Raw genomic sequence first — 115,343 nt, 5'->3', positions numbered from 1 at the left:
CTCGTGCTCTCCACCGGTGACGACCGATTCCTGGTGAAGACCACGGCAGAAGGCGTACGCCACATCGACCGCGAGCTCGCGGCCCACCGCAGCTGGCTGGCCCCATGGACCGACGCCGGCCGCGCGCCGAGCCTCGTCGAGGCCGACCTCGATGCCCGCATCATCGTGATGACCAACCTCGACGGCGAGCCGGCGAGCACGTCGGCCGCCATCCATGACCCCGAGATCTACCGCCAAGCGGGCGAGCTGCTGGCGACGTTCCACGGCCAGGCCAGCGTCGAGGACGAGGATTACGAGCCGGAGCTCGACGAGCGCGCCCTCGCCTCGCTGGACACGGCGGGCCTGGAGGCCGACCTCACCGAGCGTCTCCGCACCGAGATCACCTCGTGGCCGACCCCGACGACGGTGCTCGTCCCCACCCACGGCGACTGGCAGCCGACCAGCTGGGTCGTCGACGCGGGCACCCTGCGCGTGATCGACTCCGGCCGCTTCGGCTTCCGCCCCGCCCTCTACGACCTCTCCCGGCTCTCCGCGCAGGACTTCGCCCGCAACGACACCTTCGAGAAGGCGTTCCTGGAGGGCTACGGCTCCGACCCCCGCGAGCCCGATGCCTGGCACCGCCTCCAGATCCGCGACGCCATCTCGGTCGCCGCCTGGGCCCACCGCACCGGCCACGCCGAGGTGGCCACTCTGAGCGTGGACACGCTCACCGCCCTGGTCCCCTGAACCGACGCCGAGTCGGCTCGTCTTGACGAGCCGACTCGGCGATGTTTTTCGTCAGTTCGAGCCGACTCGGCGCGAACGGCTCCTCAGACCTGGTCGAGAAAGCGGTCCATGACCCGCGCCCCGAACTGGAGCGCGTCGACCGGCACCCGCTCGTCCACGCCGTGGAAGAGCGCGGTGAAGTCGAGCTCCTCGGGCAGCCGCAGCGGCGCGAAGCCGTACGTCCTCATCCCGAGCCGCTTGAAGTGCTTGGCGTCGGTGCCGGCGGACATGAGGTAGGGGGCGACGAGGGCGTCGGGGTCCTCGGCGATCAGCGAGCGCTCCATGGCCGCGACGAGGGCGCCGTCGTACGGGGTCTCCCAGGGCATCTGGTTCTGGTCGAACTCGATGTCGATCCCCTCGCCGCAGAGCTTCCGCAAGGTCTCGAAGAAGTCGTCCTCGAAGCCGGGCAGGAAGCGGCCGTCGACGTGGGCGGTGGCCTCGGTGGGGATGACGTTGACCTTGTAGCCGGCGCTGGTCATCGTCGGGTTGGTGACGTTGCGCAGGGTGGCGCCGATCATCCTGGCGGCCGGGCCGAACTCCTCCACGAGCCGCTCGGCGTTCTCCGGGGTCGGCTCCTCCCCCGCGATCTCACCGACCGCGGCGAGCAGCGTCTGCATCGTCGGGGTCAGCTGCACCGGCCATTCGTGGGCGCCGATGCGGGCGATCGCGCCGGAGAGCCGGGTGATCGGGTTGTCGCGGTTGATCATCGAGCCGTGCCCGGCGGTGCCACGGGCCGTCAGCTTCATCCAGGCCATGCCCTTCTCGGCCGCCTCGATGAGATAGAGACGGCGTCCCTTCACCGTCGTCGAGAAGCCACCGACCTCTCCGACCGCCTCGGTGCAGTGGGCGAGCAGGTCGGGGTGGTCCTCGACGAGCACGTGGGCGCCCTTCATCCCGCCGGCCTCCTCGTCGGCGGTGAAGGCGAGCGTGATCGGGCGCTCGGGAATCCGCCCGGTGCGCTGGCGCTCACGGACGACCGCGAGCAGCATCGCGTCAAAGTCCTTCATGTCGACAGCGCCCCTGCCCCAGACGTACCCGTCTTGGATCTCGCCGGAGAACGGGTCGATCTGCCAGTCCTCCGCCGCGGCAGGGACGACGTCGAGGTGACCGTGCAGGAGCAGTCCGTCCTGCCGATCGGTGGTCGAGTCTGTCGAGACCCCGCCCCACTGCGCGACGACCGAGGCCCGCCCTGACTCGGACTCGTAGATCTCGGAGGAGATGCCGACCTCATCGAGCTGCGCCGCGACGTACTCGGCCGCCTTCCGCTCCCCCGGGCCCGGGTCGTTTCCATAGTTGCTGGTGTCGATGCGGATCAGGTCACGGCAGAGGTCGACGACCTCGGTCTCGGCGCTGGTCATACCGCCACCGTATCGACCGCATGCGACAAACCGCCCCCTGACGTCCACCTATGCGCAACCTGAGGATTTCAGTGCGGTTGGATGCGTGGGTTTCCATGGGCGCATGCAGAAGCGTGCCCTCCTCTCCGCTCACCGCGCCGCGGCGCGTCAGTCGGGGCACCGTGACAACTCCTGGGAGTCGCTTCTGGAGGCCGTGCGGATGGAGGTCGACTACGTCGAGTTCGACGTGCACCGCACCCGCGACGGCGAGTTCGTCCTCCACCACGACGGCCACATCCGCGACCGCATCGGCCGTAGGGTCAAGATCGCGGACAGGACGTACGCAGCGCTCTCGAGGCTCGCGCCGTTCCGTCTGGTGCGCTACCGGGAGGCACTCGAACTTCTCGCCACCCACGGCAAGCACGCCCACATCGACCTCAAGTTCGCCTCGCCGTCGAACCACCTCGGGCTCCCGCACGAGGTCGACGCCGCCGAGATCGCCCTCGAGGTGATGAACGAGAGCTTCATCGTGACCACGATGGTCGACGAGTCCGTACGCGTCCTGCGCAACTGGGCCGACCTCCGTGCTCCCGAGACCCTCGTCGGTCTCTCCCTCGGTGGCGTCGACTTCCGCCACCACCCGCTCAAGCTCGTCCATCTCAAGCTCTCGGAGTTCTTCCCCGAGGGCCGCATCCGCCGCTCCCGCTCCAACCTGGTCGTCGTCGAGCAGCGCCTCGCCGATGTCTGGCTGCTGCGCTGGGCCCACCGCCGCAACATCAAGGTCCTCGTCTGGACCGTCGACAACCCCGGCCGTCTGCGCCGTTTCGTGCACGACAAGCGCGTCTGGATGGTCACCAGCAACCACCCCGCCCGCGCCCTCCTCCCGGCCTGACCTGGGCGTGTACCCGCAGGGCCATCCCGATTCGGCACGGGGACGGCCTCCTGATAATGTTCTTCTTGTTGCGCGCGGGTGGCGGAATAGGCAGACGCGCTAGCTTGAGGTGCTAGTCCACGTATTAGTGGGTGGGGGTTCAAGTCCCCCCTCGCGCACAGAGAGAAACCCCAGGGAGACCTGGGGTTTCTCGCATTTCACGAGGCGGCCTCATGGCCAAGTAGGCAAGTAGTGCGGCCGTAGGGCAATCGGCGCACAGACCCGCTGTTCGTCCTACAGCGAGGACTGCGAAGTCGACCGCCGAAACTACGACTCCTAGGTCATCAGCAGACAGGGAGACCGGCCGGCTCACGCTCCACCGCCGGGGCCAGGACACCGGTCGGATCGACGTGGCCCGCATTGTGCTCACAGGCTGTGGTGGTGCGCCGGACCAGCGCTACGTGGGCGACCGCGGCCAGCGTGACCGACGCGACGGTCACGATGCCCAGCGGCAGGACAGCCTCTGCACCCCCGAGTCCGACCAGCGGCGCGGAGATGCCGCCGAAACCGAATCGGGCCATGCCGAGCACGGAGGATGCGGTTCCGGCGAGCTCGGGATAGTCGGCGAGTGCCAGCGAGGTGGTCGGCGGCGCCGCGACGGCGGTGCCGGAAGCCAGGACGAACAGTGAGACGAGGACGACAGGCAGGGCAAGGTCGAACAGGCCGGTGGCGAGCAGGCCGAGGGAGCCGCCGCCGGACATGACGATGCCGATGCCGAGTGTGCCGCGCTCGGACCAGCGCTCGGCGGCGCGGCCGCCGAGCCAGCCGAAGACCATGAACCCCAACGAGTTGGCGCCGAACGCGATCGAGTAGCCCTGTGGGGATAGGCCGTAGGTGCCCTGAAGGATGTACGTCGCACCGCTGAGGTAGGCGAACAGGGCAGCGTAGGTGAGACCACAGATCAGCACGGATCCGACGAACAGCCGGTCCGAGAGCAGCGTACGGAAGTCACGACCGGTCTGAAGCAGCCCACCACTGGTGCGCTGCTCGACAGGAAGGGTCTCGCCGAACAACGCGAAAGCGGCGACGAGGAGAACGACGCCGATCGCGGCGAGGAAGAGGAAGAGCCCACGCCAGTCGGTGAAGTTGGCCAGCTGACCACCGACGACGGGTCCGACGATGGCCGCGAAACCGCCGATGACGGTGAGTCGTCCGTAGAAGCGAATCAGCGCGCCACCCTCGTACACATCGCGTCCCGCGGCTTGAGCGATGACGATGCCCACGGCTCCGGCGAGGCCCTGGACCAGGCGCGCCAGGACGAGGGTCTCGATGGTGGGGCTGAACGCGCACAGGGCCGAGGCGACCACGTACGCGGTGATCCCGGCCAGCAGCGGAAGTCGACGTCCGAACCGGTCGGAGAGCGGCCCCGCGATCAGCTGTCCGACGGCAAGGCCGACGAGGCAGGCGGTCAGGGTGAACTGGGCGGCGGATGTGGCAGCACCGAGGTCGTCGGTGAGCGCCGGAAGGACCGGGAGGTAGAGGTCCATCGAGATCGGCCCGAACACGGTGAGCAGCATGAGCAGCGTGGCGAGCACAAGACCGACCCTGCGGGTGGCGGGACGGTCGGAGGGTGTGGATTGCACAGGAGCCTTCCTGGGATTGACGTCGTCTTCTCGTACGCCACTACGACACCACCGTTCCGACGCCCGCGAGAGTCCCGCCTGATGGGTGTACTCGCAGGTTGCCCCTCACGCGCAGCACGTCCAGGGAGCACCCGGCGGTGGTCAGGGAACGTTGTGGCCGGCGGCCTGGACGAGGCCCAACCACTCGCTGCGGGTGAGAGGGATGTCCAAGCCGGCAGCGGCGTCAGCAACGCGGCCCGGCCTCGTGGTGCCGAGCACGACCTGGATGCCCGCGGGGTGCCGCGTGATCCACGCGACCGCAAGGCAGCGGTCGTCGCCAGGATTCATCGTGTCGTGGTCGAGGTCATCAGTCCTCAGTCGGCGATCGTGACGGTGACGTCGCCTTCCTCGAGCGCCTCGAACTGCTCGCGAGACGCGTCGAAGACGCCCAGGTGGACGATGTCGGCAGAGGGTGCGCCACGCTCGCCCTCGTAGAAGAAGGCGATGTCGCCCCACGGGACGTAGATGGCCAGGTCGCCGGCGCCGGCACTCGACGGCGGAGAACCAGCTGTCCGAATATCCCGCGGCGGATAGGCGATCTTCTCCGCACCATTGAAGTCCTCGAACGTGAGCGTGAGCGGCAGCATGGTCAGCAGGTCACGTACGGCGGGGTTGTCCTGGTCGATGCGCACGTCGATCGCGCCGCCGGAGGCGGCGAAACGGATTACCGTACCGATCACGTCGTCGTTCATTGAAGTCCCCTCGGTTGGGCTCGGCTCGTTCGTGGGCGTGGTCTGAGTCGGCGTAGGCGACGCAATGGGCGGCGATGGAGCGCTGCCGGTCTCGAGACCATCCCCGGAGGGTGCACCGCATGCGGCGAGGACCAGCGCAAGTGCGACAGCTGCTCCGAGGCCGACGACGGGCCTGAACGGTGTCATCGAACCATCGAGGATTCGGCTGGAGTCGCGCTCGCTGAGCCGCGCGGCGACGGGCGGGATTCTCATTCCGCCCATTCGCCGACGAAGGATCGGAACGCGCCACGGTCGCGGTGGAGGGACCAGATGCGATCGGCGAGAGCGTCAGGCTCGTGGTCGGGCTCGCCGCCGCCGATGCCGCGGGGGATGATCAGTTGCGCGACATGGATTCTCTCGGGCGCGAGGGCGTCGTGCAGCATCTGGCCGTAGGCACTCTCCCCGGCGAAGGCGACCGAGGTGCCGGCCACACCGCCGCTCGGGCGGACAGCACTGCCGCCGTTGATGAACAGGATCGTGCCACGGCCCAGCTCCCGCAGGCCCGGCAGGACATGCTGTACCGCGGTGACCGGTCCGTACACCGACTGCTCGACGGGACCGACAAGATCCTCCGCCGTCGTCTCGAGCACCGGCTTCATGAACTCGCGTGCAGGGACCGGGCTGTACTGCAGGACCTCGATCGGGCCGAGGTCCGCCGCCGCGGCGTCGAGGGCTCTGCGTAGCCCCTGCGGATCGCGGGCGTTCGCCGCGTACCCGCGCGCGGTCACGCCGTCTTCGGTCAGTTCGGCGGCGAGGGCGTCGACGTTGGCCTGCGTGCGGGAGATCAGCGCGATGGAGAACCCCTCACGCCCGAAACGGCGCGCCGCGGATTGGCCGAGGCCGGGCCCGGCACCGATGATGGCAACTGTCGTCATGATGTTCCTCTCGTCATGAGATCCCAGTCCCGGGATCACAGAAGGCTGTCGATGGTGATCGGCAGATCCCGCACCCGACGCCCGGTCGCGTGGAAGACCGCGTTGGCGATGGCCGGTGCGACGCCGCAGATGACGACCTCGCCGAGGCCCTTGACGCCGATCGGGTCGGGGTAGTCGTCGCGGCCGCCGAGATAGATCGCCTTCAGGTCCGGTACGTCCGCGTTGACGGGCACCAGGTAGTCGGCGAGGTTCGCGTTGACGATGCGCCCGTCGCGGTGGTCGGTGACGGTGTGCTCGAGCAGTGCTTTGCCGATGCCCCCGACCATGCCGCCGAGTGCCTGGCTCTCGGCCAGCCGCGGGTTGATGATGCGTGCGGCGTCGTAGACGCCGAGCATGCGGCGTACCCGCACCAGGCCGAGCTGGGCGTCGACGCCGACCTCGGCGAAGACGGCACCGTAGGCCCAGGCCGACTTCGTCGCCTCCTCGCGCGGGGAGAAGAGGCCCGTGGCCTGGATCCGGGTCCGGCCGTTACGCGCCATGAGCGCACGGTAGGTCTCGCCACGGCTCGCATCGTTACGCAGCTGCAGCCGACCCCGGCGTACGACGATGTCGGCCGGGTCAGCGCCGTGGAGCGGTGAGACGGTGTCGTTGACCGCGAGGTCGATCGCCTCGCGGCGTACCTTGTCGGCGCCGTTCTGGACCGCTGAGCCGACACTGGCCATGGTCATCGAACCACCATGCGGCGGGGTCGCGGGCATGACGGAGTCACCGAGCCGGAAGTCGACGTCGTCGAGCGTGAGGCCGAGGGCGTCGGCCGCAATCTGGGTCATCGAGGTGTACGTCCCCGGACCCATGTCACTGGTGGCCGACTCGACGAGCGCGGTGCCGTCGATCCGGAGCCTGACGCGCGCACGGGCCGGCGCGACCGAGGTGTGGTAGAGGGCACTGGCCATACCGATGCCGACCTGCCAGTCGCCGTCACGGGTCGAGCCCGGCTTCGGATTGCGCCGCGACCAGCCGAACTCGCGCGCACCGACGTCGTAGCACTCCAGCAGCCGGCGGGTCGAGAACGGCAGACCGGACGACTCGTCCTCGGTCGGCTCGTTGCGGCGGCGCAGCTCGATCGGGTCGATGCCCACCTCGTAGGCGAGCTCATCCATCGCGGTCTCGATCACATGGTCACCGGTCGCTGCCCCGGGGCCACGCATCCAGATCGGGGTGTTCACGTCCAGCGGAACGGTGCGGTAGTCCTGGCGTACGTTGGGCGTGCTGTATTTCATCTGGCCTGCCGAGAGCACCGCCTCGGAGAAGGTCTCATAGCTCGACGTCTCCGCGCGTACGACGTGGTCGGTCGCCAGCAGACGGCCATCACGGTCCGCGCCCACCGTCAGCTGGTAGCGGTAGGCGGGTCGGAAGCCGGTGTTGAAGTACATCTGTCGCCGGGCCAGCACCAGCTTGACCGGGCGGTCCAGCTCGCGTGCGGCGACCGCGGCTATGACCGTGTTCGGCCAGGTGCGCAGCCCGCTGCCGAAGGCCCCGCCGACGTAGGGCGACAGCACGCGGACGTCGTCCTGAGCCAGGCCGAAGACCGCTGCCAGCTCGACCTGGGTGCCGTCGCCGACCCACTGGGTCTTGTCCCACACGGTGAGCTTGTCGCCCTCCCAGCGGGCGATGGTGGCGTGCGGCTCCATCGGGTTGTGATGGTTGCGCGAGAGGTTGTAGGTCAGGTCGAGCCGGACCGGTGCGTCGGCCATGGCGGCCTCCACGTCGCCCCGCGAGTAGTTGGTCGGCTCGTCGGGGGTGCCGTCCTCCAGGTCGGTGGTCGGCGACTCCTCGTCGTAGGTCACCTCCACGAGCCGGGCACCGTGCTGTGCGGCCTCGAGGGTCTCGGCGACGACGACGGCGATCGGGTGGCCGAAGAAGAGCACCCGGTCGTTCTGGAAGACGCGGATCCGCTCACCGGGAAGGTTGTTGGAGCCCGCGTTCTCCCGGTAGGGCAGCTTCGGCGCGTTCTCGTGGCTGACCACTCCCAGAACGCCCTCATGTGCTTCGGCTGCTGAGGTGTCGATCCCGGTGATGCGGCCGCGACCGATGGTGGCGTCCACGATCGCGGCGTACGCCATGTTCTCGATGCCGTGCTCGTGGCCGTGGTCGGCTGCGTACGGCGCCTTGCCGGTGACCTTCAGGCGCCCGTCGATGCGGACCTTCGGCTCGCCGACGACTACCTCGGGCTGGCTGCTCATCGGCGTCCTCCTACCACTCGCAGCTGACGCTCGACCGTGCGCTGGAGCAGGTCGACCTTGAACTCGTTGTCAGAGAGCGGCTCGGCGCCCTCGGCGGCACGAGCCGCCGCCGTACGCCACAGCTCATCGCTCGGACGGCGTCCGACGAGCGCCTTCTCGACGCCGCGGAGCCGCCACGGCACCGTCCCCACTCCCCCGGCAGCGACCTTCGCAGACTCGATCACCCCGCCGCGTACGCTCAGCGCGACCGCCGCCGAGGTCAGCGCGAACTCATAGCTCTGCCGGTCGCGGACCTTCAGGTAGCCCGAGCGCAGCGGCTTCGACTGGGCCGGGATCTCGATGCCGGTGATGAGCTCGTCCTCGCCCAGGTCGTGCTCGCGCTCGGGGTGCCGCCCGGGTCGGAGCACGAAGTCCTCCAGCGTCACGGCCCGACGTCCGCGGGAGCCCTGCAGGTGCACGATGGCATCAAGCGCAACCAGGGCGACGGCGAGGTCCGACGGGTGCGTGGCCACGCACGAGGACGACCCGCCCAGGATGGCGTGGGTGCGGTTGTAACCCTCGATGGCAGCACAGCCCGAACCCGGATCGCGCTTGTTACAGGCCGCGGAGACGTCGCGGAAGTAGGTGCAGCGGGTGCGCTGCATGATGTTGCCACCGATGGTGGCCATGTTGCGCAGCTGCGCCGACGCGCTCAGCTCCAGGGCCTCGGAGACGACCGGGATCTCGTTGCGGACGCGGCGGTCGGCCGCGGCCTCCGACATGGTAACCAGCGCGCCGATCAACAGACCGCCGCTCGGCGTCGGCCTGATCCGCTTCAGCGGCAACGATGAGATGTCGACCAGCGTCTCCGGCCGCTCGACCTCTTCACGCATCAGGTCGACAAGGGTCGTGCCGCCGGCGATGAACCAGCCGCCGCTCCGGGCGGCCGTGATTGCCTCACGCGGACTCTCGGCCCGCAGATACTCGAACGGATACATCGGTTCACGCCCCCTTGGCTGCGGCCTGCTGCACCGCGTCGACGATCTTCACGTAGCAGCCGCAGCGGCAGATGTTGCCGCTCATCCACTCCCGGATCTCGTTCTCGGAGCCGGTGTGGCCCTCCCGGATGCACCCGACGCCCGACATGATCTGGCCCGGCGTGCAGAAGCCGCACTGCAGGGCGTCGTTGTCGATGAACGCCTGCTGCAACGGGTGCAGCTCGTCGCCGTCGGCCAGCCCCTCGATCGTGGTGACCTCAGCGCCATCCATACGGACCGCGAGCGTCAGACAGGCATTGACCCGCCGCCCGCCCACCAGCACTGTGCACGCTCCACACGCACCGGCATCACAGCCCTTCTTCGAACCGGGCAGGTCCAGATGTTCACGCAGCAGATCCAGCAAGGAGGTGCGGTTGTCGACGTCGACGACGTGCCGCCGGCCGTTGACCCGCAGCGTCACGGTGCTGCTCGGTCCGTCGGCCGCCGCCGGGCCCGCCGCGACGGACACCCCCGCGGAGACCGCTACCGCACCCGCGGTCGTGGCGCCCGAGGCAGCGATGAACGTACGCCGCGACAGACCTCCTCGACCTGCTTGCTCTTCAGCGGTGGGTTCTGTCGACATGCATGCTCCTTCACGAGTTTCGGGCAAGGGGTGATCACTGTGGCGGCGGGCCGCGAAAGCCAGCCGAAACGGCGGGATCAGACGGGTGGTGCGGCGGCGTACTCCGCGTCGGTCACAGGCGTCAGCCAGTGCACGACCGGGTGGTCGTCGTCGCCCTCGTTGATGGCGACGTGCACCATCAGCCGGTTGGGGGCGGCACCGTGCCAGTGCTCCTCGTCGGCCTCGAACAGCACTCGGTCGCCCGGACGGATGACCTCGACGGGACCGCCGCGGCGCTGGCACAGGCCAACACCCTCGGTGACGAAGACGGTCTGGCTCAGCGGGTGTCGGTGCCAGTGGGTCCGGGCGCCGGGCATGAAGTGCACCAGACCGGCAGTGAGCCGTGAAGGTGCCGGGGCGGCGGCGACCTGGTCGACGTACACGTCGCCGGTGAACCAGTCGGCCGGGCCCTTGAAGGTGTCGATGGAGCTTCGGGTGATCTGCATCTGCTTCGTTCTCTCTCAGGCTTTCTCAGGCGCCGGTGGTGAGCAGGACCTTGGTGGCCTGGCGCTTGTCCATGGCGGCGTACGCCTCGGCCGCGGACTCGAGCGGAAGGGTCATGTCGAAGACCTCGCCAGGGTTGATCTGGTCGCTCATGATCAGCTCGACCAGGTCGGGCAGGAAGCGGCGTACGGGCGCCGGGCCACCGTGCAGGTGGATTCCGGAGAAGAACAGCTCCAGGCCGTCGAGCGAGACGTCGTGGGATACCCCGACGTAGCCGACGTGGCCACCGGGGCGGGTGGCGCGGATCGCCTGGTTCATCGACTCCTGGGTGCCGACGGCCTCGATGACCGAGTGCGCCCCGAGCCCAGCGGTGAGCGCCTTGATCTTCTCCACTCCGGCGTCCCCGCGCTCCTCGACAATGTCGGTCGCGCCGAACTTCCGGGCAAGGGCCTGGCGGTCGGCGTGCCGGCTCATCGCGATGACCCGCTCGGCACCGAGCCGCTTGGCAGCCAGGATCCCGAGGAGGCCGACCGCACCGTCGCCGACCACGGCGACGGTCTTGCCGGGGCCGGCCTCGGCGGCGACGGCCGCGAACCAGCCGGTGCCGAGGACGTCGGAGGCGGCCAGCAGGCTCTTCACCTGCTCCTCGGTCGGCTCTCCGGGAACGACCACGAGGGTCCCGTCAGCCAGCGGGATGCGCGCCTTCTCGGCCTGGGTGCCGATGCCGTCGTGAACGAACTCGGCGTGCGCGCACCGCGACTGGTAGCCGGCCTGGCAGATCTCACAGGTGTTGTCCGAGATCACGAACGACCCGACGACGAAGTCGCCCGGCTTCAACGTGGTGATCTCGGCGCCGACCTCCTCGACCACACCGACGTACTCATGCCCCATCAGCAGACCCTCGGCAGGCTCCTGGCCGCGGTAGGGCCACAGGTCCGAGCCGCAGACACACGCCGCGGTCACCCGGATGACCGCATCGGTCGGGGCCTCGATCCTCGGGTCTTCACGGTCCACGACGCGTACGTCGCCCGGGCCGTGCATCACTACTCCACGCATGCTGACTCCTTCGTCCAAGTTGTCGTGGGACTCCTCCCACGAGACAAGTCAACGCACCTTCAGACAAACACGGGAGTCACTGTCGAGGGGTGCACCAGAAGGGCACCCCTCATCGGCAAAGTGCCGCTTATCCTGGGGGAATGGACAACCGAGCAGAGGTACGCGAGTTCCTCATCACCCGCCGGGCCAAGGTGACTCCGCAGGACGCCGGGCTCCCACCCGGGCCCAACCGACGGGTGCCCGGGCTGCGCCGCTCCGAGGTGGCCCTGCTCGCCGGCGTCAGCGTGGAGTACTACGCCCGCCTCGAGCGCGGCGCGATCGGCGGCGCCTCCGCCTCCGTGCTCGACGCCATCTGCAACGCGCTCCGGCTCAGCGACACCGAACGGGCCCACCTGCTCGACCTCGCCCGCGCCGCCGACGGCATCCCCACCTCAGCCCGCGCCCGGCGGAGGCCCTCGAAGCCCGCTCCCCCGCGGCCGTCCCTGCAATGGGCGCTCGACTCGATCACAGAGGGCGTCGCGTTCGTCCGCGACACCCACCAGAACCTGCTCGCCACCAACCCGCTCGGACGGGCCTTCTACACGCCCCTGATCGGCGACGGCGGCCGCACCCCCAACCTCGCCCGGTTCCAGTTCCTCGACACCGCATCGCGCGACTTCTACCCCGATTGGGACCTCTTCGCCGAGATGTGCGTCACGATCATGCGCGCCGAGGCCGCCCGCGACCCCCACGACCGGATCTTCCAGGACCTCGTCGGCGAGCTGTCCACCCGCAGCGAGACCTTCCGCCGCCTCTGGGGCGCCCACGACGTACGCCAGCACGGCGCCGGCACCAAACGCTTCCACCACCCCGAGGTCGGCGAGGTCACCCTCGCCTACGAAGAGCTCGCGGTCACCGCCGAGCCCGGCCAGGTCCTGATGGTCTACACCGCCGAGCCAGGCTCGCCCTCAGCCGACCGCCTCAAGCTGCTCGCCTCCTGGGGCGCCGAGCTGCCGGCGTACGCAGCCGGAACCACCCCTGCCTGAGAGTCAGGCCAACCACGTTCGCAGAAGTTCGAGCAGCTTCGAAGGTCACGCAGACGGCTCGACATGACCTTGGCATTCAGGCATTAGTTTCACAATATCTGGTCGCACCGGAGGAAGGCCCATGCCAGAACGCCTCGCAAGCCAGCTTCGCCGCGGCGCACATCGATACCTCCCGGCCGACTGCGCCATCCTCCTCCTAGAGACCGGCTGACAGAGGCTTGCCAGTCGGTGGACGCCGTCGCACACCTCGCGGGAGTTGAGCCATCGGAGATTGTTCAACCCGCCTAGCGTCAGAAGACTATAGGCCCAGACGACTGGCGACCTTGGGTACTGGCGGAACCGACGCAGACTGCGTCGTCAAGCCGGGCACGCGGCTGACCACCCTTGCCCGACGCAGGGCGGCTAGTGCTTGGTGTCGGTCGGCGCGCTCGGCTTCAGTTCGCGGGCCCTGTCCAAGCGGGAGATCGCTGGTAATCCTTTAGCGATCTCGGTAGGCCCCGACGGTAGCGACTGAGTTCAGCCAGTCGCGTCGTGTCGCCGGAGCGGTCGGCAGGTCTCCGAGGCGACGGAGCCAGGCTGGGCGAGCGAGGATGGCGGCACATCACCGGTGAGAACCGGAGGTAACGGTGCGCAGCCGGATTCACGCCTGAAGCGCCAGAACCAGGGCCTGACCTGGGGCGTTCAGACCGGTTCAAGTCCCCCCTCGCGCACAGAGAGAAACCCCAGGGAGACCTGGGGTTTCTCGCATTTCACGAGTCCCTCGGGCCCATCGCGGCACGGAGGGCACCAGCGTCCGTGAGGCGCCCCGGCGGAGCATGCTGAGCCAAATCAACCGCGCCCAGAGGTACACCACCCAGAGGCTTGGACGACTGCGTGCTCATCGGCGACGGGTTCACGCTCCGGGTCGCCAGCGGCGGGTCCGAAGACGGGCGAACAGGCCGCCTCATCAGGCGATCGCTACAGCAGACGACAACACTGGTCAATTAGAAACTCGCCGTATCCTATTGACCCCTATGGCACACCCGCCTACTGTGAGCACGGTCACTTTGAAACCTTTCACTCACATCGAGGTCCGTCATGGTTCAGTCTCCGTCGACCCAGCCATTCGTGCGTCGCCTCGCCGCGTTTGCCGTACCGGCCACATTGGCCATCGCCATCGCGGCGCCACTCAGCCCAGCCTCCTTGGCGGCGGAGGCCCAGTCGTCAACTGGAGCGTCGACGCTCGCACAGGGCCGTCAGAGCCATGAGCAGACTCGGACACTGACCGCTGAAACGTTCGCAAACCCGCCGACCAGTGTGCGTCCGATGTACCGGTGGTGGATGCCGCTGGCGTACACCGACGATGACGTGCTCAGGGAGGAGCTGCGCGACATCGCGGCCTCTGGCGGCCGCGGTGTCGAGGTGGTTCCGTTTGCGGTGCCTGGAGCCGGCCACCAGGACAACTCCTTCCTCGCTGAGTACGGCTGGGGCACGCCCAGGTGGGCGCACAAGATGGAGGTGATCACCGCCGAAGCGGCCGATCTCGGCCTGGTGGTCGACCAGAACCTCGGCCCGCACTACCCCGCGACCGTTCCCAGCCTCAACAACTTCAACCAGCCCGAGGCCGAGCAGCAGCTGATCTACGGCAGAGAGTTCGGCCAGCCGGGCAGCACGCGAACCGGTCCCCTGCCCTCTCCGACCACATCTCCGCCGTCGGTGACCACGCAGCTGTGTGCGCCCGCAGCCATCGGCGACACGGTGTTGCGGGTGAAGAGCCTCGGCGGACTTGCTGCCGGCGACACGATCACGGTGGGCACGGGCGCGACCGCGGAAAAGGCAACGGTGATCAAGCTCGGCGACCGGACGTCGACCTGCACCGACCTGACGACCTCCGGCGTCGGCAAGCCCCACCTGGAAGCCGAGTCCGTCGTGGACGTCGCTCGCACCACCCGAATCCGGACCCTCGTCGCTCAGTGCGCCACCGATTGCGGACCGCAGACTGCCAAGCCGGTCGCGCTGGTTCCGTCGTCGGTCAGGGACGTGACCGACGAGGTCGTCGATGGCCGCCTGAGCCACACCTTCGGGAACGGCAATGGCAACCCGTGGGTGCTCATCGATCTTCAGCAGACCGCCTCTGGCCTCGTCGCCCAGCGCGGCGGCTACACCGCGACCCAGCCCAACTACGTCCCCGATCACCTCAGCCGAGGCGGGGTCGAGATCCAGGCCGACTACTGGGACGAGCACATCCTCACCGACGCCGTCCGAGCCAACCTCGACCGCATCGGCCACGGGGCGGTCTTCGAAGACTCCCTGGAGATGGGCACCACACAGAAGTGGACCTGGAAGCTCCTCAAGGCGTTCCAGCAGCGTCACGGCTACGACCCGGCGCTGCTGCTGCCCGCGCTCCTCGGCTCCGGCCAGCAGGCCAACGAGGCGCCGGCGTTCGAGCTGCCCGGCATCGGCGCGAAGGTCAGGGCGGACTACCGCGAGACCCTCAGTGACCTCTACACCGACCAGTACGTCGCACCGATGCAGGAGTGGGCCAGTGGCCACGGACTGGACTTCCGGGTGCAGCCCTACGGCCTCCCGATCGCGGGCGGTGTCGCGTCCGCGGCCGCCGGCGTCACGGAGGGCGAGTCGCTCGGGATGGGGAACTTTCTCGGCACAGTCGGACCCGAGCAGGGCTTCCGCGCCCTCGCCTCCGGTGCCCACGTCGCCGGCCGCAACGTGGTGTCCAGCGAGTGCTGCGCGGTGTTCCTCGGCAACTACCGCTCCAGCGTCGCCGGCCCACAACTGCCCGGCATGTACGGCGAAGGCGGCGACGGCTCCCAGGTGGGCGGCAAGTACTCCAACGGGGTGCTGGACAGCGTGTACAAGGGGTACGCCGGCGGCGTGAACCAGGTGGTCTGGCACGGCTATCCCTACCGCGACGCCCCGGCCGGAGTCGGCACCAGCGGACGCGACGGTTCGTGGCCCGGATACCACCCATGGGACATCTTCGGCGCCCTCAACGTCAACGACGAGTTCGGTCCGCGGCAGCCGAACTGGCCCGACTACAAGAACCTCAACGACAATCTCGCGCGCACCCAGCTGGTCCTGCGCCAGGGCCGGAGCTCCGTCGACCTCGGGATCTACTACGACGACATCGGCAACGCCGACCACGTCGTTCCTGGCATCGCCCAGCACCTGCTCGGAAACGACTCGGCCACCTCATCGGCTGGGTACACCTACGACTACTTGGCACCGGCGTTCCTCGAGAAGCCGCACGTCACCGTCTCTGACGACGGCAGCTTCAGGGCAGGCGCAGCCAAGGAGAAGGCATTGGTCCTCAACGACCAGAAGTCGATGTCGGTCGCGAGTGCGAAGCGGCTGCTGAAGCTCGCGAAGGACGGTATGCGGATCTTCGTCATCGGCAGCGCCCCGAGCGCGACCCCTGGCGCAGCACCTGACGAGGGCCAGCTCGCCGAGGTGGTCGCTGATCTGCTGGCCCAGCCGTCAGTCCACGAAGTCAGGACCGAGACCCAGCTCCCGGCAGCGCTGCGGGCAGCGGGGATCCGTCCCCACGTCACCCCAGAGACGCCGACCGCGGCGCTCGGACTCGTACGGCGTCAGGGACGCGGGATCAGCTACGACTTCATCTACAACCGTTCCGCCCAGCCCGTCGAGCAGCAGTTGACCCTGGCCGGGTCGGGCCGGCCGTACCGACTGAACACCTGGACCGGCAAGATCGAGCCTATCGCGGAGTACACCTCCGAAGGGCGCAGCGTCACGGTGCCGATCCGGATCGCGCCGTACGACAACGTGGTCATCGCGCTCGCCGGCAACGGCAGCGCACTGGTTCCGACGCCGGGCGTGCACGCGGTCGCCAGCACGGGCGAGGTGCTCGCCACCGGTCGTAAGACACTCTCACTGAGGGCGTCGGCGAACGGCGACTACACGACCACGCTCAGCAACGGCAAGCGGGTCGACACAGAGATCGACGGCCTGGCGCAGCCGCGCGAGCTGGCGGACTGGACGCTGCGCCCGCAGACCTGGACACCAGGAGCGAACCAGTACACCAGCGTCAAGACCGACCAACCGGAGATCCCTCTGAGGTCAGGCCCGAACGGCCTTCCCTCGTGGCGGGACATCACCGCGCCGGTCGACCTCAGCACCGCGTCCGGGGTGGCCACGTACCGCACAACAATCACCCTTCCCGGGAACTGGCGCCCCGAGGACGGGGCTCACCTCGACCTCGGCAAGGTCCTGGACACCGCCTCTGTCACGGTCAACGGCACCAACGTCGTGGTGAACCAGGCAGACCGCAGCAGGATCGACCTCGGCGCGACACTGAGGCCCGGTGCCAACACGATCACCGTGACGGTCGCGACCACGATGTTCAACGCGGTCCGCGCTTCCGGCGACAGCAACTACCAGCTGCCCGACTGGCAGCGCGCCGGGTTGATCGGCCCGATCCGGCTCACACCGTACCGGGACGTGCCGATCCGATGAGCGCGGGCAACCAGACCGTATCGACCAGCGCCACCAGCCCCTCGTCGGGCGGCGGCGAGGCAGTGTGGAGGAACTCGGACATCACGATCGCATGACCGAGGTTCGCCGTGAGCGGGTCCGGGTCGCCGGGCAGATCGCCCCGGGCCCGCGCACGGCCGATGATCTCATCGACGCGAGTGACGACCACCGAGCCCGCGAACAGGCTCTGTTGCGTCGACGGGTCACCTTCGCTGATGACTCCCCGCACCGCCTCCCCGAACGGACCGCGAAGCAACTCCGACATGTCGCGTACGAACCGGAGCAAGTCCTCACGCAGGCCGGCGCCGGTGGCGTAGTCCGACATGTACATCCGGTTGGCACGCTGCTGCAGCACCTGCTGGGCAAGCTGCACCCGGTTGTCCCAACGGCGATAGAGCACCGTCTTCGCCGTGCCGGCGCGGACGGCAACCCCCTCGATCGAGAAACGACCCCAGCCACGTTCAGCGAGTTCGTCCCAGGCGGCGTCCAGAATCGCCTTCTCCAACGTGGCGCCTCGGCGACGTGTCTGTCTGACGGACATGTCCCCAGCATGCCGGGCTCACGTAAGGAATCCCGCCGGGCGGCCCCCGCGAGTCGGCCAAAGCGCTACAGCTCGTCCCCTTCGACGAGGCGCCGTTCCCACCCAGACACGCCCAAGTTAGGCTGTCCTAACCCAACCGCTTCGGACTTCTGGAGGACCCCGGTGTCCACACCCCGTACGCCGGGTGCGCTGATGCGGCGGTCGCTGCGCCGTCAGCGGCGCGCCGTGCTCGCCTCGTCGGCCCTGATCACGCTGTGGCAGGTGTGCGAGGCGATGGTCACGGTGCTGATCGGCGTGATGATCGACCGGGCGGTGACGACCGGCGACCTGCGCGAGCTGGTGCTGTGGGCGGTGGTCCTGTGCCTGCACTTCCTCGTGCTGAGCCTGTCCTACCGGTTCGGCGCCCGGATCGCCAACCGTGCCGTCCACATCGAGAGCCACCGGTTGCGCACCGAGGTCTCCGGGCACGTGCTCGACCCGCGTGGCGCACGGACCGACCGGCTCTCCGGGGACCTGCTGGCGCTGGCCACCGGCGACGCGGACCTGGTGGGCGAGGTCATCCGGCAAGTGGCGCTGTCGGCCGCCGGCACGATCGGGCTGGTGGTGAGTGGCGTGGTACTCGCCGTCATCGACCCGTGGCTCGCCCTGATCGTCCTGGTCGGCGTACCCCTCGTCCTCGGCGCCACCCACCTGGTCGCGCCGGGCCTCGCCCACCGCAGTGCGCGACGACAGGAGGCGCTGGGACGTACGACGGGGATCGCCAGCGACCTGATCCGCGGGATCCGGCCACTCAAGGGCATCGGCGGCGTGGAGGTCGCGCTGGAGCGCTATCGCCGCGAGAGTCGTACGGCCGCCCGCACCAGCGTCGCCGCGGCCGGCTGGGCCGGCCTGCTGACCGGCATCACTTCCGCCGGGAGCGGTGTCTTCCTGGCGGTGATCGCGATCGTCGCCGGTCTGCGGACCCTCTCCGGCGACCTGAGCATCGGCGAGCTGGTGGCGGTCGTGGGGCTGGCACAGTTCGTGGCCGAGCCCATGCGGATGCTCAGCGCCCTGGTCGCCCGGGTGGCGCAGTCTCGCGCCTCGGCGGCAAGGATCGTCGGGTTCCTCTCGACGCCTGCGCTGGTCGTCGAGGGCGAGCGACGCGCGCACGGCCACGATCTGGAGCTCGACCATGTCGCCGCCGGCCCGGTCGCCGAGCTGTCGCTCGCGGTGCCGCCGGGGCGGCTGGTGGCGGTGGTCGCCGACGAACCGGCGGTGCCGGCCACTCTCCTGTCCCTGCTCCACGGGGAGTCGCTGCCCGAGCGCGGGACCGTAAGGCTAGGCGGCGAGCCCCTCACCGAGCTCGCGCTCACCGACGTACGCGACCGGCTGCTCGTCACCGACCACCACGTCGACCTCTTCGAGGGCACGCTGCGAAGCAACGTCGACCCGCTCGACCGCCTCGACGACGACCAGGTCACGGCCGTTCTGGCGGTCGCGTCGGCCACCGAGCTGGTGGCGGTCGCGGCCGACGGCCTGGCCACGCACGTGGCAGTCGACGGGCAGAGCCTCTCCGGTGGCCAACGCCAGCGGCTGGGCCTCGCCCGGGCCCTCGCCGCGGAGGCACCGGTGCTCGTCCTGCACGACCCCACGACGGCGATCGACGCCGTCACCGAGCAGTACGTCGCCGAAGAGCTACGCCTCCTCCGGCACGGCCCCGGCTCCGACCGCGCCACCCTGCTGTTCACCAGCAGCCCGCTGCTCCTGGCTGCCGCGGACGAGGTCGTCTGGATCCGAGCCGGCCGGGTGGAGTCCCGCGGCACCCACGACGAGCTGGCCGCCCACACCGACTACTGCGCGGCGGTGCTGCGATGACCACCCAGAGCCAGAAGCTGACACAGCTCCCCGTCTCCACACCACGGGAGGCGGCCGGTCTCGCGCGGCGGCTGCTCACCCGCCGTCCGCTCCTGCTGGCGGCATGCCTGGCCGTCTTCGCCCTCGAGGGGCTGGCCGGTCTGGTGGCGCCCTGGATGCTCGGCCGGATGGTCGACCTGGTCGGCGCCGGCGCCCCGGAAGCCGACATCATCACCGCCGGCGTCTGGATCCTCGGTGCCGCGCTCGTCGCCGGCGCGGCCGGGGCGGTCTCGATCCACCTGCTCGCCCGGGTGGCCGAGCCGGCGCTGGCGGAGCTCCGCGAGGAGGTTCTCGACCGGGCCCTGCACCTCGACACCCAGCGGCTCGAGGAGAGCGGCAGCGGCGACCTGGTGTCCCGGGTCGGCGACGACGTACGCCTCATCGGCGGCTCCATGGCCGACGTCGTCCCGCTCATGCTCAACTCGGTGATCGCGATCGTCTTCACGACCGCCGGCCTGATGGCGCTCGACTGGCGCCTCGGGCTCGCCGGCCTGTTCGCGGCGCCGTTCTACGTGATGGCGCTGCGCTGGTACCTCCCCCGCTCGGGTCCCTACTACCGCCGCGAGCGCGAGGCCAACGGCGTGCGTGCCGAGGCGTTTCTGACCGGCGTCCACGGCAACCGGACCCTGCGGGCGTACGGCATCGCCGAGCAGCACCAGGAGAAGGTCCGCGCCGCCTCGTGGACCTCGGCGTCGATCTCGGTCGAGGTGTTCGCCATGTTGATGCGCTTCCTGGGCCGCAACAACCGGGCCGAGCTGATGGGCCTGCTCGCCATCCTCGGCACCGGCTTCTTCCTCGTCCGCGCGGATGCCGCGACCGTCGGCGCCGTCACCGCTGCCGCCCTCTACTTCCACCGGCTCTTCAACCCGATCGGCGCGGTCATCGCTCTCTTCGACGACGTGCAGTCGGTCGGCGCCTCGCTCGTACGCCTCGCAGGGCTCGCTCTCCTCGAGCGCCCGGCCCCGGCAGCCGCCGGCGAGCCGGACGGTTCCGGCATCGTGGTCACCGGCCTGCATCACGAGTACGTGCCGGGCCGGCCGGCTCTCGACCGCGTCGACCTCACTCTTGCCGACGGGGAGCTGGTCGCGGTGGTCGGGGCCTCGGGCGCGGGCAAGTCGACGCTCGGCGCGGCGGTGGCCGGCCAGCTCACCCCGAGCGCCGGCGACGTGGTGGTGGGCGGGCTCCCGGTCCGCGACGGCCGGAGCCAGGCAGCCCTGGTCACCCAGGAGGTACACACCTTCACCGGCAGCGTCCGCGACAACCTCACGCTGGCCGCACCCGACGCGAACGATGCGGTGCTGGAGAAGGCGCTGCGCGAGGTCGAGGCCTGGGCCGAGGTGGCCGCGCTCCCGGACGGGCTCGAGACCCTCGTCGGTGACGGCGCCCACCAGCTGACCCCCGCGCTCGTCCAGAAGCTCGCCCTGGCGCGCGTTCTCCTCGCCGACCCGGTCGCCGTCGTCCTCGACGAGGCGACCGCCGAGGCGGGCTCGAGCGGTGCGCGCGACCTCGAGCGCGCCGCCCTGGCGGTCACCTCCGGGCGTACGTCGCTGGTGATCGCCCACCGACTCACCCAGGCCGAGTCCGCCGACCGGATCGTCGTCATGGAGCACGGCCGGATCGTCGAGACCGGCACCCACGACGAGCTCGTCGCGGGCGAGGGCCGCTACGCCCAGCTGTGGTCGGCCTGGCGCGGGCTCTGACGTCTCACCCCTCGAGTCCTTAGCCCCGTTCAGGCGTTGGCAGGTTCGGCGTGAATGGTGTCGCGGGTGACCGGCTCGCCACAGTGGTGGCAGACCAGATCGACCTGGACCGGCTGACCACACGAGTGCCGGCGGCTCAGTGCCGGCGCGTCGACGGCCCACTTGTCGCCCCACTGGGACAGCGCGAGCATGACCGGGAACAACTCCCTGCCAGCCTCGGTGAAGTGGTACTCATGGCGGGGCGGGTGTTCGCTGTACAGCCGACGTTCGACGACGCCCGCCGCCTCCAGCTTGCGCAGTCGGTCGGCGAGGATGTCGCGCGAGGCCCCGGTATAACCGGCGATGCGGGCGAAGCGGTGAACCCCGTAGCCGATCTCACGCAGGGCCAGGAGCGACCAACGCTCACCCAGCACCTCGAGGGCCCCGGCGAGCGAGCACGGGCGGACCTCCAGGGGCTGCTCGGCCATGCGGATCCCGGGGCGCATGTCGGAATCGGTCATCTCCCCACCATAGGCCGGTGTGTTGTCTTTTCCAACTCACTGGTCTAGGTTGGCCAGGTCAGTTGGAAATCACAACACACTCCTAGGATCAGGAAACTCACGATGACATCAACTCGCCCCGTGGCACTCGTAACAGGTGCCTCCTCCGGCATCGGCAAGGCGGCGGCGCTCGCGCTGGCAAAGGCAGGGTTCGAGGTCATCGGAACCAGCCGCGACACCTCGCGTGCCACTCCGCCGGAGGGAGTGACGTTCCTCGACCTCGACGTCACCGACGACGCCTCAGCCGCCACCGTGGTCAAGCAAGTGATCCAGCGATTCGGGCAGATCGACGTCCTCGTCAACAACGCCGGCATCGGCTCGGTCGGCGCGGCCGAGGAAGGTTCCGTCACCCAGGCCCAGGAGATCTTCGACATCAACGTCTTCGGAGTCATGCGCATGGTGAAGGCGGTGCTGCCGCACATGCGAGAGCAGAGAAGTGGCCGCATCATCAACCTCTCCTCCGTGCAGGGATTCATCCCGGCGCCCTACATGGCGGTCTACGGCGCCTCGAAGCACGCGATCGAGGGCTACTCCCAATCCCTCGACCATGAGATCCGCGAGCACGGCATCCGGTCGCTGCTCGTCGACCCCGCCTACACCAAGACCGGATTCGAGGCCAAGCGCATCCAGCCTGAGGCGCCTCTTCAGGTCTACGCACAGCAGCGAGACACCTTCGATCGCGTGATGGCTGAAGCTTTCAAGGTCGGCGACGACCCCGCTGTCGTCGCCGACGTCATCGTCACGGCCGCGACGGATCCGACGCCGAAACTGCGCTACACCGCCGGCACCCTGGCCGGACGCGCAGGCGTCCTGCGCCGCTTCGCACCCGCCCGGATCTTCGACAGCCAGATCCGCAAGATGAACCACCTCCCTGGCTGACAGCCGACGACCCGCCACCCCTCCCCCAAGTCCATTTCGTCGATGTCAGGAGACATCCATGCCAGACACGCCAGACCTCGACACCACGGTTGCACGCTGGCGTGCCGCCGCCGAAAGCGGTGACGTCGACGCCGCCGTCACCTGCCTGAGCCCCACCATCGTCCTCAGCTCGCCGCTCACCGACCAGTTCCGCCTCGAGGGAACCACCCAGCTACGAGACTTCCTGACCGAGGCGTTCAAGGCCGTCGAGGACATCCGATTCCACACGCAGACCGGACAGGAAGACACGTACGCGCTCGTCTACCGGGCACACGTGGCCGGCCAACCGTTCGAGGAGGCTCAGCTGTTGCGCTTCGACGACGAGGCGCGCATCAGCGAGATCACGCTCTTCGGGCGTCCGATGCCAGCCCTCACCGCCCTGATGACCACCCTAGGGCCAGCCCTCGCCCGCCAGCAGGGCCGCCGCGGCCTCGCCACGCTCCTGCGGGTCAGCGCCGCACCGATTCACGCGATGGTCACCTCCGGGGACCGCAGCGTGGTTCCCCGGACCCAGCCCCGGAAGCGCTGAGCAGGGGAAGCGTCAATCAGAGGACAAAGGGGATCACCCACCGTGAGCGCGCCTTGTAGGCCGCCCACTCGGGGTATCGGCTCATGCTCGCCTCCTTGGCCAGCATGTTCGCCGTGAAGACACCACCCCACACCCAGGCCAGCACCAGGAACGGCAACCAGTGCCAGACCATCAACGCGAATCCGAGGTAGATCATCATCTCGCCGGTGTAGTTCGGGTGCCGTACGAAGCTGAACATCCCGTCGGTGATGAGACCGCGCTCGACGCGCAGCGTGAAGAACTTCTGCGCGTCGGCCGCGATCATCACCACCGAACCCAGCACGACGAGAGTGATGCACACCGCGAACCAAGGGTTGTCATCGATCGGATAGTCCCCTCCGCGCCCGGAGATCAGCAGCCAGCCGAACAGCCAGTACCAACCGAGGACGGCGAGAACGGCGTTCACGGCGCCCGGCACAGTGAGCCGATGCTGCCACCCGGGATCCGGGAACGTCTTGTCCTTGAGGTACCAGACCAGTCCGTACGATCCGTGCAGGGCCAGGTAGATCCATGCCGCTGTACTCGCGGCAGCCGGCGTGTGGTCGTTGTAGAGCCACATGAGTGCGCCCAGGTAGACGAACATCAGGCACTTCTGGAAGTTGATCACCGTCGCGAAGCTGACGATGCGCGGTCCGCCGGGCATGTCGATGACCAAGCGTTGCTGCAGTCCGCGAACGAATCGTGCGTAGCGCGGCACCGGTCGTGCTCCCGCCGCCTCGATCGGTGTGGGTGGCTCCGTCGTAGCTGACATGCCCGAAACGTACGAACGGAGAGCCCCACCTCGCGAGAGAGGCCGAGCCCATGTCCATGTGCGCGCAGCACATCCCGGCCGGAGCCGCACCATCGAGGGGCTTCACGGCTGGCGTTGGAGGAAGCGGTCCGCCAACTCTCGGGCCTCGGCAGTCGCTACTGCTCGGGAGATCGTCTGGACCTCATCTGCACCACTCTCCTCACGTGTGACCGTCCAAGCCGAGCGGATCAGGCGACGGGCTTGACCGACGGCGTACGGCGGCGCCTCTGCCAGCCGTGAGGCTGTGGATGAGGCGCGGGCGGCCAGCTCGTCGTCGTCCACCACGGTCGTGATCAGGCCCCAGTCGCGTGCCTCGTCGGCGGACAGGACTCTGCCCGTGAGCGCCAGTTCAAGGGCCCGCTGCTGACCGACTGCTCGAGGCAGAAGCCACGAAAGTCCACAATCAGGAGTGAGCCCGACACTGGCGTACGCGGCAAGGTACCTCGATGAACGAGCTCCGATGACCACATCCGCCGACAGCACCATGGCGAGGCCGGCACCAGCAGCGGCGCCCTGAACTGCAGCCACGACAGGTTTGTCCATCTCCGCCAGTCCCTGAAGCGCGCCGTCCAGAGTGGCAGCCATCTGTTCGAGGTGTCTGGACCGATCCTCCGCCGCTGCCATCGAGGCGATGTCACCGCCGGCACAGAAACGCTGTCCGTCGCCAGCGAGCAGCACCACCCGAACGGCGTCGTCCGAACGCGCTGACGCGACGGCTTGCGCCAGCGACTCCGCAGTGGGGAGATCCAAGGCGTTGGACTTGTCCGGACGGCACAGTGTCAGCTGCGCTACGCCGTCCGCAACGGTGTAGCGCAGCCCGGGAGTCGCGCGTTGACGGCTCACAGGTCGGCCTTGATCATCGGCGCGGGCGTGATGTGGACTTCGCGTTTCAGGATCTTGCCGGTCGGGCCCTTCGGAAGGGCATCGACGACAACCACGTGCCGCGGGTACTTGTACGCCGCGACCCGGTCGCGGACGAACGCCTGTAGCTCGTCGGCGGTCGCGGCGGCGTTGGGACGCAGTGCGACTGCGGCGGCGATCTCCTCGCCGAGCTCCTCGTGCGGGATGCCGACGACGGCCACTTCGAGCACGGCCGGGTGCTCGTGCAGGACCTCCTCGATCTCGCGCGGGTAGATGTTGTAGCCACCCCGGATGACCATGTCCTTCTTGCGGTCGACGATGAAGTAGTAGCCATCTGGGTCACGACGCGCCAGATCCCCGGTGAAGAACCAGCCGTCGCGGATCGCCTCCACGGTGGCCTCGGGTTTGGCCCAGTAGCCCTTCATCACGTTGTGGCCACGTACGCAGATCTCGCCCACCTCGCCGTCGGCAACCGAGTGGCCGGCCTCGTCGACCAGACGCATCTCGACGCCTCGGATCGGGATACCGACCGACCCGGCCTTACGCTCGGCCCCTGGGTGGTTGAAACAGGCGATCGGCGAGGTCTCGGACAACCCATAGCCCTCGAGAACGGTGCACCCGAACGCCTCCTCGAAGGCGCGGAGCACCTCCACCGGCATCGCTGCGCCGCCGGTGGCGCACACCCGCAGCGCTGACAGATCGTAGGCCGCCCGCTCGGGGTGCCGCGCCAGGGCGGTGAACATCGTCGGGACGCCTTCGAACACGGTCACCCGGTCACGGGCCAGGACCTCCAGGGCCTTGGTGGCGTCGAAGCGTGGGAGAAGGGTCAGTGTGGCGCCGACCTTGACAGCCAGGTTCAGTCCACAGGTCTGGCCGAAGACGTGGAACAACGGCAAACCGCCGAAGATGACGTCCGAGGGCGATGCAGTGAGCAATGACTCAGCGGTGACTTCGATGTTGTGGATCAGGTTGGCGTGCGTGAGCTCGGCACCCTTGGGCTGACCGGTGGTACCCGAGGTGTAGAGGATCACCGCGGTGTCGTCGCCGGTGCAGCCAACGACCAGTTCCAGCGGCTCGGTGGAGGCCAGGAGGCTCTCGAACTCGTCGTTGGTGACCACGACGGCGGCACCGGCCTCGGTGGCTCCGCGGCGCGCCTCGTCGACAGTTTCCGGCGCGGACAGGATCAGCTTCGCCCCGGAATTGCCCAGGTAGTAGGCGACCTCGCGCTCCTTGAGCAGCGGGTTCATCGGGACCACGATGGCGCCGAGGCGCAGGACTCCGTAGTAGAGCGCGGCGAACATCGGCACGTTCGGCAACATCACCCCGACCCGGTCGCCCGGTCTGATGCCTCTTGCGAGGAGGAACCCTGCGGCTCGGGCGCTGAGCACGTCCAGCTCGGCGTAGGTCAGCGTCGCATCGTCGAGACGGATCGCGACGTCGTCGGGGTGTCGTCGGGTGGTTCGCGTGAGGTTCTCGGCGAGGTTCATGGCTTCTCGTTTCGGTGGCTGGGAGAGGTTCCCGAGCGTGATCGTGCCGTCGAGTGATGGCTGTGCAGGTGCGCGAGCACGAGGGGCGCGACCAGGTCTGGGCGTTCGAGGAAGGACCAGTGGCCGGCGTCGGGGATGGTGTGGATCTGCGCCGACGGGAACGGTTCTCGCTGCCGCTGCGCCTGGATGGCGGGGAGGTAGACGTCCTGCGGGCCCCAGACCACCAGGCACGGCAGGTCGCTGGCGCGTAGGGGCTCGACGAGCGCGTCCATCATCGCGGAGGTGGTGGTGCGGTAGAGCCGCAGCACCGCGCGCCGGGTCCCCCAGGGCTGGAGGTGATTGGCGATCCGCGCGACCCAGTCGGGATGCAGACCCGGGTTGTCGTGGGCAAGCACCGCCCTGACGAACCGGCGTGGCGCGATCCGCTGGAAGATCTCTCCCACGATCGGGACACGCCAGATCTTGGCGACGCGGTGCCAGGTGTAGTCCAGCATGACACCGGTGTTGACCAACGTGACGCTGGCGACGCGGTCCGGATGGGCGGCGGCCCAGGTGAGTGACCAGGGGCCGCCGAAGTCATGGGCTACGAGGTGGACGCGCGTCAAGCCCAAGGCATCGATGAGCCCACCCAGGTGTCGCGCATAGCCCGCAAGCGTGTAGTCCTGATCCGACCGCTTCTCGGCTCCTCCGAAACCGGGCATGTCGGGAGCGATCACCTGCGCGAACTCCGCTACGGGTCGCATCAGATCCAGCCAGTCCGAGCCGGCGCCGGGGTTGCCGTGCACGAACACCACGGCCTCGGTCGAATCGTCGGGTCCGCCGCGCAACGCCGGGATACGGACGTCCCCGACGACGACCTGTTCGGTCCGGAAGCCGGAGATGCTCGGCTCGGTACGATCGGGGGATGTAACGGGGTTCGCAGTCACGCGAGGCTCCTGTTCGAGATGACGAGCTGCGTCGACGCGCGGCCCGGCTGGGATGTCGGTCCTCTGGGTCAGTCCGCGGCGTTGAGGTGGCCGGCCCAGTAGCGGACGTGGGGAAGGTCGTCGTCGAGCCAGTACGCATCGTCCTCGGTGACCACCATCATTTCCTCGAACTTGACCCCGATGTCCCCCTTGCCGATGTGCGGCTCGATGGCCCATAGGCCCGGTTCGCAGGGCGTATCGGACTCCTCGTTCCAGATCGGAGTGGAGTTCATCGCCGGACGCAGGAGTGACTCGAAGACGTGGCCGGAGAGGTAGGCGATCGCCTGGGGGCTGAAGTTCTGCACCCGGAAGGTAGGCAGGCTCACACCGGGGACATTGCCGATCTTGTGCGCGACGACCGAACCCGGGTAGTAGCTGTGGATGTTCTCGTAGCCCTGGTCGGCGATCAGCTCGTCGAGGGCCTTGTAGATGTTGCCCTGGGACTCACCGCGCTTGACCATCTCCAGGATCATCCGACGGTAAGGCTCCAGTGCCATCCTGGCGGTGTGGAACTCCTCGGTCTCGTCACCGGGCAGGGTGCATGAGTAGCCCATGTCGGAGGCCGCACGTCCCAGGACCGGGCCGATGTCGAGGATGACCGCGTCACCCTTCTTGAGCCGGCGGTCTGTCGGCAGGAACTGCTTGCCGAAGTGCGCCATCTTCGGGCTGAGCAGCTGCTTGAGCGCGTTGCCGGAGGGCTTCTCGAAGTTGCGGAAACGGGTGCGGTCGCCGAACCAGGCGAAGCCGTAGTGGAAGAACCGGCGCACGCCGCGTGCGCGCAGCCAGTCTTCGAGCATGGCCGCGGCTTCCTTCTCGGTGATGCCGACGTAGAGCTGGGCCTCGACCGCCGCAGTGGCGTCGTAGGCGAGCCGCTGCACGGCCTTGAAATCGGCGAGCTGCGCCGAGGTGAACTGTTCGCGTGACACGGTGTGGTCCCTTCGATCGATGAGGTTGGGTGGTGGTGCTACTTGCCGACAGAGGCCATCCGGCCCGCGGCCCACCGCGCCAGCGACGGGGCAAGGCGGGAGGCGCCGTACATGAGGTGGGCTTCGAGGGCGATGGGTGCGACTGCCTTGTCCTTGTGGACGGCCTTGAGGATGTTCTCGGCGACGCGCTCAGGGGTGTATCCGCGCTTCTCGTAGATCGCGGTGATCTTGGCCCGACGCTGGTCGGTGTTGCCGGCTCCGCGCAGCCTTGTGTTGCGGGTGATCGGGGTGTTGATCACGCCCGGACAGACCGCGGTGACGCCGATTCGGTGCGGTTTGAGCTCGGTCCGCAGAGCCTCGGAGAGGCCGACCACGGCGAACTTGGTGGAGCTGTAGGCACCCAGGTCCGGATTGGCCAGCAGGCCCGCGACACTGGCGACATTGGCAATGTGCCCGCCTCGCCCCTGCTCGATCATCGTCGGCAAGAAGGCTTGGCTTCCGTTCACCACGCCCCGGACGTTGATCGACCAGAGCCAGTCCCAGTCCTTGACGGTGGTATCCAGGAAGCCGCCCATGACGGCGACGCCGGCGTTGTTCACCACGAGGTCGACCGAATCGAACTGGGCGTAGGCAGCGTGGGCGAACTCGGCCATCTGGTCCTCGTCGGAGACATCGACCCGACGGGTGAGAACAGCGCTGCCCAGGCTGCGGACACGCTCAGCCGTGTCCGCCAGGCCCTCGTCATTGATGTCGCAGAGCGCCAGCTTGGCCCCTCGAGCCGCGCACAACAGCGCCAGTGCCTGGCCGATGCCGCTGCCGGCACCGGTGATCGCGACGGTGCCGCTGGCCAGCCGCGCACCGTCGAGGCGAGAATGAGAAAGAATCATGGAGATGAGTGTGGCGACCGCCACACCTCGAAACTTGACATCAAGTGACACATTCTTGACAGTTAGCGACATGACCACGATCCGTGGGACATCACTCCAGGGATATCAGGAACTGATCCTCGAACTCGGTGGCGACCCGAGTGCAGTGCTCGTGGAAGCGCGCATTCCCGCGGCAGCGGTCGGGAGCCACGACGAGTTCATCGACTACCGACGCGTCATCCATGCCCTCGAAGGTGCCGCTGCGGCGACGGGCGCCTCCGACTTCGGCCGCCAGCTCGCCCTGCGGCAGGGCGTGGAGATCCTCGGCCCCGTCGGCGTGGCCGCGCGCACCGCACCGAACGTCGGCGCAGCGCTGCGGGCCTTCAACCAATACATGTCGGTCTACAGCCCCGCCGTCTCCGTCCAGCTCCGCATCGGAGACGACGGCATGGCCCGGCTCGACTGGGACGTCCGGGCAGACCATCCGCCACCGCACCGCCAGGGCGCCGAGCTCAGCCTCGGGGTCTCACTGAGGATCATGCGTCTCCTGGCAGGTGACGACTTCAGCCCGATCCTGGTCCATCTCCGGCATGAACCCCTGAGCCCGCCGGCGGACTACCGCCGCTACTTCGGTGCAACGGTGCGCTTCTCCGAACCCGGATACGGCTTCACCTTTCCAGCCGCCGTGCTCGAACGGCGGATCTCCTCCGACAGCGCCGTCCACGCGATGGCGCAGGAATACCTCAACAGCGTGGTCACCACGCTCGACGACAACCTCACACAACCGGTGCGCATGCTCGTCCGCCGGATGCTGCCGACCGGTGGCCTCGCCCTCGAACTGGTCGCGTCCCATCTCGCCGTACACCCGCGCACGCTGCAGCGGCAGCTGGCCGCAGAGGGACGCACCTTCGCCGAGGTCGTCGACGACGTACGCCGCGACGAGGCACAGCATTACCTGCTCCATACGCGGATCCCGTTCGGACAGCTCGCCGGCCTCCTCGGCTACAGCGAACAGAGCGTCCTCTCGCGCTCTTGCCGGCGCTGGTTCGGTATGTCGCCATCGGCCTACCGGCGAAACCCGGAACCGGTGGCCACCGACTAGATCTCGAGTGAGAACCACTCGCCAGGTCATCAGCGGGGACATCGCGTGGCCCGACAGATGAAGCGGTGCTGCGCCGGCCTCGGTCAGAGGTCGAGGACGAGGCGGTCTCCCTTGGCACGGGAGACGCAGACCATCATGGAGTCACCCGCAGCGCGATCTTGGTCGTCGAGCACCGAGTCGCGGTGGTCGATCTCCCCCGCCAGGACCTTCGTCTGGCACGTTCCACAGACTCCCTCCTCGCACGACTTCATCACCGACACCCCGGCGTCCGCAGCGGCACGAAGGATCGACATGTTCTCGGGGACCCGCAGCGTCCTGCCGGACTGGGCCAGCTCGACCTCGAAACTGGTTCGTGGCGCGGCATCGAGGCCACTCTTCGGCGCGAACCGCTCCACGTGCAGCGCCCCTCTCGGCCACTCCTGAGAGGCGGTCTCCACGGCCGCGAGGAGTGGCTCCGGCCCACAGACGTAGATGGCCGTCTTGCGCTGCGGCTTGCCGAGCAGAGAGGGCAGGTCCAGCAACCCGAACTCGTCCTGGGGACGAACCTTCACCCTGCCCTTGTAGGCCCGCTGGAGATCCTCGCGGAAGGCCATCGACGCTCGGGTGCGTCCTCCATAGACCAGGCTCCAGTCCGCGCCGCGGGCATCGACCGCGGCGATCATCGGCAGGATCGGGGTGATTCCGATCCCGCCGGCGATGAACAGGTAGCGCTTCGACTTCTCCAGCGGGAAGTTGTTGCGGGGACCACGAACCCGAACGGCGTCGCCTTCAGCCAGAACGTCGTGTACGTAGCTCGAACCGCCCCGACTCTCGGGCTCCTGCAGCACCGCGACCTGAAGACTGGAGCGATCGCCAGGGTCGCCGCACAGCGAGTACTGCCTGACGAGGTTGTCCGTCAGCACCAGATCGATATGTGCTCCTGGGTCCCACTCCGGCAGTGCCCGACCTTCTGGATCACGCAGCGTCAGCCGCACAACGCCTTCGGCCATCGCCTCCTTGGCAGCCACTACGAGGTCACGCTCGACCTCGGCGCGAGAGATTCCCATGATCGGTCTTCCTTTTCGTGATGAGTTCATCGGTCTTCTTGTGTATCGACCGGTCAGGACGGGAAGAGGCGGCCGAAGGCGAGCAGCAGTCGCGGTGATCCGTGCATCTTGATACGGCCGCGTAGAAGCGCCCAGGGCAGGACAGACTTCTTGGAAAGGAATCGCATCCACGTCTGGGAGTCGGCGGATACTCGGAGATCTGGATCTCCGTGTAGGCCATCGGTGATTTCAAGTTCGCGGTCGCGGATATCTACGGTGATATGTCGCGATTCGGCACCGGTGAAAGTGAGATGGTAGGTGGCGTACATGTCCAGCGCCTTCTCGCGCTGGAAGATCAACGGCATCCCCTGCACGAGGCCCTCGATGTCGGCCGGACGAAGGCTCTGTCCGACCTGCTTCGTCTGCTTGTTCGGAAACGTTTTGGCCACGTGGTTCTCGGCGTCCGAATCGGGGATCACGTAGACGGTCTCTTCCTTGTCCACCAGCGGGCGGACGACGGTATCCACATGTGCCTTGCGATCGTCCAGCCAACGACCGAGGACATCCTCGCCTGCCGGGCACACCGACATGCAGTACGCGGCCTTGTAATTGGCACCGAAGGAGAGGCTCTGCCACATGGACGCGCTCTCCTGGTCGGTCACCCGGGAGCGGTAGTCGTGACGATCGCGGCTCTCGACGACCTGCTCCGCCCAGTCGCCGAAGCCGCCCATGAACTCGCGGTAGTTGTGCGTGTAGCAGGCGGAGAAGTTGAAGTGGCCATCGGCGGAGATCGCTCCGGTCGGGCAGGCCGTCACGCATAACTTGCACTCAACGCACGGGTTGTAGCCGATCGGCTGGGAAACCTCGCCGACCTCGGCATCCACCAGAATGGTGGTCAGCAGGACGAAGCTCCCGAACTTGGGATGGATGACGTTGCGATGCAGACCCATCTGGCCGAGACCGGCAGCTACCGCAACCGGCTTGTGCGAGACGACCCAGGCCTTCGCAGGAAACTTGTCCATCTCCATGGGAAAGCCCATCGCAGGGTTGAGCGCACGCACGCCCACCGCCTCGAGCTGACGTACCACCTGCCGAGCGGCGTCGTTGATGTGGTCGCCCGAGTGATGGAACTCAAGATTGGCCACCGAGCGCGAGGGCGTACGGATGTTCTCCCTGTTCATTCGCGTCACCATGCTGATCAGGGTTCGAACGCCAGGCAGCGCGGCCTCGAGATCTTCTCGCTGGTCAGAGATCTCCGGTCGGTCGATCTCCACGAAACCGACATCATCCACACCCGCGTCGAGACACACTTGACGCAACCACGACACATCGAGCGGGTCGTTGGGGCGCACGACACCTTGGTCACCATCACGTTCGCGAATCTTTGCGACGGTGGGATGGTCGTCGAGCTTGTTCTTGCTGGCCAAAGGATGACCCTCTCTGATATCGCCTGCGCCTCGGGTGCAGCAAAGGACGTGCGTCTTCCTTGTCGCACATTTCGACACCCAGCGCGCAGCGCTCTTCGCATTCCATGCGCCTATACGGTCGAATCGGGGTCTCTTATCCGATACCCGACCTCATCGAGAAACCGATCGGTACCACGACAATAAACCGATCGGTTTCCTCACGCAAGCCCACTGCGGGCGTGAGCCGCCACACACGCCTCGACGGCACGCGCGCTGGGTCCAGCACCAACGAAACCGATCGGTTTCAGACTGGCTGAAATCCGGCTAAACTCACCTCATGACCTCAGAGGCAAAGGAGAGCCCGCGGGAGCGGCTGCTGGAAGCGGCGGCCGCTCTCAGCTACCAGGAAGGGGTGGGCGTCGGTATCCAGGCGTTGTGCAGCACGGCCGGCGTCTCGAAACGCTCTCTCTATCAGCTCTTCGACAGCAAGGATGAGTTGCTGGCCGCGAGCCTCGAGCGGGGCGCCGTGGCCTACAAAGCATGGCTGCTTCCTGCAGAGAGCGACGACGGGTCACCGCGTGAACGGATTTTGCACGTCTTCGATCGCATGGAGATCGAGTCCGGCACGCCAGACTTCCAAGGCTGTCGGTATCTGACCGTCCAGATCGAGCTCAAGAACCCGACTCACCCCGCAAGTCGGGTCGCCCGTGGCGTCAAGCAGGACTTGTCGGCGTTCTTCCGTGCCGAGGTCGAGCGGGGCGGAGCAAGCAATCCCGAACTGCTGGCCCGGCAGCTCATGCTGGTCTTCGACGGCGCCAGCGCCCGGGCAGGAATCGGCGTCGATGACCTGACCGGGCTTGTCTCCCCCACCGTGAGTGCTCTCCTCGATGCCGAAGGCGTCCACTGACCCGCCCTTCCTGGAGGCCTAACGTCGGTCGACGTAGATGACTTCGATGGCGTTGTTCCCGTAGCCGAGGCGGTTCCACGGCGGTACGTCGGGCTGCACGTTCCCGGCAGCGTCGGTCGCTCTGGCTCGAAGGGTGTGCCGGCCGACGCCGATCCCGTCCCAGGTGAACCTCCAGTCCTGCCAGCCGAAGTCGCCCGGGGTGGCCGGGTCCAGCTCCGCCGGCTGCCAGTCGCCCTCTCCCGTGAGGCTGACCTCGACCTTCGTCACCGGACCGGTGCCTGACCAGGCCTTTCCGCGGACGATGCAGGTCTCCTGGGTGAGGACCGAGCCCGGGGCGGGCTCGGTGATGCGGGCGCGGACCCGCATCAGGGTGACGGGCTCGTGGGGCCGGTCGAGCCATTCGTAGATGTAGTGACCGGTCTGGAACTCTCCGGTGTACGGCACGGTGAGGACATCGAGGCGTTCGAGCCACTTCACCGACGCGACGGCGTACCAGTGCGGGACGATCAGCCGGAACGGGGCTCCGTGGTCGCGCCCGAGGGGCTGGCCGTTCATCTCGTAGGCGATGAGGATCCCGGACTCCGGGTCGGTGGCCTGTGACAGTGGCAGCGCGCGGGTGAAGGTGAGGTTGTCCTGATCGGTCTCGGGGAGGATCGCCTGCAGGTGGTACGGCCCGTGGTCGGCGCCGGTGGCGAGGAGCTCGACCCCGTCGGCCGCCGGCTCGACCTGCGCGAGAACGTCATGGAGCAGCGCTCCGGTCCACCGTGCCGTGGAGACGGCGAAGTCTCCCCAGGGCTCCCCGGTCGGTAGCGGCCTCATCTCCAGGCGGCCGTTGCCGGCGCACTCGAGGGTGACCGTGCGGTCGTGCGCGGGCATCGCCCGCAGGTTCTCGAGCGTCAGGGTCGTGGGCTTGCCGACCGCGCCGCCGATCTCGAGGGTGCCGTCGTGGTCGGGCACCGCGAAGTTGCTGCGTACGTAGTGGAGCTCGGTCGGCGTGACGTCGGCGGCGAGGGCGGCCGGTGGTGCTTCGGCGTTGTACGGCGCTGGGTTGATCATCACCAGGGCGGCGCGGGCTGCCTCGAGCTCATCGGCAACGGTCATGTTGGTTCAGCCTCCTTGGGGCGGATCACGTGTGGGTCAGAAGTCGGAGTCGGCGAAGATGGGTTCGCGGCCGTCGTTGAAGGCGCCGATGCCCTCGACGCGGTCGGGGTGGACCGCGGAGCGCCAGTGGGCGTCCATCATGATCGCGATGGCCTCCTCGATCGGCTGCCCCTCCCCCAGGTGCACGGCCCGCTTCACCGCCTGGACCGCGGTCGGCGAGTTACTGGCGATCTTGTCCGCGATCCGTAGTGCCGCTGACGCGAGGTCACCGGGTTCGTGCAGCTCGTTGACCATGCCCAGCCGGTATGCCTCCGCCGAAGGGATCGGGTCGCCGGTCATCAGCATCTGCAGCGCCTTGCCGCGCGGCAGCAGGCGGGGCAGCAGCGCCGGCGAGCCGCCCCCGGCCGCCAGGCCGAGCATCGCCTCGGGCTGACCGAACGTCGCGGCGGTCGAGGCGATGATGAAGTCGGTGCTCTGAGCCAGCTCGCAACCACCGCCGTACGCGATGCCGTTGACGGCGGCGAAGATCGGCTTGCGCAGCTGGCGCACGGTGTACAAAGTGCGGTCGAAGGCCTGGCGCTGGCGCAGCCAGTCCTCCTTGGTCATCGCCTTGCGCTGGCGCAGGTCGCTACCGACCGAGAAGGCCCGCTCCCCGGCGCCCGTCAGGATGACGACCCGTACGCGGGTTCGCACCGCGATCTCCTCGACGGCCTCGGTCAGCCGAGCGCCCATCTCGGTCGAGATCGCATTGTCGGCGTGGGGGCGGTTGAGCGTGATCCGGGCGACGCTGCGGTCGGACAGGTAGTCGAGGAGGATCGACGGTTCGGTCTCCTCGACGTCGGGGTCCGGTGGGGCGAAGTCGAGTGCGGCCCAGCGGTCGGTGCTCGAGGTGCTCATCTGCTTCCTCTCTCGGTGGCGGGGTCGTCGGGTTCCAGGTCCGCGAGCCAGCGCAGCGCACTCAGGCTCGGGGCGAAGCAGTACTCGCCGCCGCGGGTGACCACGAACGGCGGCAGGTCCTGGAGCCGTCGCCGGATCGGTCGTTGCGGGATCGTGAACGTGCCGGCCTCGCCGTGCGGACCGACGAGAGGGTCAGCCTCGAGCGGGGCGCCGATGAAGATCCCGTCGTTGAGCCACTGGGTCTTCACGAACTCGAACTGCCGTTTCAGGTGCGCACCGGCGAAGACGAACATGATGCCGCGCTCGGCCCCGTCGTCCTCGAGCACGCCGTCGGGCAGCGGCGGGCCGTAGCTGGTTCCGCGTCGGATCATCCGGTGCAGCCGCACGTCGACGCTGCCCTCGTGGTCCAAGGCGTCGCGAGGGTTGGCGCGGCGCGCGTGGGCACCGACCGGGCACTTGAAGCCGCGCGGGTCGTCACCGTAGGCGAAGTCGTTGTTGCGGGCCGGGTCACTCCCGAGCTCCGGGTCGTCGCGTTCCGGCGCGAGCGCGAGCGGGGCGCCGCTCTGCCAGCGGCCGACCATCTTCGCCCCGAGAAGCTCCTCCTCGGCGCGCGACCGCGCCCTCGCGCGCAGATAGGACCGGTACGCCGCCACCTTGGTGTGCAGCTTGCGGAACACGACGTACGTGCCATTGCGTCCCAACACCTCAGGAGACGGCATCGGAGCGAGCTCGCCCGTCTCGTCGGGGTAGCCGAGAATGATCTCTCCGGCCTTCAGCGGGGGCTCGCGCGAGTCGGTGGCAGGACGGCCGCTTCCTTCGACAGCCGGTTGACCGATGCCGTCCTTGAAGCCGAACGACGTACGTCCCGTCGCGAGCTGGTAGCAGTCCTGGCGCCAGATGAGCTCGATCCCGGGCAGCTCGGTATGGGCTCGGCGGGCCCTCTCAGCGACGGCCCGAAGCCGGTCCTCGTCGGGAGCGAGCACCGAGATGGCGACGTGGACGTCGGCACTTCCGAGGGGCTTCTCCCAATGGTCGGGACCACTCTCACCGACGTCACCCAGGATCTCGGCCCGGGCCGCCATGCCCTGCCGAAACTCGGGGGCGAAGCTGTCGAGGGACGCCTGCGGCACGCCGAGCGCCTTCAGTCCCTGGTAGGTGAACGCGACCGTCAGCGAGGTCTCGCCGGCCCCGCTGGCCTCGCCGTCGGCGGTGAGGAGCCGGTGCAGCCGACGGACCAGCTCGCGGCCGTCCCGGCGATCGCGGATGCTGAGCAGCAGGTAGACACCCAGGTACGGCGAGGGGCGCTCGAACAGCGCACCGGACTGGATGTCGTCGAGCTCGAGGATCACGTCGTCCATGTCAGTGATGCTCCGGAGGTTCAGGTGGGTCCGGGTTCGCCGCGACCAGATACGGGAACGTGCTGGTGGCCGGACGACTGGCGGAGTCGACACCGTCGCGGATCGTGGGGCCGTGGCCTGCGTTGACGAGCTGGGTGAAGAGCGCGTCCATCACGTCGTCGTTCAGGGCCCGTCCCCCGCAGGTCTGGTGCGGCTCGCCACGTCGGGCGGCCAGCTCGATCTCGAGGAAGGACCCCTGCTCGGCGTACGGGAGGGTGGGGTCGACGACCAGGTAGTCGGCGAGGACGAGGTCGGTGAGCGGGTGGCTCCCGTCCTCTCCGAGAGGCCAGTGCCGTTTGCCGTCGAGGCAGTCCCAGAACGCGAGGTTGGCATCCAGGCGCGCCCGGAATGCCCCGTAGTACGACTCGCCGAGGTGGAAGGCGTCCTCCATGTTGTAGAGGTCGCGGATCTCCAGATCGCGGTTGACCTGGTCGAAGTCCTTCGGCGCCAGCATCATGTTCTTCACCTCGGGCCGCCCGACCCGTTCGATGCGTACGTTGAACTCGCCCCGGGTCAGGGTCTCGGCGACGACGCCCACGAGCATCCCTCCTGGCAGGAGACCGGAGTCGATCTCGACCACGATGCTCAGCACGTTCTTGCCGTCCAGGAAGATCGACCCGTCCTCGGTGAACGCGAGCTTCCGCGTCGCGATCGTGGCCAGCGCGGCGCGGGCGTCCATGATGAACGGGTCCCAGCGCACCCCGGCGAAGACACGTACTCCCCCGCCAGCACCTCCGGACTCGTCGTTGACGCGGAAGGTGACCTCTTCGCCGCCCGGCGCGACGCAGCTGCCGTGCTGCTCGTGGTCCGGCCGACCGGTTTCCGGGTCCGTCACATGCTCCGGTGAGTCGAAGACGCAGTCGAGGACCACTTCCTCTTCACCCGGGACGAACACCCCGCTGGTCGAGCCCGCGGCAGGAGCGCTCAGCGGCCGCAGCCGGAAGCGGTAGAGCAACCCCGCCGAGAACAGGTCGGTGGGCTTGGCCATCGGCAGCGTGTTCATCACGAGAACGAGGCGGCCCGGGGAGTCGGGGCTCGGGAACGCGTAGAAGTCGGTGATGTCCGCGATCGGATCGGCCAGGGCACGCGGTCCTGAGATGTGATCAGACACTGCTGCTCCTCGCCCCGCTCGCGCGGGCTAGTCGCCGGCCTCGTCGAGCAGCGGCTGCATCGCGGGATGCTCGAGGATCTCGGCGGCCTCCGGGTGGTCGAGGACCTGCTGGAAGGCGCTGTTCACACGCTGCGCCTTGCGGATCTCCTTGACCGTCCCGCCGTAGTTGCGGGCGTACGCCGCGGCGCTCTGCTCGGCTCCCAAGACGAACGAGCGCACGGCCGCCACGTCCGGCAGTCCGTCGTACCCCTCGACATGGCTGAAGATCAGGTCGAAGAGTGCCAGCGTCGGACCCGAGGTGAAGAAGTCCTCCATGTAGGCGTCCCACGGACCGTCGAAGCTGGTGATGAACGCCAGCCGGGTGTCGTCGTCGAACAGCACGAATCGCGCCTCGTGGATGGTCTGGATCGCCATCCCGTAGTCGCCCGGCCGGTAGCCGGGGGTGTCCTGGAGCGCCTGCAATGCGTTGCGCAGGGACACCGACTCACCGGGTTTGACCCGGAAGAACAGGCTGAACTCGCTCGTCGGCCCGACACTCAGCCCGGGCTGCGGGGCGCTCACGTCTGGTGCGGTCACGGCTTCCTCCAGGTCTCCGGCTGGCGGGACTCCAGCCGTCTGACCGTAGAACGATGTCCGCGCCGATGACTTCATCCTCTGTGGATGAACCGAAGCGGCTCGAAGCCACTGCTCACTGCGGTAGGAGCCCCAGCTCGCGCGCACGTCTGACGGCAGCGTTGCGGCGACTGACACCCAGCTTTCGAAGGATGTTGCGTACGTGGGTGCGGATCGTGTTGACGGAGATGTACATGACGCCTGCGATCTCCTCGGTGGTGAGGAGGTTCGCCAGGTGCCCCAAGACCTCCATCTCCTTCTCCGTGAGCTCCTCGAACACGGGTGCGGGAGGGCCCGCCGGGGGCGAAGTCAGCGCGCCCTTCTGGACGGACAACCGCCGTGAAGGCGCCGTCGAGATCTCGAAGAGCCATTCGTGCTCAGCGCTCAGCTGCTTGTCCCGCACGAGCAGCTGCCGCACCACCGAGGGCGCCTCGTGGAACGGGCGTCGCACTCCTTCCTGCGAAGCCAGTGTGAGGGCCCGGTGGAGCGCCGCGTGTGCCCGCACTGACGGTCCGTCGTGGAGCCGACGCGCACACTCCACCAGCCAGCCGGAGACCTGGACCGGCACAGCAGCCCGCTTGGACAGGACCGTGGACATCGCGGCGTCGGCAGCGTCCGGATCACCCAGCTGCAGCTGCGCAAGCCCGACGACGAGGGCAGCCTCGGGCTGGTCGTCGAAGCACGCGACCTCAGCCATCGCCTCCGGCTCACCAGCCGCGACTCGAACGTGGGCGAGCTCGATGCGTAGCTGCTGACCGAGCCACCCCTTCTCGTCCATGACTCCGGCGGCCGCCTGCTCGAGCCTGCCGACTGCGCCCAGCCGGTCACCGTGCGCCACCTGGAGGCGCGCCCTGATCAGAGCCAGGAAGGCATCGGGAATCGGATCACGCAACGGCAGGTCCAGTCGCTCGACCGCCTGAACGTGATCGGCAGCCGCGCGCAGGTCGTACCGATCCATCTCCACCCAGCCGCGTGCTATCCGGGCGGCGGCCGACCGGTCTGCTGCGTTGGCACCGATGCGCTCGGCCGCACCGATCGCTCGATCCCCGAGCTTCGCGGCCCTGGAGAGCTTGCCTCGGCAGCAGGCGATGACGGCCTGGTAGCCCAGACACTCCACGAGTACGGCCTCGGACCCGGCGCTCACGGCCGCGGCGACGCCAGACTTGAACATCGCATCTGCCGTCGCCAGCCTTCCCTGGCGCAGGGCCGCGATGCCCTTGCTGACAAGGACGAGAGAGATCAGCTCGGGGCGGGAGTTCCCCTTCGGTCCGCGAGCCGGCGCTTCCAATGCCTGTTCGGCCGCCGTGGCGAGGGACATCGCTTCACCCGGGTCCTCCGACGCCTGCGCCCCCACGGCTTCCAGCACCCTGACCGCGACGTTCGTGGCCCAGGGATGAGAGCCTGATGGCTCCCCCGGCTCGGTCCGCACCTGAGCCAGTTCGTTCGTGAACCCGGTGGTGTCGCCGGCTCCTAACGCGAGGGTCGCTCTCACGACAGTGGACGCGGGGTCCTCCAGCTCGGACGGGATCGACCGCAGCGACCGGGTCAAGGCGCTCGTGCTGTCATCGAGCAGCAACTGGCCGACTGCCAGGTCGTCGACAACTTCTGCGGCCGCCTCTTCCCAGGCCTCGATCGCCACGAAGTGACCGACGGACGCAGTGACCTGACCGTCGTGGGCGTACCACTCAGCCGCCGTTCGTTGCAGGCGCCTCATCTCATCAGGCGATTCATAGGCGAGCACAGCGCGAAGGAGGTCCCGGAAGAGCGGGTGGTAGCGGTAGCACCCAGGACACCCCGATACGGGCTCGATGAGCACGTTGTCCCGGGTCAGAAGGTTCAGCGTACGTTCGGCCGTGGGACCGGCGAGCGCCTCGGCCAGTCCCGGTTGGATCGTGTCGGGAACGCTCGTCGCCAGGAGCAGGGCTCGTACGTCTGGGCTCTGGGCGGCCAGCACTTCGCCCACGAGGTACTCCGCGATGTTCCCGGTGTCGCCGACGATCTCCGCGACCGCGTGATCCGGCTCCGGTCGCAGCCGCAGGAGCTGTGCGCCGAACCGCAGCCCGGCCGCCCATCCCTTCGTCCGAAGGTTTAGCGCGTGCACCGAGTCCGGTGTCAGGGTCAGTCCCGCCCGCAGGGTCAGCTCACCGGCTTCCTCATCGGTGAAGGCGAGGTCCGACATCCGCACTTCGACGACCGTGTCATCGAGCCGGTATCGATACAGCGGAAGCACCGGATCGGACCGCGTCGCCATCACCAGCCGGAGACGGTCACCGGTGTGTCGCAACAGGAAGTCCAGATCTTCCGCCACGTCCGCGGAGAGCAGGTCGTATCCATCCACCACGACCGTCAGTCGGGCCGGGTGGCCGCAGACCGCCTCCGCAACCGTCCGGCGAACCTGGCGGTCGAGCGCGCCCTCATTCCTTCGGACCGTATCGGGTGAGACCGCTACGCCCAGGCTCTCGAGGCACCCGAAGAGACCGGGCCAGAACGCGGCATCCGTCCCCTCGAAGGTGATCCACGCTGTGCTGTCCTGCTCCCCGCCCGCCGCGACCCATTCCGCCACCAGGGCGGTCTTCCCGGTCCCAGCCGGCGCGCTGACCAGCACGAACGAGCAGTCGTCACTGCGATCGAGCATCTGCAAGAGGCTAGGCCGCGGCACATGTCCCGAGGGAACCGTCGGGATGCCGAACCAGCCGTCGCCCGGGTGAGGTCCCATCTCGTCGACGTGCCTCCTAGATCGAACCAAAGCGCACACGTGCGCCCAACGGATTGAACAGGGGGAACGTCAGTCCCGAGCGACTCTTTACGCTAGTACTACGTCCTGATGCCGTATATAGCCCGTATGCGTCAGCTCGCGTGGGTCAGTGCAGCAGGACCTTCATCCAGGTCAGCCCCAGGCCGAGCAGCCCACACGCCCCGGACGCGACCAAGGACCCAACCCACGAGCGGCCCGTCCGACGGAGCCAGAACAGCGGGATGAGAACCAGGAGCACGACGCCGGACCACATGGACCAGGCGATGGCACGTCCGTCATCGATCCACCCGATCGCTCCGAGGAACAGGATGAGCAGCGGGACGAACACACCCTCCACGATTCCGATCTCGTGACGTACGCCCGCGATGAGGACGCTGCGCCACGGCGCGAGCTCCGACCCCGATTCGGCCAGGATCGACGCGTAGACGTGCACGGTCCAGATCACGAAGCTGGAGACCACGGCGAAGGCGAAGACGCGGCCGGCGGAGTCGTCGAAGTGTGACGCTCCGACGATGACGGCGATGATCGAGACGAGGCCGTAGACGGCGCCGGCCACCGCGCCGGGCCCACGACCGAACCGCGTGTCCTGTCCACCGTGCGGCTCGCTGACCTCGCGACTCACATCCTCGCCGTTCATCGGAGGCCGGCCACCCGGATGCTCTCCACCGTCAGCCCCTCCGCATCCAGCATGCCCACGAGGTCGGCCACGCCGAGACCCGCGCCGGCAGTGGCTCGGAAGACGGTGCACGGCTGCCGCTCCACGGCATCCGGTTGCAGCGCACAACGGAGCACCGGACCCAGCTCGCCTTCGACGGTCAGCTCGAACACGACCTCTTCGTCGGGCCCAGCCTCACTCATGCGTCGCCCCCGCTCGGCTCCTCGTCCGCCGCCCCGGTGATGAGCCGTCGGACCTCCACGACCTCGAGACCGAAGGTCCGAAGTCTCGCGAGAAACCCGTGGAGCTCGGCTTGGTCCCGACACCGGCGGATCAACACGGTTCTCGTCTCTCGCGACGAGGTTTCGACGTCGACGAGCTGCACCAGGACCTGCTGCGGGACCAGCCCGGCAACCCGAATCTCGAAGGCCTGGGCATCGGCGGCATCGGCGGCTACCGACTCCCGCGGGTTCTGATCCATGATCTCAACTCGACTTCCCGCGCTCGGTGCCTGGCCGCTACAGCTGAAGCAATCCTGCTGCGGAAGCAGCGACGAGGCGTCGTCCGTGGCGGATGAGGACCACGGACTCGCCGGTGCGGCTACGTGGCCAGCTCGCTTGCGAAGTACGCGAGCGCTGTTGTGGTCTTGGTCTGCTGGTCGCCCGAGATCTCCAGCCCGCGCTTGACCAGGAACGCCTTGAGCTCGGCGGCGACCTGGAAGGCGTTCACGGGCGCGCATCTGGAGGAGAGCTCGAGGATTCGCGAGCCATCCGGGTAGAGCCACAGCTCGGCGACCAGCCGGCCGGCGTACTCCTGTGGTCTCAGCCTCTGCTTCAGGACGGTGATCGGACCAAGGCGCACCAGATCATCGAGATCGAGGTCCGAGGGAGCGTTGGCCCGGAAGAAGCTCTGCTGCTCCTTCGTGTAGAGCTTGTGGATCGCGCGCGTGCCCGCGGCGACCTCCTTGACGTCGGTGCGGCCGAGGGTCGCCTTCATCGAGGCCGAGCAGACGAAGCCTCCTGGCATCGCGTCGACCTCTACGGACAGGTTCTTCGACTTGCGCGCCGTCGAGACCTCTGTCGGGTTGACGGGCCGCACCTTCACGACGGAGTCGTCGTTCCGTCCCCGGATCCGGCGCGCGCGGACGACGACCCCGCGTCGATTGAGTGCGAGGTCAGCGGTGTCGAAGAAGTACACCTGCCGGATCTGGGCATCCAGCGGATCCAGCCCCAGTGCTGTCACCGCCAGAGGTCGTTCTGCGTTCGGCACCGTCATCTTGAGCTCGACGCTGTCGGCCTGCTTGGTCAGCTCGAGCAGCTCACCGAGCTGTTCGGCGGAGAGCAGTCCCGGTGGCTGGGCGCTTGTGGACATGGTCGGTCACGTTGCCACCCCGAGAAGGCCGGGGCATCACCCCGGCCGGACGACTGGCTCCGGGCAGCGCGATGACGAACGCGCTGGCGCGGAGGCCGGTCAGGTGGCCATGGCCTTCGCCTTGAGTGCGGCGAACTCCTCCGGGGTGATCGTCCCGGCATCGAGCAGCTGCTGAGCCTTCGCGATCTCCTCGGCGGGAGATGAGCTGGCGACCGAGCGGATGTATTCGTCCTGTGCCGCCCGGACGTGCTGGACCGCCTCGTTCTGGCGCTCCGCCATCCCCTTACCCCGGACGATCAGGTAGATCACGGCGATGAGGAACGGAAAGAAGACGAGACCGATCATCCAGACGGCCTTCATTCCACCGGAGACCGATTTGTCCCGGAAGAGGTCGGTGACGATGTTGAACAGGATCATCAGGTACGCCACGAAGGCGAAGGACACGATGATGAACCAGATGATGTCCCAGAAGCTCATGTGAGAAGTTCTCCTTCAATCGGGATGACGCAGAGAATGCTGGCCGGCACCCGAGGTCAGCTCAGCAACATGGACCCATGGTTGGCGCTGCAGCATGAGTTCCGTTCACCCGCAACGGGTGAACGTTGGCTCCATTCGGCCTGCAGGAACCGACCTACCCCGCACCAGGCGCTCCTCGGCAGCGATCGAGGAACAAGCGCTACGCGCCTGGTTCGGTACCCCCGACGTCCGAACCGATCAACTCGGGCATGCCGGGCTCCTCGGCGGTGCCGGGGTGCGCAAGGTGCTCGGGCCGAAGCAGATGGGCGAGCCGTTCGGGTGAGATCAGGCCATGCTCGAGGATCAGCTCGGCGACGCCACGACCGCTGTTGAGCGCCTCGCGGGCGATCTCGGTCGCGGCGACGTACCCGATCTCGGGGTTGAGCGCGGTGACGAGCCCGATGGAGCGCTCGACCTGGGCGCGGGTCAGATCGCTGTTGACCGTGATGCCCCGGACGCAGCGTTCGGCGAGCACGCGGCAGGCGGCGGCCAGGTGGGTGATGCTGCCGACCAATGAGTGCAGGATGACCGGCTCGAACGCGTTGAGCTGGAGCTGGCCCGCCTCGGCGGCCATGGTGACGGTGACGTCGTTGCCGATGACCTCGAACGCGACCTGGTTGACGACCTCCGGGATGACCGGGTTGACCTTGCCCGGCATGATCGAGGAGCCGGCCTGGACCGGCGGCAGGTTGATCTCACCGAGCCCGGCTCGCGGCCCGGAGGAGAGCAGTCGTAGGTCGTTGCAGGTCTTGGACACCTTGACCGCGACCCGCTTGAGCACGCCCGACAGGTGGACGAACGCCCCACAGTCCTGAGTCGCCTCGATCAGGTCCGGTGCGGTGACCAGCGGCAGACCGGTGATCTCGACCAGGTGACGACGGGCGATCTCGGCATATCCCGCGGGCGCATTGAGCCCGGTGCCGATCGCCGTCGCGCCCAGGTTGATCTCGTGCAGAAGCGTGACGGCCTCCTGCAGCCGGAGCCGGTCCTCGCCCAGCATCACCGCGTAGGTGCGGAACTCCTGGCCGACCGTCATCGGCACGGCGTCCTGGAGCTGCGTACGTCCCATCTTGAGGATGCCGCCGAACTCCTCGGCCTTCGCGGCGAACGCGTCCTCGAGGACCCGCATGACGTCGGCCAGCGCACCGACCGCGATGATGGTCGCGATGTTGACGGCGGTGGGGTAGGCGTCGTTGGTCGACTGGCTGAGGTTGACGTGCTCGTTGGGGTGGAGCTTGTCGTAGCTGCCCTTGTCGTGACCGAGCAGCTCGAGAGCACGATTGGCGATGACCTCGTTGGCGTTCATGTTGGTCGACGTACCCGCGCCACCCTGGATGACGTCGACGACGAACTGATCGTGCAGCTCGCCGGTGCGGATCTCCCGGCACGCGGACGCGATGGCCCGAGCACGCTCGGGGTCGAGGAGGCCGAGCTCGAGGTTGGCGAGCGCGGCGGCCTCCTTGACGGCGGTCAGGGCGTTCACCAGGTGGGGATAGGTGCCGATCGTGGTGCCGGTGATGGCGAAGTTGGCGCGGGCGCGGGCGGTGTGAACACCCCAGTACGCCCCTGCGGGGACGTCGAGATCGCCGAGGAGGTCGTGCTCGCGGCGGGTCGGTCGGGTCATGGCTTCTCTCTCAGGTCGGGGTGGGTCTGGGTGAGCGCGCCGGAGGGGCGCAGGCCGGTCGGAGCGAACGGAGCCAGGACGTCGGGTGCGACCCCGCTGTCGACCAGCAGGGCGAGCAGCGCGGGGAGGCGGGCCCGATCGGCGCCGTCGGCGACCTTGAACGCGAGGCTGCTGCCGTCGGGCAGGGCGGCTACCTGGACCCCTTCGAACCCGTCTTTCGCCAGCAGTCCGGGAACTGCCCGCATCAGGGTGGTGACGTCACGGCGGCTGCCGGCGACCATCTCGGGGTGGCGCCGCATCGCCGCCGCGACCCGCTGCTCGGGGCTGTCGTCTGGCGCGAGCACGAGGCGCTGGACGGCGCGCGCGAGCCCGTGCAGCGAGATCCCGAAGAGCGGGGTGCCGCAGCCGTCTGCGGTTACCGTCGCGGCCCGTTGCCCGGTGAGGTCCTCGATGGTGGCGCGGACGGCGACCTGAAGCGGGTGCATGGGATCGAGGTAGCGATCGTGCGCCCAGCCCACGGCCGCGCAGGTCACGACCATCGCGGCGTGCTTCCCCGAGCAGTTGTGCGCGAGCTGGCTGGGCAGCCGGTCGGCGCGCAGCCATGCCTCGCGCTCGACCGGGTCGTACGGCAGGTCCGGCGGGTTCCGCAACGCGTCCTCACCGAGACCGGCGGAGACCAGCAATCGGCGCGCTCCCGACAGATGAACCGCCTCGCCGGAGTGGCTGGACGCGGCGAGCGCGAGCAGGTCGTCGCTGACGTCGAGTCCGGCGCGCACCATCGCCACCGCCTGCATCGGCTTGGCTGCCGACCGCGGGTAGAACGCCGCCTCGATGTCGCCGACCGCCAGGCGTACCCGGCCGTCGGGATCGAGCAGGACGGCCGAGCCGTGGTGGAGGCCCTCCACCATCTCACCGCGCCAGACCTCGACCAGCGGCTCGTGGGCGGGCACCCGCATCGGAGCCGCATCGGCGATCTGCGGCATCAGGTCAGACCCGCTCATCGCACCTCCATGGCCGAGCTGTCGATCCGGTCGCGGACCAGGAACCAGCCACCGACCAGGGCCACCAGCAGCACCGGCATCGCGAGCAGCGTGATCCGACCGACGTGGTCGAAGAACATCAGGATCAGGACCAGGGCGAGGAACGCCAGCGCGATGAACTGCGGCACCGGCGACCGCGGCACCCGGAAGGCGGGACGCTCGACCTCGCCGGTGCGGCTGCGGCGCACGAAGATCGTGTGACTGATCAGGATGATTGCCCAGGTGGCGATGATGCCGACCGACGCCAGGTTGAGGACGATCTCGAACGCCTGGGCGGGCACGACGTAGTTGAGCCCGACACCGAGGACGCAGACGCCGGCCGTCATCAGGATGCCGCCGTAGGGCACCTTGTGCCGGTTCATCGCCGCGGCGAAGCGAGGAGCCGTGCCCGCAGCGGCGAGCGAGCGCAGGATCCGGCCCGTGGAGTAGAGCCCGGAGTTGAGGCTCGACATCGCGGCGGTGAGCACCACGAGGTTCATCACGTCACCCGCACCGGGCACGCCGACCCGGGACAGCACGGTCACGAACGGGCTCTCGTCAGCGGAGTAGGCCGACCAGGGCAGCAGCATCGCGAGCAGCACGACCGAGCCGACGTAGAAGATGCCGATGCGCCAGATGATCGTGTTGATCGCCCGGGGCATGACGCGGCGCGGGTCCGCGGTCTCACCTGCGGCGACGCCGACCAGCTCGATGGAGGCGTAGGCGAAGACGACGCCCTGGATGACCAGAACCATCGGGAGTACGCCGGCGGGGAACATCCCGCCGTGATCGGTGATCAGCTGGGGTCCGGGAGTGGTGCCGTCGATCGGGTGCCGGGTCACGATGAGGAAGATCGCGATCGCCATGAAGACCACCAACGTGGCCACCTTGACCAGTGCGAACCAGAACTCCATCTCGCCGAACAGTCGCACCGAGAGGAGGTTGAGCGTCAGCACGATCACCAGGGCACCCAGGGCGAGCACCCATTGCGGGACCGGCGCGAAGAACGACCAGTAGTGCGCGTACAGCGCGATCGCGGTGATGTCGGCGATGCCGGTGGTCGACCAGTTCAGGAAGTACATCCAACCGGCGGTGTAGGCGCCCTTCTCGCCGAGGAACTCGCGGGCGTAGGAGACGAAGGCACCGGAGGACGGGCGGTAGAGGATCAGCTCACCAAGGCAGCGCACGACGATGAACGCGACGAGGCCGCACGCGGCGTACGCGATCGCCAGCGACGGCCCGGCACTGGCCAGGCGTCCGCCGGCGCCGAGGAACAGGCCGGTCCCGATGGCGCCGCCGATCGCGATCATCGTGATGTGGCGTGGCGTCAGGGACTTGCCGTAGCCCTCGTCGCCCGCGTCGGCGGGCTGGGGCAGGGCTTCGGTCCCGGTGGAGGTTGGCAGGGTCATCGGTCGGTGTTCCTGTCGGTGGTGGGGTCACGGACGATGTCCTCGAGCGCGCCGTCGACGTGCTCGAGGTGGGCGCGCATCGCCGCCTCGGCGGTGTCCGAGGACCCGGAGGCGATGGCGTCGACGATCAGGCGGTGCTCGGCGTCGGAGGCCGTACGCCGCGTCTCGTCGAGCTTGTTGAGCAGGGCGGACTGGGTGGCGAGGGCCTCGCGGATCTCTTCGATCACCTTGCCGAAGACCGGGTTGGCAGACGCGCGGGCGATGGCGATGTGGAACAGGGAGTCGAGTGCGACCCAGACCGCTCCGTCCTCCTCGCGCTCCATCCGTTCGAGCAGGCTGCGCATCTCGTCGAGGTCGTCACCGCTGTGCCGAGCCGCGGCGTACCCGGCGGCCGGCACCTCGACATGTCGACGTGCCTCCACCAGGTCGCGTGCGGAGTAGCTGCCGAATGTCGGGTTGTCGGCGGCACGGTCGGAGACCACGAACGTGCCCCGCCCCGTCTGCGACTCCGTCATGCCGAGCGCCTGCAACGCCCGCAGCGCCTCGCGGACGACCGGGCGGCTGACCCCCAGATCGCGGACCAGGGTCGCCTCGGAAGGCAGCCGGGTGCCGACGGGGAAGGTGCCGGACTCGATCTCCGAGCGCAGCTCGGCGAGGACGAGCTCCATGGCGTTGGCACGCCGGATCGGTTTGACTGTTTGCCTGTCTGACAGGTTCATGGCGATGAGTGTGATGGGCGTCACCGGCGACTGTCAACCCGGCAAGGCTCTGGAACCTCAGATGCGGCTGTAGAACTCGCGGTGGGCGTGGGCGGCGCGGGCCCAGGTGTAGCCGGCGGCGAGGTCCCGCCCGCCGGTCGGGTCCGGCCGCGTGTCCAGGATCTTGCCCAGCGCCAGGGAGATCTCCGCCGGCGTCGTGGCGTAGGCGACGGCCTCGCCGAAGACCTCGCGCAGCACGGGCAGGTCGCGGGCGACGACGGGTACGCCCGCGGCCAGGGCCTCCAGGGCCGCGAGCCCGAAACCTTCCTTGGTCGACACCATCGCGAGGGCGCCGGCCTCGGCAACCAGCGATGGGAGCTCGTCCTCCTCGAGCACTCCGGTGATGACGACGGGTACGTCCAGCTCGCGGGCCCGGGCGTCGAACGCCGCCCGGTAGTCGCGGTAGTCGAAGAGGGTCTCCCCGCCGCCGAAGACCAGCTTCAGGTCGGCCTGACTGGGATCGGAGGCGCGCAGTGCGGCGTACGCCTCGAGCAGGTCGAGCGATCCCTTGCGCGGCTCGATCCCACCGAGGGCGAGCACGTAGCGGCCGAGCCGCTCTCGCCAGGCCTCGCGCCCGGCGGCGTCGCCGGCTCCGGCCGCGAACCGGGCGGCGTCGACGCCGTTGGGGATGACCGTGGGCGCGTACCCCCATCCGGCCGCGACCTCGTCCGCGACCGATTGCGAGACGCAGATCCGGGCGTACGGATCGACGACCGCCTTCTCGTGGCAGGCGGCGAGCTGCGGGGTGGTGAAGTGGTCGAGGTGGTGGATGGTGCGGATGCAGGGCAGGGCGGCGTTGGCGCTGATGCAGTCCTGGGCATGCACGATGTCGTAGCGGTCACGCTGCTGCGCGAAGGCGGCTCGCAGCACGTCGATGGAACGTACGATCCGCTCCCCCACCGACTCATCGTCGCGGGCCTGGAACGGCACCGCGTGGACCGTGACGGCGGGGTCGACCGGCCGGAAGAACGCGGTGTCGCCGTGGCGGCCGAGGGTCCAGACATGGACGTCCTCACCGAGCGCCGCCAGTGCCTCGGCCAGCGCCAGCGTGTGCACGACCCCGCCGCGGGGCCGAGTGGAGTACGTCAGCAGCGCGATCCTCATCGCGAGGTCCCCGGGAACGTGTAGGCCGTCGGGGTCAGCTCCTTGAGATGATGGAGGACCCGCCGGGACCGGGCGATCTCCGCCTCGACGTCGATCTCCGCGACGGCGAGGCCACCCTTGGAGGTCGTCCGAGCCAGGATCTCGCCGCCGGGACCGACCACCTTGGCCTGTCCCAGGAACCGCAGCCCGCCCATGACGCCGGTCTGGTTGGAGGAGACCCACACGACCTGGTTCTCGGCGGCCCGGGCCTGGTCGTAGAGGTCGAAGAGCCGCGACTGGCGGTCCTGCGGGAGCCGCGAGGCGCGGTCGGTGACCGAGGCCGGCCAGGCCGAGAGACAGGCGATCACCGAGGCACCGTCGAGGGCGAGGGTGCGGGCCGCCTCCGGGAACGTCTTGTCGTAGTCGATGAGCATCCCGAGCCGCCCGACCGGGGTGTCGAAGGCCGCGAACCCCTCCCCCGCCGCGTAGACCAGCGACTCGCCGGCCGGCTGGTGCACCTTGCGGTGCCGTCCGAGCACGCCGTCACCGCTGAGACAGACGGCGGAGTTGTAGAGCCGCGCCTGGCCGTCGACGACGACCTCCTCGGCGTAGCCGAGGCAGACCACCATCTCGCCGGCCATCGCGATCATCCGGCCGATCTCGAAGGAGTCCTCGTTCAGGGCCGGCGGCAACGCGTGCGGGTCGGGGTGACGCAGGTCGGAGAGGTAGCCACCGAGGGTCGCGTCGGGCAGCACCAGAAGGCGTACGTCGTTGCGCCGGGCGTCCTCGACGATCCCTTCGAGCTTGGCGACCGCGCGCGCCAGATCGCGTCCGAAGTGGGCCGCGACCGCCCCGATGCGTACCTTCGACATGCTCCTCAACCTATCCGTCCTCGATCGTGGGTGGACGATGCCTCAGGCGACCGCCGCCGAGGTGTCCAGCGGGCCGGGTGAGCGGCGCCGGGCCAGCTCGGCGGCGGGCTCGACGGTCCGGAGGCCGTTGCCGGTGATGGTGCCCGCGATGTGCTCCGCGTCGGCGGCGATGCCGAGGTAGCGCCCCGAGCCCCAGGTGTGCAGCCAGGGCAGGCCGAGGAAGGAGAGCCCGGGGACCGCGGTCACGCCGCGTGTATGGGTCGGTCGTCCCGTGCCGTCGAAGACACCCACCCGGACCCACCGGTAGTCGGGCCGGTAGCCGATCGCCCAGATCACCGTCGAGACCCCCGCCGCGGCGAGGTCGAGGGCGGTCGGGTCCGACTCCGTCTCCCAGACCGGGCGATAGGGCTCCGCCGGTGGGACGTCGAGGTCGCGCGAGGCGATGTGGGCGTCGATGTCGCGGCAGATCGAGCGGTAGACGTCGTCGGCCGAGCCGAGCGCATCCCGCAGCGTCGGCTCGAGCACGAGATCGGTGCCTGCCCCGGAGGCGAGCCGGCCGTAGAGCCGCATGCCCTCGGCCGCGAACTGACGCAGGTCGATGTCGCGGCCGCCGTCGCGGCCGGTGACGTAGTGGTTGGTCTTCTCCCGCGCGGCCAGGCCGCCCGGGTAGCTCGTGACCGGGGTGTCGTAGAGGCCCATCTCGGCCAGCCAGGTCATGCAGTCGCGGCCGCGGTGGAATCGGGCGACCCGTGGCGCGTCGCCGATCGCGAGATGCACCTGGCGTCCCTCCAGGTGCAGGTCCTCGGCGATCTGCGCGCCGGACTGGCCCGAGCCGACCACCAGCGCGCCGCCCGGGCGAAGCCTCGAGGCGCTCTTGTAGTCGGCCGAGTGCAGCTGGTCGATGGCGGGGTCGAGCGCGGGTGCCCAGGCCGGGACGACCGGTACGTGGTAGCCGCCGGTGGCGACCACGACGTGCTCGACCTCCCAGGTCTCGGCGCCATCGGGGCCTTCGGCCTCGACCAGGAACCCGCCTCCCGCGCGTTGGGTCAGCGAGGTCACCCGGGTGTGCTCGCGCAGCGGCGGGCCGAAGGTCGGCGCGTAGCCGGCGAGCCAGGCCACCACCTCGTCGCGAGTCATGAAGCCGTCCGGGTCGGGGCCGGCGTATTCGTAGCCGGGCAGGCGGCAGTGCCAGTTGGGCGTCACGAGGGTGAAGTTGTCCCAGCGGGTGTCGGTCCACTCGTGGCCGGCGGTGCCTGCCTCGAGGACGACGTGGTCGACCCCGTCGCGGACGAGGAACCAGCTCGCGGCCAGGCCGGCCTGCCCGCCGCCGACGATCGCGACGGTGGCACGGTGCGTGGTCATCGGGTCTCCTGCGGATTCGGGGTGGCGGGTAGGGGCGGATGCATGGCGAGGACCGTGACGCGCTGATCGGACGTGTACGCCGCTGCCGAGGCCCGCAGCTGGTCGGAGGTTGCCATCGCGCTGGTGCAGGCGAAGCCGAACTTCGCCCGCACCCGCTCCGAGGCGGTGGCCAGGGCGGTGCGGCTGCGGTCGAGGAAGTCCTCGACGGCGTACGTCCGGCCGGTCACCAGATGGTCGTGCACCACCAGCGAGGGTGAGTAGCAGTCCTCGACCCTGCCGTCGGGCCAGCGCACGGTGAAGGTCATCTCAGGCATGACCCTCACCCACCGGGGAGAGCGGATCGGCGGTCGCCAGCGCGGAGGGGTATGCCTCGGGCCGGCGGTCACGGAGGTGGAACATCGCCCGGCGCGCCGTCGTCAGAGCGCTGGGCACGTCGAGCTCGGCCACGGCCATGCCGGCCTCGACGCCGGTGGTCGCCAGGATGTCGCCACCCGGCCCGACCACCTTCGCGTTGGCGACGAAGCGGAGCTTGCCGAAGGTCCCGTGCTGGTTGGAGGCCAGCCAGACCACCTGGTTCTCGAGCGCCCGGGCGGCGTCGAAGAGGTTGAACCGCTTCGTCCACCGGTCGTCCTCGATCGAGGCACTGGTGGCGGTGCGTGAGGCCGGCCAGGCGGAGATGCAGGCGATGACCTCGGCGCCGTCGACGGCCAGCGCCCGCGCTCCCTCGGGGAACGCCTTGTCGTAGCAGATCATGGTGCCGATCCGGCCGGCCGGTGTGTCCACGCAGCCGAACCCGTCCCCGGCCGCGTAGTAGAGGTTCTCTCCGAGCGGCTGGTGCACCTTGCGGTGGGCGCCGAGCACGCCGTCGCCGGTGACGACGGCGGCGGTGTTGTAGCGGTCCGCACCGTCGGACTCGCACAGACCCACGACCACGGTCATGTCCGCGGCCAGCTCGGCGACCCGCCGGAGCTCGGGGCCGTCGATGTCCATCACGGGCGGGAGGTCCTCGGGCGTCTCGTCGTGGCTGCCGTCGCGGCCCGCCCCGAGCACGGAGAGGTAACCGCCGAGGCAGGCCTCGGGGAGGGCGAGCAGACCGACGCCGGCGTGCCGGGCGTCCTCGATGAGGCCGCCGATCTGGGCGAGGTTCTGGTCCACGTCCCGGCCGAAGCCGGCGCAGACGGCGGCCACGGCGGTGCCGGGCTGAGTGCTGGTGGTCATGTCGCTGGTCCTAGTCCGGTGACGGTGTGGTCGATGGCGTCGGTGACGGTGCCGTCCGGCCAGCGCAGGCCGACGCCTGTGCCGGGGACGAGCTCGCCGCAGACGGCGGAGGAGAGGAAGCCAGGCAGCTCGGGTCGCACCTCGGTGCGGCCGGGCGCCTGCGCGGTGAGCATCGCGAAGCCCGGGAAGCAGGTGAGCCAGTCCGCGGTCGATGCGGTGCGCGGGGTGGGGACGGCGCCGACGTCGATGATCGCGCGGCAGCCGCTGGCCTCGGCCAGCATCCCGGCGGTGCCGACCGTTCCGGCCATGCTGACGTCCTTGGCCGCAGTCGGCGCCAGCGAGGGCACGACTCCGGACAGCGCCCGCAGCTCGGCCGAGGTGCGGTGCGAGGACGAGTCCCACTGACGGCCGCGGTAGCCGGGCCGCCATCCTCCGCCCAGGTCCGCGCTCAGCCTCAGGAGATCACCGGGCGCTCCCCCACCGCCCGGGACCGGCCGCTCGGTGCGTCCCAGAGCGGTCACCGAGAGCGCGGCCGGGACGCCGAGCTGGGTGTGCCCACCGAGGACCGGTACGCCCCACGCCCGCGCGGCCTCGGCCAGACCGCGCACGATCCGGCGGGCGAAGGAGGCGTCGCGGGCTCCGATGGCGTCGAGCAGCCCGACCGGCGCCGCGCCCATCGCGGAGAGGTCGTTGACGTTGACGAGGACCGCGCACCACCCGGCCCACTCCGGGTCGCGCTCGACCATCGAGGGAAGGATCGCGTCGCAGGCCGCGACCAGGTCGCTGCCCGGGATCGGAGCCCCGTCGTCACCCCGGAATCCCGGAGTCGACTGCCCCACCAGGGCGCCGACCAGATCGCCCAGCGGCGCCTTGGTGGCCTCGGACAGCTGCCGGATGCGTCGGACCGGCCACTCCATCACGACATGGGTCATGTCGTGGAGGTGGACCCGCTCGCGCGGGATCCAGCCGAGCCTGCGGAACAGCCCCTCGTTCCGGGACTGGACGGTGGCGTCGAAGCGGAGCGCACCGGCCTGCTCGGCGGCGGCGCAGGCCGCTCGGACCAGCGCCGCGCCGACACCGAGAAGCTGGCGTGCGTCCTGCTTGACCGCCAGCCGGCTCCCCCGCCACCAGCCCACATCGCGGCCATCCGGCTGCGCCGGGTGAAGGCGTACGCCGCCCAGGACCTCACCGTCGTCCGAGCGGGCGAGCAGGACGATCCGGCGTGGGTCGTCGTCGACCTCGTCGAGATCGGAGCCCGCGAAGAGGCCTTGCTCGGTGACGAAGACCTCCCTGCGCAGCTGGAGGTACGCCTCCAGGTCCACCGCGGTCTCGGCTCGGAACACGGTGTAGCCCTCGAGGCTCGGCGAGCGGCGTACGGCACCAGCGAGGATGACGTCGTCGAGGAGCTCGGTCATGCCGACTCCTCGCCACAGGCACCGAGTGCGGAGCAGGCGCCGCACGAGGCGCAGCCGGCGGCCTGGTCAGCGCCGGCCATGCCGGCTCGGCGCAGGAGCGCGGCGACCCGCGAGGTGACCCGGTAGACGTCGGCGTGCGGCGGCGCCTCGACGCCGTCGACGTCCTTGGCGAGGGTCCCCTCCAGCGGGCGGTAGGGCACGACGAAGGGATAGACGCCCATCGCGATGAGCTCCTCGCAGCCGGCGACGAGCTCATCGGGATCCTCGCCGAGACCGACCAGGAGGTAGGTCGAGACCTGGTTCCAGCCGAACACCCGGACCGCCTCGGCCCAAGCTGCCCGGTATTCGCTCATCGGCACCGCGCCCTTGCCCGGCATCCAGCGAAGCCGGGCCGACTCGTCGAGCGACTCGACATGGATGCCGATCGAACGGGCACCTGCGTCGTACAGCTCCTGGATCGAGGCGAGGTCACCAGGCGGCTCGCACTGCACCTGGATCGGGAGGTCGGGCACGGCCTCGCGCACCGCGCGCACGCAGCGCGCCAGATGGGTCGCCCCACGGTCACGGCCCCGGGAGGTGCCGGTGGTCATCACCATCTGGGTGACCCCGTCGAGCTCGACCGCGGCCTTGGCGACCTCGGCGAGCTGGGCGGGCTGCTTGACCGCGATCGTCGAGCCCTGGCGCAGCGACTCCTCGATCGCGCAGAACCGGCAGCGCTCCTCCACGGCGTAGCGCGCACAGGTCTGCACGACGGTGGTGGCGAGCACGTTGGCCGAGTGCAGGCGAGCGATCTTGTCGTAGCCGACACCGTCGGCGGTCACCAGATCGTAGAAGCGGGGCCGGGCGACGGCCTCGACCCCGAGACCGGTGTCGGCTCCGTCGAGGAGCAGCTTGCCGCCGCGTACCGAATAGGGGCTTCGGGGGTTGAGCGGGATGGCCGCGCCGACCCCGTCCAGGAGGACGTGCCCGTCGTCGCTCGGCCCCGCGCCCGAGCGGCGGGCGACCGGGGCGTCGAGCAGGCGGATCCCCTGGATGGCGACGTCGACGCGGGTGCTGGACGAGATCGGCGAGGTCATGGCCGGACCCTCAGAGGTTGTAGGTCGAGTTGATGATGGCGCCCTTGCGGGCGTAGTGGATCAGCGCGTCCTGGACGTCGAGCGGGTGCGAGGGCACGACGCCCTCGATCAGGTCCTCCTCGCGCAGGCCGTGGAGTCCCATCCCGAAGCGGCAGCAGAAGACGGTGCCGCCCTCCTTGATGAACGTCTCGATCGCGCCGTTGGTGTTGAGCTCTCCGGGGAATCCGGCGTCGCCCATCGTCGGGAAGCCACGGGAGGCCATGCACGCCAGCGTCCCGGGGCCGTAGAAGTAGATGGCTGACTCGAAACCCTTGCGCAGTGCTCGGGTCGCCTGCAGGACGGCGACGAAGCTGACGGAGGACTCGTGCGGGATGCCGTGCACGAGGGTGAAGTACGTCTCCCCGTCCTCGGCCTGGTAGTCGGGGAAGATCTTGGTCGAGCCGTAGATGTTGGTGCCCGGCTGCTGCGAGGGGTGCGGGATCTCGCCGAGCGACTTGGCCATGTTCTCGGCGATCTGGGCGTCGATGTCAGCGGTGTCAGTGGTCACTGGGGTCTCCAAAGAGGTGGGATGGGCGATGCGGGGTGGGGGCGAGCTCGTCGTCCTTGACGAGTGGCCGGCAGTCGAGCTGCCGGTCTCAGCCGTAGAGGGCTGAGAAGTTGTGGTGGAAGAAGGCGTCGGCGAGCTCGCCGTCACCGGCCGCGGCGGCCAGCCGGGCATGCTCGCCGGCGAAGTCGCCCCAGGGCGCGTCGGTGGCGAAGAGGATGCGGTCGTGCCCGACGCCCCGACGCTCGATCTCCTGGACCAGCCAGGCCGGCGCGAAGCCGATCGCCCAACTGGTGTCGGTGTAGACCTGCATCCCGGCCTCGATCCAGTCGAAGAGCCGGCCGCCGATGAGCTTCATGTGGCCGCTCATCCCGCCGCCGAGATGCACGAGATGGAGGCGTACGTCCCGGGCGTAGCGCTCCACGAGCGTGCCGATCTGGTCGACGTCTGAGGCGGCGCCGGGCGAGGTGTGCACGTGCACGGTCAGGTCGTGCTCACGGGCTGCGGCGAAGACCTTGTCGAGCTGCTCGAGGCACTCCGGGTCGCTGGGATGGCCGCCGAGCAGGAAGCTGGTCTTGAGGGCGGCCACGCCTTCCTCGCCGACGAGGGCGAGGGCCGCGTCGTTGCGGGCCGAGTCGGTCGCCTTGGGCGAGACCCACAGGCCGCACCGGATCCGGTCGTCGCTCTGGGCCGCCTCGATGGCCAGGGAGTTGAGGTCGAAGGCCGCGTCCGGGTCGGGCACGCCGTAGTTCGGCAGCACCAGCGCCCGCTCGATCCGATCGGCGTCGAGATCGGCGACCAGCTCCTTCACGGTGCCGCGCGCGGTGACGTCGGCGGTGATCGCCGGGCCTCCGTAGAACGGGTACGCCGGCAGCCGGCCGATGTGGCGGTGGGCGTCGTGGAGCGGCTTGGTCATGGCATCAAGCCTTCGGCCCAGCCGTTTCGGACTGGTTACGCCTGGAATACGGAACCCGTTTCGGCTCGTAAGTTCCAGGTAACCCGCCTCACCCGAGTCAGGTGAGGCGGCCTCACGCCGGTGGCGCTGCGATGGTGCGGTGCTGACCTGGCTGCGCGAGCGGATCTCTCTGCCTCGCCATCTCTTCGATCGGCGTACGGTCCGACGCGACGCCGCCGCCGGCGCCGTGCTCGGCATCGAGTCGGTCCCGGACGGCCTCGCCAGCGGCCTCCTCGCCGGGGTGAACCCGGTCGCCGGGCTCTATGGCTACCTGTTCGGGCTCGCGGGCGGGGCGCTGTTCACCGGGACCGCGGCGATGGCGATCCAGGGCACGGGGGCGATGGCGATCATCGTCGCCGACGTCGACCTCGACGCCTACGACGACCCGGTGCGGGCGCTCGCCACCCTCTCGATCCTCACCGGCGTCGTCATGATCGTCGCCGGCGCGCTCCGCCTGGGCCGGCTGCTGCGGTTCGTGTCCAAGTCGGTGATGACGGGGTTCATCTCCGCGGTCGGGATCAGCATCGTGCTCGGCCAGCTCGACAACTTCACCGGCTACGACTCCCAGGGAAGCAACCGTGTCGCCGCGGCACTGGATCTGCTCCTCCACCTTCGCGGGATCGACCTCGCGTCCCTGGTGGTCGGCTTGACCACCGTCGCCGGCATCCTCGTCCTGCAGCGCACCCGGCTGGGCGCCACCGGACTGGTGGTGGCCGTCGCCGCGGGTTCCGCGCTGGCTGCCCTCCTCAACGCGCTGGGCAGCGACACCGTGGCGCTGGTCGCCGACGTCGCCGAGGTCCCCGGCTCGCTGCCTCTTCCGGTGTTCCCGGACCTGTCGGCCACGCTCGACCTCCTCCTGCCCGCCGCCGCGCTCGCCTTCGTCGGGCTGGTCCAGGGCGCCGGGGTCTCGGCGGGCTTCCCGAACCCGGACGGCACCACCAGTCCCTCGCGCGACTTCATCGGCCAGGGAGCGGGCAACATCGCCTCCGGCCTCTTCCGCGGTGTACCCGTGGGCGGGTCGATGTCGGCCACCTCGCTGGTCGTCGGCGCGGGCGCCCGAAACCGGTTCGCGCTCCTGGTCGCGGCCGCCGTCATGGCCGCCGTCATCGTCCTGTTCTCCGCCGTCGTCGAGCTCGTCGCCATGCCGGCCCTCGCCGGGCTGCTGATCGTGGTCGGTGTCAGCACCGTCAAGCCGGCCAAGCTGATCGCGGTCGGCAAGACCGGGCCGGTGCCGCTGACGGTGATGCTGACGACGCTGGTGCTCACCCTGCTGATGCCGTTGCAGTACGCCGTGCTCGTCGGGGTCGGGCTCTCGGTGCTGCTCTTCGTGATCGGGCAGTCCTCACGCCTGGTGACGCGCCGGCTGGTGATGGGGGCGGACGACCGGGTCATCGAGACCAACCCTCCGGGGAGCCTCGGCGAACGCGAAGTCGTGGTGCTCCAGCCGTACGGGCCGATCTTCTTCGCCACCGCCAACTCGCTGCGCTCGCAGATGCCGGACCTGACGCCGGCCTCACGCAGGTCCGTGGTGATCCTGCGGCTGCGTGGCGCGGACGACGCCGGCGCCACGCTGCTCGAGGTGCTGGGGACATACGCCGCCGGGCTCGGCGACCTCGGCAGCAGGCTGGTGATCGTCACCGACAACGAGCGGCTGGTGCGACAACTGCAGACGGACGACACGCTCGGCTCGGCAGGCTCCGTGTACCAGGGCACCGCGGTGATCTGGGAGGCCACCCGGAAGGCCTACGAGGATGCCGTCACCTGGGTGGCGCAGGACGACGAGGAGCCCGGCGACCAGGAACGGCCGTCGGGCGGGCGTACCTACCGCGACCCGCACGAGGGCGACTGGCCACCTGACCAGATGGCCCTCTGAGACCGAGCTGTTCGCAAGAAACCGCTCGTTCACCCCTTTCCGGCGATCACCGACACCTCCCGGCGTATGCACCCTGGGGTTGTGACGACCACGGTGGCCCCTGAGCATTCGCGTACGGACTGGCGCGAGCTGATCGCGATCCTGCTGCTCTCCGTGACGGCGATCCTGACCGCCTGGACCGGCTTCCAGGCCAGCAAGTGGAGCGGCGCCATGTCGATCTCCTTCTCGCAGGCATCGACGAACCGGATCGAGGCGGCCCGGTTGGAGTCCACGGCCAACCGCAAGCTGTCGGTCCAGGTCGCCCTGTTCACGCAGTGGCTCGAGGCCTACCAGAGCGGCGACACCGAGCTCACCGAGTTCCTCCAGGCGCGGTTCCCGGAGCCGCTGGCAACGGTCTTCCCCGCATGGCTCGACACCCGGCCGCTCAAGGACCCCGACGCTCCAGCCACGCCGTTCGACATGAAGGAGTACGTCATCCCCGAGTCCGTGGATGCGAGAGCCGCGGACGCAACCGCCGACCGCAAGTTCCGCCAGGCGCTCCGCAACAACCAGCGCGGCGACAACTACACCGTCCTGACCATCGGCTTCGCCTGCGTGCTCTTCTTCGCAGCCCTCTCCGAGCGCATGCGTCGCCGTAACGCGCAGTGGGCGCTGCTCTGTCTCGGCGGCGTGGGTTTCGTGATCCTGGCGGTCATCCTGATGACGTTCCCCAAGATGATCTGACCCCGGTCACCTGAAATAGGTGATCCTTCGCCATTTTTTGCCGTTTACTTTGAGTAGCATCGCAAGATGACCGGACGGGTATTTCCGCTCATCTACGGCGCGGTGACGCTCATCAGCACTCTCCCCCCAAATCGAGCGCACGACGCCGACGTGGCATCTGAGCTCTGACTGAGGGGAGGGGTTGTGCAGCGCAGCAGGCCGGCGCCCGCTACAGACCCGACGACAGAAGGATCCGCACCGATGCCACGCCGTGAGGCGGCGACGGTGGTGATACCCACAACGAGGGACGGTGATGGCGCGGCCAGCGCCCCGTGGCCTCGCCTCCCGAGGGTCTACGTGCCACGCCGCTCGCTGTGGGCCGATCTCGACCGCTCCGCCGATGCCGCGATCACGCTGCTGATCGCGCCCGCCGGCGCCGGCAAGACCCTGGGGGTCGCCGGATGGCTGCGGCAACAGACCGGCGACGGACCTCCACGCGCACAGCGCTGGGTGGACGCCGACGGCACGATGACTCCCGATCAGCTCTCCGGCATGATCGACGAAGCAGCGGAGGGCACGCCCCCTCGCATCGTCATCGACGACGCACACCTGCTTCGGGCGGCCACGCACCGGATGCTCAACGAGCGGCTCAACGACGATCCCGACTCCATGCGTCTGGTGATGATCAGCCGTTGGGACCTGCCCTTCACCAGGCTGGTGCCGGAGCTGCTGGGCAACTTCTCGGTCGTACGAGGCAATGTGCTGCAGCTGAGTGACGTCGAGGCCGAGGCGCTCATCGTCGAGCACGCCCGCACCGATTCCAGGCCCGTCATCGACGCCATCGTCCAACAGGCCCGCGGCTGGTGCGCCGCGGTCGTCCTCGCAGCCCGCTCGGTCCACGCAAGCCCTCCGGGCAGGGCGGGCGAGACCGCTTTCGAGGACGGGACCGTCGGTCTCGGAGACCGAGTGGCGAGCGAGGTGTTCGCGTCGCTGTCCGCACGCGCAAGGCACCTGCTGCTGTGCACATCTGCCGAGACGGTCGTGACCGCCAGGACCGCCGCCCATCTCTCCCAGGACCCGAGCGCCGGGGAGACGCTGACCGATCTGGAGAGCACCGGGCTGCTGGTGACCCGCGCGGTCCCCCTCGTCCCCGACGCCCACGGTGAGGAGGCCTACCGGATCCACCCGCTGCTCGCAGAGGTCGTACGCCGCCGGCTGGTCGCCGGCGGGGTCGACGTCGCCCGGGCGCAGTCGACCGTGGTGCGTGCTGTCCGGATCGACCGCACGCGCGGCGAGGCGCGCGGCGCGCTGCGACGGCTCGAAGCCGTCGGCGCCCACGAGGAGATGGCGGTCGTGCTCGCCGACGACGGCGTCAAGACGGCGTTGCGCGGCGGCGGCGACCGCCTCGGTCCCTTCGCACGCAACCTCGCGGAGCACGTCGAGACGACCCCGAGGGCATGGTTCGCACTCGCGATCGAGGCCTGGCTCGACGGCGACGTACCCGAGGCCGAGCACTGGCTCGACAGGTGCGTAGCTGAGTCGGCGGCGATGTCGGAGGAGGAGCTCGCCTGCATCGGACTGATGCGGGCGCGACTCGGCCTCGAGCCCCTCCGCGCCGCAGCCGACCGGGCCGCCGAGGTGGTCCGGGGCAGGCACAATGCCGGCGGCGAGGCCGACGTCCTGCCGCAGCTGCTCACCGAGCTCGGCGTCACCCAGAGCTGGCTCGGTCAGCTGTTGGAGGCGGAGCAGAGCCTCACCTCCGCGATCGGGCTGGCCCGCACCTGGGACATGCCGGCGGTCGAGGCCGACGCCTCCAGCCATCTGGCGATGACCGAATACATGCTGGGTCGCGAGGCGGCCTGCGGAGAGATCGCCGACGAGGCCGCCACCCTGCTCGAGCGGGCCGACCGAGGCTGGCCGCACGGCGCCCGTAGCGACTTCACCCGCACCCGGACGGCGCTGGCCGCAGCCCTGGCGCGCACCGCACGGCTCCCCTGGCTCGAGCTGGCGCCCATCCCGGACGCGAAGCTCCATCCCGCGGACCTGTGCACCCGGTTCTGGATGCGGCTCCGGGACGCACACCTCACCCTGTCCGACCACTCGGTCGTACGCGCCCGCCAGATCCTCGGCGAGCCGTTGGACCTGCCCGGGGCCTTCCGTCTGCCGGACCACCTGCAGGTCACCCTGCTGCTCAACCTTGCCGAGCTGGCCGCGCTGGCGACCGACCGGCGTTCGCTGAAGTCCGTGGAGGCCGAGCTCACCGAGCGCGGGATGAACGGCGAGGCGGCGCTGGCCAGGGCGCTGCGCGCCGACCTCGACGGAAACCGGCGTCTCGCCGCGGACCACTTCGACACGGCCGCCCAGCAGGCGACCTGGCTCCAGCCGATGACCCGCGCGGTCGCGCTCGTCGGGCGGGCGGAGCTGCTCCACGAGCTCGGGGACGTGGACGCGGCGGCCGAACATCTCCAGCAGGTGGCGATCGAGACCGAGGTACGTCAGAACGCGATCCCGTTCCTCGGCTGGACCCGACAGGGGACGCCCGTGCAGACCATGCTGGGACGGTTCCCCGCGCTCCGGCCGCATCGTTGGGTCAGCAAGATCTCGGCGGGCATCGCGGACATGTCCAGCCTGACGACGTACTTCGACCAGGGCACGCCCCGTCCGACCGAGGCGGTCGACGAGGCGGCCGGGCCGCTCCCAGGCCTGAGCGCCCGGGAGCGGGACGTCCTTCGTGAGCTCGCTCGCGGATCGACGTACGCCGACATCAGCGCCGCTCTCTACGTCTCCGAGAACACGGTGAAGACCCACGTCAGCAGCCTCTACGCCAAGCTCGGCGCCTCACGGCGCAGCGAGGCACTGGCCGTGGCGCGGAGCCTGAACCTCATCTGACGATCTCCGCGCGGACCCGGCCGAGGCGAGAGCTCGCTCTCGGCCGGGTCCGAACCTCAGCTCGTGGTTTCGGAACGGAGCCGGAAGGCCATCACGATGGCGATGAGGCCGACGACGATCAGCCAGATACAGGAGACCACGAGGAGCGCGCCCAGCGAGACCTCCGGGTTGATGAGCAGCACGGCACCGGCGAGGACCGTGATGGCTCCGGTGGCGATGTCCCACATACGTCGCCCAGGGGCCGGTCTGAGGACGGCGCCGATGATGTCGACGATGCCTCCGATGACCCACCAGACTCCGAGCAGGATGGTGACGATGAGCAGCGTCTGGACCGGGTCACGCAGGAAGAGCAGGCCGACGACGATCGCCAGCGCCCCCGAGAAGCCGACGACCGCTCGCAGGCCGCCCTCCATGGAGCTGCCGGCCACCGCGGCGATGAGGCGGAACACTCCCGACACGATGATCTGGATGGCGACGATCACCGCGAGGACGACGAGCGTCTGCTTCGGCCAGACCGCCAGGATGACGCCGAGTGCCGTGGTGACCAGCCCGTAGGCCAGGACCAGACCCCAGTAGTCCCCGAGGCCCTCGAACACGGACCCGGAGCCCACGGGAGGGTCCTGAGCCGGCGTGGCCGCGCTCGGATCCTGGCCGGTACCCGGGCCCCGAACATCGGGGCCCGGGATGTCGGAACTGGCCATGTCAGAGCTCGTCGCCGCTCGACATCAGCTGCGCGAGCGACCAGATGACGAAGATGTAGAGCGCCAGCATCGCGAGCGCCCAGAACGGGTAGTAGGGCATGAAGGCGAACGCGGAGACCGAGCCGATGACCGCGATCACGATGCCGGAGATACGGGCCCACGTCTGTCCGAGGAGCAAGCCGATGCCGACGGCTATCGCGATCGCCCCCAGGACGATGTGGATCCAGCCCCAGGCGGTGAGGTCGAACTTGTAGACGTAGTCGACGCCCTTGACGTAGACCGTGTCCTCGAACAAGGCAGCGATGCCGGAGAGGATCTGGAAGATGCCTACCGTCGTGAGGATGGTGCCTGCGAAGATCGCGCCGGAGAAGGCGAAGGCGGTCTTGACCGGCGTGTCGTAGCCTCCGCCTCGTGGTGTGGTGGTGCTCATGATGGGGTACTCCCTGTAATCGTGAGCGGTTTCTCGTCGACCGCTTCGGTGGATGATCCGAAGCTAGGCCGCCGCAGCGCCGGCTGACTCACCCGCAACGGGCGAATCTCCTGCGCCGAAGACGCGCCGCAGCGCAGCTTCCTGGCCGTCGGTCAGGTCGGTGAAGATCGGGTCGGACGGCAGTCGCCCTCCGAGCATGTCCCTGACCGAGTCGACGACGCTGTCCGTGGTCAGCACGAACAGGGCCGAGGTCCCCGGGGTGACCCGGTCTCGGACCCGGTTGATGAAGCCATCATCGATCCCGACGGCGCTCAGCGAGTCCGAGATCAGCCCGGTGGCGGTGCCCAGGGCCGCGCCGAGCAGCGGCACGAAGAAGATGAAGCCGAGCAGAAGACCCCAGAAGGACCCGCCCAACGCTCCCCCACTCCCGCCCGCGGCCGGATGCAGCTCGATCGTCCTCAGCTTCGTGGTGCTCGACGGCCAGGAGAGCGCCGCGGCGTCGTGGAGGTCGATGAGGTCCTCACGAGCCAGCTCCTCGAGCACGTGCATGGTCTCCTCGGCACCCTCGGGAGTGTCGAACCTCCACACGGTCAGAGTTTCTGTCGACATGCCCCCCCGCTTCCTGGTATCCGTCAGCTGAGCAGGCGCTGTTTGGCGGCTGCGAACTCCGCGTCGCTGAGGATCCCCTGGCTGTGCAGCTCGCCCAGCTTGGCCAGCTGCCCGGTCAGATCGTCCTGCGCCGGTGCCGCCGGAGCGGGCGCCGGCGGAGGCGGCTGGGCCGCTGCGTACTGCTGTTGCTCGTACTGCTGCTGCTCGTACGCCTGTGCCTCGGCCTGTTCCTGGGCTTTGGCCGCCTGCCGGCGGTTGACGGCGTTCGAGGTGGCGGTGGCGGTGCCGGCGATGACTGCCGTACGTGCGACGGCGCCGACGAGACCGGGCCGACCCATGCGTCTACGCAACATAGCGTGTCTCCTCTCTATCGGGCGGCGGATGCGAAGGCGACGTCGACGTCCTCGGGCGGCACGCGCAGGAACAGCTCGACCTCGGCACCGACGCTCCGGATCTGTCTGACGGCCTCCCGCGCCCAGATCTGCTCGTAGACCACCGCGAGCCCGGCCTGGCCGGGCTCGAGGGCGGTGGCGAACGTCTCGATGTCGGCGTCGCTCAGCAGGTCGTTGGCGTCGATCTGGAGCCCCGACAGCTCCGCAGGCAGACCCTCGGCCTCCTCCAGGTCAAGGGCCCGGAAGCTGCCGCCGGCGTCCTTGGACATCAGCACGCAGTCGATGATCCGGATCACTCCGCTCTCGACCGGTTGCCGCAGCACTGCCGCGAGGTCGCCGAGCTCGACGTCCTCCGACATCGACAGGAACAGGATCTCGACCGGGCCGCGTTCCATCGTGCCTCCCACGTATCGCGCGCCTGCCGGGCGGCAGGACGATTCCGACGCTAGGCCGCGACGCGCCCAAGGTGCTCACCCGCATCGGGTGACTTGGGCCGGTTCATTCCGGCCGATTGGGGGGCGGTTCCTGCGAAGCACCAGCGCTCCAATCCAGGGAGGAAGAAGGCGTACGGACGTCGGGCCCACGCCGTCAACGCATCGTCCCCGGGACGGGTCACCCGAGGCTCACCCCTTCCGGGCGATCCCGGAACAGGCCCGTCGTAGCAGCCTCACCGATCGTGGCCAGACTCATCGCTCCGTCGTTCAGCGGCTACTCGCCGTCCTGGATCAGGTCCGACATCCTCGCCGGGCTCACCGTATGGGCCGTGCTCGTGCCCGAGTCGCTGGCGTACGCCACCATCGCCGGTGTGCCGCCGGTCGTGGGCCTCTACGCGGCCGTGCCGGCGCTGGTGCTCTACAGCCTGCTCGGCTCCTCGCGCCATCTGATCGTCGCGCCGATGTCGGCCACCGCAGCACTCTCCGCCGGGATCGTGGCGGACTTCGCGTCCGGCGGGGCCGACGTCGTCGCGCTCACCGTCGGCCTGGCCATCGCGACCGGGATCGTCGCGCTCATCGCCGGCTTGATGCGCCTGGGCTTCCTGGCCGCCTTCATCAGCGAGCCGGTCCTGAGAGGCTTCATCATCGGGCTCGCGCTGACGATCATCATCGGTCAGCTGCCGTCGCTGGTGGGCGTGGAGAAGGGCTCGGGCAACTTCTTCGAGAAGAGCTGGGACCTGCTGCGCCAGCTGGGTGACGTCGATGCCCTGACCATCGCCATCGGGGCCGGCAGCCTCGCCGTCCTGCTCGTTCTGCGGCGACTGGTGCCGCTCCTTCCCGCCTCCTTGATCGTGGCGCTGGTCTGCATCGGGCTCACCGCCCTGCTCGGCCTCGACGAACGCGGGCTCGCCATCGTGGGCCACATCGACGCCGGCCTGCCCGCCATCGGGCTTCCGGACGTGTCGGCTCCCGAGTTCCGCGACCTCCTCGCGGCCGCCGTCGGCGTGATGCTCGTCGGGTTCGCCGAGGGCCTGGGCGCCGCGAAGACGTACGCCGCCAAGAGCGGCTACGACATCGACCCGAACCGCGAGCTGCTCGGCCTGGGCGTCTCCAACCTGGGTGCCGGCCTGGCCAGCGGCATGGTGGTCAACGGCTCGCTGTCCAAGACCGCCGTCAACGGCTCGGCCGGGGCGAAGTCACAGCTCTCGGCGGTGACCGCGGCCGTGCTCACGCTGCTCACCCTGCTGTTCATGACCAAGCTCTTCGCCGACCTCCCCGAGGCCACCCTGGCGGCGATCGTGATCGCCGCGGTGATCGAGCTCGTCGACATCTCCGCGCTGCGCCGGCTGTGGCGGGTCCGGACCGGACAGGTCACCAAGATCTACCAGATCAGCGCCCGCGCCGACTTCGTCGGCGCCGTCGCGGCGCTGATCGGCGTGCTCGTCTTCGACACCCTTCCCGGTCTCGTGATCGGCATCGCCGCCTCGGTCGTGCTGCTCATCGCGCGGACCTCGCGGCCGCACATCGCGCCGCTGGCCCCGGTCGAGAGCACCGATGACGACAGTCCGTCCGCCCACCCGGGGCTGTGGGTCGACCAGAGTCGCAATCCGGCGTACGCAGGGGTCCCGGGTGTCCTGGTGGTCAGGGTCGAAGCGCCCCTACTGTTCGTCAACGCCGACTTCGTGCGCGAGCAGGTCCGTGAGCTCGCCACCGACGTGCCGGGCCTTCGCCTGGTCGTGCTGGACGGCCGGGCGACGCCGTCGATCGACGTCACCGCCACCGAGATGCTGACCCAGCTGCGTGCCGATCTACAGCGCCTCGGCGCCGACCTGGCGCTCGCCGGCGACGTGGGTCAGGTGCGCGACGTCCTGACCGAGGTCGCCGAGGATGGCCCGCCGCTGGTCTATCCGACCGTCGAGGCCGCCCTCGCGGCGGCTACCCACGAGGCAGCTACTGAAGAGCCGCCGTCAGGCGCATGACGTTGTCGACGTACGCAGCCCCGCGCCCACGGCGCGACCACTCCTCAGCGGTCAGCTCGCTCGACTTCCCGCGGTAGTCGTCGAGCACGCTCTGCAGGTCGTCGACCACCTGCTCGCTCTCGAGCAGCACGATGACCTCGTAGTTGAGCGCGAAGGAGCGATAGTCCATGTTCGAGGAGCCGACGACGGCGATCGTGTCGTCGACCGTGAAGAACTTGGTGTGGAGGACGTACGGCGCCGGGTAGAGCCGGATCCGGACGCCGGCGTCGAGGAGGTCGGCGTAGTAGGAGCGCTGAGCGTGGAAGACCATGAACTGGTCGGCGCCCTCGTTCACGAACAGCTCGACCTGAACACCCCGCTGCGCGGCGGTCGTGACGGCGTAGAGAAGCGACTCGTCCGGCACGAAGTAGGGGCTGACCAGGCAGATCCGCGACTGTGCGCCGTAGATCAGCGTGTTGAACAGGCGCAGGTTGTTCTCGGTCACGAAACCGGGACCGCTCGGCACGACCTGGCACCCCACGTTCTCGGCGGCTCGTTCCGTCCGCTCGACCTCCACGGGCTCGCGCGGAAGGAGCATGTCCCGGATGCTCTCGGCGGTCTCGGCGTACCAGTCGGTCGCGAAGACGACCGCCAGGTCCCGCACCGCCGGCCCCTCGATCCGGATCATCAGATCGACCCACTCGCGCCCCGCCTTGTGGTTCTTCGGCTTGTTGTAGCCGGGCTCGATGAGGTTCTGCGAGCCCGCGAACGCCACCACGCCGTCGACGACGAGGATCTTGCGGTGGTTGCGGAGGTCCGGGCGGCGGAGCTCACCGCGCAGCGGCCGGACCGGCAGCATCGGCGCCCACTTGATGCCGGAGCCCTCGAGCCGCGACAGCATGTCCTGGTGGCCGGGGATGCCACGCGAGCCGAGATGGTCGAAGAGGAAGCGCACCTCCACCCCGCGGGCGACGGCATCGACGAGTGCGTCGAAGAAGTCGCTGGTGTCCTCGTCCCAGGCCGAGATGTAGAACTCGACGTGCACGAACCACTTGGCACTGCGTACGACCTCGGTCATCGCCGCGAACGTCCGCGCGTAGTCGGGGTGGACCTCGATCCGGTTGTCCCCGGTCAACGGCAGGGATCCCAGGCGCTCGTTGAGCCGCACGGCGCCGACCGAGGGGCCCGCCGGAGCCGTCTGTGCCGCCGGGTCGTACCTGATCTCGGCGCTGACCAGCTCGTTGACCTGCCGCTGCCATGCTCGGCGCTTGCGGCCGACGCTGGTGCTCCCGAAGAGCAGGAACGCGAGCAGGCCGAACGCCGGCAGCGCCAGGATGAGGAACAACCAGGCCAGGCCCGTCGACGGCTTGCGGCCGCCGGGGATCACACCCAGCGCCACCACACAGACGGTGATGTGGGCGACGACGAGCGCTGCGCTGACGAGGCTCGCGACCCAGGTGGAAGCATCCATCAGAGCGACCCCACTCCGTCGCCGACCATCTTGACCCCGAGCACGAGGAGGAGAACCGTCATGATGGCCGCGTTGTGGGCGATCATCCAGGCCTTGATGCCCTCCAGCAGCCGGGCCGCGCGCTCACCTGCCAACAGGTAGATGCCGAACGGCACCAGCACGCCCAGGCTGGCGACGAAGGTGAAGACGGCCATCGCCACGATCCGCTCGCCGGTCACCGCCGTCGCCGTCGCGATCGTGCTGGCGGCCGAGACCACGAGCAGCAGGTTCTTGGGGTTGACCGATCCCAGGAGTACGCCGGTGCCGAAGGCCTTGAACGCGTTGAACTCGTCCAGCGCGGCCATCCACGATGGAGTGGCCGCAGGCTCGCCCTCCTCCGGCCTGCCCTGCCAGCTGCGTAGGGCGAGCAGGAGGAGCAGAGCTCCGAGGACGATCTTCAGCAGGGCCGCCCAGGTCGGGGTCGCCGCGTCTCCCGATCCGGCCGCGCCGACGAGCAGCGCGACGATCGTACCGAGCACGAAGATGCCCGCCAGCCACCCGACGACGAAGGCCGTCCCGTTGGAGCTGGCGTGGCGGCTGACCAGCATGAGGACCAGCGCGACGATCGGCATGGGGCTGACGAGCACACCCACCGCGATCGGCAAAGACTCGCCTATTGCTTCGCCCATGGCCCGACCTCAGCGCAGCCGGCGTCCGCCGGCCTCACCTTCTCCGGGTGAGAAACGTACGCACCTGCTGCACGAACCAGGCGACGACCGGGTCCTCGACGAGCAGCCGGCCGAGCAGCGCACCGCCGACGACGATGCCGCCGAAGCCGATCAGCCAGGTCGAGAGCGCGAGGATCACGCCCAGCATGCCGAACTGCTCGGCGTTCGACTCGACATAGGCAGGCATCAACCACGCCGAGCCTCGGCTGTAGAGGACCTGCACCACGCCGGTCAGCACCGCGCCCGGGAGCAGCAGCAATCCACGGGCGCGACCGAACAGCAGCACCCAGCTGGTCCCCCACCAGACGGCGCACGCGCCCACGATCTGGAGCAACGGACGGAGCAGGTCTCCCGGATCGGTGAGCAGGCTGACGACCGTGTTGACCACCCCGAGGCAGGCCAGCCAGACGACGACCCAGAGCAGACAGCGACGGGCTCCGCGCAGGCCTCCGATGTGCTCCTGCTCCCATACCCGCTCGAACATCCGCTGCACGGCACGGCCGAACGAGGTCGCCGACACGATCGTGATCGCCAGGCCCACCGCCCCGGTCTCGGAACGTACCTGGTCCAGGTTGACCTCTCCCGACACCTGGCGTACCGCCTCGTCACCGACGCCGGTGACCTGCGAGACCTGCTCCAGGGCGTTTCCGGTGAGGTGGGGCAGGAAGGCCGCGAGCACGACCAGCATGGGCACCATGGCCAGGAGCGCCTGGGCGGCGATCAGCATGCACCGGTCGATGAACTCGATCCGAATGGTCTCTGTGGCGAGCTTCCGCAGCAGGGGGACGTGGGCGACCAAGGCCTCCACCCGGCCCCGCAGGGCAGCCACGTCCACGTGAGCAGTGTTCCCCCGGGCTCGTCTGCTCACCCTCGCCCGTTTCCGGTGACCGCTCCGGGCGCCTCGCCGCTTACGTTGGTCAAACCAACGTCCAGGACACTCGCTGGAGCCAACCATGAACGAACACATGATCGACGTGATGCGCTCATGACCCGGATCCTCATCCGGGTGGGCTCGTCGGTGTCGGACGACGTCATCGAGACGTTCCCCCACCTGACCCGGGCCACCCAGCGGGCGACGACGACCCTCGTCGGTGACCTCGCGGACGCCAAGGAGCTGCAGGGTGTGCTGGACCTACTCAGCTCGCTGGGGGTCGACGTCATCGAGATCGTCACCATCCCCGAGTAGCTCCACCGGGGCGCTTCCCGCGATGAGCGGCATCAGCCAGCGCTTCGCCGGGTCGGCCTCCACGAAGACCGCGCGTACGAACAGGGTGAACGGGACCGCCATGACGGCACCGATCGGGCCCATGATCCAGGACCAGAAGATCAGTGACAGGAACGTCAGCGTCACCGAGAGTCCGACGGCCTCACCGACGACCTTCGGCTGGATCACCGACTGGATCACCACGTTCAAGAGGCAGTAGACGGCGATGACCGCGAGCATCAGCGCGAGGTCGTCGTCCAGCAAAGCGAGGATCGCCGGTGGTATCAGCCCGATCACGAAGCCGACGTTCGGGATGTAGTTGGTCAGGAACGCGAGCAGGCCCCACACCAACGGCGCCGGCACGCCCAGCAGGTAGAGCGCCACGGTGTCGAGGGCGGCGACGATCAGTCCGAACACCGTCGAGACCAGCAGGTAGCGGCGCGTTCCGACCGAGAACGAGGACAGGGCGTCCACGAGGCCCGGGCGCCGACGGCTGACCGAGGCCAGCTGGCGCGGCAGAGCCGTCGCGTCGATGGCCATGAACAGGCACAGCGCCAGGATGAAGACCACCGTGGACAGGACCCCGAACATCCCGTTCAGAGCACCGGAGACCACGGACAGCAGGTTTGAGAGGTCGAACGACTCGACGATCTTGAGCACCTCGTCCGTGCCGATGCCGACTCTGGTGAGCCAGTCGGTCAGGTCATCGACGCGCTCTTTGGCGACACCGCTGTAGGTGCTCAGCAAGGTGGCGAAGCGAGCCACCGCGAGCACCACGCACACGCCGAGACCGATGATCCCGACGACGACCGCGATGATGGAGAGGGCGGTGGCGACGCCCGCCGGCACGCGTTGCGCCAGCCAGTTCCGCGCAGGATGGACCACGATGGTCAGCACCATCGCGAGGAACAGCGGCCCGAGGATGCTGCTAGCCGCCTGCAGACCGGCTACGAGGACCACCACCGCCGCGGATCCCAGCAGGACCGCCAGGACCCTGACCTGCGGTTGCCAGCTGCTGGCCGGCTCTTCCGGGCTCTGTGTCCTGGGGCTCACGGCCCCATGGTCCAGCCCGTCCGGTCTGGCTGTATCACCCGATAGGGGTGAGCGCGACCCCCCGACTGGGCCTATCCCCCGCCCTGTATAGGGGTCCTTTGACTCCTTACTCGATCAAAGAGTGGCTGATTGGATGATTGCCGTTAAAGTCTTCTCGGAGATGGGAAAAGCGAAAGTTTGCGGATGTTAGACACCGGTTCTCGCGCCTACGTGGCGCCAACAAGGCTGCGCGTTCCGCGGATACTGCCCACGTTCGTCAACCGGGACCGGTTGGTCGAGGACGCCGTCGGGCAGCGCCGGTTCACCCTGGTCTGCGCCCCCGCGGGCTATGGGAAGAGCATGCTCGTGGCCGACTGGGCCACCCGCGCCGCCGCCCGGGAGGAACCGGTCGCCTGGTTGTCGCTGCACAAGCAGGACGACAGGCCGTACGAGTTCTGGTCGGCGCTGATCGAGGCCCTCGTCCTGGCCGGGCTGCCCGGGAGGACCGAGCAGCTCGACGGCCTGACCCCGCCCGCGCAGGGGACCGAACCGAGGTTCGTCACCAGGGTCGTCGAGTCGCTCCTGGACGCAGGCGTGCGCTGGATCGTGCTGGACGACGTACATCTGCTCCACGACGACGAGGTCCTGCGCGGGCTCGACATCCTCCTCGCCGAGCTGCCGCCCGAGGTGGGCCTGGTGATGGCGTGCCGATCCGAGCCGACGCTCACGCTCCACCGGCTGCGGCTCGACGGGTCGCTCTCGGACGTACGCGGCAAGGACCTCGCCTTCACCGACGGCGAGGCGCTGGAGCTGTTCGCGGCCAGCGACCTACCGATGACGGCGGACGCGATCTCGAATCTCGTCGGCCTGACCGAGGGCTGGGCCGCAGCGCTCCGGATGGCGGTGGTCGCGGCCATGGTCGGCGATGACCCTGCCGAGGTCGTCGCGTCCTTCGACGGCGACGTCCGCACGGTGATCGAGTACGTCCTGACCGAGGTCGTTCACCGGCTCGAACCGGAGCTGGTCGAGTTCCTCTACGCGACCTGCGCGCCCCACCACCTGTCCATCGACCTGGCTGCCCACCTCTCCGGCAGGCCCGACGCCGGCGCCCTGCTCGACCGGCTGTGCACGGCGAACGCGCTCGTCAGCCAGTCGGGCGACTCCGCGTGGTACCGCTACCACGCCCTGCTGCGGAGCTGCCTGCTCGCCGCTCTGGCCCGACGCGACGTCGAGGCTCCGGCACGCCAGCACCGGGCCACCGCGGTCTGGCTCGACGCACACGGCGAACCCGCGACCGCATTGCGGCATGCGGCGCGGGGCGGGGACCAGGACCTGCTCGACGCCCTGCTCCGCGCGAACGGACTCCAGATGATCCTCTCCGGCCGCGGTGATCTCGTACGCGCAGCCCTTGCATCCCGCGATGGGATCGCCACCGACCATCGGGTCGCAGTCATCGCCGCTCTGGCGGCACTTGATGTCAACGACCTTCCTGCGGCCGACGATGCGCTGAGCGTCGTGCCGGCCGGCGATCCACGATCCGAACCGACGTACGCAGCGATGGTCGCCGCGGCCGTCGTCCAGCGTGCCCTCGCCGGGGGCGACGTCGTCGCGGCCCTGCAGGACAGCGCGATCCTCGACATCGCCACGACGGGAGACAGCGACGTCAACCTGGTCCTCCTTTCCCAGCGCGGACCCGCCCGGATGCGCGCCGGCGACTATCTCGGAGCCATCGACGACCTCGAGCAGGCGCTGGTGCTGGCCCGCAGCCGTCGCTACGACCAGGTCGTGCTCGAGACCATGTCACAGCTGTCCGGGATGACCGGCGCGATGTGCGACTTCAATGCGTCCCTCGACTGGTCCGACCAGGCCATCGCGTTCGCCACCCGGCACGGCTGGCGGGACTCGCCGCGGCTGGCCTACTCCTATCTCGTGGCCGCATGGACCGCCTTCCAGACCGGAGACTGCCAAAGACAGCTGCAGTACGCCGAGCTCGGCATGCGAGCGCTGGACGGCGTGAACAACTCCGAGGTCGAGTTCGGCGTACGCGGCATGCACGCGCTGGCGACCTTCGAGGCCACGACGGGACCGGAGCGGGCTGCGGCCGCCGCGGCCTTCCGGCGGATCTGGCAGATCGAGCCCGCCGAACACATCTCTCCCGCCGCGATCAGCGCCGTCACGCCCCAGGAGATCCGGGTGGCCCTCGCCATCGGCAGCGAGGACTGGGCGGCGCAGACCGCGGCCCGCGTCCGCGCCCAGATGCCGGGAAGCGCCGAGTGCACGATCCCGGACGCCCAGATCCTCGCCGCCGCCGGACGGACCCGCGACGCGCTGACCGAGCTCGAGCCGGTGCTCGACGGGACCCGCCCGGCCCACGTACCGACGACCGTCGTCTACGCGCAGGTGCTGGCTGCGGCCCTGGAGTCGTCCCTGGGCAATGACGTCCGCGCGTTCGATGCGCTCAGGAAGGCGCTCGAGTGGGCGGTCCCCAACAACTTCCGCCGGCCGTTCATCGACGTGTGGCCTCATCTGGAGCCGCTGCTGTCGAGGAACCGCTCACGGTTCGGTCCCGCCGAGGGCTTCGTCGCGGCCCTGCTCGCCCATCACGCCGAGCAGGCGGACCGCGCCGCGGGGGTGATCGACACGCTACTGAGCGCACGCGAGGTCGACGTGCTCCATGACCTCCCCTCGCGGCTGACGATCCCCGAGATCGCGCAGGCCGAAGGGGTCAGCGAGAACACGGTGAAGACCCACGTACGCTCGATCTACCAGAAGCTCGGGGTCAACACCCGCTCGGCCGCGGTGCGCGAGGCACGCGAGCGCGGGCTGATCTGAGACCGCCTGGCCCACGAGACCTCACCGGACCTCGGGGAGTACCGCGCTTCGTGAGACTGTCGACACCAGCGAGCCGATGGCGATCCCGAGCACCAGGTTGATCAGCATGGTGACGAGCTTGGTGTCCAGACCCGCGTCGGACGTGAACGGCCACAGCGCCGCGATGACGGTGGCCAGGCCGACGATCCACCCGAAGAAGGTCCGCGGCTGCGGTGTGGTCAGGAGGAGGATGTGGGCGACGGCCGTGGCCAGCAACCCGGCGATCGCTGCCCACACGGCGTACCACCACGTCGAGGCGTCTCCCCAGACCCCGTCGCCCTCGGGCGCGAGGATGGGTACGTCGAAGATGCCCCGGGCGATCACGATGCCGGCGACCGCGAGCAGCGCGGCCACGACGGCGGCGGCTGCGCCGCCCGCCCAGAGCCGCCCGGCGTTGACCGTGGGCTGCAGTCGTCGGGTGGGAGGTTGGTTCATCGCCATGATCAGTCTCCGTCGTCAGTCGGTTCTGTTGTCTCGGCGCGGAGGATGTCCTTGAGCTCCTCGGCGACCTCGTCGTCCAGCTCGGCGTAGACGAGGGTTGGGTTTCCGTGCTTCATGGCCGCGATGACCGCGTCCGGGTCCGCGTCGCTGCTCAGCACCACGAGTGCGGACTTGCCGGGACCGAGGTGGCCGGCGACCTCGGTGAGCAGCTCGTCACCGATCCCTGCCTGTCTCAGACGTTGAACCGCGGCCGCGGACGCCGCCCCCACAACGGCGCCCGCGACCGGGTTGAACACGAGGATCCCGAGAAGACCACCGAGCAACGAGCCCTTGGCTGCTGCGCCCGTCGTACGGTGGCGAAGATGGCCGATCTGCGGCTCCTCCGCTCCTGGGAACCAGGTGAGCGTGATGGCGTCATGGACGGTGAGCGCACCACGCTCCTGCAGGTCCTGGAGCCAGACCTCGGCGTCTGAAGCGCCCATGATCCGGTCGTAGACCCACGCGGTCAGGCTGGCCATGACGTCACTCGGCGAAGACCTCGCGCAGCGCCTTCTCCTGCTCACTGCTGAGGTTGGTGAAGATCAGCTCGCCCTCGTGGCCCTTCATCGCCTCGTGCACCTTGTCGACCACCGCGTCGGAGGTCATCAGGAACAGCGCCGAGGTGCCGGGGGTGACCTGGTCGCGGACCTTGTTGATGAAGGCGTCGTCGATGCCCACGTCGGTCAGCGATCCGGTCAGGGCGCCGGTCGCCGCGCCGACCGCTGCGCCCAGCAGCGGTACGAAGAAGATGAGTCCGAAGAGCATGCCCCAGAACGTGCCGCTCATCGCTCCCAGGGCCTTGGTGCTGGTCAGCTGCTTGGTCTTCGGCTTCTTCTTGCCGACCTCCCAGTGCACGGTCGCGGCATCCTCGAGGATGATGAGCTCCTGCCTGACCAGCTCCTCGAGGTTCTTCACAGCCTGGTCTGCGCCTTCGGTCGTGTCGTACTTCCATACCGTCAGGGTCGCCATCGCTTGTCCCTTGCTGTCGTCGTCTGTGTTCGACTCCGACGATTCCGGCACGGCCGGCGGACAGCATCACCCGAATTCGGTGAACCACGGCGCTGAAGTGATTCGTAGCGTGCAGTACGTGAGCAGTCGAGGAAGACCATGACAAGGGTCCTGATCAGGGTGAACGGTGAGCTCTCGGTCGAGCTTCAGAAGGCGTTCCCGCAGCTGGCCGTCCAAGCGCATCACGAGCAGTCGACGCTCACCGGCGAGGTCCCCGACCAGGAGGCGCTGCAGGGTGTCCTGCACGCGCTGCGCGCCGATGACATCGACGTCATCGAGGTCGTCACGATCCCCGACTGACCCGGCCGTCCCGCGACCTGCCGACCCGGCTCAGTCGAAGATCGTCTCCCAGTCGCGGGCCATGCTGATCACGGTCCAGCCGAGACGGGCGCCGACGTCGGTGATCGGCTCGGGCTCGTTGAAGGTCTGTGCGGTGCTGACGTAGGAGAACTCGCGCTCAGCATCGTCGTGGTTGACGAGCAGCGCGAGCGTCGGGCCATCGCCGGTCGCCGCCCACTCCAGCATCTCCCGGTCGCCGCCGGAGTTGCCGACGGCGAGGATCGGGCGTCGTCCCAGCTGGGTCTGGATGTTCGACACCTTGGCGGTGCCCTCGTTGGCGGCACCGACCAGGCGACCCGACCGGCTCAGGCGCGGCGGGTCAGGGGCGTAGTCGTACTCGATGAGCGTGCCCACCACCGCCTCGGGCGGCACTCCGTAGAGGTCCTGGGTGACGGCGCGGACGAACTCGGTCCCTCCCCCGGTCACCACGGTCACCGAGAAGTCGCGGCGCCGCAGCTCGGCGATGAGCTCGAGCATCGGTACGTAGGTGCAGGTCCGATGCGGCCGCCCGAGGGTCGGGTGGTCGGCGCGAGCCATGAACTCGCGAGTCCGCGCGGTGAAGTCCTGGGGCGAGAGGCCTACGAAGAGGCCGGTGAGAGCCATCGCGATCCGCTCCAGCCCGATATCGCCGATCGCCTGCTGGTCACCCGAGAGCAGGGCCGCGAACTCCGCCTGCTCCTTCACCGACGGGTCGGCCGCGGCGCGGGTGCGCAGCGCGTCGACGAAGAAGTCGAACTGGACGTACGTGGGACGCTCGCACCACAGGGTGCCGTCGTTGTCGAAGCAGGCCATCCGGTCGGCCACGGGAACCTCCTCGGCGGCGTCGAGGAACGCGATGACGGCGTCGCGGGTGGCACCCGGACGCCAGGACGGCAGCAGTTGGTCGCTCACGGTGTCTCCTTCGGTTGCTGGGTCTCGGGGCGGCGTACGCATCGGAAGCCCATGTGGCTGGTGCCGGTGTCGACCATCTGCGGGCGTCGTGCCGCGGGCCGGTAGCGCAGGCAGTAGGTGTCGGCGCACAGGTGCGAGCCGCCCTTGACGACCTTGCGGGCGATCCGGAACTGGGGCTGCGCGGGGTCGAAGCTCTGCTCGGCGTCGCCACCGCGCGGGTTGACGGGTACGCAGCAGGGCTTCGCGACCTCGTCGGGGTGCCGGTCGGTCCACCAGTCGCTGGTCCACTCCCACACGTTGCCGGCCATGTCGAAGAGCCCGAAGCCGTTGGCCGGGAAGCTCCCGACCGGGGACGTGCGGGAGAAGCCGCTCTCGCGGGTGTGCCGCCACGGGAAGTCGAGACCGTCCCAGGTGTTGGCCATGATCCGGCCCTCCGGGCGCGGCTCGTCGCCCCAGGTGAAAGCCGCTCCTTCGAGCCCGCCGCGGGCGGCGTACTCCCACTCGGCCTCGGTGGGCAGGTCGCCACCTGCCCAGGCGGCGTACGCCAGGGCATCCTCCAGAGCGACGTGGACGACCGGATGATCGGGCCGGCGTTTGACCGAGCTGCCCGGTCCCTCCGGCGCCGACCAGCACGCCCCCGGCGTCCAGGTCCACCACTGGCTGACGTGCCGCAGGTCGACCGGGCCGGGTGTCGGTGTGAAGACGAGCGAGCCCGGCTGCAGGTTCTCCGGCGGCGCGTCGGGGAAGTCGGCCGGGTCGACCGGCCGCTCGGCGACGGTGACGTAGCGGGTCTTGCGCACGAACTTCGCGAACTGCTCGTTGGTGACCTGGTGGGCGTCGATGGAGAACGCCCCGACCCGCACGCGGTGGGTCGGGGCCTCCTCCGGATAGTGGTCGTCCGACCCCATCGTGAAAGCGCCGCCGGGCAGGTCCACGACCGGATGCCTAGAGATGAGCTGGCTGGTCATCAGCTGCTCGGCATGCCGGCCTTGAGCTTCTCCATCAGCTGGTCGACGCTGAACGTCGCCGGCGTCTGCCGCGGCGGGAACTCGATCAGCGAGGCCAGCATCTCCGCGACGTACGTCTGAGCCGGGATGAGCAGCCAGACGTGGTCGAGCATCCAGTCGAAGTAGGTGTTCGACGTGCCCTCCGCCTTCTCGAACGGGTCCAGACGCAGGTTGTAGATCTTGGGCGCTCGCAGCTCCACCAACGGGTCCAGCCAGATCTCCAGCGTTCCGGTCCGACGCTGCTCGAGGAAGATGAACTTCCAGTTGTCGAACCGCATGCCCGCGAGGTCGCCGTCGTCGGTGACGTAGAAGAAGTGCTTGCGGGGGCTCTCCTCGGCCTCGCCGGTGAAGTAGTCGAGCTGGTTGTGGCCGTCCAGGTGCACCTTGTACGTCGTGCCGGCCAGCTCCGTCCCGGTCTTGAGCCGGTCGGCGACGTCGGTGTCCCCGGCTGCGGCGAGCAGCGTGACGAACCAGTCGTTGTGGCTGACGATCCCGTTGCGTACCTCCCCTGCGGGGATGCGACCGGGCCAGCGGACCATCGCCGGGACCCGGTAGGCACCCTCCCAGTTGGAGTTCTTCTCGTTGCGGAACGGGGTCATGCCGGCGTCGGGCCAGCTGTTCATGTGCGGGCCGTTGTCGGTGGAGTACATGACGATGGTGTTGTCGGCCAGGCCGTTCTCGTCCAGGTAGTCCAGGACGGACCCGACCAGCTCGTCGTGGTCGACCATCGTGTCGTGGTACTCCGACTGCCACCGGCCGGCCTTGCCGCGGCTGCCGTCCTTGATGTGGGTGCGGAAGTGCATGTGGGTGGTGTTGAGCCACACGAAGAACGGGGTGTCGCTCGAGCTCGCGTCGCTCATGAACCGCAGCGCCTCGGGGACGACCTCGTCGTCGATTGTCTTCATCCGCTCCTTGGTGAGCGGGCCGGTGTCCTCGATGCGCTGGGTGCCGTCGTCGTTGGCCCAGGAGTGGATGACCCCGCGCGGCCCAAACCTCTTGCGGAAGTTGGGGAACTCGTCCTCCCGCGGGTAGTCGTACTGCTCCGGCTCCTCTTCGGCGTTGAGGTGGTAGAGGTTGCCGAAGAACTCATCGAAGCCGTGCATGGTCGGCAGGAACTCGTCGCGGTCGCCGAAGTGGTTCTTGCCGAACTGACCGGTCGCGTAGCCCAGCGACTTCAGCGCCGTCGCGATGGTCGGGTCCTCGGCGCGCAGACCGAGGTCCGCGCCGGGCATGCCGACCTTGGTCAGCCCCGTGCGGTAGGGGTTCTGCCCGGTGATGAACGCCGCGCGCCCCGCCGTACAGCTCTGCTCGCCGTAGGAGTCGGTGAAGCGGATGCCCTCGGCTGCGATCCGGTCGATGTTGGGTGTGCGGTAGCCCATCAGCCCGTCGCTGTAGCAGCTCAGGTTGCTGATGCCGATGTCGTCGCCCCAGATGATCAGGATGTTGGGCTTGTCGGACATGAAACCTCCTCGTGTCTGTGTTCGGAGGCTAGGCAAGCCCTCCCGTGCGAGACCTCCCCCGACTCGGGTGACCTGCCGGACCACCCGGTCGCGATGGAGTGGCGTCGTGAAGACGTGGCTGATCCCGACGATGCGTGGCTACGACCGCTCGTGGCTGCGCGGCGACGTGCTCGCGGGGCTCGCGACCGGGACGGTCGTGATCCCCCAGGCCATGGCGTACGCCACGATCGCGGGGATGCCTGCCAGCGTCGGGCTCTATACATGCTTGCTGCCGATGGCTGCGTACGCCCTGCTCGGCGGCTCGCGTGCGCTGAGCGTCTCGACGACGTCGACCATCTCCGTCCTGGTGGCCAGCTCGCTGGCCACCCTGCCCGAGCGCGGCCCCGACGAGCTCATGCGGGCCGCGTTCACGCTGACCTTCCTCGTCGGCGTCTGCCTGCTGATCATGCGACTGGCCCGGCTGGGCGCGCTGGTCGAGAGCATCTCCCCCGCCACCATGACCGGAATCCGGCTCGGCGTGGGGCTCACCGTGGTCGCCAGTCAGCTGCCGGCTCTGCTCGGCCTGTCGGCGGACCCGGAGGCGGAAGGCTTCGTCGAGGAGCTGGTCGCGGTCGCCCGCGAGCTCCCTGAGCTCTCGGCGGTGACCGCGGTGGTCGGAGTCACCGCGATCGTGATGCTCCTGGTGCTCCGGCGGGTGGCACCGGCGGTGCCGGGGCCGCTCGTCGTCGTCGCGGCAGGCATCTTGTTGGTGGCGCTCAGCGGCGTCGAGGATCGCGGTCTCGCCCTCATCGACCCGGTGCCGACCGGGCTGCCGTCGCTGAGCCTGCCGGTCGTCGACGACGTGATCGGACTGCTTCCCGGCGCGATCGCGATCGCGCTCATGTCGTTCCTGGAGACGGTGCTGGTGGCACGGACCAACCGCCGTCGCCACGAGCCTGCCATCGACGTGGACCGCGAGCTGGTCGCCACCGGCATCGGCGCCCTGGCCGGTGGGCTCACCCAGTCGCTCCCGCCGGCAGGCGGGTTCTCGCAGTCGGCCGTGAACCTCCGATCGGGTGCCCGCACCCAGGTCTCCGGGCTGGTCACGGTGGGTCTGGCGCTGCTCGTCGCGCTCGCGCTGGCACCCCTGCTGGCCGACCTGCCCCAAACCATCCTCGCCGCCATGGTGCTGGTCGCGGTGGCCGGTCTGCTCGATCCACGGGAGCTTTGGACGTACGCCGCCATCGACCGGGCGGAGCTCTGGGTCGCCGTAGCCGTCGCCGTCGTCGGCCTGACCGGCGGGATGCTCCTCGGTGTCGCGGTCGGGGTCGGTCTCACTCTCCTGCTGGTCATCCGCGCGGTGAACCAGCCGAGGGTGCGGCGGGTCGAGCGTCCGGGCTCGGCGGCGCCGGAGGGGGTGCTGCCGCTCGTGCTCACCGGCGACCTCTACACCGGCAACGCCCAGGCGACGTACGACGCGGCGCTCGGGCTGGTGCAGGCCGCCGATCTCCGAACGGTCACCCTCGACGTCTCCACGCTCACCCACGTCACCGTCCCGCTGCTCAACACCCTCCGCTCGCTGCGCGACGACCTCGCCTCCAACGAGACCGAGCTGGTGCTCCTCGACGTGCCCGATGATGTGCTGCCCGTCCTCCGCCGAGCACCGTGGTTCGTGGGCGCGGAGCAGGAAGGGTTCGTCGGGTGAGCGGGTCCGCACGGCTGTTAAAGTGAAGGCGTGGAGCTGATCGAAGTGGACAAGGTCTAGCCACCGGACTGCCGGTGGCTTCGCCCGTGCGGGCATCCCGCACCGGTGAACGATCACTTCTCGCCGCACACGCGCGTCCGCCCTTCCCGGGCGTCGACGCGTGGGGCTCTCCGGCACGTTCGCGTTCCTGTCGACACGTACCTGAATCCCGTCGCGCCCGTCGGCGCTCGACGGAAGACACGAGAGAACACAGCCATGTCCACCCCATCTGCCATCACCCTGCGCGACCTGACCTTCGAGTGGCCCGACGGCACCGTCGCGCTCGAACGGGTCAACGGCACCTTCGGCACCGACCGGACCGGCCTGATCGGCCGCAACGGCGCCGGCAAGTCCACCCTGCTCCGCCTCATCGCCGGCGAGCTGACACCGACCTCCGGGAAGATCGACGCCGGTGGCGAGGTCGGCTACCTGCCGCAGACGCTCACGCTGCGGCACGACACGACGATCGCCGACCTGCTCGGCATCGACGGCATCCTCGCCGCGATCCGGGCGATCGAGGACGGTTCGGTCGACCAGCGTCACTTCGACACGATCGGCGACGACTGGGACATCGAGTCCCGTGCCGACGAGGCTCTCGACCAGATCGGCTTCTCCGCCGCCGACCTCGACCGTCGCGTCGCCGAGATCTCCGGCGGCGAGGGCATGCTGATCGCGATCACCGGCCTGCGCATCCGCCGCACCCCGATCACGCTGCTCGACGAGCCCACGAACAACCTCGACCGAGCCACCCGCGCCAAGCTGGCCGAGTTCGTCGACCAGTGGCCCGGGACGCTCGTGGTCGTCAGCCACGACCTCGAGCTGCTCGAGCACATGGACAGCACCACCGAGCTGTTCGGCGGCACGTTGAGCACGTACGGCGGGCCGTACAGCGCCTGGAAGGAGAACTGGGAGCAGGAGCAGGCGGCGGCCTCGCAGGCCGCCCGGTCGGCTCAGCAAGCGCTCAAGGTCGAGAAGCGACAGCGCATCGAGGCCGAGACGAAACTCGCCCGCCGCGAGCGGACCGCGAAGAAGACCCAGAAGGACGGCGGGATCCCGAAGATCCTGGCCGGCAACCGCGCGAGCAAGGCCCAGGCGTCCGCCGGCTCGCTCCGATCGACGCTCGACGACAAGGTGAAGGCCGCCCAGGCCGCCGTCGATGCGGCAGGTGGCCGCGTACGCAACGAGGAGCACATCCACCTCACCCTCCCCGATCCTGGTGTGCCCCGCGGGCGGCGGATCGCGGAGCTGGAGGACGAGGACCGGACCGTCGTGATCCAGGGGCCGGAACGGGTGGCGCTGATCGGCGCGAACGGCTCCGGGAAGTCGACCCTTATCGACCAGCTGGTCCAGGGTGGCGACCCGGTGCCTGGCCGGCCGCACGGCCGTCTTCTCACCGACCTGGTCGGCCTCCTCCCCCAGCGCCTCGACGGCCTCGACGACGAGGCCAGCGCGATGGAGAACGTACGCAGCGTGGCCCCGGACCTCCCGCCCGGCACCATCCGCAACCAGCTCGCCCGGCTGCTCCTTCGCGGCGACAGCGTGGACCGCCCGGTCCGTACGCTCTCCGGCGGCGAACGCTTCCGCGTCTCCCTCGCCCGCCTCCTCCTGGCCGACCCGCCCGCCCAGCTGCTGATCCTCGACGAGCCGACCAACAACCTCGACATCACCAGCGTCGAGCAGCTCGCCGAGGCCCTCGACGCCTACCGCGGCGCCCTGCTCGTGGTCAGCCACGACCACGGGTTCCTGGAGCGGATCGGCATTGACACCGTCATCGAGCTCGATGCGAACGGGCGGATGCATCAGCGCCGCGACCTGGGCGGTCACTGACGGCGGCCCTCACCGCACGGCCACGAGGACGCCGATCTTGTCGATGCGATGCTCGGGATTGTCGAACTCGTCGGACCAGTAGTTGCCCTCGGCGTGGTCCTCAGGCGTGGCGCAGGTCGACAGCGTGATCATCGCGCGGGTGGGCTCCTGGCCGGGCTTGCCGGGGACGGCGGCGCGCTGCGCGCGCAGCGACGCGGGCGACCGGAACGACGTCTCCCGGGTGCCGGTGATGCGATAGACGTACGTCGCCTCCTCGGTCCGCACCCGGACCCGGTCGCCTCGATCGAGCTCGGGCAGCCTGAGGAACGCCTTCGTGGAGGAGAGCCGGTGCGCGGTCACCTGGTAGTTGCCGATCCCACCCGGCCCGGTGCCGCCGCGAGGGCCGTACGGGCTGGCCGCGACGCCGTTGTTCTGGAGCTCGGTGCCCGGGGCGTCGTCGGTCCAGCCGCGGTAGGGCACGACCTCGAGTTCGGTGACGCCGATGCGCGGGATGGTCAGCTCCCCGCGCATCGGCCTGCCGTCGGAGGACAGCGGCGGCATCTCGGTGGCCGGCGGCGAGGCCGACGCCGTGGGGGTCGAGGGTGCCGTGGCCGACGGCGACGCTGACGGTGTCGACGGCGTGCTTGTCACCGAGGGGGTTTCGGTGCCGCACCCGCCGAGCGCGAGTGCGCCGAGGACCGTGGCGACGGCTCGTGACGAGGTGATCTTCATGGCGCCGCCTCAGGCGAGCTAGTGGTTCGATCCCACGGTACGTCGCTGCGAAAAGCCCGACCTGCCGACGAGATCAGAAGAGCCGGTAGAACCGCCAGAACCCGAACCCCTCGATCGGGAGGACCTCGAACCTGCTGAACCCCGCTGCCTCGCCGTAGCCCTGCAACGTCGAAGGCCGCATCACCGTCCCGGTCCCGACGCTCGGCGGCGACGAGAGCCCATCCGGCAGGCACACGAGAAGGCTGAACCCGTACATCAGCCGCTCCAGCTCGTCGCCGTCCGGAGCGAAGCTGTCCGCCACCGCCTCGTCCATCACCACCAGCGACCCGCCGGGCACGAGCGTCCTCCGGACCGCGCTGAGCACGTCGACCGGCCGGGGCATGTCGTGCACGCACTCGAAGGCGAAAGCCACATCGACCGTCCCCTCCTCAAGCGTGGCTGCGTCCTGGCACACGAACCGCACCCGGTCCTCGACTCCTGCCTCGCGCGCGTTCGCCACGGCCATGTCGACCGACGGCTGGTCGATGTCGATGCCGAGCACCGTGGCCTCGGGGTAGGCGCGAGCCAAGGCGATGCTCGACCATCCCCCACCGCTACCCACGTCGAGAATCCGACACCCCAGAGTGGAGAGCGTGTCGTGAACGGTGGGCACGCCGGCCAGCGCCGGACCGAGCTGCTTCTCGTACCACGGCCTATTGCCATCGGCCTGGGACTGCCGCGCGTCATCGCCGAGCTCGTCCCAGCTGACTCCGCCCCCATCCCGGTAAGCCTCCATGAGCCGAGGCAGCGCCGAGCCGACCGTCCCGAACATCCGGGCGATGGGCACCAGATAGGCCAGGCTGGTCGAGTCCGTCATCACCTCCGCCGTGCTGGCCGGGATGGCGAACCGGCGATCGTCGGGCTCGCCTTCCTCATCGACCACCAACAGCCCCACCACCGCCTGCTGCTCGAGCCACTCCCGTGCGTACCGCACCTGTGTCCCCGTACGCCCCGCCAGCTCAACCGCACTCGCCGGCCCCTCATCCGCCAGCGAGCGATACCACCCGAGCCGGTCTCCGATGAAGACCGAGACAATCTCCACCGTGCCGAGGAGCGACCCGAAAAGCCGCTCAGCAACTTCATCCGCCGTCTGCTGCGCTGCATCCATCGATCCACCATCGCCCCGGTCACGTTCACCTCGGCCTCCCAGTTCGGGCGGTACTTGGTTTGAGGTACGGCACGTCGAACGCTGATGCAACACCTTCAGGCTGTGAATGGGGAACTGCCGACGAACCGTCGGACGCCGCCGGTATTCTATCTCCGTCCAGCCAAGCCAAGCGGAGGTAACCTTGATCGATGTCCTGGCTCGGCGACGATCCAACCCGAGCCCGCTCCGTTACCCTGGCGGGAAAGCGTCACTCTCGGGATTCTTTGAGGACACGATTGGAGCCCTCGGCCTAGTCAAGCCCACCTACGTTGAGCCGTACGCAGGCGGCGCGGGTGCAGGGCTTGATCTCTTGTATCGAGGGGTCGTTGGCCGCGTGGTCATCAACGATTTCGACTACTCGGTCTACTCGCTGTGGGACGCCATGCTCAACCGCCACGAGGAGTTCCTTGAACGCTTCGACTCGGTGCCATTGACAGTCGACGAATGGAAGCGACAGCGCGAGGTCTATCGGCGTCGCGACGAACCCGGGCTCGACCGACTAGACCTTGGTTTCGCAACCTTCTATCTCAACCGGACCAACCGATCGGGCGTCCTCCGCGGCGGCATGATTGGCGGACTTAAACAAGAGGGGACGTACAAACTCGACGCACGCTTTAACAAAGAGACTCTCAGGGAGCGAGTCGAAGCTGTTGGAAAGCACCGGTCGAAGATTTTGGTGACTCACCAAGATGGTGTGCGTCGCCTTCGCGATTGGCTACCCAAGGAGAATGTCTTCGCATACGTGGATCCTCCGTACTACGAAAAGGGCAGTGCGCTCTACCTGAACTCGTTCAACGACGCTCAGCATCGCTCCCTTGCCCAATGGCTGAATACCCTGGCTGACGCCAACTGGGTACTCACCTATGACACTGCCGACTTCATCAAGGCCCTTTATCGCAACCGAACATCACTCGAGTTCAGTCTCCACTACTCCGCCAACCGGCGTGAGGTGGCAAGCGAGTTCATGGTTGTTTCGAACACGGTCGCGAAGGCGCTCGACCCCGACAGCTAATCCCTAGGGGCGAGTCCCAGTCGCTGGGTAGCGACGAGCCGCAGTACGTCCGTACCCACACCGATCGGGAAGGCGGCCTTCCCATGCGCTGCTGCGACGGGAATGATGCCGTCAACGTACATCGCCGACCCCGTACGGTCGATGACGTCCAGAATTGCCGGCAAGGACGCATAGTCCGCAGGATCAGGGTTACCACCGTTCACGTCGTATGGCGCGCCGACCGCCGGCATCACAGTCGGGACCACGACACGACCGTCGAGGGCGCGATAGACGAACTTGCGACCCCAGTAGGTCTCTTTGCCGTACGCCTGCACGTTTGTCGCGTTCGTTACCCGCGCCAGGATCTCTTGATCGCACACGAGGAGTTCGCCCGGCTGGAGGATGTCGTGCCGAACTAACTGGCGAGCGAAGTCCACCATCGCCCCTGTCTTCTCAAGGCCGCACAGGAACGGTCCATCGCCCGGCGTCGCCGCGTCCATCGACTGGAAGTACTCCAGCGCCCGGGCCCGCAATTTTGCCGGCGGCCCGTAGACGGCGAGCGGACCATCGACGATGAACAGGGTGCTCGGTAGGAGCTCGTAGCGCGACTGCTCCCACAAGAGCGTTGCAAGGCCGACGAGAACGAGGAGCTCGACGACCGACATCAGACGTCCTAGCGCCGACTGGTTCGAACCCTCCTCCCCCACTTCCTCGTGGATCCGGAGCACGTCCGTCGGGTAAAGCCATTCGTTGCACGCGATGCATTCAACTCCGGCGGCTGGCACCGGCACATCCTTCTGGCAATCGTCTGTGGGGCAGTTGACAGGCACGCGGCTCTCAGGTGCGCCCGGGCGCCCGTGAAGCAAGAAGAGAAGGTCCAGCAGAGACTCGTCGAGCCGGTTCACCTGGACCTTCTTGGCCCGAAATAGGCCATCGATGGCCTCTCGCCAGGAGGTGGCGATGCCCACGCCCTCCCGCGTATACGCTCCAGCGACAGGTAGATCGAGGGTCACAAGAGCCGTATTCACGGCCCGTTCGATCTCGTACGGGTCGACGAACCTCTCAGCCGCCTGGGTCTCCATGATCGTTAGATCGACGTACGCCGCTGCCGCCTGCGCGAAGCCGTACAGCACCGATGGAAGGCCATCGCGAACCCGCTCGACCGCATAAGAACCGTCAATCGCCAGAGCAGCGGTCAGCCCCTTTGCATCGGGAAAGATGAAGTCGCTTCGGGGCCGCACCTTCGCCCTGATGTCATCAGCATCGCGGAGCGCCTCGGCTGGCACGTGGAAGGTTCGACTGTCCGCTATCGCGCGAACTGCCGCGGCAGAGTGCCCGAGTCTCGACGCGAGTTCATGAGAACCAGCAACTGTTTCGTACGGCATCAGGCGCCCTGCTGGGGTCTGAGGGGCGGATCGCCTGCGGCAGCTCGAGCTTCGTTCACGAGCTCGACGTCGTACTTGTCGATCTGAACAGGCACGATGTAGGGCGACGACAATGTCTTTAGACGGACGTAACCGCGGTCTTCAGAGGCGATGATCGCCTCCTTGAACGAGCCAAAGTCATAGAACTTGGCAAGCTCGTTGACCTCCGTGGTGTTGTTGAGATGGGCGACCACCCAGTTCGCGGTATTCGCCTTGACCTGGTGGGCGACACCCGAGACTTCCTGCGTTGCATAGGTCATACCAAGCTTCAGCTTGCTAGCCTCCTTGGCCAACTTCACCCAGACATCCAGGTCATCCCTGTATCGGTCTGAGGAGAAGAGATTGTGCGCTTCCTCAAGCATTACCTGGATGCGGGGCGGCTCTTTGCCCGACGTGAACACCTCGGTCTGACGCGAGAGCAAGCGCCGGGTGATGTCCTCGCTCATCGCCCTGGTAACGGCTTCGGCGCCAACGTGGAGGTCGACGATGACGATGCGGCCGTCTACGAGCTCGTCGTAGATCTCGATAGCCGGGTCATTCTGCGTCAACGGGCTGTGGAATGGGCGCAGCGGGTTGAGGTTGCGCCAGCCTCGGACGGATCTCCCGCCACTCTGCGTCGTGAAGATCGGCTCAACGCTCTTCCACCGAACATCCTTGGTGAAGGCCGCAGCGTCCTGGACATTGGCCTCGCGAAGCTCGATGATCTTGTCGACCACCGCCTCGAGGTCGCTGGCGCCAACCGCGACGATGTTGGTTGTCCGGCCAGCCTGCGTAAACGGGTTGCGGCCCAGGTCGGTCGCGATCGTTGTCTGGAGGCTGCCGGATATGTTGATGCGCGCACGAAAGTTGGCGGGCACGCTGAATCCAGCGCGCATCAGTGCCCCGTAGAGAACCATGCGCGCCCGCTGTGCGTGGGTGCTCGCCGATCGGTCGCTAGGGACATCGCTGTAGGACGTCCCTGCGAAGTCCTTGACGTAGCCCGATCCCTCGCCGCTCAGCGCTTCAGAGATCAGACCCTGCACAGCATCGATCTGGTTTTCGGAGAAGAAGTTGATGTTGAGCGGCTTCACGTGTGCCTGCGACCCATCCGCGCCGAACTTGTAGATGCTGACGTGGTTTGCGCCGATGGCCGCAATCTCGGTGCCGTCCTGGGTGTTGGCGTTGGCGTACTCGCCCTGTGGGTCGAAGATCAGCTGACCGATCGGCTTGCCACCCCCCGAGCGCTGACGCTCAGAGATTACGAAGGTGCGAGCGATGATGGTCTTGGCCGTGTTGGACTTGCCCATTCGGGTCATGCCGAGCAGGGCGGTCTTGTTGCCGATGAAGTCGTGGATGTTTACCTCGACCGCGGCGTCGGCCTGCTTCGACGTCTTGGCACGCCGCCGCGTCGCCGAGTACCGCACGGCGCCGATCCGCACCCGCTCCTGCTCGCGGCCAGTCGGCTTCAGGTAGGAGGCGACGGTCGAGAGCCCCTCCCCCACTGGCTTGAGAACCCGGTAGGCGGAAGTTGCGTAGAAGTTGTCAACGTCAGCCCCGAACTCGAGAACCTTTCGGCCGTCGATGTCATCCTCGTAGAACGTGCCGAGGATGCGGCAGCGGAGTCCAGTGAACGAAACACGGTTGCGCGTAAAGGGGTCCATCTCGACGTCGAGAACGGCCGACGGTAGTGGATCGTTGTTGCTTGAAAGGGCTGAGCGGAGCGACTCTTCACGGACGGCGTGCAGGTCGGTTTCCATCGAGAGCGGAGATGTTCCTTCGACCCTGAGCAGGAGGACCTCGTCGTCATCGACCTGTGGAGTATTGATGTCCTGAGCGGTAGCGAGAAGGTATGAGTGCTGCGGGATGCCGCCGGCGTCGAACTTCCACTTGTCGTGTGTGAGGACGATGGCCTCGTTGTAATCCAGACGGTAGATCGCACCAATCCGGGTGGATCGATCGTCTGCGAGCAGCTGGGCATGGAGTAGGGTGCCGGCACCTACTCCTGGGATAAGCTCGGTCATGTCTGCCTTTTCGGTCGAGCCTCAACGGTTCCGACTTAAGACTTCCACAAGGGTCCGACAGATTCAGGCGTTATCGGCCAGAAGCCGCTCTCCGAGCCCGTCGATCATCCTCAGGCACGTCCCTGCAAAGTTCCGCGAGGTCGCACTTGATGCACTTCTCCACCCAGACCGGCAGCCGCGGAAGATCGTTGTCACGCAGGGAGTCCCCAGCCGTCTTGATCCGCCCTCGAACGGCGCTGAGGAGCGGGTCCTCCACCAGTTCCCTGATCGTCTTACCTTGCTCATCCAGATTGAGCACCTCGATGAGGTCGGCGCGCTCACCGGTTAGTTCCTGATAGCCAACGGCATAAACGTGAAGCTGGTCGCGCGTGACGTCTTCATCTTGCGCCCGCGCCGTGGACTTAAAGTCGACAATCGCGACTTCATCGCTGTCGAGTCGGCGAACGAGATCGATGCGGCCATCGACCGTAATCCCAGGCGCCACGTGAACCTGGATCTGCTTCTCGCTGTGAACAGTCTGTTCCAGGTCCGCCGCATGGTCGGTCAGGTAGCGCTCGACAGACTTGATGGCCGCAGTTCGCAGGGTCGCCTTGAGCGCGGGGTAGGCATACGGCGTGTGGAGGTGGCGATCGACAAGGTCCTCGGCCGCACCGGCTGTAAGAAGGTCGCCGTCCAAGGCTCGCTTATGCGCTTCAGCGAGTGCGTCGTGCAACCCCTTTCCATAGCCAAGCGCCTCGTGCAGCGGCGGGTTGAAGCCGTAGAGGAACCGCAGCTTGAACTGGTACGGGCACTCGAACAGGTACTTGAGCTCTGAGAAGGAGAGCGTGACGTTCGGAATCGCCTGCTTCGCGTGAGGTGCGAGGGTCGATGTCGGCGCCCCCGGGTCACGGGTCAGGAACCAGGGCTGGCGCGCGCAGTGGTCGAAGAACTGGGATCGACGACCGTAGAGCCGGTTTCCCGGCACAGGCGAGTACGTTGCGAACAGGTATTTCTGGGCGCGCGTGACCGCGACATAGAAGAGGCGCGTCTCGTCTTCGACCGTCCCTCGGTAACGATCGGGGCCTGCAACCGCGGCGTCCGGGATGACGTGGAACAGGCCGAGTCCGCCCTGGCGTTTCGCCGGGAATCGGTTGTTGCGGAGACAGGGCACGAATACAACGGGCCACTGCATGCCCTTGGCCTGGTGGACAGTCGAGATGACGACCGCATCCGGCGCAGCGTAACCAACGTCCGCATCTGCGTCCGCGTAGTAGTCGGGGGCCTGGTGTTCTAGCCAATCAGCGAACGACTTGTACTTCTGGGCTGGGTCGGTGTTGAAGTAGATCGCTTCGAAGTCCGAGATCGCCTGGCTGAACTTGCCCAGCTGGTAGAAGACCAGCTCCGCTTTGGCGGCGTTACCCGGGACGGTGTCTTCGCGAAGCGTCAGCGCTTCTAGGAACTCCAGGTACAAGCGCTGGATGTTGTAAACCCCCCACCGCTTGCCGCGGTCGAAATCGCGACCGTCTTCCAGCACACGCACCGCGGCTGCCCAGTCGCTACCGACAGGCAAGAGCGAGGCGTCGTCGAAAAGTGCCCGCAGTCCCACACCGTCGATCTCACCGACCATGTATTGGAAGACGCCGACGACTGCGTGAATCTCAGGACTGTCGAACAACCGGTTGAGTCCCTTGATGACGAAGGGTATTCCGCGCCGCCGCATCTCGTCCACAAGAGGGCCTGCATCGCGAGCTACAGACCGGAAGAGCACCGCGCAGTCCGACCAGGACAAGCCACGAGGATCCGCACTCGGCCCATCAGCGAATGGGACCCCCCGCATGGCCTCGAGACGGTCGCAGATCCACGCCGCCTCCGCATCCGGCTCAGTGAAGTCGAGAGCCAGAAGATCCCCGCGATCGAACCTCTGGTGCCCCGAGGCCACCATCGCCTTCGACAGCCTCGCACCGAACGGGATGAGTTCAGCGACCGACCTGCCGACTTCAACCACGCCCTCGCTCGAGCGGAAGTTGTCGTCGAGAGTGACCTGGCGAACGCCGGGGTAGCGGTCTTTGAAGGTCAGGATGTTGCTGACCTCGCTGCCGCGCCACTGGTAGATCGTCTGGTCGTCATCACCGACGACGCAGAGGTTCGCACCGAACTGAACCAGCCCGCGGATGAGTCGTTCCTGGAGAGGGTTGACGTCCTGGTACTCGTCGACGACGACATAGCGAATCTCATCGCGAACGTTCCGCTGGACCAGCGCAGCCTCGATGTCCTCGTCGGGGTCACCTTCGAGGAGCTGCACCGCCAGGTTGATCATCTCGGTGAAGTCGAAAAACGCGTTGTCGTACAGCAACTTCATGTAGTCCCAGTGGGACTTGAGCACGCCGGCCGGGACCTGTTCCTCGTCGATGGTGTCTTCCCGCAGCACGCTCGTGGCCTGCATGTAGAGCTTCGAGTGGAGGAAGCGCCGGAGGCGAGGTGTCCCTGGCGACATAGTGGGGCACTCGGTGAGCCCAGACTTCCGACTGTTGCGGTCAATGAACAGGCGCGTCGTGATGTCGGTCAGCACAGTGAACTTGAACGTCTCGGGCACGAGGCGCTGGACCAGATCGAGCGCGTAGCCATGCATGGTGCCTACGTACATCTCCGCGATGCCTTGGGTGCTGACGCCTTCGGCCTCGAGAACCGTATGGATGCGCTCCTTGAGCTCCGCCGCGGCCTTCTCAGTGAACGTGAAGGCAATGACGTTGCGCGGCGCGACCCCTGATTGCTTGAGGATCTCGGCAACGCGCTGCGAGATGACCTGAGTCTTGCCCGATCCAGCACAGGCGATGATCTGCAGCGGTTCCTGCAAGCATCCGATCGCCTCCTCCTGTGCCGAAGTGTAGGTCGTCATTGACGCCCCTCAGCCTCGAGTCGGAGCCCGATGGCCGTCTCTACGAGGCCTCGATTCGTCACCGATGCGTTGTCGATGAACACGCGTCGCCTGAACTCGAGCTCGCCCATCGAAACTGCAAGCTTCGCCAACACCTCGTCAGCGAAGCTTGACGACACAACCCCCACACCTTTGAAGTCAAGGACAACAAACTTCGCTCCCGCGGCAAGGTAGTTCTCTAGGCGGGTGCGGATCTCCGCACCAAGCTTGCGGGAGCCAAGAGACTCCTCAATCTCTACAACCGGAACGCGATGAACGCCTTCATCGTCCTCGATCGACTCAAGAAACTCGCTGGGCATTTCGCGACGGCCAAGTGCTTCATCGATTCGCACCTTCGTGGAGCAGTCAAGCTGCCAATCGACGAGCGTTGCTTGGTGATCCTCGATATCTGGAAGGGCTCTGAAGCGGTCGGTCTCTTGACGTGTTTTTCCTGTCCGGAGGCCCCAGCGACCCCACCCAGACGTCACACAGAGCTCACCACCATTTACCTCGACGGCCTTCCGCAGCCCGTACAGTCCGTTGCCTTGATGGGCGCCACCCTTACTGGTGGCTCCCTGTTGAAGCGCGAACTCGATGGACAGCGAAGGGTCCTTGAGCACCTCGATCGGCGCTGCCCTTGTCTCGACCAAGGATCGTTGAATGCCAATTCCCGTGTCTCCGACGGCAATCACGCAGCGGCGCTCATGCTTGTGCAGTTGCATCATGACGTAGCCAGACTTCGCATGACTGTGTGCGAACACGTTGTCCATGACCTCGTACAAGCACCATGTGATCGCGTCAATCACGCCCTCTTCGCATTGCACCTGGTCGGTCAGGGCTTCCATGTACATGTTCGTCACCTTCTGCGCATCTGCTTCGGTGTCGTACCGCCAAACCGAGTTGGTGAGCGTGTGACCAGCCGTGCGATCGTAGGTGTCGACAGTCAGTGGAGTTTCGAGGTGCGTCAGTCTTGAGTCGTCCGCCAGCTTCACGGTGATGCGCTGATCCGTGCTCGACCGAAGAAAGGCAAGATTCGCGGAGAACGGAACTGCGCCGTTCGGATAAACCTCGCGCACTTTCGTCAGATCAAGAACCAACTCGCGATCAGCGTGGTCTCGGGCCGTCTCAAGGAGTTGCGTGGATCTGAGCGGACCCTTCAGGTTCCGAATCTCCCAGACCCAAGGTTCCTTCCACATCATCAGTTGACCTCGAAGACCTTCATGACCTCGTCGCCGTAGTCGTTGATGACCTTCACTGCGATCTTGTTGCCGTCCACCGGAGCTGGGAAGGGGCGCGAGACGGTCTGGTACATCGACTCCCAGGCGTCCTGGTCGACGTCGGCCTTCAGCGCTGTCTTCAGTCGCTTGTACGGGTCGTTGCCCCCGGTGAAGTAGCAGTGCCGGACGAAGAACGACTCGCCGTTGTAGTCGGTGTCGATCATCCACAGGGCGATCTGGCTGGTGTCGTTGCTCCGCACCTCTCCAGTCGTCGGGTCGTAGATGTCGACACCCTTGAGGTCGACGGCGTAGCCATCGCCGGTGTCTGTGATCTCGATGTCCGGCTCGCCGAACACGGTGAAGAGGTTGCCGGCGCCAGTCTTCTTGAGCTCCTCCCCCATGAGGAGATCGGCGTTCATCCGAACCATCAAGACCGGCAGCTTGCCCAGCAAGCGCGCCCCCTCTACGTGAGCGAAGCCATCGTCGGTTGCCTCGACCGTCACCCCATCCGTCTCAGTGACGTTGGTGACGTTCGGATCGAACGCGAACCCGAGGATGCAGAGCAGGTCGACTCCCTCAGCACGGATAGCTTCCTTTGCCGCGTTCTTCACGTATGACGAACTGACCGTGCCGTACTGCGGCCCCACTGCGATTGCCACCCGAGAAGGCTTCGCGTGATCGCCGCTTGGGATCTGCTCACCGATGGCCTGGATATAGGAACCTGCGTAGGTCTCGAACGCGGCGAACTTGATCCGCTCCGCCTTGGTTCCGTTCTGGATGCCGGCTTTCCTCAAGTTGTCCAGGATCGACTGCTCGAAGTTTGGCGCATCCGCATCCTTCGCCGCCTCAGTCTCGGAGACCGGCTCATCCCAGTCCTTGAAGGAGAGCGCCCGGTGCGGGCTAAGGGACTCAACCGTGAAGGGTCCAGCGACTCGAACCCTCGACGGATCGTTGAATGGCCTGTCGTAGAGAGTTTCAAATTCGGCGTGTCGCTTAATCGCAGCATCGATCTCGACCCGGCTCATTCCGTCCGAAATATCGGGATTGTTGGCGATCGCCTTGAGCATGACATGGGGGATCCGGTCATAAACAAATCCGTGCCGGATATCCCCGCCGAACTGTTGGCGAGGGAGCAAATGCGCGGTCAAAGCCTGCTCTTTACGGAATCCCTCCTCCGTGTCCGCGAGTAGGTACCATGGGTACCGCGCGCCCATTACCCGCTGCCGCGCGAGCGCTAGAGCGACTCGAGACGTGTCGATTGTGACCCATCGTCGCCCCCATTGCTCGGCCACGAACGCCGTCGTCCCGCTGCCGCACGTCGGGTCCAAGACGAGGTCGCCCGGGTCCGTTGCCATCAGGACACAGCGTTCGATCACTTTCGTATTCGTCTGGACGACATAGACCTTGTCATCTGTGAAGGAGCCTGTGCCGGTATCAGTCCAGACATTATTGATCGCAACCGCAGGGAAGTCGTCCAGATAGCGTACGTATTGGATCGAGTTTCCGCTCGTTGGCCGTAGGCGGCCAGCCAGGGCAAGTCTGGCCATGCCCGCCTCTGAAGTCTTCCAATATCCCCTACCGGGCGTGTAAGTCCGCCCGGCCACTACGACAGGAAAACTGCCGGGTGGTCGCTGACTCGTAATGTTGTCCGGCCGAAATAGGCGAGCCCCCTCCGGTAGTGGCACAGCCCCGGACACTTCTTCCGGGGTGGCCCTCCTTTCGGAACCATCACTCAGCCTGAGCTGCCGATAGAGCGCGGCAGTGGCACCTCCTGCCGTCTTGGAGCTGAATAACTGCCGATACTTCAACAGATCTTTGTTTTTAGCGAACCACAACACGTAGTCGCCTGTATTGGGAAGGAATTCAGCCGTCGCGCTCGAGGTAGTTCTGACCACGATCTGGCTCACAAAGTTCTCCGAGCCGAAAACTTCATCCAAGATCGTTCGAACAAGGTGGACGTTTTCGTCCCCGATTTGGAGAAAGCAGGAGCCTGACTCCGTGAGCATGTCTCGCGCTGCCGTCAATCGATCCCGCAGGTAGCTGAGGTAGGAGTGAATGCCCAACTCCCAGGTATCGCGGAACGCCTTAATCTGCTCCGCCTCACGTACCGCATCGTGCAAATTCCCATCGCGGACGGTCCGGTTTCGGGTCGACGCCTGCCAGTTGGAGCCGAACCTAATGCCGTAGGGCGGGTCGATGTAGACCATCTGGACCTTGCCGCGGAGCTTCTCCCGATCGGCGAGCGAAGCCATGACCTGGAGGCTGTCACCGAGGATCATCCGGTTCGACCAGTTGGCATCGTGCTCGTAGAACTCGATCTGTTGGAGGTCGTCGAGTCCGTCGAATGAGTCGAACAGCGTGAGCTCGGGCTCGTCCTCCGGGCGGTCGGCTGTGCGACGGAGGTTCTCGATCAGTACCCTAGGGTCGATCTTCTCCTGGATGTAAATCGGTGGTGCGTCCGTGACGAGGTCGTCATCGTACTCATCCAAGTCCTCGGCTGGGGGGTACTTATCCCGCCAGACGAGCTGAGGGTCGAGCGCCTCGTCACGGGCATACCGAACCTGCCGGACTTCCTCCAGGACCGGGCTGTCGTGGAAGTCGATCGCGTCTGCGGTGGGGATGTTAGTCCGCTTCTCGTCGTGGGTGATCGAGGTGACCGGAGTCGGTCCCTTTGAGGTGTTACGCGCCACGAGCGCTCCTATCGCTGCCAGTCTCGGTGAAGTCGAGAAGTCCGGGGTCGCCGATGATCGGCGCGTCGTCGTACAGAGCCTGGATCGCGTCGGCGATCCGGACTTTGAAGCTGTTGGGATCGGTCATCTCGATGTAGCCCCAGCGGCCGAAGGCGCCGTGATTGTTCACTGCGGTGCACCATGAGTCGCGGGCCGTGACCGCCTTCTGCTGCGTCGGTCCCGGGCTCTTCTGGCTCCCGGAGACTTCGATGATCAAGGTGCGCTCGATGTCGGACGCGTCGTGGTTGACAAGCCGCACCAGGAAGTCCGGTACGTACGAGTGGCTACGTCCCTTGTGGACGTACGGGATCGAGAAGCCGAGGTGGTCGTTCTTGACGAAGGCGTGCACGTTCTTGTTCAGCTCAAGCTCGCTGGCCATGAGCTGCTCCCAGGTGTTGCCGTCCTTGCCATCGAGGGTGACGTGGGAGACCTCGGACTTCTCGGTTGTGACCACTCGCTTGCGGGTGATGAAATCGACGTCGCCCGTCGAGCCTTCTGGATCGAAGCGATTGATCATTGGGCGCAGCCGTTCTCGACGGTTGCCCACGTGCCGGGTGATGGCATTCCAGACCTGCTCGGCCGCGAGGACTCGCGCCTCAGTGATGGTCATGAGGTACCCCAGGTTGTAATCACCCTTGAGCACGACCCTCTGCTCGATCCAGTCCTGGCAGATCTTCACAAGCTTCGGGAAGAGCCATGGACGCTTGTCGCCAGCCACAGTGAACTGCTCATCGAGAATCCGCTTGGCCAGGGCGAAAGCGACCTGCTGCGGGCGGTACGCGGTGGGGTCCCCTTCCTCGAGCTCGCGCCTACCGACGACGCCTCCCATTTCGACCCAGGTCGGAACAGTGTTCGGGCCGATCTCGAACACGGGCGCGTTGTCCAGATCGAGCCAGATGTCCTCGTCGGGTAGTTCTACGCGGTAGCCGTCGAGCTTCGGGAAGGTGATGCGCAGGTCCTCACGCTCTTCGAGTGCTCGCACCTCCACTGAAGGCTTAGGCGGGGCAGGGTCGACGATCGGCTTGTCACTGGAAATGAACTGGAACGGGATGCCGTACACGTTGGCGTACTCCGGCTCGAAGTAGCCGTCCTCGTTTGTGGCGTAATTGCGTCGCCGCAGCCCACGGCCGACCACCTGCTCGCAGAGCAACTGACTGCCAAACGCTCGCACACCCAGGATGTGCGTGACAGTGTTGGCATCCCAGCCCTCAGTGAGCATCGAGACGCTGACGACACAGCGGACGTCAGCACCGAGCTTGCCCTTCTTGCCAACGGTGTTCATGACCTCGCGCAACAGGTCTTGGTCGGTGAGCTTGTCAGTATCCGCACCGGGGTTGCGTTGGCGGTACTCAGCCTTGAACTTGGCGATCTCGAGACCGGCCGCCTTCTTGAAGTCGTCCTTGAGTGCCTCGCCGGACTCCAACTGTGCAGAGTCGACCAGGATACTGAACGGTCGCGCGACCGGCTGACCGTTGACAATGTTGCTGAACAGCGCGAGGTTGCCCGCCTTGTGCGCGATGACATCCCCGTCCTCGACGATGGCCTCACCGGCTATCCAGTCGTGCACCAGCTTGCTCACGACTGTGTTCGGGCAGACCACGATGAAGACAGGGGGCGTCTCTCCGTATGGCTTGAGGGCGGTCTCCCAATGCTGGTAGGCCTTCTCATAGCTGCGGTAGAGGCTCCGAAGAGCCCCCTCAAGTTCCTTGGGCGGGAGCCAGTCCTTGACTGTGTCCTTGGCGGCTCGTTTCGGGAGCAACTGGCCGACGTACTCCCAGAGCCGCAAATACGTAACGAGGTCCTCGTCGGCATCGTCGTCCACCGGAGTCCGAGGCACCTTGACGATGCCAGCCTCGATCGCGTCCATGAGCGAGAAGTCGCTGACTGTCCACGGGAAGATGTAGCCCTCGTTGTAGCCGCTGCCCGAGAGATAGAACGGCGTCGCGGAGAGGTCCCAGACCTGCTTGATGCCAACATACTTGGCAATGGCCTGGAGCCCGGAGAACCAGACACCTGCCTGCTCGTTCTCTTCGTTCTGCTCCTTGGCGCGCTTCTCGCCAGTCTGAATTGGCCGCGCGAGGTAGCAGTGGTGGGCCTCGTCGTTGAGGACCATGATCTGCTGCTTGTCCGGGCCGAGGTCACGGAGCACGCGGCTGACCATCGCCTTGGGCGTCTCCTTGAACGGGTCTTCAGCGCGATCGCCCTTGAGAAGCAAGCGGGTGTTCTTCGCGACGCCTTTGATCTCCTTGGCGTCCTTGAGGAGGAAGGAGTGGTAGTTCGTGATCACTATGCGCGCACTGTCGAGCCCACCCTTTAGGTCGGCGGGGACTAGGTCTCGCAGGTCGTAGTAGTTCTCCGTGTCCTCGGGCAGCAGGACTCGGAGGCGGTCGCGGATCGTGATGCCCGGAGCGACAATGAGGAATCGGTTCGTGAACCGTGCATCTCGCGGGGCGTACTGCTTGTTGAGCGTCTGCCAGGCGATGAGCATCGCCATAACGATGGTCTTGCCCGACCCTGTGGCCATCTTGAGCGCCGCCCGCTGGAGGCCGCCGTTGTGTGCCGCGTTTTCGGGCTCGAGCCGCTTGCGCCAGTCTGCGTACGGAGCGTGCCGGCCTGCGACCTCGGTCAGAAAGATGGCAGTCTCGGCAGCCTCTCGCTGCGCGAAGATAACGCGGTTCTCGCGAGTTGGGTCAGCCCAGTGCTGGAGCAGTTTCCGCGAGATGGGCGTCACGCCCGCGTACTGGCCGTCGCGGCGCCACCGTTCAACGTCTCGACGGAGGTCGTTGATCAGGCTGTTTTTTTCACGACGCTCATGAGTGGCATCGAAGTCGAAACCCTGCTGCTCGGATCCGTCACCGCCCTTCTTGCCCTTCTTGCTGACGGCGATAGGGACGAACGACTCGCTCGGCCGCCGGCCGTCCTTGATCTCCCCGGTCGGTCCCTGCGGACCAATGATGTAGTGGCGATCTGGCTGCTCGTAGGGCGAGTTCAGAATCGGGTTGTCAACTGGTTCACTCACGCGGCAGCGCCTACCTCTTCTCGCACATACAGAACTCTAGCCACAGGCGCCGACAGTTTTGGCAGGGTCACTGAGAATCAACCCCCGCCGAGTATCGACAGTTGCTAGCGTCGTACTCCCCCGCTCCGGAAGGTGGCCATGGCCGGTCTCGATGACCTCTCGACGTTGTCCCGTTCGTCGGATCACCTCGGAGTTCTCGCCAACGCGCTCAAGGATCTTGGCGGTGGCGCCACCTTGCTCAACGAGTTAGTCCAGAACGCCGACGACGCCGGCGCAACCTCCATCCGATTCACCGCGAGCCGCACGGAACTGGTCGTCTGGAACTCCGGTGAGTTCACCGATTGTGGGGATCAAACCTCATCCGACTGCCCGTGGACGAGCGATGTCCGGAAGGCCTGCGACCTGCACTCTTTCAGACGGGTCGGTGGCCGACACAAGGAAAGCTCCTCCGCGACCACCGGCGCCTTCGGGGTCGGATTCACCGCCGTCTACCAGGTGACCGATCACCCGGAACTGGTTGCCAGCGGGCATCACCTCATCCTTGACGAATCCGCTAGCGAGGACGAGCGGATCCAGATCTGCCCTGGAAGATGCGGTCGAGACCATCTCAGTGCCGGGACCACCTTCCACCTTCCGTGGGCCACGACAGACTCGGCGCTGCGCTCGGGTCTCAACGTCGATGTCCTCGAAGGCGCCACGCTCGACCGACTCATTTCCGCACTGCATGACAGCTCGCAGAGCGCGGCCATGTTCCTCGCTCATGTTCTGGAGATCAGGGTCGACGGCGGCGGTCGCACCACCACGGTGACGCGCGTTCGTGAGGGTCACCAGTTGCTAATTGAAATCGCGCAAGATCGTGATGGCCCGGCCAAGCCGAACCGAGAGGTGATCGAATGGCTTCTCATCGAGGAGAGGGCTGAGCGGGCCAGCGAACTGCGGGACACGAGCGAGCAGGTCGCCGCAGATCGTTCCGATTTGGTTCAGATCGCTGTGCCGGTGGATGACGAGACCGTGATCGGCCGGATCTACGCTGGACTGCCGACCGAGACTCGCGCGGGGTGGCGGGCCCACATTAACGCGAGCTTCTACCCTCGACAGGACCGAAAGAGCGTCGAGTTCGGTCTGCCCAGCTTTCGGGCTCGGTGGAACGACATGCTCATCGAGGCGAGCGCCAAGATCATGGCGAGCCGACTCGTGGACATCGCTAACGCAGCAGGATACCCCGCAGCTTGGAGCTACCTCGAGGCTGCAGAGAAGGTGAGCCGCGCGATCCCGTCAGGCGAGTACTCGGAGTGCTTCGCCGCCTTCTTCGACCTAGCTACCGCGGCCGGACGCCACGCTTCGATCGCGCTGATTGCGGATGGCAGCGTACGCACGCCCGAAGGTTGCCTAGTCGGGCGCGAATCCGGTGTCGGTGACGCCATCGGAGTCCTCACCACCTTGGGGCTGCCCCTGGTCGATGACTCGATCCGGTCATCGATCCTGCAGATCTCTCGTTCTGCGTACGGTATCTCCGAGCTCAGCGCGACCGATATCATTGAGGCGCTCCGTGCAGCTGGGGTCACCGGGCACTGGAGGATGCCAAGTGACGTGTTCACGACCGACAGTGAGACCGACAAGCTGCTCGCTCTCTTTGAACAGCTCTCCGGGCGCGGCGGCCGTTCCGACCTCGCGAAGGTCGGAGCCGACACGGTTGCTGTCATCCCCTGTCTCGACCAGTCGTACGCTCCGGCCGTAGACACATTCCGCCTCTCGGGGAGCGATCTTGGTCTATTCGCACGCTTGCATCCGGGCATCAAGGTCGTCGACGAGGACCGTCTTCGCGAGCTCAGTCCGGCCATGCTCGCACTGTGCAACATGTTCGGAGCCGCTGATGCTCTGTCGATCTTCGAGGCCGATGTCGAGTCGTTGAAGTCCTTGCACCACGATGTGCTGAGCTGGTTGGAGAGGCACCGCGACGTGCTGGAGGACCCATCAGCCCGAGCACGGGTGCGGCTGCTGCCAATCTTTCCGAGTGCCGACGGTTCGCTACGCCCGCTCGACGAACTGTCGCTGCCGTCAGCCTTTCAGGACGTCATCGGCGTCGCGGACGTGGTCGACATCGAGGCTGTCGCGGGACACGAGGACCTACTCGGTCTGCTCGGCGCACGTGTGCTCGACGCAGTCGAGTACGCGCGCCGCCACCTCATCCCGGCTGCTGCCGCTGAACTGATCGACGTGGCGCAACTGCCTGCGGTCATGGAGTTCATCCGGATGGAGATGCCACATCTCGAGCAGTCACGCGGGCTTCAAGAGCAGCTCGGTGCGGTGCCGCTGGTGCGCTGCTTGGATGGCACAGTTCGACGCGCGCAGGACGTGCACCTGTCGTCCAGAGCGCTCCACCTCATCGACCCCGGTCAACCTATCGCCGATCTCGCCGACCTCGGGAGTGAATCCCTCTCGACCCTAACTTGGCTCGGAGTTGCTCCGACGCCTCGCAACGACGTGCTCTCAACGGCCGCCGAGCGAATCGCCGCCGGCGCATCTGATCCGACCTCGGACGTCGTCCTCGCTATCCTCGATGCGGTTCCGGAGCGGACGGGTGATGAATTCCCCGCTTCGCTTGCGAGCCTGCGAACCGCAGCCTGGTTGCCTATTGCTGGAGGCGGACGCGCCGCGCCGTCCGCGATCTACGCGAAATACCAGGCGCACCTCTTTGCCTCCCAAGGGAAACAACTCGAATTGCCTGTGACTGAGCAAGGGCGTCGCTCCTCGGTGCTCGAATCGCTTGGGGTCAATTCCGCCCCGACGACGCAGATGATCGTCGCGCACCTGCAGTACTGCGTGGAGCGCGGACTTTCGGTACACGATCAGGTCTACCGTGCGCTTGGCGAAGCAAAGGAGGTTGATCTGGTCCAACGACTACGAGACCAACGATGCATCCAGGTCAGCCCCGGCGAGTACCTATACCCGGGCATGGTCTTCTGGAGTGATCCCGGCTTAGGGCGATGGGCTCGGCAACTTCCACACGGGCAACGATCGAACGAAGAGTTCTATGACCGCGTCGGCGTGACCGACTTGCCATCTCCCGCCCAGATCGAAGTGATCCTACGGACGATCAGCCGTGAGTTGGGGAACGATCCGCTCGAGGAGTCCGACCACGGAGTCGTGCATCGATGCTGGGAGCTGCTTGAACATGCGCTGGCAGACATGGAGCAGCATGATGGAGCGCTTGCTGCCTTGCATTCGCTGTCGGCCGTTAGGTCGGTACCCAACGCTCGTCAGATGCTCGTGCAGCCCAACCGGCTGCTGTTCGTCGACGGCCGGCGAATCGCGGAGAAGATTGATCTGATCAAGCACGATCTGATCAGGCGGGATCGGACGACCCAGCGTGCCCTGGCCGCGGCTGGCGTCCGCCCGGCCGAGGAGATGATCGAGACCATCGTCGATCACGACCTCGGGTCGGAACCGGCCCCGAGACTCACCTCCCGCCTCCACGAGCGGATCATCGCGATACAGCGTCTCGTTGAAGCGCATCGCAGCGCTGACTTCCACTACGACACCGAACGCCTGGACAACGTCGAGATACTGCTCGTCCCGGCGCTCGCCACCGAGTATCACGTGACGTATGCGAACCAGCACTATAGGACAGCACCCGAAGCGGTCGAGGCGGTCTTCCTCGAGGACCGCGGGCAGATCCTGGTCAGATCTGACAGTCCTTCGCGACCACTTGCCCGTGAGATCGCCCGGTGCATCGGGCCCGATGCGGACGTGAGCAGCATCGCACCCTCGCTACACGAAGTGCTTTCGGCCGACGCGCTATCGGAATCCATGGCAGTGCTGGACGAGTATGGCGTCCCAGACCTGGACGTCACTACGTGGGGTCACATCGACACCGTCGTCTCCGCGGAGGCTGCGGACGACGATGACGATGCCGCACCCTCTGAATGGCCGCGGGTACCGGACGCGTCGAAGGAGCCGAATGCCGATGCCGTCGGAACCTCTGCCGCCGAATCCGGAGGCGACGGCATCAGCAACGAACGATCCGCGCGTCGTCCGCAGAGGACGCGCTCCGCCGACAGTAGGGTCCGCCCGAAGCTCAGTGGCGGGCGCCGCGACTATATGTACTCCTACGTACAGCACGACGAGCAGAACCGTGACCACGGTGAAGAGCACGGTGACGAGGCTCCTGCTAGCTCAGCGATCGACGCCTCGGGGGTCCGCCACGTCCTCGACTATGAGCGTTCGTGCGGCCGGATCCCGGAGGAACAGGATCACTCCAACCCTGGCTTCGACATCCTGTCTCGCAATGACGCAGGTGACGTCGTCCGCCGGATCGAGGTGAAGTCGATCCAGGAATCATGGACGACCTTCGGAGTCTGGCTCTCGGCTCGCCAGCTAGAGGAGAATCGAGAAAACGACGACTTCTGGCTTTACGTCGTGGAGCACGCTGAAGATGACGACGCCTTCATCATCCACCGGATCAAGGATCCACTCAGGAGCGTTACAAAGTTCGGCTTCGACGGCGGCTGGCAGAGTCTTCGCGAGCCGGATGTCGAGCGGGAAGCTGACGGCAAACCATCCTTGTCGAACACTCGACGGCTCCTCGGTTCGAGAACCTCCGCCAACCCGCGATAACGGCTCAGAGCCGGTCGATCCATGTCTCCTCGTCCCGCTCATCCCAAGCCGAGGTGGTGGACGCTCCCGAGGCCGCCCTACGGGCGTGTAGCCCCTCAAGGAGCGGTCGGACATCGTCGTACATCAGTTCGCCCAGCGCCGCGACCGGGCGGCCAACGACTGCCTCAACTTGCTCCCGACGCTCGGACATGTCCGTCGTACCTAGAGAATCCAGCGCGGCGCGAATTTGGCTGATTTGCCACGCAGCGATGGGCTGGGGCACGGATGGCTGAGCGATCGTCTCGGAGGAAGGATCATCGAACAGCTGAAAGAGTGCATCTTCGTCAGTCACGCACGGCATGGTAGATGGCGCCCAATGATTGTTCTCAGCGGAGAGACCAGATTGTCCATTGGCGAAGTCTGTCGGAGTCGACAGACATCACCGATCGCTGACCGCGCGGCCTCGCCGCTGAACAGCATGGATTTAACTTCGGTTGAACAGTTCCTCGTGCTCTCTCGCAGCGTCGCGGATCTCTGACTCGGTGATGTAGCTGTCATCGGGAAGGAGGTAGGGCCGATCGCTCTCGACGCCATCTGTGCAGTAGATGTCGTTGTGCCAGTCGTAGTCGTACGTGGGCTGGTAGGTGCAGTCCCACTCGCCCGACGCGGATAGCAGGTCCGCCTCCGGCTGAGGAGAGTCCGACGCTGCGCCGCCGCCCCACTTGTCGAGGAACGAGGTGTCCGTGCTGGGACTCGAGCTCGCCTCCAAGCCCCCAAACTCACCGTCCATCTCCCAGGGGCCTGGAAAGCCGAGCTGTTGGCATTCTTCATAGGTCCGGTCGGCGCAGCCGGAAGTCATCCACTGTTCGATGGCCTCAGGGCTGAGGCAGCCTTCCCCCTCCACCGTGACCAGCCCTGTGTCCTCGCAGGTCGCCGGAACGGGAGCGTTGCCAGCATCCGCACCGGAGTAGCCGCTATCGGTAGTTCCACAGCCGGAGAGGATGACGATCAAGGCCGTCGCCAGCACGACACCTGCGCTCTTGCCAACCGTTGCCCATACCGCGGCACCGTGCGTGCGACGGGTCATCGACCTCCACCCGCTCCGTCATCCGTCGCTCCCAGCCGACTTTCAAGCTCGGAGAGCATCTCTCGTTCCGATGACCGGGTGCCGCCGTCGATGATGGCGACGGCCTTGGCTGCCTCGAGCACGTCGCTGAGATCCCCGGACTCTGCGTCAACGCGATGCCAGACGTCTGCAGGGTCGACTTCAACGAGTTGGGCGAGCTGTTCATCGACCACCTCGTGGCGCTCGCGGACCAGCCTCACCAGGTGTCGCATCAGCAGGGCCTCGTCGTCAGTTGTCCTTCCGTCCGAGCACATGACGAGCCACACGACCCACAGCATCAGCTGTGGGTGCATGCTGCGCTCGCTCAACCTCTCGGCCATTTCGATGATCCGCGCCTCGTTGCGGAACGCGGCCCGTGCGTGACGACCCGCCACCTGCGTCGAGTACCGGTTGAGCAGCACCGCCAGGGGTACGCCGACGAGCGGGATTCCGATCTTGATGACGTTGCGCTGCAGCAGGAACTTGCCGACGACCGGCAGAGCCTTTGCGCTCGTCAGCACGGAGCCGGAGAAGAACTTCTTGACCAGGGGTCGCACGACGACCGGGACGGTCTTGAGAACACCCTCCTTGGCGACCTCGCTGCCCTTGATCGTGAACGCCACCCTGATGAGCTTCCACAGATCCTCCGGATCGGAGACATCGAGCGGGACGCGATAGAGAACTGCAACGTCATAGGCGAGGTGAAGCTGGAGCCGGGTGATGTATGCGATGTCCACCATGACCGTCGTGACAGCGGCCGGAACGGTCGCCGGTGAGGCCCCTCCCGCTGAGCCGATCGTAGCCGCCACGGTCGCGGTGTATGCACTGGCGGAGAGCCCACCCTCGATCGCAGCGTAGCGAGCAGCCATCTTGATCCGCTGGTCGACGATGGCATCCGCAGGAACACCCTGGTACTTGGTCTGAAAGTACTGCCAGTCGACCTTCTTGGTGTAGGTGCTGAGCGCGGTGCTGAGGAGCTTGGTGAACCAGTCCCCCGACCTGATGTCGGGCATGCTGAGCTCAGCGACAAAGCTCCGCAGCTCAGATCTCTCGTCCTCGACGATCTCCCGGTCAGTCGCTTCCTGGTCGGCGCCCGCTTCAGTGGTGGCCCCGGCTCGAGTTTCCGTCGTTTCAGGTCCCTCGGAGACTTTCGATATGGGATGGGTGCTCTGCTCGTCCATCGCGTCGCGGTGCATCGTCACCGAGCCAACCTAGGGCGACTCAGCGACATGCCAACACGGCTTGCTCGAACCTTCCGCAGACCTACCGCAGATTGAGTACGTCGGATCAACTTAAAATCGCACGACATCTCTTCGAGGACGGTGACATGCGGCCCTTAGCTAGCCGCTAGGCGGCGTCACCGTCGCGCACCGGAAGCCGGTGTCGTTGTCGTGCATGGTGGCGTCGGCATCGTTGAAGGCGCTCGGGCGACCGGTGAACAGGGGGCTGGTCCAAGCGCCGCCCTTGAGTTCGCGCCGACGGGGTGTAGCGGCGGTCTGGGTCCATTCCCAGACGTTGCCGACCATGTCGTAGGCGTAGAACGGGCTGATTCCGGATTGGAAGCGGCTGACCTTGGAGGTGGTGCCGAGGCCGGTCTCTTTGACGTTGCACTTGGCGGCGGTGTGCTCGTTGCCCCAAGGCCAGATGTTGCCGTTGGGGCCTCGTGCGGCTTTCTCCCACTGTGCGGCGGTGGGAAGGATCTTGCCTGCCCAGTCGGCGTAAGCGCATGCGTCGTTCCAGGTCACCTGGGCGACTGGATGCGTGTAGAGGTCGAGGGGGCAGCGGCCGTCGGGCCAGTGCTCGGGGGCACGGTGGCCGGTTGCGGCGACGAAGCGGGCGTAGTCAGAGCCCGTGACCGGGTGGACGTCGAGCCAGAAGGTGTCTTCCCAGCGAGGTTCGTCCTCGAGACCGGCCAGATAGATGCCGGCGGTCACCTCGACCATGAGCTTGCCGTCGCGCGGATGCTTGACGAAGTGGTCGCCGAGGACGGGATCGGGTTCTGGGTCGGCCACGACGGGGTAGGTGGTTTCGCCGTCACGGGTCAGGAGGTTGACCAAGCGAGCGTGGACATCTGACGGGGCCTGGCGCAGGAGATTGTCGAGCATGGCTTGGGTGATCGGTCGCAGACTGTGCCCCGAGCCGGCGGCTTCGGCCTTGGCGATGCCGCGTTCGGAGACCTCGAGTCTTGCAGCGAGATCGGCCTGGCTCCATCGTGCTGCGACCCTGAAGGCACGCAGCTCGACGCCTGACCACTCCGGGACGATCGCCATGGCTGGTGTGTCTCAGATCCGTTGTGCGGGGATGGCGGCGTACACCCGCTGCAGTTCAGCGATCACGGGATGATCGGGATCGAAGCTGTGGCCGTCGATCGCGCTGATCGGGCGTACCCCGATGCTGGCGTTGGTCGCAAACGCGGCCGGAATCTCGCCGATCTGATCGAGCGGGACGCTCTGTGGCCTGTGCTGGCCGGCGGCTTGGAGGAGCGCCATCGTGACCCCTGGAAGAACTGGCGCATCGGGCCAGATCACAGCCCCGTCGACGGTGATGAACCCGATGTTCCAGGTACTGCCCTCGGAGATGTTCATGCTGACCGGATCGATGAACAGCACGTCATCGAACCCAGCCTTCTTGGCGGTGACGCGGTGGTGGAGCGAGCTGAACAGGCCAACATGTTTGACCTCAGGGGTGTCGCGCTGGAACGCGATTGTCTTGGCCCGCAGTGGTGGCAGCGATCCGCCACCCCTGAAGCGCGAGGTGATCAGAGGGACCGGGCGAGCGGCCACCGTGCCGATGTTTCCGAGGTTGATCGTGGGGTCGAACATCGTCACCCGCAGTGTGTAGGACCCGCTTGATCCGGCGATGGCCGCACGGACGTCAGCAATCAAGGCGTCCTTGTCGAGATCGGCGTCGAATACGGTCTTGGCGTTGCCGAGCAGGCGTTCGATGTGGAGATCGAAGCCGCGTACGGCGCCGTCTTCGACATGCATCGAGGTGAAGTGGCCGTAGCCGGTCAGCGCGAGTGCGTTCAGCTCGGCGGCGGTCGCTTCGATGCCATGGATGGTCGCCATGGCGATCACCCTGCCATGAAAGTGCAGAAAAGTTCAGGAGGTGGTCGAGGTCGGATCGTTCCGGCAGAGCACGTCTCAGACGAGCGTGGAGTCATCCACTCGCCGTCCCAAGGACATCGATCATGACAACGATCCAGATGGGTCCCGGCCGACCACGGCATACGGGATCTCGATCATCCGAGCGCCCAGCACGGGAGGAGATCCTCGACCATGCCGCGCGGATGTTCGTCGAACGCAGCTTCTCCGGCACGTCGACGCGTGAGATCGCTGAAGCTTGCGGGATCCGCCAGGCGTCGCTCTACTACCACTTCTCCGGGAAGGACGACATCCTCGCTGAGCTCCTGCATCTGTCGGTACGACCTAGCCTCGACAAGGTCGAGAAGATCGAGGTCGAATGCCCGGTCGAGGTCCCGGAGGCAGCCCTCTATCTTCTCGCGCTGATCGACGTAGACACCTTGGCGAAGGCCCCTCACAACATCGGCAAGCTCTATCGGATGCCCGATGTCCGAAACAGCGGAGTCTTCCGAGAGTTCAAACCTGCACTCCAGGAGTTGAGTGCCGCGTACGCACGGCTCGGGGTTAAGGTCGCCAATGGCCCGGTGGCGGCAGCGATCAGCTGCAACCAGCTGGGCGGGCTGTTGGTCCAGGTGGTCGAGGTCGTGATCCGAATCCGCTCCGGCGACGATGAAGTCACCTCAGCCCAAGCGCATGCCGTCGCCGCGACCTGTCTGCGAGTGTGCGGCGTGTCCGAGAATCGGATCGCGCTTGCGTCGGCAACCGCTGAAGATGTCATGGCAGTTCTGAACGCAACACCTTGAATGACCATGACCTACATCACCAGCGAAAACGGAACCCCTTGAGCACCTTGATCCTCAGCGACCTCGACGGCACGCTCCTCGGCCCCGGCGCCTCGCTTTCGACGTCAACCCGTGACGGCATCAACGATCTCGTCGCCAACGGCCTGCAGTTCACCTACGCGACCGCCCGCTCGTACGTCTCCGCGGCTCGAGTCACCGATGGGCTCGACCTGCGGGTCCCGGTCACCGTCTCGGGTGGGGCGTTCCAGCTCGACCCGGACAGCGGCGCGATCCTCAACGAGGAGCGCATCCCGGACGACGACCTGGACACCGTGCTTCGGCTCTGCCGCGAGCACCGCGTTCCGCCGACCGTCTACAACGGCACTCCGATGGCCGAGAGGGGCGACCTGGGTCGAGGACGAAGAGTCCGACGGCATGCGCCGCTTCCTTGCGGACAGGGTCGGGGACCGACGGTTTCGTCCGGCCCCTGGGTGGGCGCATCTCCCCCGCGACGGCGTCTTCTACGCAACCATCATCAGTGAGGCCCTGGCGATAGCTGACCTGACCGTCGACATCGCGACTGCCACCAATGGCAGGCTTTCCCTGATCGCGCAGATCGATACTCACCACCCTCAAGACACGTACCTCGAGCTCAGCGCCGCTCGGGCCACCAAGGCCCATGCCGTCGCCTGGCTGCGCGACTACCTGGACGTCGACCAGGTCATCGCCTACGGCGACAACCTCAACGACCTGCCCATGTTCGGGGCAGCCGATGAGGCATACGCCGTCGCCAACGCCGCCCCGGAAGTCCTCGCTGCCGCCACGGGGGTCATCGGCGCGAACACCGAGGACGGCGTCCTGCGCCACCTCAACGCTGTCCGTTGACACCAGAGCTTCGTCGCGACGGCGCGACCTTGCTCGGGCGCCACGTCACGACGCGTACTTCAAGGACGTGAACCAGCTTGGTCGGTCTATCCGGGCGGCGTGGCCAGACACACCCGAGTGACCATCTCCAGCAGATGGCGTGCCTGTCCGACGGTCGGCGTGAGCTCGTACGCATGGTGATGGCACAGCTCGGAGAGCCCTAGCCAGGCGTATCGGGCCGTGCGGGCGAGGTCTGGGTCGTGGTCTGCGAGGGCCGACTCCAGGCAACCGAGCTTGGTTCGCATCGTGGCGGAACCCACATCGTGACCGTACGCACTCAGCAGGTTGTGAACGCCGTCCTCGAGCGCTCCGCGGGCGAGCCAACAGGCACCACGGATAGCCTCTGATCCGATGACGACCTTACCGTCGAAGACGGCCGCGGCTTGGCCCAGAAGGGCCATCGCGGTCACTTCGCGCCCGCACGGATATCGTCGACCAAGTCGCGCACGTCCTTCCAGGCATCAACCGGGTTCTTGTTGGTCAGACCTTTGTGGAACCCGGACGACGTGATGCCGAGGCCGACACTCCGATACCCGCGGGCAAGCCAGGGGCTTAGGTCCTTGCCTGAGGCGCCGTGAAGGGCGAGGCCCACCTTCTGTGAGGTCTTCTTGGCGTCTGACCAGCAATTCTCGACGTCGGTGAGGGTCGCACCGTTCCCCAGTGCCATGGCGAAGTAGCGGTCGTGAGCGGCGGCTTCGACAGCCATTCGAAGCATGCCGGGCAGCAATCGGCGCTTGGTCGCATCCGGCAACTTCCCGTCCTTGGCCATCGCCTCAGCGTCGTCGAGGTAACGCTTCGCGGGGTCGAGCGCCGAGTGGATGGTCACAACGGACTCGGCTCCACGTGACACCTGGATCAAGGTAGCGTCGAATCCTGCCCTGCGTACGGCGGCTGCAAGGCGGTCATCGTGAGAGAAGACCACTACCTGCCGGGTCTGGGCGAGCTCGGTGAGGGCCTTCAGCAGACCATCGACCTTCGCCGGATCCATCGCCTGAACAGGGTCATCGAGCACGACAAACCGGAACGGGCTGTCCGGCAGACTCGCGCGCGGAAGGAAGAGCGCAAGAGCAAGCGCGTGCAGCTCGCCTTGGCTGAGGACGGCCATGCCGCCTGCGTCCGCGCCGTCTACGGCCGAGGTGATCTCGACGCGGCGGTGCGTGTTGGCACCCTTCAGCTCCAAGTCGGAGATCTCGACGTTGCTCTCCTGGCGCAGGTCCGCCCAGATCTCCTTGGCCCGCTCGGCGATCGGCGCGAGCAACTCGTTCTTGATCGACGTGTCGTTGTCCTTGAGCCACCTCAAGGCCTTCTTGGCAACGTCTACGCGAGGCTTGGCCTGCTCAGCCGCCTCGGCTTCATCCGCGTACGCCGCAACCCGGGTCGCAAGACGGGACCATGCGTCGTCACGCTCGGCCAACACCGGCGCAACCGCCTTCTGCAGGTTTGTCAGCTCCTCCGCCACACCTGCGAATGTGAGGTCGAGATGGCCTGCCAGCGCGGTCGGCTCAGCCGGCGCTGCCGCCCAAGACCTCCAAGCTGCGAGGGTACGTCGGCGCTGCTGGTCCAGGTCACCTGGCAGGTCCTCTGCGAGCATGGCCGGCGGGGCAGCAACCAGCGACCGAGCGGCGGCCGCGGCGGTGGAGAGATCCTCGCGGGCGGCGCGAAGCCCGGAGAGCGCAGTTCGAGCACGGTCTGTCTCCGCGCGTAGTTCCTCGACCCGAGCAGCGTCAAGCATGCCGTCGCCGCAGACTGGGCATACCTGATCACCATCGTGACTGTGGATGGACAGCGCGGCCGCGGCCACGTCGACTCGACGTTCCAACGGCTCCAGCGCCTGGTCCCCAGCCACAGCAAGCGCCGCCACCGCTGCATCCAGGTCGTCCCGTACCTGGCCGATGATCTGTTCACCCGGCAGGCTCAGGCCGAGGATCGCTGGGAGCGGCGCGGAAAGTTCCGAGGCGTCGTCGCTGCCGACGCCTGTGGCGAGAGCACGGAGCGCGTGGATGTCGGGCTTCGCCGACTTGACCAGCTTCAGCGCCTGCTCGGCGCGCTCATCGTCAGATTCGCCGATGAGCTCAAGCACCTCCGTCTTCATTGCCTTTGCCCGATTCACCGGCGTCGCGACGCTCTTGTGGTAAGTCTCAAGGCGCTTGATGGCGTCGGTCAGTTCCTCGGTTCCCAGCACGGTGGCCAGTGCGTCATAGAGCTTGCTCCGCTCCGAGGTGAGCAACGAGCCGAGCTCGTCGTAGGTGAGCACGGGACGAAACGTCTGTGCCGGCCCGGTCCACCCGAGCGCCTCCAGGCCGTCCTGACGAGGCTTGCCGTGGCGCTGCACCGTCGCCTGCACGTCGGTCAGATCGGCGTCCGGCTCCCAGCCGAGCTCAATCCGAGTGGAGTGCTCCCCCTCCTCCGCAAGGTCGACGGAGATCCGGGTGAGGTCTCCGGCGTGCAGGTTGCGCCACACGTCTTTCCATTGCACGCTCTTCTTTTCGAACCGGTACGTCTGCCCCGTGACCGCCAGCTCCAGGGCCTCGGCCAAGCTGGACTTGCCCGACCCGTTTCGCCCGGCGACCACGGTCAACCCCGGTCCAGGTTTGAGCTCCAACGAAGTCTCCGCACCGATCCCCCGAAACCCCTGCACGCTGATCCGCCGCAAGAACGCCCCAGCGGGCTCAACAGGTTCAAGGTCGATCTCGGGCGTCTCCACGGTCGGCGCCTCGTACGAGTCCAACGACGCGAGCGCCGTCTCACCCTCGAGCGCGGCCCAGACCACGAGCGTTACGTCATCCGCCAGCGTAGGGTCCGCCTCGGCCCGTGCTCCCACCACTTCTGCCAGGTTCTTCACTCACCCGACCGTAAGTAATCAGCACGTTGGTGTCCGGAGGTGCGTTCGATGTACCCAAGGTTCGGGAAAGCACCCTCCGAAGCTCCCAGCGACGGATGTGGTGCCCTAGGGCGGACGCGAGGCAGGTCGCGACGGAGTTCAGCACGTTCGTCCGGTTTCCGGAACAACTGCTTTGGCATCGACGTCCCTGCCTGGTCGCCTCCTGGGTCCGTTGGCCGATTGCTCGCCGCATTACCCGATGTTGGGCACAACGGCTGGTAGGAACATCGGATCACTTCCGGGTACCCGCGCAGGTCCTTAGAGTCGACCCGAACGGGGAGCAACTCCACCCGCAACTGACTCCTCGAAGGAGGAACGATGGCGACGAACGGTGTCTTCTGCCTGGAAGGCGAGTGGGATGCGGACCTTCGCAAGCGCACCTCAGTCCTGCCCGTGCTGGAACTCCTGGAACGACTCGGCGCGATCAAGGCTATCCATCGGAAGGTCGCCACCACCGGTGAGGTCGAGCACTACCTCAACCTGTGGGGTCAAGCCCGGTACAACGACTATCTCGTGCTCTACCTGGCTGCTCACGGCGACAAGGGATGGCTGGCCTGGTCGAGCCGCAACCACACCAGTCTCGACGACCTCGCCGAGGTCCTCGGTGAGAGTGCCGCTGGCTGCTACATCCACCTCGGCTCGTGCCTCACGTTGTTCAACGAGAAGCAGGCAAGCTCGTTCGTCGAGAAGACCGGCGTACGCGCACTCCTCGGTTTCCGCACCTCGGTCGACTGGGTCGAGTCGGCGGCCTTCGAGACGCTCCTTCTGTCCAAGCTCGCCGAGTACGCGCCGACTCGACGACGAGCCGGCACCTTCTTCAACGGGATCATGGCTCTCCAAGGCGACCTCGCCCGACGCCTCAAGTTCGTCATGGTCACTGCGGACGAGACTCTGAGGAGCCAGGACTGGTCACCTGGCAAGAGGCTTGCGGCCGACTTGGTCCCATGAGCACGAGCTCAGAATGGGCAGCGCTGTTCTCCGCCACGCGTCTCGCCACCGCAAGCTTGTCCAGCAGCGAGATCCCGCGCTCTCCAGGCGTGTACGCCTGGTTCCAGGACGGCGAGTGCGTCTACCTAGGAAAGGCCAGGAACCTGCGTGCCCGACTCGGTACGCATCTCAGCTCGTCCTTGGACCTGAGCCGCAGCACCCTTCGAGCCTCGGTCGCAGTCAAGACGCTCGGAGTCACCCGTAAGCACGCCCGCAGCCGACCGACGGTGATGACGCCTGAACAGATCGCTGTCGTCAGCGAATGGTTCGCGACCGCCGAGATCAGCTGGCTCGAGTGCGAGACGCGCGAGGAAGCAAACGCGCTTGAACGTCGACTCCTGGCGAGTCGGATGCCTGCACTGAACCTGATCTGACGGCAAACGTCGGCATCCATCGCCAAGCGTCAAGCCGTTACTTAGACTCGTCGGATCTTGCGCCTGCGCTGGCCGATCCGAACGCGCTTAGGACGTCCGCATCTGCGGGCGGTGTAGTGGCGCTCCATACGCGGGCATAAACCACCTCGACGAGGGGCCAGACTTGGTCACGTCCGTCCTCCGCCGACTCGAGGTGATGTGCCAAGTCACCCGACACTACGAACTCGTGTGGGATGACACGCCCAGCCGTGTCGCGCCGACCACCTGGATCCGGGAATCGCAGGGCAACCTTCCGTCCGGCCCGCCCGTAGGTCAGGGGACCATCCGCAAGCTCCCTGAAGATCCGTTCATACTCCAGGAGCGGATCGGACATCCCACCCCGAAGTAGGAACCGAAAGCCCCAACTACGCCCACGGGTCGCCCAGATCAAACGCTCCGTCAAGTCCGGCGTCGCGCTCACGTTCTTCTCCGCAGCAAGCCGTCGGCTCTGCCCCGCTCCAGGTCAATCTTGAACTGCGTGAGTGTGGCCGCCAGATGGTTCTGGGCTTCCCGAGCCTGGGCATTCATCTCCTTGAGGCGGTCATTGACGAGCAGGGCAGCATCGATGATCGCGGGAACCGCTGCCCTAGCAGCGAGAGATCCGACCCTGGGGATCATTGACAGCAGTAACTCAACCAACTGCCTGTTGTCTGTAAGCAGGTTCGCGAAACCGCCAGCACCTGTCGCGAAAGCGCGGAGCACTGTCATTGGGATCTGTGTCTGCTCCATCCACTGAGCAATCCGCTCCAGGGGGAGCATGAAGGCGACGGGCAGGATCAGGTCGAGGCCGACCTGACTCCGCACATCGATGTCGACGGGCTCAGGCCCTGCCGACGAGAGTTCAAACTTGGCCGACGAGAGCAGCATGAAGTCCTCACCGACGGAGAGCGCTTCGGGTGCTGACACCATCGGCTTGAGCGTCTCGAGAAACATCGCGAGATCTTCACCTGCCTTCTCCATAACAAGGTCGTGGAAATCATGCACGTTCCATTCCG

General features: G+C 67.5%; 101 protein-coding genes and 1 tRNA gene (2 of these 102 cut by a window edge). 27 read left to right on the top strand and 75 right to left on the bottom strand.

The window, feature by feature from the left end; translation table 11 throughout:
• Positions 1–726: the 3' portion of a phosphotransferase family protein gene (locus OG801_RS27835; RefSeq protein WP_406032361.1), read on the top strand. It extends 117 nt beyond the left edge of the window; 726 of the gene's 843 nt are visible here — the last part of the coding sequence; its start codon lies beyond the left edge, outside the window; its stop codon occupies positions 724–726.
• Positions 727–809: 83 nt separating this feature from the next.
• Here OG801_RS27835 and OG801_RS27830 read toward each other — a convergent pair whose 3' ends face one another.
• Entirely contained in the window at positions 810–2,123 is a 1,314-nt protein-coding gene (locus OG801_RS27830; protein ID WP_406032359.1) for a M20/M25/M40 family metallo-hydrolase, read from the bottom strand.
• A gap of 103 nt (positions 2,124–2,226) precedes the next feature.
• Between OG801_RS27830 and OG801_RS27825 the strand changes: the two genes are divergently transcribed.
• The gene (locus tag OG801_RS27825; RefSeq protein WP_355017150.1) at positions 2,227–2,994 is read left to right on the top strand and encodes a glycerophosphodiester phosphodiesterase; all 768 of its coding nucleotides are present in this window, start codon (positions 2,227–2,229) and stop codon (positions 2,992–2,994) included.
• A gap of 72 nt (positions 2,995–3,066) precedes the next feature.
• Positions 3,067–3,152, top strand: a tRNA-Leu gene (locus tag OG801_RS27820).
• A gap of 165 nt (positions 3,153–3,317) precedes the next feature.
• Here OG801_RS27820 and OG801_RS27815 read toward each other — a convergent pair.
• The 9 genes from OG801_RS27815 to OG801_RS27775 all read right to left on the bottom strand — a co-directional run bounded on the left by OG801_RS27815 (position 3,318) and on the right by OG801_RS27775 (position 11,642).
• Positions 3,318–4,616, bottom strand: coding sequence for a multidrug effflux MFS transporter (locus tag OG801_RS27815; RefSeq protein WP_406032357.1), 1,299 nt, complete (start codon positions 4,614–4,616; stop codon positions 3,318–3,320).
• Positions 4,617–4,757: 141 nt separating this feature from the next.
• Positions 4,758–4,943 carry a hypothetical protein gene (locus OG801_RS27810; RefSeq protein WP_406032355.1) on the bottom strand — a complete coding sequence of 62 codons (186 nt, stop codon included), beginning with the start codon at positions 4,941–4,943 and terminating at the stop codon, positions 4,758–4,760.
• Between the two features lie 26 nt (positions 4,944–4,969).
• Entirely contained in the window at positions 4,970–5,347 is a 378-nt protein-coding gene (locus OG801_RS27805) for a cyclophilin-like fold protein (RefSeq protein ID WP_406032353.1), read from the bottom strand.
• A 248-nt stretch (positions 5,348–5,595) separates the two neighbouring features.
• Positions 5,596–6,261, bottom strand: coding sequence for an SDR family NAD(P)-dependent oxidoreductase (locus OG801_RS27800; RefSeq protein WP_406032351.1), 666 nt, complete (start codon positions 6,259–6,261; stop codon positions 5,596–5,598).
• 35 nt (positions 6,262–6,296) lie between these two features.
• Positions 6,297–8,504: a xanthine dehydrogenase family protein molybdopterin-binding subunit gene (locus OG801_RS27795; protein ID WP_406032349.1), complete on the bottom strand. Its 2,208-nt coding sequence runs from the start codon at positions 8,502–8,504 to the stop codon at positions 6,297–6,299.
• Positions 8,501–9,481 carry an FAD binding domain-containing protein gene (locus OG801_RS27790; protein ID WP_406032347.1) on the bottom strand — a complete coding sequence of 327 codons (981 nt, stop codon included), beginning with the start codon at positions 9,479–9,481 and terminating at the stop codon, positions 8,501–8,503. The genes OG801_RS27795 and OG801_RS27790 overlap by 4 nt, the downstream gene beginning before the upstream one ends.
• Positions 9,482–9,485: 4 nt before the next feature.
• Positions 9,486–10,103, bottom strand: coding sequence for a (2Fe-2S)-binding protein (locus OG801_RS27785; protein WP_406032345.1), 618 nt, complete (start codon positions 10,101–10,103; stop codon positions 9,486–9,488).
• A 77-nt stretch (positions 10,104–10,180) separates the two neighbouring features.
• Positions 10,181–10,588, bottom strand: a complete 408-nt coding sequence (locus OG801_RS27780) for a cupin domain-containing protein (protein ID WP_406032344.1) — start codon at positions 10,586–10,588, stop codon at positions 10,181–10,183.
• Between the two features lie 25 nt (positions 10,589–10,613).
• Positions 10,614–11,642, bottom strand: a complete 1,029-nt coding sequence (locus OG801_RS27775; RefSeq protein WP_406032342.1) for a zinc-dependent alcohol dehydrogenase family protein — start codon at positions 11,640–11,642, stop codon at positions 10,614–10,616.
• A gap of 140 nt (positions 11,643–11,782) precedes the next feature.
• Here OG801_RS27775 and OG801_RS27770 point away from each other — a divergent pair, with 140 nt between their 5' ends.
• Positions 11,783–12,667, top strand: coding sequence for a helix-turn-helix transcriptional regulator (locus OG801_RS27770; protein WP_406032340.1), 885 nt, complete (start codon positions 11,783–11,785; stop codon positions 12,665–12,667).
• 1,305 nt (positions 12,668–13,972) lie between these two features.
• On the top strand, positions 13,973–17,137 hold the full coding sequence (locus OG801_RS27765; protein ID WP_406032338.1) for a glycosyl hydrolase: 3,165 nt from the start codon (positions 13,973–13,975) through the stop codon (positions 17,135–17,137).
• Here the strand turns inward: OG801_RS27765 and OG801_RS27760 are convergent.
• On the bottom strand, positions 17,106–17,696 hold the full coding sequence (locus OG801_RS27760; protein ID WP_355017139.1) for a TetR/AcrR family transcriptional regulator: 591 nt from the start codon (positions 17,694–17,696) through the stop codon (positions 17,106–17,108). The two genes, OG801_RS27765 and OG801_RS27760, sit on opposite strands and share 32 nt — an antisense overlap.
• 162 nt (positions 17,697–17,858) lie before the next feature.
• On the opposite strand from OG801_RS27760, the gene OG801_RS27755 reads away from it, so the two are divergent.
• Complete coding sequence (locus tag OG801_RS27755; protein WP_406032336.1) at positions 17,859–19,550, top strand: ABC transporter ATP-binding protein; 1,692 nt, start codon at positions 17,859–17,861, stop codon at positions 19,548–19,550.
• Positions 19,547–21,289, top strand: coding sequence for an ABC transporter ATP-binding protein (locus OG801_RS27750; protein ID WP_406032334.1), 1,743 nt, complete (start codon positions 19,547–19,549; stop codon positions 21,287–21,289). The genes OG801_RS27755 and OG801_RS27750 overlap by 4 nt, the downstream gene beginning before the upstream one ends.
• 29 nt (positions 21,290–21,318) lie before the next feature.
• On the opposite strand, the gene OG801_RS27745 is transcribed toward OG801_RS27750, so the two are convergent.
• Entirely contained in the window at positions 21,319–21,789 is a 471-nt protein-coding gene (locus tag OG801_RS27745; protein ID WP_355017136.1) for a helix-turn-helix domain-containing protein, read from the bottom strand.
• 120 nt (positions 21,790–21,909) lie between these two features.
• On the opposite strand from OG801_RS27745, the gene OG801_RS27740 reads away from it, so the two are divergent.
• Complete coding sequence (locus OG801_RS27740) at positions 21,910–22,707, top strand: oxidoreductase (RefSeq protein ID WP_406032331.1); 798 nt, start codon at positions 21,910–21,912, stop codon at positions 22,705–22,707.
• A 58-nt stretch (positions 22,708–22,765) separates the two neighbouring features.
• Positions 22,766–23,275 (top strand): nuclear transport factor 2 family protein, encoded by a 510-nt coding sequence (locus OG801_RS27735; RefSeq protein WP_355017134.1) that lies wholly within the window; start codon positions 22,766–22,768, stop codon positions 23,273–23,275.
• A 16-nt stretch (positions 23,276–23,291) separates the two neighbouring features.
• Here the strand turns inward: OG801_RS27735 and OG801_RS27730 are convergent, their stop codons facing one another.
• The 6 genes from OG801_RS27730 to OG801_RS27705 form a co-directional block, all read right to left on the bottom strand.
• Positions 23,292–24,065, bottom strand: a complete 774-nt coding sequence (locus OG801_RS27730; RefSeq protein ID WP_406032329.1) for a methyltransferase family protein — start codon at positions 24,063–24,065, stop codon at positions 23,292–23,294.
• A 102-nt stretch (positions 24,066–24,167) separates the two neighbouring features.
• Positions 24,168–24,947 carry an enoyl-CoA hydratase/isomerase family protein gene (locus OG801_RS27725; protein WP_406032327.1) on the bottom strand — a complete coding sequence of 260 codons (780 nt, stop codon included), beginning with the start codon at positions 24,945–24,947 and terminating at the stop codon, positions 24,168–24,170.
• Entirely contained in the window at positions 24,944–26,452 is a 1,509-nt protein-coding gene (locus tag OG801_RS27720; RefSeq protein ID WP_406032325.1) for a long-chain-fatty-acid--CoA ligase, read from the bottom strand. The genes OG801_RS27725 and OG801_RS27720 overlap by 4 nt, the downstream gene beginning before the upstream one ends.
• Complete coding sequence (locus OG801_RS27715; RefSeq protein WP_406032323.1) at positions 26,449–27,378, bottom strand: alpha/beta fold hydrolase; 930 nt, start codon at positions 27,376–27,378, stop codon at positions 26,449–26,451. Before OG801_RS27715 ends, OG801_RS27720 begins: the two co-directional genes overlap by 4 nt.
• 68 nt (positions 27,379–27,446) lie before the next feature.
• Positions 27,447–28,343: a M24 family metallopeptidase gene (locus OG801_RS27710; RefSeq protein WP_406032321.1), complete on the bottom strand. Its 897-nt coding sequence runs from the start codon at positions 28,341–28,343 to the stop codon at positions 27,447–27,449.
• Positions 28,344–28,381: 38 nt separating this feature from the next.
• On the bottom strand, positions 28,382–29,230 hold the full coding sequence (locus OG801_RS27705; protein ID WP_406032319.1) for an SDR family NAD(P)-dependent oxidoreductase: 849 nt from the start codon (positions 29,228–29,230) through the stop codon (positions 28,382–28,384).
• Between the two features lie 70 nt (positions 29,231–29,300).
• Between OG801_RS27705 and OG801_RS27700 the strand changes: the two genes are divergently transcribed.
• Complete coding sequence (locus tag OG801_RS27700) at positions 29,301–30,311, top strand: AraC family transcriptional regulator (protein ID WP_406032318.1); 1,011 nt, start codon at positions 29,301–29,303, stop codon at positions 30,309–30,311.
• Between the two features lie 83 nt (positions 30,312–30,394).
• Here the strand turns inward: OG801_RS27700 and OG801_RS27695 are convergent, their stop codons facing one another.
• Both OG801_RS27695 and OG801_RS27690 read right to left on the bottom strand, forming a co-directional pair.
• On the bottom strand, positions 30,395–31,357 hold the full coding sequence (locus tag OG801_RS27695) for a PDR/VanB family oxidoreductase (protein WP_406032316.1): 963 nt from the start codon (positions 31,355–31,357) through the stop codon (positions 30,395–30,397).
• A gap of 53 nt (positions 31,358–31,410) precedes the next feature.
• Entirely contained in the window at positions 31,411–32,763 is a 1,353-nt protein-coding gene (locus OG801_RS27690; RefSeq protein WP_406032314.1) for an SCP2 sterol-binding domain-containing protein, read from the bottom strand.
• A 316-nt stretch (positions 32,764–33,079) separates the two neighbouring features.
• Between OG801_RS27690 and OG801_RS27685 the strand changes: the two genes are divergently transcribed.
• Entirely contained in the window at positions 33,080–33,649 is a 570-nt protein-coding gene (locus OG801_RS27685) for a TetR/AcrR family transcriptional regulator (protein ID WP_406032312.1), read from the top strand.
• Between the two features lie 18 nt (positions 33,650–33,667).
• Here the strand turns inward: OG801_RS27685 and OG801_RS27680 are convergent, their stop codons facing one another.
• From OG801_RS27680 to OG801_RS27565, 24 genes are all read right to left on the bottom strand, one after another.
• Positions 33,668–34,750 (bottom strand): sulfite oxidase, encoded by a 1,083-nt coding sequence (locus OG801_RS27680; RefSeq protein WP_406032310.1) that lies wholly within the window; start codon positions 34,748–34,750, stop codon positions 33,668–33,670.
• Positions 34,751–34,786: 36 nt separating this feature from the next.
• Complete coding sequence (locus OG801_RS27675; RefSeq protein WP_406032308.1) at positions 34,787–35,647, bottom strand: enoyl-CoA hydratase/isomerase family protein; 861 nt, start codon at positions 35,645–35,647, stop codon at positions 34,787–34,789.
• Positions 35,644–37,005, bottom strand: coding sequence for a Dyp-type peroxidase (locus tag OG801_RS27670; protein WP_406032306.1), 1,362 nt, complete (start codon positions 37,003–37,005; stop codon positions 35,644–35,646). The genes OG801_RS27675 and OG801_RS27670 overlap by 4 nt, the downstream gene beginning before the upstream one ends.
• A 1-nt stretch (position 37,006) precedes the next feature.
• Positions 37,007–38,155, bottom strand: coding sequence for a DUF4331 family protein (locus tag OG801_RS27665; protein WP_406032304.1), 1,149 nt, complete (start codon positions 38,153–38,155; stop codon positions 37,007–37,009).
• 27 nt (positions 38,156–38,182) lie between these two features.
• On the bottom strand, positions 38,183–38,731 hold the full coding sequence (locus OG801_RS27660) for a hypothetical protein (RefSeq protein ID WP_406032303.1): 549 nt from the start codon (positions 38,729–38,731) through the stop codon (positions 38,183–38,185).
• Positions 38,732–38,843: 112 nt separating this feature from the next.
• Positions 38,844–41,402 (bottom strand): LuxR C-terminal-related transcriptional regulator, encoded by a 2,559-nt coding sequence (locus OG801_RS27655; protein ID WP_406032301.1) that lies wholly within the window; start codon positions 41,400–41,402, stop codon positions 38,844–38,846.
• Positions 41,403–41,628: 226 nt separating this feature from the next.
• Entirely contained in the window at positions 41,629–42,159 is a 531-nt protein-coding gene (locus OG801_RS27650; protein ID WP_406032300.1) for a hypothetical protein, read from the bottom strand.
• Complete coding sequence (locus OG801_RS27645) at positions 42,156–42,380, bottom strand: hypothetical protein (protein ID WP_355229393.1); 225 nt, start codon at positions 42,378–42,380, stop codon at positions 42,156–42,158. Before OG801_RS27645 ends, OG801_RS27650 begins: the two co-directional genes overlap by 4 nt.
• On the bottom strand, positions 42,377–42,658 hold the full coding sequence (locus tag OG801_RS27640) for a hypothetical protein (RefSeq protein ID WP_406032297.1): 282 nt from the start codon (positions 42,656–42,658) through the stop codon (positions 42,377–42,379). The genes OG801_RS27645 and OG801_RS27640 overlap by 4 nt, the downstream gene beginning before the upstream one ends.
• 119 nt (positions 42,659–42,777) lie before the next feature.
• Positions 42,778–43,548: a hypothetical protein gene (locus OG801_RS27635; RefSeq protein ID WP_406032295.1), complete on the bottom strand. Its 771-nt coding sequence runs from the start codon at positions 43,546–43,548 to the stop codon at positions 42,778–42,780.
• A gap of 99 nt (positions 43,549–43,647) precedes the next feature.
• Positions 43,648–44,025: an SHOCT domain-containing protein gene (locus tag OG801_RS27630; RefSeq protein ID WP_355017122.1), complete on the bottom strand. Its 378-nt coding sequence runs from the start codon at positions 44,023–44,025 to the stop codon at positions 43,648–43,650.
• A gap of 199 nt (positions 44,026–44,224) precedes the next feature.
• A complete protein-coding gene (locus OG801_RS27625) occupies positions 44,225–45,688 on the bottom strand; it encodes an aspartate ammonia-lyase (protein WP_406032293.1) in 1,464 nt (487 codons plus the stop codon).
• Positions 45,685–46,689 carry an asparaginase gene (locus tag OG801_RS27620; RefSeq protein ID WP_406032291.1) on the bottom strand — a complete coding sequence of 335 codons (1,005 nt, stop codon included), beginning with the start codon at positions 46,687–46,689 and terminating at the stop codon, positions 45,685–45,687. The genes OG801_RS27625 and OG801_RS27620 overlap by 4 nt, the downstream gene beginning before the upstream one ends.
• Positions 46,686–48,116, bottom strand: a complete 1,431-nt coding sequence (locus OG801_RS27615; RefSeq protein ID WP_406032289.1) for an amino acid permease — start codon at positions 48,114–48,116, stop codon at positions 46,686–46,688. The genes OG801_RS27620 and OG801_RS27615 overlap by 4 nt, the downstream gene beginning before the upstream one ends.
• A complete protein-coding gene (locus OG801_RS27610) occupies positions 48,113–48,835 on the bottom strand; it encodes a FadR/GntR family transcriptional regulator (protein ID WP_355017118.1) in 723 nt (240 codons plus the stop codon). The genes OG801_RS27615 and OG801_RS27610 overlap by 4 nt, the downstream gene beginning before the upstream one ends.
• Before the next feature lie 57 nt (positions 48,836–48,892).
• Positions 48,893–49,978 carry an MSMEG_0565 family glycosyltransferase gene (locus OG801_RS27605; protein WP_406032288.1) on the bottom strand — a complete coding sequence of 362 codons (1,086 nt, stop codon included), beginning with the start codon at positions 49,976–49,978 and terminating at the stop codon, positions 48,893–48,895.
• Positions 49,975–50,829, bottom strand: coding sequence for a carbon-nitrogen hydrolase family protein (locus OG801_RS27600; protein WP_406032286.1), 855 nt, complete (start codon positions 50,827–50,829; stop codon positions 49,975–49,977). Before OG801_RS27600 ends, OG801_RS27605 begins: the two co-directional genes overlap by 4 nt.
• 42 nt (positions 50,830–50,871) lie before the next feature.
• A complete protein-coding gene (locus OG801_RS27595; RefSeq protein ID WP_406032284.1) occupies positions 50,872–52,191 on the bottom strand; it encodes an MSMEG_0569 family flavin-dependent oxidoreductase in 1,320 nt (439 codons plus the stop codon).
• Positions 52,188–52,505, bottom strand: coding sequence for an MSMEG_0570 family nitrogen starvation response protein (locus OG801_RS27590; protein WP_406032282.1), 318 nt, complete (start codon positions 52,503–52,505; stop codon positions 52,188–52,190). Before OG801_RS27590 ends, OG801_RS27595 begins: the two co-directional genes overlap by 4 nt.
• Positions 52,498–53,409: a carbon-nitrogen hydrolase family protein gene (locus tag OG801_RS27585; protein ID WP_406032280.1), complete on the bottom strand. Its 912-nt coding sequence runs from the start codon at positions 53,407–53,409 to the stop codon at positions 52,498–52,500. Before OG801_RS27585 ends, OG801_RS27590 begins: the two co-directional genes overlap by 8 nt.
• Positions 53,406–54,824 (bottom strand): MSMEG_0567/sll0787 family protein, encoded by a 1,419-nt coding sequence (locus OG801_RS27580; protein WP_406032278.1) that lies wholly within the window; start codon positions 54,822–54,824, stop codon positions 53,406–53,408. The genes OG801_RS27585 and OG801_RS27580 overlap by 4 nt, the downstream gene beginning before the upstream one ends.
• The gene (locus OG801_RS27575; RefSeq protein ID WP_406032276.1) at positions 54,821–55,900 is read right to left on the bottom strand and encodes an MSMEG_0568 family radical SAM protein; all 1,080 of its coding nucleotides are present in this window, start codon (positions 55,898–55,900) and stop codon (positions 54,821–54,823) included. Before OG801_RS27575 ends, OG801_RS27580 begins: the two co-directional genes overlap by 4 nt.
• A gap of 10 nt (positions 55,901–55,910) precedes the next feature.
• Positions 55,911–56,447, bottom strand: coding sequence for an MSMEG_0572/Sll0783 family nitrogen starvation response protein (locus tag OG801_RS27570; RefSeq protein WP_201451036.1), 537 nt, complete (start codon positions 56,445–56,447; stop codon positions 55,911–55,913).
• 88 nt (positions 56,448–56,535) lie between these two features.
• Positions 56,536–57,360 (bottom strand): amidohydrolase family protein, encoded by an 825-nt coding sequence (locus tag OG801_RS27565; RefSeq protein ID WP_406032274.1) that lies wholly within the window; start codon positions 57,358–57,360, stop codon positions 56,536–56,538.
• 139 nt (positions 57,361–57,499) lie between these two features.
• Between OG801_RS27565 and OG801_RS27560 the strand changes: the two genes are divergently transcribed.
• The 3 genes from OG801_RS27560 (at position 57,500) to OG801_RS27550 (ending at position 62,863) form a co-directional block, all read left to right on the top strand.
• Positions 57,500–59,272: a SulP family inorganic anion transporter gene (locus OG801_RS27560; RefSeq protein ID WP_406032272.1), complete on the top strand. Its 1,773-nt coding sequence runs from the start codon at positions 57,500–57,502 to the stop codon at positions 59,270–59,272.
• An 81-nt stretch (positions 59,273–59,353) separates the two neighbouring features.
• Complete coding sequence (locus tag OG801_RS27555; protein ID WP_406032270.1) at positions 59,354–59,995, top strand: hypothetical protein; 642 nt, start codon at positions 59,354–59,356, stop codon at positions 59,993–59,995.
• A 240-nt stretch (positions 59,996–60,235) separates the two neighbouring features.
• The gene (locus OG801_RS27550) at positions 60,236–62,863 is read left to right on the top strand and encodes a LuxR C-terminal-related transcriptional regulator (RefSeq protein WP_406032268.1); all 2,628 of its coding nucleotides are present in this window, start codon (positions 60,236–60,238) and stop codon (positions 62,861–62,863) included.
• Positions 62,864–62,919: 56 nt separating this feature from the next.
• Here the strand turns inward: OG801_RS27550 and OG801_RS27545 are convergent, their stop codons facing one another.
• The 5 genes from OG801_RS27545 to OG801_RS27525 all read right to left on the bottom strand — a co-directional run bounded on the left by OG801_RS27545 (position 62,920) and on the right by OG801_RS27525 (position 65,390).
• The gene (locus OG801_RS27545) at positions 62,920–63,474 is read right to left on the bottom strand and encodes an HdeD family acid-resistance protein (protein ID WP_406032266.1); all 555 of its coding nucleotides are present in this window, start codon (positions 63,472–63,474) and stop codon (positions 62,920–62,922) included.
• A gap of 91 nt (positions 63,475–63,565) precedes the next feature.
• Positions 63,566–63,994: a hypothetical protein gene (locus OG801_RS27540; RefSeq protein WP_355017105.1), complete on the bottom strand. Its 429-nt coding sequence runs from the start codon at positions 63,992–63,994 to the stop codon at positions 63,566–63,568.
• Positions 63,995–64,057: 63 nt separating this feature from the next.
• Positions 64,058–64,603 carry a DUF1269 domain-containing protein gene (locus tag OG801_RS27535; RefSeq protein ID WP_355017104.1) on the bottom strand — a complete coding sequence of 182 codons (546 nt, stop codon included), beginning with the start codon at positions 64,601–64,603 and terminating at the stop codon, positions 64,058–64,060.
• Positions 64,604–64,626: 23 nt separating this feature from the next.
• The gene (locus OG801_RS27530; protein ID WP_355017103.1) at positions 64,627–64,956 is read right to left on the bottom strand and encodes an SHOCT domain-containing protein; all 330 of its coding nucleotides are present in this window, start codon (positions 64,954–64,956) and stop codon (positions 64,627–64,629) included.
• Between the two features lie 14 nt (positions 64,957–64,970).
• The gene (locus OG801_RS27525) at positions 64,971–65,390 is read right to left on the bottom strand and encodes a DUF6325 family protein (RefSeq protein ID WP_355017102.1); all 420 of its coding nucleotides are present in this window, start codon (positions 65,388–65,390) and stop codon (positions 64,971–64,973) included.
• Positions 65,391–65,671: 281 nt separating this feature from the next.
• Here OG801_RS27525 and OG801_RS27520 point away from each other — a divergent pair, with 281 nt between their 5' ends.
• Positions 65,672–67,408 carry a SulP family inorganic anion transporter gene (locus OG801_RS27520; RefSeq protein WP_406032263.1) on the top strand — a complete coding sequence of 579 codons (1,737 nt, stop codon included), beginning with the start codon at positions 65,672–65,674 and terminating at the stop codon, positions 67,406–67,408.
• On the opposite strand, the gene cls is transcribed toward OG801_RS27520, so the two are convergent.
• The 3 genes from cls to OG801_RS27505 are packed head-to-tail and all read right to left on the bottom strand — an operon-like array spanning position 67,380 to position 70,400.
• Positions 67,380–68,858 carry a cardiolipin synthase gene (gene cls / locus OG801_RS27515; RefSeq protein WP_406032261.1) on the bottom strand — a complete coding sequence of 493 codons (1,479 nt, stop codon included), beginning with the start codon at positions 68,856–68,858 and terminating at the stop codon, positions 67,380–67,382. The two genes, OG801_RS27520 and cls, sit on opposite strands and share 29 nt — an antisense overlap.
• Complete coding sequence (locus OG801_RS27510) at positions 68,858–69,526, bottom strand: GAP family protein (protein ID WP_406032259.1); 669 nt, start codon at positions 69,524–69,526, stop codon at positions 68,858–68,860. The genes cls and OG801_RS27510 overlap by 1 nt, the downstream gene beginning before the upstream one ends.
• 34 nt (positions 69,527–69,560) lie before the next feature.
• On the bottom strand, positions 69,561–70,400 hold the full coding sequence (locus OG801_RS27505; RefSeq protein ID WP_406032257.1) for a YhjD/YihY/BrkB family envelope integrity protein: 840 nt from the start codon (positions 70,398–70,400) through the stop codon (positions 69,561–69,563).
• Between the two features lie 150 nt (positions 70,401–70,550).
• Between OG801_RS27505 and OG801_RS27500 the strand changes: the two genes are divergently transcribed.
• Positions 70,551–70,751, top strand: a complete 201-nt coding sequence (locus OG801_RS27500; protein WP_091047354.1) for a hypothetical protein — start codon at positions 70,551–70,553, stop codon at positions 70,749–70,751.
• Here OG801_RS27500 and OG801_RS27495 read toward each other — a convergent pair.
• Complete coding sequence (locus OG801_RS27495; protein ID WP_406032255.1) at positions 70,698–71,822, bottom strand: AI-2E family transporter; 1,125 nt, start codon at positions 71,820–71,822, stop codon at positions 70,698–70,700. The two genes, OG801_RS27500 and OG801_RS27495, sit on opposite strands and share 54 nt — an antisense overlap.
• A 183-nt stretch (positions 71,823–72,005) precedes the next feature.
• On the opposite strand from OG801_RS27495, the gene OG801_RS27490 reads away from it, so the two are divergent.
• Positions 72,006–74,633, top strand: a complete 2,628-nt coding sequence (locus OG801_RS27490; protein ID WP_406032253.1) for a LuxR C-terminal-related transcriptional regulator — start codon at positions 72,006–72,008, stop codon at positions 74,631–74,633.
• A 21-nt stretch (positions 74,634–74,654) separates the two neighbouring features.
• Here the strand turns inward: OG801_RS27490 and OG801_RS27485 are convergent, their stop codons facing one another.
• The 3 genes from OG801_RS27485 to OG801_RS27475 are packed head-to-tail and all read right to left on the bottom strand — an operon-like array spanning position 74,655 to position 76,121.
• Positions 74,655–75,107 carry a DUF6069 family protein gene (locus tag OG801_RS27485; RefSeq protein ID WP_355017095.1) on the bottom strand — a complete coding sequence of 151 codons (453 nt, stop codon included), beginning with the start codon at positions 75,105–75,107 and terminating at the stop codon, positions 74,655–74,657.
• An 8-nt stretch (positions 75,108–75,115) separates the two neighbouring features.
• Positions 75,116–75,631, bottom strand: a complete 516-nt coding sequence (locus OG801_RS27480; RefSeq protein WP_355017094.1) for a DUF1269 domain-containing protein — start codon at positions 75,629–75,631, stop codon at positions 75,116–75,118.
• 4 nt (positions 75,632–75,635) lie between these two features.
• The gene (locus tag OG801_RS27475) at positions 75,636–76,121 is read right to left on the bottom strand and encodes a DUF1269 domain-containing protein (protein ID WP_355017093.1); all 486 of its coding nucleotides are present in this window, start codon (positions 76,119–76,121) and stop codon (positions 75,636–75,638) included.
• A 138-nt stretch (positions 76,122–76,259) separates the two neighbouring features.
• Here OG801_RS27475 and OG801_RS27470 point away from each other — a divergent pair, with 138 nt between their 5' ends.
• On the top strand, positions 76,260–76,460 hold the full coding sequence (locus OG801_RS27470) for a hypothetical protein (RefSeq protein WP_355017092.1): 201 nt from the start codon (positions 76,260–76,262) through the stop codon (positions 76,458–76,460).
• Positions 76,461–76,490: 30 nt separating this feature from the next.
• Here the strand turns inward: OG801_RS27470 and OG801_RS27465 are convergent, their stop codons facing one another.
• From OG801_RS27465 to OG801_RS27455, 3 genes are read right to left on the bottom strand one after another with little or no spacing between them, the layout of a single operon-like run.
• A complete protein-coding gene (locus OG801_RS27465) occupies positions 76,491–77,390 on the bottom strand; it encodes an HAD family hydrolase (protein WP_406032250.1) in 900 nt (299 codons plus the stop codon).
• Entirely contained in the window at positions 77,387–78,358 is a 972-nt protein-coding gene (locus OG801_RS27460; protein ID WP_406032248.1) for a formylglycine-generating enzyme family protein, read from the bottom strand. Before OG801_RS27460 ends, OG801_RS27465 begins: the two co-directional genes overlap by 4 nt.
• A complete protein-coding gene (locus OG801_RS27455; RefSeq protein ID WP_406032246.1) occupies positions 78,358–79,857 on the bottom strand; it encodes an arylsulfatase in 1,500 nt (499 codons plus the stop codon). Before OG801_RS27455 ends, OG801_RS27460 begins: the two co-directional genes overlap by 1 nt.
• Positions 79,858–79,963: 106 nt before the next feature.
• Here OG801_RS27455 and OG801_RS27450 point away from each other — a divergent pair, with 106 nt between their 5' ends.
• Positions 79,964–81,541: a SulP family inorganic anion transporter gene (locus OG801_RS27450; RefSeq protein ID WP_406032244.1), complete on the top strand. Its 1,578-nt coding sequence runs from the start codon at positions 79,964–79,966 to the stop codon at positions 81,539–81,541.
• Between the two features lie 255 nt (positions 81,542–81,796).
• Positions 81,797–83,407 carry an ABC-F family ATP-binding cassette domain-containing protein gene (locus OG801_RS27445; RefSeq protein WP_406032242.1) on the top strand — a complete coding sequence of 537 codons (1,611 nt, stop codon included), beginning with the start codon at positions 81,797–81,799 and terminating at the stop codon, positions 83,405–83,407.
• A gap of 9 nt (positions 83,408–83,416) precedes the next feature.
• Here OG801_RS27445 and OG801_RS27440 read toward each other — a convergent pair whose 3' ends face one another.
• Together OG801_RS27440 and OG801_RS27435 are read right to left on the bottom strand one after the other, a co-directional pair.
• On the bottom strand, positions 83,417–84,118 hold the full coding sequence (locus tag OG801_RS27440) for a sortase domain-bontaining protein (protein ID WP_406032240.1): 702 nt from the start codon (positions 84,116–84,118) through the stop codon (positions 83,417–83,419).
• 73 nt (positions 84,119–84,191) lie between these two features.
• The gene (locus tag OG801_RS27435; protein ID WP_406032238.1) at positions 84,192–85,265 is read right to left on the bottom strand and encodes a class I SAM-dependent methyltransferase; all 1,074 of its coding nucleotides are present in this window, start codon (positions 85,263–85,265) and stop codon (positions 84,192–84,194) included.
• Positions 85,266–85,371: 106 nt separating this feature from the next.
• Here OG801_RS27435 and OG801_RS27430 point away from each other — a divergent pair, with 106 nt between their 5' ends.
• On the top strand, positions 85,372–86,316 hold the full coding sequence (locus OG801_RS27430; RefSeq protein ID WP_406032236.1) for a DNA adenine methylase: 945 nt from the start codon (positions 85,372–85,374) through the stop codon (positions 86,314–86,316).
• Here OG801_RS27430 and OG801_RS27425 read toward each other — a convergent pair.
• The 6 genes from OG801_RS27425 to OG801_RS27400 form a co-directional block, all read right to left on the bottom strand.
• Positions 86,313–87,581, bottom strand: coding sequence for a hypothetical protein (locus OG801_RS27425; RefSeq protein ID WP_406032234.1), 1,269 nt, complete (start codon positions 87,579–87,581; stop codon positions 86,313–86,315). The two genes, OG801_RS27430 and OG801_RS27425, sit on opposite strands and share 4 nt — an antisense overlap.
• Before the next feature lie 98 nt (positions 87,582–87,679).
• Positions 87,680–89,719, bottom strand: coding sequence for a helicase HerA domain-containing protein (locus tag OG801_RS27420; RefSeq protein ID WP_406032233.1), 2,040 nt, complete (start codon positions 89,717–89,719; stop codon positions 87,680–87,682).
• 70 nt (positions 89,720–89,789) lie between these two features.
• A complete protein-coding gene (locus OG801_RS27415; protein WP_406032231.1) occupies positions 89,790–92,594 on the bottom strand; it encodes an ATP-dependent helicase in 2,805 nt (934 codons plus the stop codon).
• The gene (locus OG801_RS27410; protein ID WP_406032229.1) at positions 92,591–93,811 is read right to left on the bottom strand and encodes an STAS-like domain-containing protein; all 1,221 of its coding nucleotides are present in this window, start codon (positions 93,809–93,811) and stop codon (positions 92,591–92,593) included. Before OG801_RS27410 ends, OG801_RS27415 begins: the two co-directional genes overlap by 4 nt.
• Entirely contained in the window at positions 93,811–96,519 is a 2,709-nt protein-coding gene (locus tag OG801_RS27405) for a site-specific DNA-methyltransferase (RefSeq protein WP_406032227.1), read from the bottom strand. The genes OG801_RS27410 and OG801_RS27405 overlap by 1 nt, the downstream gene beginning before the upstream one ends.
• Positions 96,509–99,577: a BPTD_3080 family restriction endonuclease gene (locus tag OG801_RS27400; protein ID WP_406032225.1), complete on the bottom strand. Its 3,069-nt coding sequence runs from the start codon at positions 99,575–99,577 to the stop codon at positions 96,509–96,511. The genes OG801_RS27405 and OG801_RS27400 overlap by 11 nt, the downstream gene beginning before the upstream one ends.
• Before the next feature lie 138 nt (positions 99,578–99,715).
• Here OG801_RS27400 and OG801_RS27395 point away from each other — a divergent pair, with 138 nt between their 5' ends.
• Complete coding sequence (locus OG801_RS27395) at positions 99,716–104,194, top strand: protein NO VEIN domain-containing protein (protein WP_406032224.1); 4,479 nt, start codon at positions 99,716–99,718, stop codon at positions 104,192–104,194.
• 4 nt (positions 104,195–104,198) lie between these two features.
• On the opposite strand, the gene OG801_RS27390 is transcribed toward OG801_RS27395, so the two are convergent.
• From OG801_RS27390 to OG801_RS27370, 5 genes are all read right to left on the bottom strand, one after another.
• Positions 104,199–104,525 carry a hypothetical protein gene (locus OG801_RS27390; protein ID WP_406032223.1) on the bottom strand — a complete coding sequence of 109 codons (327 nt, stop codon included), beginning with the start codon at positions 104,523–104,525 and terminating at the stop codon, positions 104,199–104,201.
• A gap of 132 nt (positions 104,526–104,657) precedes the next feature.
• Positions 104,658–105,260: a hypothetical protein gene (locus tag OG801_RS27385; protein ID WP_406032221.1), complete on the bottom strand. Its 603-nt coding sequence runs from the start codon at positions 105,258–105,260 to the stop codon at positions 104,658–104,660.
• Entirely contained in the window at positions 105,257–106,480 is a 1,224-nt protein-coding gene (locus OG801_RS27380) for a hypothetical protein (RefSeq protein ID WP_406032219.1), read from the bottom strand. Before OG801_RS27380 ends, OG801_RS27385 begins: the two co-directional genes overlap by 4 nt.
• 138 nt (positions 106,481–106,618) lie before the next feature.
• Positions 106,619–107,548, bottom strand: coding sequence for an SUMF1/EgtB/PvdO family nonheme iron enzyme (locus tag OG801_RS27375; RefSeq protein WP_406032217.1), 930 nt, complete (start codon positions 107,546–107,548; stop codon positions 106,619–106,621).
• Between the two features lie 12 nt (positions 107,549–107,560).
• On the bottom strand, positions 107,561–108,346 hold the full coding sequence (locus OG801_RS27370) for an aminotransferase class IV (RefSeq protein ID WP_406036312.1): 786 nt from the start codon (positions 108,344–108,346) through the stop codon (positions 107,561–107,563).
• A gap of 122 nt (positions 108,347–108,468) precedes the next feature.
• Here OG801_RS27370 and OG801_RS27365 point away from each other — a divergent pair, with 122 nt between their 5' ends.
• The 3 genes from OG801_RS27365 to OG801_RS27355 are packed head-to-tail and all read left to right on the top strand — an operon-like array spanning position 108,469 to position 110,028.
• Positions 108,469–109,164 (top strand): TetR/AcrR family transcriptional regulator, encoded by a 696-nt coding sequence (locus tag OG801_RS27365; RefSeq protein ID WP_406032215.1) that lies wholly within the window; start codon positions 108,469–108,471, stop codon positions 109,162–109,164.
• A gap of 38 nt (positions 109,165–109,202) precedes the next feature.
• The gene (locus OG801_RS27360; protein ID WP_406032213.1) at positions 109,203–109,685 is read left to right on the top strand and encodes an HAD family hydrolase; all 483 of its coding nucleotides are present in this window, start codon (positions 109,203–109,205) and stop codon (positions 109,683–109,685) included.
• Positions 109,579–110,028 carry an HAD family hydrolase gene (locus OG801_RS27355; protein WP_406032212.1) on the top strand — a complete coding sequence of 150 codons (450 nt, stop codon included), beginning with the start codon at positions 109,579–109,581 and terminating at the stop codon, positions 110,026–110,028. Before OG801_RS27360 ends, OG801_RS27355 begins: the two co-directional genes overlap by 107 nt.
• Positions 110,029–110,114: 86 nt before the next feature.
• Here OG801_RS27355 and OG801_RS27350 read toward each other — a convergent pair whose 3' ends face one another.
• Together OG801_RS27350 and OG801_RS27345 are read right to left on the bottom strand one after the other, a co-directional pair.
• Positions 110,115–110,468, bottom strand: coding sequence for a hypothetical protein (locus OG801_RS27350; protein ID WP_406032210.1), 354 nt, complete (start codon positions 110,466–110,468; stop codon positions 110,115–110,117).
• 5 nt (positions 110,469–110,473) lie between these two features.
• A complete protein-coding gene (locus tag OG801_RS27345; protein ID WP_406032208.1) occupies positions 110,474–112,909 on the bottom strand; it encodes an AAA family ATPase in 2,436 nt (811 codons plus the stop codon).
• A 357-nt stretch (positions 112,910–113,266) separates the two neighbouring features.
• On the opposite strand from OG801_RS27345, the gene OG801_RS27340 reads away from it, so the two are divergent.
• Positions 113,267–113,896, top strand: a complete 630-nt coding sequence (locus tag OG801_RS27340; protein WP_406032206.1) for a DUF6642 family protein — start codon at positions 113,267–113,269, stop codon at positions 113,894–113,896.
• Entirely contained in the window at positions 113,893–114,309 is a 417-nt protein-coding gene (locus OG801_RS27335; RefSeq protein ID WP_406032204.1) for a GIY-YIG nuclease family protein, read from the top strand. The genes OG801_RS27340 and OG801_RS27335 overlap by 4 nt, the downstream gene beginning before the upstream one ends.
• Positions 114,310–114,765: 456 nt before the next feature.
• On the opposite strand, the gene OG801_RS27330 is transcribed toward OG801_RS27335, so the two are convergent.
• Positions 114,766–115,343, bottom strand: the 3' portion of a protein-coding gene (locus tag OG801_RS27330) for a hypothetical protein (RefSeq protein ID WP_406032202.1). The gene runs 97 nt beyond the window's last position; only the last 578 of its 675 coding nucleotides appear in the window; its start codon lies beyond the right edge, outside the window — the gene reads right to left on this strand; its stop codon occupies positions 114,766–114,768.

Source organism: Nocardioides sp. NBC_00163 (genome assembly GCF_045206295.1).
Classification (GTDB): domain Bacteria; phylum Actinomycetota; class Actinomycetes; order Propionibacteriales; family Nocardioidaceae; genus Nocardioides.
This window is presented reverse-complemented; position numbering and strand designations above follow the sequence as displayed.

What these genes read in the sequence shown, in the direction of transcription:
- OG801_RS27470 (WP_355017092.1), top strand. Translation starts at nt 76,260, where the DNA reads ATGACAAGGGTCCTGATCAGGGTGAACGGTGAGCTCTCGGTCGAGCTT.
- OG801_RS27610 (WP_355017118.1), bottom strand. Translation starts at nt 48,835, where the DNA reads ATGAACCTGTCAGACAGGCAAACAGTCAAACCGATCCGGCGTGCCAAC.
- OG801_RS27485 (WP_355017095.1), bottom strand. Translation starts at nt 75,107, where the DNA reads ATGAACCAACCTCCCACCCGACGACTGCAGCCCACGGTCAACGCCGGG.
- OG801_RS27600 (WP_406032286.1), bottom strand. Translation starts at nt 50,829, where the DNA reads ATGTCGAAGGTACGCATCGGGGCGGTCGCGGCCCACTTCGGACGCGAT.
- OG801_RS27635 (WP_406032295.1), bottom strand. Translation starts at nt 43,548, where the DNA reads ATGTCCACAAGCGCCCAGCCACCGGGACTGCTCTCCGCCGAACAGCTC.
- OG801_RS27440 (WP_406032240.1), bottom strand. Translation starts at nt 84,118, where the DNA reads ATGAAGATCACCTCGTCACGAGCCGTCGCCACGGTCCTCGGCGCACTC.
- OG801_RS27615 (WP_406032289.1), bottom strand. Translation starts at nt 48,116, where the DNA reads ATGACCCTGCCAACCTCCACCGGGACCGAAGCCCTGCCCCAGCCCGCC.
- OG801_RS27350 (WP_406032210.1), bottom strand. Translation starts at nt 110,468, where the DNA reads ATGGCCCTTCTGGGCCAAGCCGCGGCCGTCTTCGACGGTAAGGTCGTC.
- OG801_RS27590 (WP_406032282.1), bottom strand. Translation starts at nt 52,505, where the DNA reads ATGCCTGAGATGACCTTCACCGTGCGCTGGCCCGACGGCAGGGTCGAG.
- OG801_RS27830 (WP_406032359.1), bottom strand. Translation starts at nt 2,123, where the DNA reads ATGACCAGCGCCGAGACCGAGGTCGTCGACCTCTGCCGTGACCTGATC.
- OG801_RS27810 (WP_406032355.1), bottom strand. Translation starts at nt 4,943, where the DNA reads ATGAATCCTGGCGACGACCGCTGCCTTGCGGTCGCGTGGATCACGCGG.
- OG801_RS27340 (WP_406032206.1), top strand. Translation starts at nt 113,267, where the DNA reads ATGGCGACGAACGGTGTCTTCTGCCTGGAAGGCGAGTGGGATGCGGAC.
- OG801_RS27335 (WP_406032204.1), top strand. Translation starts at nt 113,893, where the DNA reads ATGAGCACGAGCTCAGAATGGGCAGCGCTGTTCTCCGCCACGCGTCTC.
- OG801_RS27370 (WP_406036312.1), bottom strand. Translation starts at nt 108,346, where the DNA reads ATGGCGACCATCCATGGCATCGAAGCGACCGCCGCCGAGCTGAACGCA.
- OG801_RS27375 (WP_406032217.1), bottom strand. Translation starts at nt 107,548, where the DNA reads ATGGCGATCGTCCCGGAGTGGTCAGGCGTCGAGCTGCGTGCCTTCAGG.
- OG801_RS27460 (WP_406032248.1), bottom strand. Translation starts at nt 78,358, where the DNA reads ATGACCAGCCAGCTCATCTCTAGGCATCCGGTCGTGGACCTGCCCGGC.
- OG801_RS27790 (WP_406032347.1), bottom strand. Translation starts at nt 9,481, where the DNA reads ATGTATCCGTTCGAGTATCTGCGGGCCGAGAGTCCGCGTGAGGCAATC.
- OG801_RS27825 (WP_355017150.1), top strand. Translation starts at nt 2,227, where the DNA reads ATGCAGAAGCGTGCCCTCCTCTCCGCTCACCGCGCCGCGGCGCGTCAG.
- OG801_RS27745 (WP_355017136.1), bottom strand. Translation starts at nt 21,789, where the DNA reads ATGACCGATTCCGACATGCGCCCCGGGATCCGCATGGCCGAGCAGCCC.
- OG801_RS27720 (WP_406032325.1), bottom strand. Translation starts at nt 26,452, where the DNA reads ATGAACCTCGCCGAGAACCTCACGCGAACCACCCGACGACACCCCGAC.
- OG801_RS27775 (WP_406032342.1), bottom strand. Translation starts at nt 11,642, where the DNA reads ATGCGTGGAGTAGTGATGCACGGCCCGGGCGACGTACGCGTCGTGGAC.
- OG801_RS27430 (WP_406032236.1), top strand. Translation starts at nt 85,372, where the DNA reads ATGGGGAACTGCCGACGAACCGTCGGACGCCGCCGGTATTCTATCTCC.
- OG801_RS27785 (WP_406032345.1), bottom strand. Translation starts at nt 10,103, where the DNA reads ATGTCGACAGAACCCACCGCTGAAGAGCAAGCAGGTCGAGGAGGTCTG.
- OG801_RS27780 (WP_406032344.1), bottom strand. Translation starts at nt 10,588, where the DNA reads ATGCAGATCACCCGAAGCTCCATCGACACCTTCAAGGGCCCGGCCGAC.
- OG801_RS27355 (WP_406032212.1), top strand. Translation starts at nt 109,579, where the DNA reads ATGCGCCGCTTCCTTGCGGACAGGGTCGGGGACCGACGGTTTCGTCCG.
- OG801_RS27655 (WP_406032301.1), bottom strand. Translation starts at nt 41,402, where the DNA reads ATGCTCGATCGCAGTGACGACTGCTCGTTCGTGCTGGTCAGCGCGCCG.
- OG801_RS27475 (WP_355017093.1), bottom strand. Translation starts at nt 76,121, where the DNA reads ATGGCGACCCTGACGGTATGGAAGTACGACACGACCGAAGGCGCAGAC.
- OG801_RS27750 (WP_406032334.1), top strand. Translation starts at nt 19,547, where the DNA reads ATGACCACCCAGAGCCAGAAGCTGACACAGCTCCCCGTCTCCACACCA.
- OG801_RS27765 (WP_406032338.1), top strand. Translation starts at nt 13,973, where the DNA reads ATGTACCGGTGGTGGATGCCGCTGGCGTACACCGACGATGACGTGCTC.
- OG801_RS27410 (WP_406032229.1), bottom strand. Translation starts at nt 93,811, where the DNA reads ATGATGTGGAAGGAACCTTGGGTCTGGGAGATTCGGAACCTGAAGGGT.
- OG801_RS27700 (WP_406032318.1), top strand. Translation starts at nt 29,301, where the DNA reads ATGACCACGATCCGTGGGACATCACTCCAGGGATATCAGGAACTGATC.
- OG801_RS27795 (WP_406032349.1), bottom strand. Translation starts at nt 8,504, where the DNA reads ATGAGCAGCCAGCCCGAGGTAGTCGTCGGCGAGCCGAAGGTCCGCATC.
- OG801_RS27365 (WP_406032215.1), top strand. Translation starts at nt 108,469, where the DNA reads ATGACAACGATCCAGATGGGTCCCGGCCGACCACGGCATACGGGATCT.
- OG801_RS27685 (WP_406032312.1), top strand. Translation starts at nt 33,080, where the DNA reads ATGACCTCAGAGGCAAAGGAGAGCCCGCGGGAGCGGCTGCTGGAAGCG.
- OG801_RS27525 (WP_355017102.1), bottom strand. Translation starts at nt 65,390, where the DNA reads ATGGAACGCGGCCCGGTCGAGATCCTGTTCCTGTCGATGTCGGAGGAC.
- OG801_RS27510 (WP_406032259.1), bottom strand. Translation starts at nt 69,526, where the DNA reads ATGGGCGAAGCAATAGGCGAGTCTTTGCCGATCGCGGTGGGTGTGCTC.
- OG801_RS27435 (WP_406032238.1), bottom strand. Translation starts at nt 85,265, where the DNA reads ATGGATGCAGCGCAGCAGACGGCGGATGAAGTTGCTGAGCGGCTTTTC.
- OG801_RS27445 (WP_406032242.1), top strand. Translation starts at nt 81,797, where the DNA reads ATGTCCACCCCATCTGCCATCACCCTGCGCGACCTGACCTTCGAGTGG.
- OG801_RS27705 (WP_406032319.1), bottom strand. Translation starts at nt 29,230, where the DNA reads ATGATTCTTTCTCATTCTCGCCTCGACGGTGCGCGGCTGGCCAGCGGC.
- OG801_RS27565 (WP_406032274.1), bottom strand. Translation starts at nt 57,360, where the DNA reads ATGACCAAGCCGCTCCACGACGCCCACCGCCACATCGGCCGGCTGCCG.
- OG801_RS27420 (WP_406032233.1), bottom strand. Translation starts at nt 89,719, where the DNA reads ATGACCGAGCTTATCCCAGGAGTAGGTGCCGGCACCCTACTCCATGCC.
- OG801_RS27770 (WP_406032340.1), top strand. Translation starts at nt 11,783, where the DNA reads ATGGACAACCGAGCAGAGGTACGCGAGTTCCTCATCACCCGCCGGGCC.
- OG801_RS27585 (WP_406032280.1), bottom strand. Translation starts at nt 53,409, where the DNA reads ATGACCACCAGCACTCAGCCCGGCACCGCCGTGGCCGCCGTCTGCGCC.
- OG801_RS27500 (WP_091047354.1), top strand. Translation starts at nt 70,551, where the DNA reads ATGACCCGGATCCTCATCCGGGTGGGCTCGTCGGTGTCGGACGACGTC.
- OG801_RS27620 (WP_406032291.1), bottom strand. Translation starts at nt 46,689, where the DNA reads ATGAGCGGGTCTGACCTGATGCCGCAGATCGCCGATGCGGCTCCGATG.
- OG801_RS27415 (WP_406032231.1), bottom strand. Translation starts at nt 92,594, where the DNA reads ATGACGACCTACACTTCGGCACAGGAGGAGGCGATCGGATGCTTGCAG.
- OG801_RS27735 (WP_355017134.1), top strand. Translation starts at nt 22,766, where the DNA reads ATGCCAGACACGCCAGACCTCGACACCACGGTTGCACGCTGGCGTGCC.
- OG801_RS27490 (WP_406032253.1), top strand. Translation starts at nt 72,006, where the DNA reads ATGTTAGACACCGGTTCTCGCGCCTACGTGGCGCCAACAAGGCTGCGC.
- OG801_RS27595 (WP_406032284.1), bottom strand. Translation starts at nt 52,191, where the DNA reads ATGACCACGCACCGTGCCACCGTCGCGATCGTCGGCGGCGGGCAGGCC.
- OG801_RS27575 (WP_406032276.1), bottom strand. Translation starts at nt 55,900, where the DNA reads ATGACCTCGCCGATCTCGTCCAGCACCCGCGTCGACGTCGCCATCCAG.
- OG801_RS27640 (WP_406032297.1), bottom strand. Translation starts at nt 42,658, where the DNA reads ATGGATCAGAACCCGCGGGAGTCGGTAGCCGCCGATGCCGCCGATGCC.
- OG801_RS27645 (WP_355229393.1), bottom strand. Translation starts at nt 42,380, where the DNA reads ATGAGTGAGGCTGGGCCCGACGAAGAGGTCGTGTTCGAGCTGACCGTC.
- OG801_RS27385 (WP_406032221.1), bottom strand. Translation starts at nt 105,260, where the DNA reads ATGACCCGTCGCACGCACGGTGCCGCGGTATGGGCAACGGTTGGCAAG.
- OG801_RS27625 (WP_406032293.1), bottom strand. Translation starts at nt 45,688, where the DNA reads ATGACCCGACCGACCCGCCGCGAGCACGACCTCCTCGGCGATCTCGAC.
- OG801_RS27800 (WP_406032351.1), bottom strand. Translation starts at nt 6,261, where the DNA reads ATGACGACAGTTGCCATCATCGGTGCCGGGCCCGGCCTCGGCCAATCC.
- OG801_RS27730 (WP_406032329.1), bottom strand. Translation starts at nt 24,065, where the DNA reads ATGTCAGCTACGACGGAGCCACCCACACCGATCGAGGCGGCGGGAGCA.
- OG801_RS27675 (WP_406032308.1), bottom strand. Translation starts at nt 35,647, where the DNA reads ATGAGCACCTCGAGCACCGACCGCTGGGCCGCACTCGACTTCGCCCCA.
- cls (WP_406032261.1), bottom strand. Translation starts at nt 68,858, where the DNA reads ATGGATGCTTCCACCTGGGTCGCGAGCCTCGTCAGCGCAGCGCTCGTC.
- OG801_RS27540 (WP_355017105.1), bottom strand. Translation starts at nt 63,994, where the DNA reads ATGAGCACCACCACACCACGAGGCGGAGGCTACGACACGCCGGTCAAG.
- OG801_RS27695 (WP_406032316.1), bottom strand. Translation starts at nt 31,357, where the DNA reads ATGGGAATCTCTCGCGCCGAGGTCGAGCGTGACCTCGTAGTGGCTGCC.
- OG801_RS27650 (WP_406032300.1), bottom strand. Translation starts at nt 42,159, where the DNA reads ATGAACGGCGAGGATGTGAGTCGCGAGGTCAGCGAGCCGCACGGTGGA.
- OG801_RS27605 (WP_406032288.1), bottom strand. Translation starts at nt 49,978, where the DNA reads ATGAGGATCGCGCTGCTGACGTACTCCACTCGGCCCCGCGGCGGGGTC.
- OG801_RS27630 (WP_355017122.1), bottom strand. Translation starts at nt 44,025, where the DNA reads ATGAGCTTCTGGGACATCATCTGGTTCATCATCGTGTCCTTCGCCTTC.
- OG801_RS27535 (WP_355017104.1), bottom strand. Translation starts at nt 64,603, where the DNA reads ATGTCGACAGAAACTCTGACCGTGTGGAGGTTCGACACTCCCGAGGGT.
- OG801_RS27455 (WP_406032246.1), bottom strand. Translation starts at nt 79,857, where the DNA reads ATGTCCGACAAGCCCAACATCCTGATCATCTGGGGCGACGACATCGGC.
- OG801_RS27580 (WP_406032278.1), bottom strand. Translation starts at nt 54,824, where the DNA reads ATGACCGAGCTCCTCGACGACGTCATCCTCGCTGGTGCCGTACGCCGC.
- OG801_RS27760 (WP_355017139.1), bottom strand. Translation starts at nt 17,696, where the DNA reads ATGTCCGTCAGACAGACACGTCGCCGAGGCGCCACGTTGGAGAAGGCG.
- OG801_RS27530 (WP_355017103.1), bottom strand. Translation starts at nt 64,956, where the DNA reads ATGTTGCGTAGACGCATGGGTCGGCCCGGTCTCGTCGGCGCCGTCGCA.
- OG801_RS27550 (WP_406032268.1), top strand. Translation starts at nt 60,236, where the DNA reads ATGCCACGCCGTGAGGCGGCGACGGTGGTGATACCCACAACGAGGGAC.
- OG801_RS27680 (WP_406032310.1), bottom strand. Translation starts at nt 34,750, where the DNA reads ATGACCGTTGCCGATGAGCTCGAGGCAGCCCGCGCCGCCCTGGTGATG.
- OG801_RS27670 (WP_406032306.1), bottom strand. Translation starts at nt 37,005, where the DNA reads ATGGACGACGTGATCCTCGAGCTCGACGACATCCAGTCCGGTGCGCTG.
- OG801_RS27480 (WP_355017094.1), bottom strand. Translation starts at nt 75,631, where the DNA reads ATGGCCAGCCTGACCGCGTGGGTCTACGACCGGATCATGGGCGCTTCA.
- OG801_RS27395 (WP_406032224.1), top strand. Translation starts at nt 99,716, where the DNA reads ATGGCCGGTCTCGATGACCTCTCGACGTTGTCCCGTTCGTCGGATCAC.
- OG801_RS27805 (WP_406032353.1), bottom strand. Translation starts at nt 5,347, where the DNA reads ATGAACGACGACGTGATCGGTACGGTAATCCGTTTCGCCGCCTCCGGC.